The organism is Shewanella sp. ECSMB14101 (genome assembly GCF_000773485.1).
Lineage (GTDB): Bacteria > Pseudomonadota > Gammaproteobacteria > Enterobacterales > Shewanellaceae > Shewanella > Shewanella marisflavi.
In genome coordinates this window covers 1-115343 of sequence record NZ_JSFF01000004.1, presented here as the reverse complement: position 1 = coordinate 115343, position 115343 = coordinate 1, and the positions used below count along the sequence as shown (strand labels likewise).

Genomic DNA, 115343 nt, shown 5'->3' with positions numbered 1-115343 from the left:
TGATAATCCTCATCGGTGGCTGAGTCTTTATCGGCCAACACATATTTTGTATTAAATACATTCAGACCTTTGTTTTCCATGGCGCCCATGTTGAAGAAATCCACCGCGACGATCATGTAGATATCAAGATCATATTCTAGGTCGAAGCGGCTTTCATCCCAGGCCATCGACTTTTTCAGTGACAGCATCGCATGATGTGCCTTGTGCAGATTACCTTTATCGACAAATACCTGCAGCGCCACTTCGCGGCCGCTCTTAGTGGTAAAGCTGTCGCTAAGCAGATCAAAATCACCAGCCACCAAGGCGAACAGGTAAGCGGGTTTTGGGAAGGGATCTTGCCAACAGACAAAATGACGCCCATTGCCCAGATCGCCACTGTCGACGCGGTTACCATTACTCAACAGATAGGGAAAGGCTGCCTTATCGGCTTCGATACGCACCGAATAGACAGCTAGAACATCGGGGCGATCGAGGAAGTAAGTGATACGTCTAAAGCCTTCCGCCTCACATTGAGTGCAATAGGCGCCATCAGACATATATAGCCCTTCGAGTGCCAAGTTTGCCTGGGGATCCAGCTGAGTCACTATGGTTAGCTCAAAGGATGCTAAATCGGTATCAAGATGCAGCTGGCCTTCGACCTCGCGGTACTCATGAGCTTGGCCATTGACCAGCAACTGACTCACTGTCAGGCTCTCACCATCAAGCACCAAGGTCTTGGCGGTGTCGTTAACTCGGCGAACCTGGCTCACCGCCGTTACCTGAGTGTTAGCACCATCCAATACAAAGGAGAGATCCACCTGGGTTATAGTGTGGTCTGGTGCTCGATAATCTTTTAAATATTTGGCCTTAACCTGTGCCATTCACATTCCCTCATCTGAAAAGATTATAAAAAAACGCGCCAATAGCGCGTTTTTATTAAGTCTGGCTCAATACTATTTCACCTGATTTTTAGCCACTTTATCCATATCCACCAGATCCAGTGTGATATAGACAGTTTCATCTAAAAACGCATCAGGCGCTTTCACATCGTCTTCGGCGTCATCTAGCGATTTAAGCGCTTCTAACCCTTCCACCGCACGGCGCTCGTTAAGACGGGCAAGTTGCTTATCGTCAGTGGCTTCACGCTCGGCGATACGCTCTTTCTCCACCAGAGAAACACTGGTTTCTTTATGGCTCTTCTTAAACTCTGCGATATCTTGCTCGATATAGCCAAATTCAACATCATTCTTAATACGCTGCTGATGACGTGAGTCCAAGTGGGTCACTAGCTCAGGGTTTATATCGCCAAGGGTACCGTATTGAGCAACAGGCACCTTGTCCCATGGCAGTGCATTGTCTTCTTCTGCCTCGCCATACTCACCAGGCTCTAGGGCACTCGGGAATGGAATATCCGGTGTGACTCCTTTTAGCTGTGTACTACCACCATTGATACGGTAGAACTTAGCGATAGTGTACTGCACATGGCCTATCGGCTTGTCGTACATATCATAGATACGACCAAGACTCTTATGCTGTTGTACCGTGCCTTTACCAAATGTCGACTCACCGACGATCAATGCTCGGTCATAATCTTGTAAAGCAGCAGCAAAAATTTCTGATGCCGAAGCACTATAGCGATCCACCATCACGGTAAGTGGCCCTGAATAGGTTACACGGCCGTCGTTGTCGCGATTTTGTGACACCTTGCCGTTTGCGTCACGGATCTGAACCACTGGACCCTGCTCGATAAACAGACCGGTTAACAGTGTTGCTTCGGTTAAGGCACCACCACCATTACCACGCAGGTCAATCACCACACCTTCGACTTTAGCTTCTTTAAGTTTCACCAACTCTTTGGTGACATCCTGTGACAGGTTCATGTAGAAGCCAGGGATCTTAATCACTCCCACCTTGCGACCAGCATAATCACCGGTTGATGGTTCAATCACTTCTGAGGTCGCGGCGCGGTCTTCTAAGCGTATCTTGTCACGAACTATGGTGACATCGATAGGCTTAGCCGCTGAGCCCCCCTTCTTAGGCAGGATCTGCAAAATCACCTTGCTGCCTTTAGGGCCCTTGATCAACTCGACCACATCGTCCAGTCGCCAGCCGATCACATCGACTATCTCTTTACCTTCCTGGCCGACACCCACAATACGATCTTCCGGCGCCAGTTTTTCACTGTTAGCCGCAGGGCCGCCAGCAACCAGGCTCTTGATCACCGTATAATCATCATCCATCTGCAATACCGCGCCTATGCCTTCAAGGCTTAGGTTCATCTCCATCTGGAAACGTTCGGCGTTGCGAGGTGACAGGTAACTGGTGTGTGGCTCGACGCTACGAGAGAAGGCGTTCATCACACCCTGGAATACATCTTCACTCTTGGTCTGACTCAGACGCTTGATGGCATTGTTATAACGCTTCTCAAGTACCTCAACGATCTCATCCCAGTTCTTACCGGTCAGTTTAAGGTTCAAGGCATCGTATTTAACACGTTGACGCCACAGTTCGTTAATTTCAGCCTCATCTTTCGGCCAGGCGGCTTCATCTCTGTCGTACTGGTAACTATCACCAGGGAGATTAAAGTCCATCTCCTTATCCAGCAGGGATAACGCATAGGCGAAACGATCGTAACGACGCTGCTGCACCAGATCGAACATCTTATAGGCCGGCGCTAAATCACCGCTCTTCAGCATATCATCGAACTGATTTGAATACTGTTTGAAACTGTCGATATCGCTTTGAAGCAGGACATTGCGACGGTAATCGAGCTGCTTAAGATAGCGCTCGAACACCTGCTCCGAAAAGGCATCATCCAGATCGAATCTGTGATAATGGGCGCGAGTGAACAGGCCTGTCACTCGCTTGCTTGCCACTTTATGTTGCGGCTCTTGTGTTAAAGAGGGCAACTCGCTAGATGGAATACTGGGCGTCAGTGCCCAAGCCGAGAATCCTACAAATATGCTGGCAATGGATGCTGCCAGAGTGAGTTTTCGCATCAACAAGTTACTCCTTTATACGATGAACAGTTATAGCAGGATATGTTCTACAGGTACTTTTACCGTCAATCCCGAATCTAACTGCACTTGAACATCTTCTTTCTTGATGTCCAGAATAACGCCTGCGACAGGCGATTTACCTAATTTGACACTCACGCGTTGATTTGGTTTCAACTCGGTGAGTACGGCAGGGCTTAAATTTTGCGCCTCAACTTGCGGCTTAGTCACCTTAGGAGCAGGCTTGCTGCGCTTAGGTAATGGCTTTTTAAAGGCCTTCTTTTCTGCCTTAGGGCCTGGCTTGTCAGTCTTCTCCGCAGCGGCTTTCGCTGCACGCTTAGCCTTGGCCTTCTCCTGACTTTCTTTCAGTGTAGCCTGAGCATGATCAATATGCTCTTGCTCCAGCTCGCCACACTCATTGCCGTCAAGATCGACACGCTGCGCCCCAGCTTTAACGCCTTTAAGATAACGCCAGCTACTGGTGTAACGGCGTAAGGCGATTCTTAATTGCGTTTTACTGACTTTAGAATCATCAGCTAACCTTTCAGCCAAGTCTTGAAACAATCCTATTTTTAGAGGCTTAGTTTCACCTTCAGCGATAAAGCATAAAGGAAATGTTTCATATAAATACGCAAGAATTGCGTTGGTGTCGGTCAACTTTTCTGTTGATTCCATCATTACTTCCACAGTTTAAAAGGGACTATCACCTTGTCACGTTATGGCGTGGGTCGGCGTGTCGTTCATATTGGTTAGACATCGGGTCGTTAATTAAGGCATTTCAGCCCTCGACCGCACAATCCAACATACCTTATCAATTACATTAAACAAACGCCAAGTATTCATTTCAACTAATGAAATGTAAAAGCGTGTGATTTTGCATTCATCAAGCGGCCTATTATAAAGGTGCGCGAGATGAAAGCGACCATCAATTGTGCAAAATTGGTTGTAGTTTAAGCAAATAAAGCCTTTTCTAGGCTTTTTACGCAGGACTCCAGCCCCAATTGATCTTTCTCATCGAAACGGGAGAAGGATGGACTATCAATATCTAACACCCCAATGACCTCTCCATCACGGCGCAGCGGAATCACAATTTCTGAATTACTTGCCGAATCACAAGCAATGTGCCCTTCGAAACTATGCACATCAGCAACGCGTTGGGTACTATCTGTTTGAGCAGCAGTGCCACACACCCCCTTCCCCATAGGAATGCGCGTACAGGCTACTTTGCCTTGAAAAGGCCCCAGGATCAGTTGCTCACCTTGAAGCAGATAAAACCCCACCCAATTGATATCCTCAAGGTGCTCATTAAGCAGCGCAGAGAAGTTCGCTAACGCCGCGATAAGGTTATCTTCCCCGGCGAATAAGGCGTCAACTTGACGGGAGAGTGTCGAATAACAAGGTGCAGTCATACTATTTTCCTAACTATATTAAGTTTTTGCTTCAGCTTTTTTCGCCGGTTTCTTCGCGGGTGCGGTCTTAGTCGTCGCGCCACCTTTTAACAGGCCCATCAACTGATCTTTATTTTCTGCCATGTAGAAACATAGCTGCTCGATTGCATTTTCGTCTAAGCCTAAATCAACTTGCTCGATAAAAGGAAGAAGATTATCTGCAATATCGAGCATCTTATCGTAGGCATCGGCCTCCTTCTTAGATGTGAATGTCATCTTCTCCACCCCTTCTCTGACTACGACAAATTTCGTTATAACTGCCATATCACCCTCACACTGTTTTTATATACAGTTGTAGAATCTCATAAATACAACTTCTTATGCAAGTATCAAACTTTATCTGATAGAATCTGCTGCACTATTGGCTCCAGTTTAAGGGGTATCCTTAATAAGGATTTCAATAGATTGGCTATAGTAATATCTTATAGGCAGTAGATTACTGGTCTATATCAAGAAATTGCTCGTTAATAGATGACCATAGCAAACAGGAAACGCCCGAATATAAGTATGAAAACAGAGGTGTTAGACAAGAGTATTGTGCTTTGCCGCGCTTGCGATCTCGTCGTAAGAAAGCGCGCTTTGCCTACGGGCGTAAGGGCTCTGTGCCCCCGCTGTCATACCAATCTATATGACACTCCCTACTGTTCCATCAACGGCATGCTAGCCCTTTGTATTACGGCCTTGATCCTCTATTTTCCCGCCAATTTTTTCCCTGTGCTCGAGATGCATTTTCTCGGTAGTATTCGTACCACCACCATCACTGGCGGGGCCATGTCGGTCGCGTCGCAAGGCTATTGGGTCGTGGGCATAGCAGTATTAGTCGCGGCGGTCATTGCACCAGGACTGCTAATATTATCCATACTGAGTCAGATACTTATCATCAAGTATCGATTGAAAACCCCCTTCTTTCGTGCCATCTATAAGAAGTTGCTCAAACAACACAGTCTTCTGGCACAGCTTTCTATGTTAGAGATTTACATGATCAGTATCTTCATATCGGTTTTTCAGCTTTCAGATTACACGGATCTCTACTTCGGCATAGGTACCTTTAGCTTTACCATGCTGTTTATCATGGTGATTTTCATGCAGCGCGAATATGACATAGAACATATGTGGAGTGTACTGGATGAGTAAGCAAGTACAGTCAGCACAGGGCGAAGCACTGGGGTTAACTAACTGCCCAACCTGCAAATATTTATGTCATGTAGAACAGGGCACCTGTCCACGCTGTGGCCAACCCGTGCAAAGTCGGGATCGCACCAGCGTGCAAAAAAGTTGGGCCTTATTGATCACCGCTGCCATCTTATTATTTCCGGCCAACCTCTACCCCATCACGATTATGACCAGTCAGGGGCAGGTACGACAGGACACCATTTTGAGCGGGATCAGCCATTTGGTGCATCTGGATCTCTTACCGATTGCCATTATTCTTTTTACCGCCAGTATCTTAGTCCCTATGCTAAAAATCTTTGGCCTGGCGCTATATTTGACCGCCATCAGTTACCGCTTGCCTATCTCGAAAAAGACACTGATGACCGGCTTTCATATCATCGAATGGATAGGCCGCTGGTCTATGTTAGATCTATTTGTGATCTCCATTACCGCAGCGCTGATCAATATGGGACAGATATGGGATGCCAAACCCGCGCCAGCGGCCACCGCCTTTGCCTTAGTCATTTTGCTCACACAACTTGCCGCAAAAGTATTAGATACACGTTTACTCTGGGACCGATTGGAATCGAAAGATGACACAAATTGAAACACCAAAAGTCGTTAAGAAAAAGCTCTTCTCTCCCATCTGGTTGCTGCCGTTAATTGCGCTAGCACTTGGGGCTTGGCTCGGTATTAAGAGTATTCGAGAATCCGGTGTCGAAGTGCGTATCCATTTTCCCAGTGCGTCCGGGATAGATGTTGGCAAGACATTAGTCAGATACCAAGGCTTAACCGTAGGTAAGGTGGTCGACATCAGTATTGACGATCAGCTGCAAGGGGTTTATGTCGATCTCTTGATGGACTATCGCTCTACCCCTTTCCTTAAAGATGAAACTAAGTTCTGGTTGGTTACCCCTAAGGCCTCCATTACCGGCGTCGAAGGCTTAGATGCACTTTTCTCAGGTAACTATATTGCCATTCAGCCAGGCGATGGCGACTACAGAAACGAATTTATTGCCGAAGATCAGGCACCGCCCGTGGCCCCCGGCGCTGATGGCTTGATGATAGAGCTCACCAGTGAGGGACTAGGCTCACTTGATGTCGGCTCACAAGTGTTTTATCGCCAAATCCCGGTCGGCAACATCGTCGGTTATCGTCTGGTTAACGACGACAGCATCTTGTTTAATGCCTACATCGAAAAGAAATATGCCCACTTGGTTAAACAAGACTCGCGCTTTTGGAATGTCTCGGGCTTAGCGCTGGATGCAACCCTCTCTGGTATCAAGGTCAAAACTGAGAGCCTGGCAGCGATCTTAGCCGGCGGCGTAAGCTTCTCCTCATCACCTGACAGCGACAAAGCCGAGGCCAACCAAACCTTTGCCATTTTCGAAGATAAAGACAGCGCGCTGGGCGGTATTAGCTTTACCTTGACCGCAAAGGATGCCGATAGCCTGAGTACTGGCGCCGATATCGTATATAGAGGGATTAATATCGGCCGCATCACCCATACCCATCTTAGCGAAAGCGGGGTGAGCTTTGATGCAGTGATAGAAAACCAGTATGCGGATCTTGTAGGCCAAGACAGTCAATTTTGGCTCGAGGGCGCCGACCTGTCACTCAGTGGCATCAAACATGCTGCTCGTCTAGTCACCGGCAATGTGGTGGCATTCCTGCCTGGCAGCGGCGAACGTCAAGCGAGCTACAAACTACTGGATACAGCGCCGCAGCAAGGCTTATCCCCTGTTATTGTGCACCTGACATCCGATGAAAACCCTGGGATCCGTGCTGGCGCCCAGGTACGCTATAAACAACTGCCCATAGGCGAAGTCAGCGCCGTCGAGTTTAAACAAGATTTTTCCGCGCTGGACTATCAAATTAACATCTGGCCAGAGTTTGCTTCCCTACTGCGCCAAGACAGCTATTTTGTTGCCGAATCGGCGCTGGCTATCGACGCGTCACTCGAAGGGGTTTCGGTAAGCACCCGGGATCTGGACACCTTTACTAAGGGTGCTATCAGTCTCAACCCAGGCAAGAGCGACAAAACATTTAATCCCAAGCAACCACTGCCTTTATTTGCCAACACTCAGCAGGCAGAGAGCTATTTTAGTCAACTAAATCGTCTCAGAGTCGAGTTAAGCAGCGCAGATGGTGCTGGCCTTTCAGCACACTCTCCTATCTATTATAAGAAGATGCAGATCGGCGAAGTCGAGCGGGTCAACTGGCACAGTGATAGTGAGCAATTCAAGTTAGTGCTCGGCATAGACAAGGCCTTTGCTAAGTTAGTGAAACCCAACAGCGTCTTTTGGCGCAATGGTGCGCTGAGCGTCGACGCCAGTTTAAATGGGCTAAAGGTCGATCTGGCACCTCTTGACGGCGCAATTAAAGGCAGTGTGTCCCTGGGTCTATTGGATGCCGATAGTCAAGGCAATCAAACCCACCTCTATGGCTCTGAGGAGATGGCCCGCGCCAAAGCAACGCCCATCAATATAAGCTTTGACGCCAGCACACGATTAAGTGCCCATGCCCCCATACGTTACCTGGGTCATCAGATAGGCGAAGTGGAGCGCGTTAAGCTTAATCAAGATCTACAAACTGTCACGGTCGATGCCTACCTCTATGGCGACTACGCAGCCCCTTTCCTTGCCGATGATGCCCAATACTTCATCGTCGATGCCGAGATCTCACTCTCAGGCGTCTCGGCGGCAGAAACCTTACTCACAGGCCCCTATGTCTCAGTGCTACCTGGCCAGAGTCAACACAGCATCAGTCAGTTTATCGGGCGTGTTGAGTCACCAGCTAAGCTCAGCCAGGATGCCCTCACCTTTACCTTAGTCGATGACAATCTGGGCTCCATGAAGGTTGGCACACCTATTGTGTTTCGCGGTATAAAAATAGGTGAAATCAAGCAGGTGCAGCTATCAGATAATGGCACTCAGGTACTGATGACGGCGCAAATCGCCAAGCATTATCGTCATCTGGTCAATCAAACCAGTCAATTCTGGGATCTCTCAGGGATCAAGGTCGACCTAGGTCTCTTCTCTGGTGCCCAGATTGAAACCGGCTCATTAGAAACTATCATCGCAGGTGGTATAGGCGTGGCAACCGAAAGCAGCAGCTCACATACCAATCAAATCGCCGAGGGACAGCAGTTTGAACTGCACCCCAAAGTCGACCCCAATTGGCTAAAGTGGGCGCCAAATCAACAAACTATTGATTAGCAAGCACTAGTATTAAACTGCAGCTACCCCCTTTCGCGGCTATGCTTGAAGAAGCCAGCGCTTAGGGGGCATAGCCAGGCACTAAGCGCGAACTGAGTGACAAATTTCCCCCTTACAGGCTAGGCCCAGACCAGCTGTTTTAGGAGTCGATATGAGCAAAGATTTGATGCGCGAAGCCGCTATCAACCTCAAGAAAGCCGTACCCTTGATGTTAAAGCATCAAATCCCAACGACACCGACCAACTACGCCTTGTGGTATGCCTATGTCGGTCAACAAAACCCCCAACTCATCGACAAATTAGACAAGATAGTTAACCAGTACAACACCTGTCCACCAGTGACCGCCGAGTTGCTCTACCGCGAGCATATCGCCGACCCCAACGAGGTCAATGTCCTCAACATGCGTCAGAACCTTGAGGCCATGACCATAGAGCTTTCGCAATCGATTAAAGACACCAACCAAGATGCCACGGTTTTTCAGCAGCGTATCGACAGTAACTTTAATCGGCTCAATCGCATCGAAGAAGAAGGCTTAAGCCTGGAGAAGGTGTTAGGTCTGGTGCGGGATCTGGTGAAAGAATCTGATGAGATCCGTCAGACCACCGAATATTTTACCGGACGATTGGACAAGGCCCAGGAGGAGATCGCAGCCCTGCGCGCCGAGTTACAACGCTCCGAGCGTGACGTTTACCATGATGCCCTTACCGGCGTGCTTAACCGCCGCGCCTTCGATCAAGATCTGAAAGGCCTGTTAGCACAGTCACCTGAGGGAACCTGTCTCATCTTGGCCGATGTGGATCACTTTAAAAACGTTAACGACACCTACGGCCACCATCTGGGCGACAATGTGTTAAAAGCGGTTGCCAAACGCCTGGGTGAATCCTGCCGAGATGGCATTAAGCTCTACCGCTACGGTGGTGAAGAGTTTGCTTTGCTGGTGCCCAACAGTCATCAGCGTAAGGCACGGCAACTGGCCGATGCCATGCGCCGCTCACTCGAGAAGATCACCTTGAAAGATAGACGTAAAGATCAGCTTATCAATAAGATCAGCGCCTCTTTTGGTGTCAGCGAATGGCAGACTAAGGACACCTTCGAGTCGCTGATCGAGCGAACTGACGGTTTCTTATATGATGCTAAGCATTTAGGCAGAAACCGGGTAATGCCTCTGTAACTCAGCCGACTTAGATGGCGCAGGCTGAATGAGCGCTACCTCACTTTCTAGCGGCGCGGCAACCACCACAAAGCGCTGTCGACTCTGACCAAGTAGACTATCGAAGGGATAGCAGGTCACCAGAGTCAAGCGCAATTCAGATTCATTAGCCAGTAAACGCGTATCTTCCTCATCCACTACCTTGGTCCCCAGGACGCGGTAGCGCACTATCTGAGACGAGGCATCCTGCACAGTGATCATCTGGCCCGAATGTATCCCCCGAAGACGCGAGAAATGAGTGTCTCTGTGACCGGCAATAACTGTGTTCCCCCAATGATTGATCTGATTATCCGCCAAAATAGCGGCGGGACCAAAAGCCAGGTTACGTCCTGAGGCGCCCGCCAACACATAAAGGGGTTCACCGTACTGTCTGCCCTGCTCATCGATAAAATGCAGCTTAGCCACAGGGTAGGTATCGGCCCAGCTCCAGGGCTTATGCTGCTGACGATCGCTGAGGGTTTTATCCCATGCCCGTTCAATCAAAAACTGAGCAAAATGCGCCTTAGCTTGCATATATCCTCCTTTGAATATCAGTGTCATGGCCGCCATCAGTGCGGTAAACAGCAACACATGCCTCAGGCCTAAGCGTCTGCGACGGTTCATGAGTGCACCTCACTTAGACGTCTGCGCCACAAACGGTGCAAACAGGGTAGATAACTGAACCAATAGGCAGCGATTAAGGCGAGCATCATAGCGCCAACAGCCAGATACAGTCGGCTCTCGGTCGCCGTTTGAGGCCACTGCTGTTGAACCGGAAGCATAGCGGGTTTAAACAGCTCCATTGCATCGACGCTTTCAGGACGCGACGGTGTCTTATCCACGGCTATCAGGCTGGTATAGGCACTGACCAGATGATAATCCATCGCCAAACGGGTCACACTTGCCTTCACCGCATCGTGATTGTGGGGATTTTTACCAAGCTCCAGACTGGCTATTTGATTGCGAGCCCAGATAAGATCGATGCCGCGCGGCTTTTCCTGTGCCGACAGGGCCAATCTTCGCTGCCAGTTCTTACCATCCAGATCCCCAGAAATGATTAACGCATCACTCACGGCGCGCTGAGTAGCGGTTAATCTCAGGGCCACCATGATGGGTTCATGGGCATAGAGATCCCCGATCTGCACCGGCCAGTAATCTGGAATAGAGCCATCATCTAGAGTGAGAGTCACATTGCTGATCTGTGGCGACTCTATCTTTTCTAACAACTCCCCTATCTTGGCGTCCACCTCGCTGATCTTGCCAACATAGGTATATGTGCCGCGCCCAGCCCTGGCGGCGCGCTCCATAAAGTAGCCATTGGGGGCCGCGCCTATCCCTACGGTAAACAGGCGCTGGCGACCGATATTGGCGGCAATCAGGGCAAACAGAGAGGCCTCGTTACCTATGGCACCATCGGTAATAAACACCACCTGTTTTAGGCGTTGTGACATTGAAGTGGCGGGCTCCGGCTGACTCAAGGCCCGCAGTAGTGCCGGCGCCATCTCAGTTCCGCCATCGGCTTCAAGACTTTGTACAAATAGATTAGCCTTACCTAAGTTTGCCGCGGTCACCGGCAGCGACATGGGTGATAGGCTGCGCACTGAGCTGTCAAAGGCGATCACATTAAAGGTGTCCTGGCTACCAAGTCCAGCTAAGGCATTTAAAATGGCGGATTTGGCCTGCATAATCGAATCCCCCGACATGGAACCTGAGGTGTCGATTACCAAGGTCAGCTCCCGAGGCAGACGCACACGAGCCTTATCTTGAGGTGGCATCAGCATCACCAACGCGTAGCTATCTTGCTCTTTGACCTGAGCTGACGGCTCTCCATGAGTCTTACCTAATTGGCTAAACATGACCGCGCTGGGCTGCTCGGCCAGCTGCGGGCGCCACTTAAGCATAAAATCCCTGTCGGGACGCAAGTTATTGGTCAAGCTAAGGCCAATTTTAGTGCCACCAAGTTGCGTCTGACGCATCTTGTGATACGGGGTTTCCAAGCGACTGATGGTCATGCCGGCATCCAGTACCACGTCCAGATAGAGCTTCTGCTCTCCTGATGTTTCAGGGCCTCTATTGCCGAATGCCGATTGGCCATCTCTCAGATTAGCCTTTGCGTTTGGATCATATCTTGGGGTTATGGCGGTTGGAAAACGCAGGCTAAATTCGCCATCTTGATAACGCACCTGCTGCTGATAGGCAATCTCCACCACTAAGGCCTCACCCGGCCCAAGGTTAGCGACCTCAGATGAAAAGATATTCGGTCTTTGCTGACTGACCAGACTAGCCTTCTTACCACTGGCCTTGGCTTGCTCAAAGGTTTGCCGTGCCACCGCCTTAGGTTGGATCTCCCCGACGATCACGCGCTGACCTATCTGCAGTGTCAGACTATCGACCGCCGCATCGTGAGGCAGAGGAAACTGATAGCGGCCATTGAGCCAGTGGTCGCTGTCGTTCACAAAAATTTGCTTTACTGAGACACGGTTGATCCAGCCAGAGATATTCATCTTCACTTGCGTATCCACAGCCAACGCCGTGGATGACACTGACTTCTGACCCAGCTCGCCACCGAGCTGATACTCCAGCACGCCTTGTCCAAGCACCTCAAGCTCATCTTGCTTCATTTGAGTAAAGTGGCTTTCACTGACACTAGGGATTGCCCGCCCCCAAGCCGGCGTTGTCAGGCCAATCGTAGTCAAGCCAAATGCAGTTAAACTCGTCATGGCGAACAGGGCAATGTTCACTTCCCATAGCCGCGCCAATAGGCGGCGTCCTAGGGGAAAAAAAGCCCCCCTCGGGGGGCAAGGGTCGGTCTGGGATATCCTTAGACTCGCGCGCGGCAACATTTTAATTCTCCTTCTTACACGCTGCTTCATGGGCCTGACTTAGTTAGCTGCCAGCGCGGTATCGCCTGGCACTAACTTGATGGTCACGCGGCGATCGAAAAAGTCATTCTCGAAACTCTGTTCATCTTTCACTGGCGCGCTGGCACCAAAGGCCTTAGCGTCAAGGCGAGATGCATCCACCCCTTTGGCGAGCAAGTAACTTCTTACCTCGGCAACCCGCTGCTCAGAGAGCGCCTGGTTATAGCTGCTGTCACCTCGTCTGTCGGCATAACCGGTAAGATCTAACTTGAGCTGAGGTGATATCACCATGGCATCGGCTACTTCATCGAGTTGGCTCTGAAAATGGGGCTCAACGGTAGAGGAGCCGGTTTTAAACTGAACATTCAACCCGAGCGCCAACTCCTCAAGACGAGTGCCCTGATGCTGTCTGAGCTGGGCCAGCTCCACCTTGGCCTCTTGATACTCCTCCTGCACCGTCATGAGCGCCTCATTTTGCTGCTTGAGTGCCATCAGTCGAGACTCTTTTTCTGCCAGTGCCGTCTGTTGCTGTTTAATCTCACTGTCATTGGCCACCGTCTGACCTATCATGCCGCCGGTAAATGCGCCGATGATCGCGCCCACAGGGCCTGCCACCACGGCGCCCAGCACTATGCCTGATCCAACGCCGATCAGCGCTTCTTTATCACTCGATACCTCGGTTGTCGCTTGAGTGTTAGGGGCAGCGAAGGCCGCTGAGCTGCCAAATAACGAAACACTGATTAACACGGCAATGATCTGCTTCTTCATGGGAAATTCCTCAAGTTGACATGGATGGGTTATTTAGAACCTTGTGGTTCCTGTCGATGAGGTCATTAAATAACAGTGAAATGGCAAGTCAGGGGTGCAAAAATGACGATGCAGCGACCAAATGTGGCAACAAAATGGCATTTTAGCCACACCACTTTTTTCGCCGAAAATTTGCTGTATAGTCACTTCCCAGAAACACGAAGCTGTATTGGATAGATAATGAAGCGTATTGCAATAGTGGAAGATGAAGCGGCTATCCGCGAGAATTACAAAGAGGTGCTACAGCAGCAAGGCTATAGTGTCCAGGCCTATGCCAACCGCCCTAGCGCCATGGAAGCCTTCAATACTCGTTTACCGGATCTGGCAATCATCGATATTGGCCTGGAAAATGAGATTGATGGCGGCTTTACCCTGTGCCAATCCCTCAGAGCCATGTCTAACACTTTGCCGATCATCTTTCTGACTGCCCGTGACAGCGATTTCGATACCGTCTGTGGGTTGAGACTCGGCGCCGACGACTATTTGAGTAAAGATGTCAGCTTTCCACATCTGATCGCCCGCCTGGCGGCACTATTTCGACGCTCGGACATCCAAAATGGCGCTAACCCCCAGGATGGCATGATAGAGCACGGCAACCTGACCATAGATGTCAACCGTATTCAGGTCTACTGGAAACAGCTGCCTATCGAGCTGACGGTTACCGAATTTTGGATGGTACATGCCCTGGCCAAACACCCCGGACATGTACGCAGTCGCCAAGCGCTTATGCAAGATGCCAAGATCTATGTGGACGACAGCACCATCACCTCCCATGTAAAGCGGATCCGTAAGAAATTTATTAGCCAAGATCCTGAATTTGATTGCATAGATACCGTATATGGCATGGGTTATCGCTGGGACAACCAAGACTAAGCATGTTTAATCTGCCCATCGGCCTGCGCACTAAGGTCGCCATCCTCTCCCTGTTTCTGCTCTGCCTGCCTTGGTTGGGCTACCAGTATGTATGGGAGATGGAAAAGTACCTGCGCTATGGTCAGGAAAAAACCTTGGAAGGGACCACACAGGCGCTGGCCACCGCGCTACACGAACGCCCTAAGCTATTCGACAAACAAGCCAGTTTCCTGTCACAGGTAAAAAAAGGACGGGATCTCTACGCCTATCCTTTAAGCGGTCCCATACACCTAGATGGTAAATTAGGCGAGTGGCAAACCAATCGTCATCGCGCCCTGGTTTATGGCGCCGACCACCAGCTATTTAAGGCCGATGACGGCAAGCCCCTTAATGTCAGTTTTACCCATATGGTGGGTAAATACGCCGGTTACCTATACGCCTATTTCGAGGTGACCGATCCTAAGGTGATCTACCGCGGCACTAACAGCCTGAGAATCGACAATAACGACCATCTGGCCATCGCCACCTTGGCGCCCGATGGTCATTTTCGCCGCTATATCGTCGCCACCATACGCGATGGCTGGATAAGTGCCTTCGAACTGCCCGCCGACCCCAAGCGATCTCAACCGGTTACTCCAGAAGTGCGCATTCAGGGCAAATGGCTCAAAACCGAAAAAGGCTACAACATAGAACTCAGAATGCCGCTGGAGATGGTAGGCAGCAAGCTGGGCTTTGCCATCGTCGATGTCAACGACAGGCGTAAACGCAATGTTGAGGCGATTGTCGGTACTTCGGCCACCGACGATGTCACCAAGCTAGGCACTGTGCTTGTACCTTCGCCAGAAATTGAAAGCATCATCAAGGGGATGAGCCATAACAGCTCACGGATCTGGGTGGTGGATCGCCATGGCCGGGTATTGGCTAAATCCGGCGATATCTACAGCAGCACCAATGTCTGGGCGCAAACCGCCACAGAACAGACACCCGACAGCTTCTGGGGGCGATTTAAGCAAAACTATTTGCATCCCCTCTACTACCGCATTTTGACCACGCCGCCGAAACATTTTGTCGACTCCCTGAAAGACTCGACCGTATTGGAGGGCAGCCATATTCGCAAGGCCTTAGCCGGTCAGTTTGGCTCCACCTGGCGCCTGTCGCCCGATGGCAAGGCGGTGATCCTCGCCGCCGCCAGCCCCATCTGGATCGATAACACCGTCATGGGCGTGGTGATCGCCGAGGAAACCACCCACGGCATCCGTACCCTGCGCAACAAAGCGCTCGAGAAATTGTTCAACGTGATCTTAACCGTAATGAGCATGGGCACCCTGGCGCTCTTCTTCTTCGCCTCCAGTATCTCCAGCCGTATTCGCAAGTTACGCGATGACGCAGAGCAGGCGATCGACAGCCAGGGACGGATCAGAAAGGCGATTATCGGGTCAAAGGTGCGCGATGAAATTGGCGATCTTAGCCGCAGTTTCGCCAGTATCGTCAGCCGTTTGGGCCAATATACCCATTATCTGGAGAATATGTCCTCCCGTCTGGGCCATGAACTGCGCACGCCGGTGGCCGTGGTTCGCTCATCGCTTGAGCACCTCAACAGCCAGGGACTGCCGCCTCAGCATCAAAAATATGTGGACAGAGCCCATGAAGGGGTTAGCCGACTCAATATGATCCTCAATAACATGAGTGAAGCGACGCGCCTCGAAGAAGCCCTCACCGATGCCGATGTCGATAACTTCCCCCTCGACAAGGTGATCGCCGGCTGTATGCAGGGCTATCAGATGACCTACCCCAATCAGCGCTTTGAACTGGAGATCGATAAGGAGCCGATGCCGATGCGCGGCGTGCCTGAATATATCGCCCAGTTAATGGACAAGCTGATCGCCAATGCCATCGAATTTAGCCAGCCTGAAACGCCCATCAAGGTGTCACTCAAAGCCAAGGGCAAACAGGCACTGCTGTGCGTCAGCAACCAAGGGCCATCTCTGCCGGCGAACATGGGCGAACAGATCTTCGAGTCCATGGTCTCGGTACGCGACCAGAAAGTGCAAGACAAGCCTCACTTAGGGCTAGGACTCTATATTGCCAGGCTGATCACCGATTTCCACGACGGCAGTATTCGCGCCGAAAATCTGATGCAAGACAATCAAGCCATAGGTGTCGCTATCCACATCCGTCTGCCACTTAAAACCCAATAGATGCAGGCCGATTTGCCAGGGTAAACACATAAGTAAATCTCACTTTCATTTAGCCGTATAGATGTTAAGATGGCTGCATTGCCTAGCCAAGATGAGTAGATGGGATGAAAAAAGAGACCAAGATAGTTAGCGTCGGCCGTGACAAGAAATGGAGTAAGGGGGTGATCAATCCCCCGGTATTTCGCGCTTCCACCGTGGTATTCGACACCATAGAAGAGATGCGTTACGCCACCAAAAACCGCGCCAATGGCGAGATGTTTTATGGCCGCCGCGGCACCCCTACCCACTTTGCCTTTCAGGCGGCCATTGCCGAACTTGAAGGTGGCGTGGGCACCGCGCTCTATCCCTCTGGTTCAGCCGCCATATCGGGCGCACTACTCTCTTTTCTCAAGGCAGGCGATCATCTCTTGATGGTCGACACCGCCTATGAACCCACACGGGATCTGTGTGACAAGCTGCTCAAAGGCTTTGGCATAGAAACCACCTACTACGACCCGCTGATCGGCAAAGGTATTGAGGCGCTTATCCGCCCCAATACCAAGGTACTGTTTCTTGAGTCTCCCGGCTCTATCACCCTAGAGGTGCAAGACGTGCCGACCTTGAGCCGCATTGCCCATAAGCATGGTCTGGTGGTAATGCTGGATAACACCTGGGCCTCCCCTATCAACAGCCGTCCGTTCGAACTGGGGGTCGATATCTCCATTCAGGCCGCCACCAAATATATTGTTGGCCATTCAGATGTGATGCTGGGCACCGCAACCGCCAACGAGGCCCATTGGGAGCAGCTTAGAGAAAACAGCTATCTCATGGGGCAATGCACCTCGGCGGACGATATCTACCTCGCCAGCCGTGGGTTGCGGACCCTTGGGGTTCGCATGGCGCAACATGAAAAAAATGCCCTTAAGGTTGCCAATTGGTTGGCTACGCGCCCAGAGGTGGATCACCTGCGTCACCCCGCCTTTACCACCTGCCCTGGGCATGAGTTTTTTAAGCGTGATTTCAGCGCGTCTAACGGCCTCTTCTCCTTTGTACTCAAGCAAGGCAACATCAAGTCGATCACCGCCTTTGTGGAAAACATGCAGCACTTTAAGATGGGCTTCTCATGGGGCGGCTATGAAAGTCTGATTCTGGGTGTTTTTGGTATCGACAAGCTGCGCACCGCCACTCAGTGGGACAGCAGCAAACCCCTGATCCGCTTGCATGTGGGGCTAGAAAACCCTGACGATCTCATCAAAGATCTCGAGGCCGGCTTTGAGCGCTATAATGCGGTATTAGATGGCCGCAACGAGTAAGGCATTACCTAAGTCAAGTAAGGCATTGCCTGCGTCTTCGCCATAGCGATTAAACAGTGGCAACTCAACTGCAGCAATTACACTGGCGTAAATAACCCACAGCAAAACGCCGTCAAAGATGACGGCGTTTTGTTTTTGGCTCAACTTATTTTGGTTCTACTTATTTTAGTTTGACGCTGGCTGTCCATTTGCTGAGCCACTCGTTTGCCAAGCCTGTGTGCCATAAAGCGGCACGGTGGACAGGCTGTGTTTATGGCTGCCATCAGTCTCCTTAGTCGAATAGGAGAGGTAAATCAGCGTCTGGTTATCAGCGTCATAGATGCGTCTCACCTTTAGCGACTTAAACAGTATGCTTAGAGATGCCTTAAACACCACCTCGCCCTTTGGACTCTTGTCGATGTTGGCGAGATCCCCAGGCAATATAGGCCCGGTTTGACGACAAGCAATCCCCATATCTGAAGGATCGGCAAAATCCAGATTGGCCTCGACACGACTAATATGACAGGTCACGCCAGGGATCATAGGGTCACGGCGCGCTTCGATGATCACATCTTTAGTGGTAAACAGGCCCAGGCTCACCTTACCCACATCATCACCGCAGCCACTGAGTACAAATAGCGCCGCGACGCCCGCCAGCCGAATTAATGCTTTCATGCTTACTCCATCTCTTCTTAGGAAAACAGCTTTTGAGCCCAGCGCGTCAGACCTGCTGTCACACTGCCAAAATGATCGCCTACCACTATCTCTGTCTCAGGATACATCTGGGCGATCTTTTGATAAATCGCCGGGCTCTTGGCCGTGCCGCCTGTCACATAGATAATATCTGCCTGTGTGGCTGCCTGGTCCATCGCCTGACGCATTAGCGATTGGATCAGGCTAACGGGTTGTTCGATAGCCAGGCTAAAGCGCTCAAGGTCGACATCGGCATTAAGCGCCGGGTCGATATACTCCAGGGTAACACAGGTGGCTGGCGCGTCCGACAGCGCAATCTTGGCCGCTTCGGCGCTGCGTACCAAACGGTAACCCAGTTGCTCCACTTGCACTTTTAGCAATCTCGCCAAAAGATCGGCACGCGTAGCGTCCTTGATAAGCTCCTCAATCATCTTGCGGCTCGTTAAACTGGCAAAATCACGCTGAGCACTGATGTCGTTAACCGCCACCGCATTCCAAAATGGCTGACTCGGCACCGGCAGTCCATTCACCATATGGGAACCAAGCCCCAGGTGCTGCATAAAGGCCTTCATCGCCAGGGCGATATCCAGATCGTTTCCGCCGATACGTTGACCACTATGACCGAGAAAGTCTTCACTACGATCTGCCTTATTGATATGAGATGGTCCCATCTTCACCACTGAGCAGTCGGTCGTGCCGCCACCGACATCCACCACCAACACTGTCTTATCTTGGTTAAGACTGGCCTCAAAATCCATACCCGCAGCCAAAGGCTCAAACAGAAAACTCACCTGCTCAAACCCGGCGCGTTTAGCGGCCAGGGCTAAAATGGCTTCGGCCTGACGATTACTCTCCTCACCGCCTATGCCTTGAAAATTCACCGGACGCCCGATCACGGCATGAGTGGCAGTGCCGTGAGCCTGGAGCTGCTTATCAGCCAGTTGTTTAATATGCATCATCATCAGGGTGACGATATCTTCAAATAGGGCGATTTGGTCTACTCGCAAGCCAGTGGCACCGAGAAAAGATTTGGGCGAGCGTACATAAAAGCCCTCTTCGGGCATATCCAGATAGTGCTGCACCGCCTGCTCACCGACAAACACCGCCTGCTCGTCGCTATCAAGATCCAACGCCTGACGGGCGTGGCGTGCGCGGCTTAACTGAGCCGAACGAAGCTTGGCATAATCCGCCTTAAAATCGCTCGCAAGCGCCTGATACACAGCTTCGCTGATCAGTTCCCGATCGAACGCATACAGGGTCGATACCAGATAGTGAGAATCCCCCGCAAGAGGCAAAAGCTGCACCTTGCCATCCAACATCACACCAACGGCGCAGTTAGCGCTGCCATAATCGAATCCAACAAACATGCTTAGCGGCTCCCGCCCATCAAAAAGCCGAGAAAAATAACACACTGAGCTGAAAAGACAAGCAAAGGCGGCGCGCAAAATCGACTAGACTTAAATAAGTCATAAGGAGTCGCTATGCGGGTTTGTGTTGGGCGCATCATACGTTTAATAACTCTGTTCCTACTAATCGTACTGAGTCTGGGTCAGGCTATGCCCGAAACGAACACAAACGCCTCAACCGTCTCATCTGAGCCACAAGTTAAAGCGGTGCCACTGATGCGTTTTAGTGGCGCCATAGGTCCCGCCATCGCCGAATACCTAGGCAGTGAGATCCAACATGCCAACGAGCTACTCGTTGCTGAGCGCCCGCCGTTGCTGATCATTGAACTCGATACGCCTGGCGGCTTAGTGTCAAGCTTACGCAGCATTAACCAAGCTATCCTCAGCTCCAAGGTGCCTATCGCCTGTCTGGTCGCTCCTTCAGGGGCTAGAGCCATGAGCGCCGGTACCTATATGCTATACGCCTGTCATATCGCAGCCATGGCACCCGCCACCACTTTGGGCGCCGCCACACCTGTACAAATGGGAATGCCCAGCCAAAATGAGAAACCATCAAACCCAAGGGACAAAGATCCAGCCAAAGGAGATGACAGCAAGCAGCTGGGATCTAACGACAACGCCATGACCCAAAAGATACGTAACGATGCCATCGCCTATATTCGTTCCCTCGCCAACTTAAGAGGCCGCAATGTTGAATTTGCCGAACAAGCGGTGAGTGATGCCGCAACGCTCACTGCCACAGAGGCTCTGGAGCAGAATGTGATCACCCTGATGGCAAGTGACGCTGGTGAACTCCTGACAAAACTCGACGGTATGGAAGTTGTTTTAGACGGCGAGCCCCATAGCTTCAACCTTAAGCAAACAAGGCTAGTGCCCCACGAACAAAGCTGGCGAAGTCACTTCATCGCCACCATTACCGACCCCAACATCGCCTATATCCTGATGTTAATCGGTATCTATGGCTTGCTGCTTGAATTTTATAGCCCTGGCGTAGGTATCGCAGGCGTCATTGGGGGCATCTCCCTTCTGGTCGCCCTCTACGCATTTCAGTTGTTGCCCATCAACTATGTGGGCTTGGGTCTTATCCTGTTAGGCATAGCCCTGATTATCGCCGAGTCTATGGTGCCGAGTTTCGGCATTCTCGGCCTTGGCGGGATCGTCGCCTTCGCGCTGGGATCCCTGTTTTTGATCGACGCCGACGGCGGCGACCTCGCCATCTCGCAGCCATTGATAGCGGCAGTAACCGTCACCGCAGCAGGCTTTTCTCTCTGGGTACTCTCAAGTCTGTGGAAAACGCGCAAGGCCGCCAATGTCAGCGGCGATGATCTCATCATAGGCGCCATGGCTACCGTGGTCAGTGGATTTGAACACTATGGTCTGGTCAGGCTCAACGGCGAATGCTGGCAGGCCCGCTGTGACACTCACACCCAAACAGGGCAAACCGTCATTGTGCAGGGCCGCGAACGACTCACTTTAATCGTCGCCCCCATACCTAGCCCTACCGAGGCAAACCCGCCTCAGGACTCCGGAGGTCGCTAATGGAAACCTTTACCTACGATACGCAACTCTTTTTCGTCGCGCTTATCTTCTTATTGCTAACATTGCTGCTAAGCGCCTTTAAGATATTGCGAGAATATGAGCGTGGAGTGATCTTTATGCTGGGCCGTTTCTATCGCGTCAAGGGACCCGGCCTCATCATAGTGATCCCGTTGATTCAACAGATGGTACGGGTCGATCTGCGTACTGTGGTGATGGATGTCCCCACTCAGGATGTGATCAGCCGTGATAACGTCTCGGTACAGGTCAATGCAGTGATCTATTTCAGAGTGATCGATGCGCAAAAGGCGATCATCAATGTGGAGGATTTTCTGCAAGCCACCTCACAGCTTGCCCAGACCACGCTACGATCTGTGCTGGGGCAACATGAGCTGGATGAGATGCTGGCCAACCGTGACATGCTCAACACGGATATTCAATCTATCCTCGACAACCGCACCGATGGCTGGGGAATAAAGGTCTCCAATGTCGAGATAAAACATGTAGATCTTAACGAAACCATGGTACGTGCTATTGCTAAACAGGCCGAAGCTGAGCGGATCAGACGTGCTAAGGTTATTCATGCCTCAGGGGAAATGGAAGCCTCAACCAAGTTAGTTGAAGCGGCACAAAACCTGAAAAAATCCCCCAACGCCATCTTACTGCGCTACCTGCAAACGTTAACGGAAATCGCCGGCGAGAAAAACTCCACCATCCTATTCCCCTTGCCAATGGATCTGCTTAAAGGGGTCATGCGCCGCTCGGCCGAAACTGACGAAGCGGCGGAGAAAAAGCCTCGGGACTAATGGCCGAAGCGAGTCACTTCAAAGCGATTGAGGAGCCGATGCACCAGATAACAGGCCATCAGGGTTAACACTATGGCGCCAAAAATACTGGAAGCCCGATAGAGGCTGCTATAAAAAAGATCATTTGATGGCGTCAGGTTTTGCCCATAAAGCGTCCCTAAGGTAGTCATAGCACCAAACCCGACACCCGACCCCATCGCCTCGGTCACGTGAGCCTGGCTGAACAGCAGGGTCACTAACCAAAACAGCGGCAGCAAGAGCAGCAACTCATGGGACCAGGTATAGAGGAACAACTGCATTAAGAGACCACAACTCACTCCAAGTACAGTCCCTATGGCGCGGCGCCTGGCATAACCTAAGGCGCCATTCCAATGCATGGGAAAAAGTAACATTAAGGTCGTCCCTTGGGCTGCCAGGGAGTCCCGCAGATCAAACACCTGAAATACCACAAAAGATAGGGTGGCGATAGTCGCCCCCATCAACGCCTCGTGACGCATGCGGTGAGGAGCCTTGGGAATGGCCGCCATCGGCGCCCGCTCTTCAACGTCAGGAAACAGATACATCATCAGGTAAGCGATCAAAATGGAAATGCCACAGCCCATAAAGTTGTTGATCGCCAACTCGGTCACATCGGTATCTGGATAACTGGCAAAATGAAGCATGATGCTTAGGCTAATCACCCCGGTGGCACCAAATAGAAACAGGCTCCCGCGGGACATACAGGCAAAACGATAGAGAAACAGCAAGAAGGCTACCATGGACATCACCAAAGGGTGTGAGCCCAAATACTCGGCAAGCAGCGCCACTTCTATGATGGCGATGGCCGAGGAGGCCATCACCTGTCGCACCGCATGCAGCGACATTTTAGGTAAGATCCCCAGCATCAACATGGGCAGTACGGTAAAGAACACCCCATAATTGAACTCAAGCACCTTACAGCAGAGAAACCCCAAAGTCGCACCGGTAGCGATTCGCAGACACTGACGCAGATCGTTAGCGCTTAAGGCATGATGACGAATTAACACACAACGCCCCTAGTAGATATAATGCAGCAGGCTGATGAATTTTATCTGCAGCTTGGCTAAGAACTCATAGATCACGTTACTAGGCTGAAGTTGCACCGTCGCCTTGGCACCCGCCGGCAGTGTCATGGTCACATCTGGCGCCAACTGGAGGTGAAGACGAAAACGCTGAGCATCACGCACCCAACGATTGGATTCTGTCGGAGTTGCCAGGCGTCCATTGGCATCAAATTGCGCCTGACTGACACCAGCATCGACACTGCTTACACTTGCCTGAAACAGCTCACCAGGGCGGCCATCGAAAGCCACCAGCGCGCTTGCACCTGGGTGAACATTTCGCAGGTTTTTCTCACGAAAATCGGCAATCACATCGACATTATCGAGCAGCAGTGCCATCACAGGCGTAGACTGGTTCACCATGTTACCAGAGGCTAACTGCACGTTAGTGACCACACCATCATGCTCGGCACGGATCTGGGTATAGCTCAGGGCCAGCCTGGCCTGAGAAAGACGATTCTGCGCTTGACGCAACTTAAGGTTATCTTCTCCAGCCTGACCTCTTAGTGTCTTAACCTTGGCAAGCTGCGCCTTGGCAGCCAAGAGCTGTGAACGACTGGCTTTCACTTCTGTTTGCGCCTGATCGATCATCTGTTGTGACACGCTCTGATTGGCATAAAGAGATTGCACACGTTTGGCCTCACGCTGCTTAAGTGCGTAGGCGATCTCCTTGGCATTCACCTCAGCGTTAGCCGCCGCGATGGCCGCATCCAGTTCAGCGTTATCTTGTCTGGCCTGCTCCAGCGCCAGTTCAGCCTGCTCCTGAGCCAGCAAGAACGGCGTCTTGTCCAGGCTGAACAGTAGATCCCCACGCTTAACCTTCTGGTTATTAGCAACCTCAACCGCTACAACCCTACCACTCACCTGAGGAGCTACCTGGGTAATGGTACGAGTGGCCATCGCCTGGGTAGTCAAAGGCATCTTAAGATCGGCAAACAAAAAGTAGCCAAACAGCATAATAAAGCCAATACAGGCAAACTTAACTAAACGGGCAAATTGCTGATCCGGTGTCATTGTCTTTATTTTTCCTCTTTGGTCATTGTGTGTGATTGTAATTTTCTCGTGGCGTTTTCACTGATACGGTTAAGGACAAGCTCAAAAACCTTGAGCTCCTCTGGGCTGATCCCCTGATAGAGTTCGGCGCGCAGATCGATAATGCGCTGACAAATGAAGGTCAGCAGATCTTGCCCTGCCTGTGTTAAGGAGACGCGTCGGACCCGCTTATCATGCTCACAACAGTGGCGCTCGATAAGCGACTGCTGTTCTAGCTGGTTTAAGGTACGCATGAGCGAAGCCAGCTCAATCTCAAGGGCTTCGGCAAGGGCTTTCTGGCTCGTTTCCTGACCCATACGAAAGAGCTTCCAAAGCACGCTCCAACGACTATGGGTTAAGCCCAAAGGCGCCAGCTCAACATCGGCGACCATGCGCCACAATCGCGCCAATCTGGCCACGCGCTCGGCATTAGATGACTCAGTCCAATCTCTGTCTTGATCTGTCATATTGGCTCTCCTTGCGAGGTTATGACGCTTGACATATTACTTAGCAGGCTAAGCATTGTATTTATTTAGCAGGCTAAGTAAATAGCTAAATGAAAATTAAAGACAACATGTCATTAAACTAAAGCGCTTAAAACCTTAATCTTTAATCACTTAATCTGTCTTATTCTGCAATGGCTAATCAGGTTCCAAAACAATAGACAAAAAATGAGCAGCAAGTGTAAGGCAAGCTGAAACACACAAGAGGCAGAAAAGATTGGGATATTGACAACAACGCCGCTTAAGCGGCTGGGAAAAGATGGGGGAAATAAAAAGCGAGCATTGCATAACACAACACTCGCCTTTGCTTCTTACGTTGAATACATTGGCAGACACGCTCTAAACTCAAGCTACCTAAACCTCTGCCAATACTGCTCTTCAAGCAGACAGTCGCCCGATGCAACTCATCTCTAGCAGCCATTTAAGTATAGACTCAGATCTTAAAAAGCGCGCAAGTTTCGAGGTAAAAAAATTAGCGAACACCCTGCTCTGCTTGGCGCTGACGACGCTGTGTCTTGTCCTGACGTCGCTGATCAATAACCTGTTTTACGTCACTACCAATATGGGATTCGCCGCGCGCCTTGGCTAACTGCACCTGACGCTCGCGCTCGACGAAACGCTTGCGCTGCTTTTCAGACAGCTTGTCGATGCAGTGAGGACAGCTGACGCCCTGCACATAGTGCTCGCTTTGCTTGTCTTCCTCTGTGATCGGCAGGCGACAGGCATTACATTGATCGTATTGCCCTTTTTCCAGGTTATGGTTAACCGACACACGGTTATCGAACACAAAGCATTCACCTTCCCAGAGACTCTCCTCAGGTTGCACCTCTTCCAGGTACTTGAGCACACCGCCTTCTAAGTGATAGACCTCATCAAACCCTTGCTCTTTCAGGTAGGCAGTCGACTTCTCACAGCGAATGCCGCCGGTACAGAACATGGCCACCTTCTTATGCTGGCTAGGATCCAGATTCTGCTTTACGTAATCGGGAAATTCACGAAAGGTTTGTGTCTTAGGATCGACGGCATTTTTAAAGGTGCCTATGCTGACTTCATAGTCGTTGCGGGTATCGATAAGCAGCACCTCGGGATCAGAAATTAGTTTATTCCAATCTTTAGGCTTCACATAGGTACCGACCACCTTACGAGGGTCGACACCTTCGACTCCCATGGTCACTATCTCTTTCTTCAGCTTAACCTTAGTGCGATAGAAAGGCATCTCATCATCAAACGACAACTTGTAGACAATGTTATCGAGTCCTGATTGACCATCTAACCAAGCCAGCAGTGCCTCAATTCCGGCCTGACTGCCGGCAACGGTACCGTTTATTCCTTCACTGGCGAGCAGGAGAGTCCCTTTAATCCCCAATGATTCCATCTCCTTCAGCAAAGGCTGCTGCAGGGCGGCAAACCCTGGCAGAGAGACGAACTTATATAACGCACATACAACGACTTGAGACATATTGACCTCTTTTACTGCTCCCTGAGGCTTAATCCCCAGTGCATAACAAAGCGCCTTTGTGATCTATGGCGCAAAATGGAGGCGAATTCTACCTAAATCACAGTCAAACAAACAGGGAGAAAAAGTAAGGGTATTAGGCCGCGGGCCTGACCGTAAAACTATGGGGTTGCGATCTCGACCAAAGCCATGAAAAATAGCGTGCTCAACAAGGAGACTTACATGCCAAGGCCTATTTTATACTCATTTCGTCGTTGTCCCTACGCTATGCGCGCCCGTCTGGGGCTCTATTTAGCCCAGCAAGAGGTGGAACTGCGGGAGATAGTGTTAAAGCATAAGCCTGAGCCCATGTTAGCGGCGAGCCCAAAGGGCACAGTGCCTGTGTTAGTACTCGATGATGGTCGCGTCATCGATGAAAGCCTTGAGATCATGCTCTGGGCATTAGCCCAGCAAGATAGTCACCAACTACTTTGCGCTGCACCGCAAGTTCATCAAAGCGCCATGGCACTGATAAGCGACAACGATAACCAGTTCAAACCTTGGCTAGACAAATATAAATATGCCGATCGTCATCCAGAGCACTCGGCAAGTGACTATCGCGCCAAAGGTGAAGCGTTTGTTCGCACCCTTGAAGCGCGGTTAACGCAATCAGCGCAGCTTGTCTCAGATAGGCCTAGCCTCGCTGACTATGCCATCTTCCCCTTTATACGTCAGTTTGCCCATGTGGATAAACAGTGGTGGCAACAGGCTCCCTACCCTAAGGTGCAAGCTTGGCTCAGCGAGCATATCAATAGCCAGGCTTTTGTTGCGATCATGAAGAAGTACCCCACCTGGCTTGAAAGTGGTGAGAGCTTCTCTCTGTTTTCAAAATAAAACATGATTTAACCCACTAATAATATGTAAAAAGGCGCCATATTGGCGCCTTGATCATCCTCTAGCCGTTAAACAGGCTCATCAGTGCAGTGACAACTGATACACGCTGGTGCTACCGCTGACCTCGTTACCTATGATGAGCAGAGGCTGAGCGGTTGGGCTGTCGCTGGCGGAAACAAAAGCCATGCCTTCAGGGCCGAGATCTCCTGCCACTTCAGGCGTGCCAGTGACATCACTGCCATCAATTTCGAAACCCACCTCAAAATCACGATTAACGACATAATCAACAAACTTAGGCGCAAATGGATTGGTGATCTCATAGATCATAAAACCCGACGTTCGTTCTAAACCGATAAAGGCGTAACGCTTACCGTTAACCTCACCAATCGCCAGCGCCTCAGGCTCGGCGCCTTTATCGTCACTGCGACTGTCCCCCTTGTTCTCTTCATTGCTGTTGTTAAAGTTGCTGCCCAGCAACGCGGCGGTAATGCGGGAAAAGTCGCTGCCGCTATCAAACACCTGCTGACCATTTTGATCCCAAATAGAAAAAGACCGACCACCATAGGCCACTATCTTGTCATAGTCGCCATCACCATCTTGATCGCCCATGGAGGTCGTCACCTTTAGACGTCCTAACTGCGTCTTATCCTGAGCCGCAGCATATTGAAGATGATTGGGATCGAGCAGCAGGTCGGCTGCACGCACTTCTTCAGAAAATCCCCCATAATCGCGCGAGTCACCTTCGTTGGCCGTCACCACAAAGTCACTGCCATGCCACTGAAAACTGGTGATGGTATCGGGCTGATACAGACCCACTACACCTGGATAGACCTGAAGGTTAACGCGATCGTCTTTGTCACTGGCATCGATGGCATTTTGCGCTGCGCCAAAATCCTTCTCCCCCAAAGGCCAGATACTAATGACCTGCTTCTGAGCAATATCGATCACCGCGATGGCATTGTTTTCCTGCAGGCTGACATAGGCACGGCGACTATCTGCCGACACGCTGATATATTCAGGCTCTAAATCCTGCGCCACGCTGGCATCTGGGCCATTGATCTTAATGTTAGCGGCCAATTCACTCTCTCTGGCGGCGCCCACATTAAAGTCACTGAAATTGAGCAGCGTGGCACTGGTTGCCGGTACGCCATCGACCACATCGATGAAGGCAATCGTCCCGAGGGGATCGACCAGATAGTCATCGCTTGGCTCCCCCTCACCCGCCACCAAGACCTGTTTACCGTCATGGCTAAATACCAGGTTATCCGGCAACGCGCCTACCTCGACTCCGTGCATAAAACTCACCTCGCCCGATGTGCCGATTCGGTAAAAGGCGACGTAGCCCAGGTCTTGCTTGCTGTTGCCAAGGGTATCGCCGCGCTCAATGGCCGCCGCCAGCAGATCGCCATGAATGGCCAGACTATTAACGCCTCCAAGGCGCTCATGACCAAGATCTTGCGCGACATCCAGTTCACGCAACTTAGGTAAATTGTTAAGGGTCAATGCCACCTCAGCACCTACTGGCTGCCCGCTAAGACCCGAGGCATCGATGATATCCACCTTACCACTCTGGGCATTGACCACAAAAACATGACCGGTTGCGCCATGAAAACCCAAGATCTCCGCGGCGCTTTGGCCAAACACACCCGAGGCGTAGCGACCAATCAAGTCGGCCCTTAGCTGCTGCTCAACCTCTCGACATAGATATTGGCTCTGCTCAGCGTTGATTTCGGCGCTATCGAGCATGCCATTGCCATTGAGGTCCAGTCCCGTCTGTATCAGCTGGCCACCTAACGGGCACTGGCTATCTCCTGCGGCAACCTCTGTCAATTTCACCAGGCTATTGGCGCCATGACTGCCATCCACACCGTCCTTGCCGTCGTCACCATTACAGGCCGTCAGACCTATACTTGCCACCACCAATGCTATTACCGTTTTTTTCATGGGATTATCCTTTGTCGTTAGCGCTAATCGGCACGATTTACCATCCTAAAAAAGAATGATAAGTGGCCTGTAAATGGCGCTAAGCTAAAAGGCAGATAAGGCAAACTCATGACAGGTAGATGACAATTTAACGACACTCAACCACCATTTCGGGGTCGTTGGTAAAATTTCACTTTGTCACTGATTAAAATCGCGCTAAATTTTGGTTCGGTATGATTACGGATAGAGAATCCATGTGCAGATTTTTAACCTATAGTGGCCCCAAGGCCCTGATGTCCCCCTTGATATTTAAAGCATCCAACTCTTTAGTGATGCAAAGTAAATACGCGCAAAAACGTAAGGTGCCCACCAATGCCGACGGCTTTGGCTTGGGCTGGTACCCTACCCAGGATGATCCCATTCCGGCCACTTTCGTCAATGTCGACCCCGCCTGGAGCAACCGTAACCTTAAGATGATCGCTGAAAAAGTGGAGACACAGCACTATTTCGCTCATGTGCGTGATGCCTCCAAGGGAATGCCCGTCAGCCAGGCTAACTGCCATCCCTTCTCCTGCATGCACTACCTTTGGATGCACAACGGCCGTCTGGATCAGTTTGATAAATTTCGCCGTCAGTTACTTAATCAACTTTCAGATCGTGCCTTTGCATTGATCAAGGGCAACACAGATTCTGAATATGCCTTTGCTCTTTTCATGGATAAACTCGGCTTTGCCGAGCAGGCCAGTCTGAGTCAACTGGAACAGGCGATGGAAGACACTATCGCCAGCATCATGAGTCTTCGAAAAGCAGCTGGTGCCGACACCAATGCCTTCATTAATTTTGCGGTAACCGACGGCAGACATACCGTTGTGACCCGTTTCGCCACCTTAGAGGGCGCTAAACCGGCCTCACTTTTTTATGGCCGCGGCCTGATAGGTGAAACGCAAGAGAGCATCGACTTTATTCCCCATGACGGCAAAGATGCCTGCATCATCATCTGCTCCGAGCCCCCTACCGATCAGAGTGAGTACTGGACTAAGGTGGAGCGCAATCACATGGTCAGTGCCATAGGCAACGAGCTGGTGAGCCAGCGAAAAATTCTCCTGCCTTATCAGGCAGAGCTCTAACCCAGATCTGGCGGGCTCGTCCCGCCAGATACCTGCAAGGTCTTGTTACAAAAGCACCAAAGGCGCTTTGGTCAAAGCGCAATAAAGCATTAGCCAAGACTTGGCCAGATCCCTTACAATATCCCTTCCCCCGGATAACACCCTTTCTCTGTTATCACACCCAAAAATAACCCTAAACCCGTCACAAGAGGTATGAGTGAACAATACGTCGATCCCGCCATTTCAGTCTTCAAGACCACAGGGCACTCTGAGTCTCGCCCTGTTAATCCCCATGTTATCCGCTATCGTGGCCATCACGCCGCTGGCGATCGATATGTATTTGCCTGCCATGGCGACCTTGGCAAGCAGCTTTAATTCCAGCATCACCACAGTCCAGCAGTCACTAAGCCTCTACCTAGCCGGTTATGCCATGGGCATGCTAACTTTCGGCCCTATCGCCGATCGCATTGGGCGTCGCCCCTTAGTGATCATCGGTCTGACGGGCTTTATGCTGGTGAGTTTGGCGCTCGCCTTTGTGACGAATGTCGAGCTGTTTTTGGGACTGCGCTTTGTGCAGGCCTTCATTGGCGCCGCGGCCACTGTTGTTGTGCCTGGCTATATCAAAGAGGTGTACGGCCAAAATACCGCTAAGGGGATGTCTTACGTCAGCCTGATCATGATGCTCGCTCCCCTTGTGGCGCCCACTTTGGGCAGTCTGATCCTGGAATTTGGCGACTGGCATCTGATCTTCTTTATTCTCGCCTTTTATGCCAGCCTGTTACTCTGCTTGGTGCTCACTAAGCTACGCATGCCCAGTGACAGTCAACATGAGGGGCGCAGCCAGAAATCTTTCTTCGGTGCCTATGCCGTTGTCTTTACCAAACCTGGCGTTAAGCTGCATATCGCCAGCGGCGTCATGACCTCATTTGCCTTTTTCTGTTATCTCACCGCCTCACCATTCGTTTACATGGAGGTGTTTGGTCTGGATAAGAGCCTGTTTGCTATTCTGTTTAGCACCAATGTGGGCGCCCTGATGCTGGCCAATGTGATCAACAGCCGTATTGTGGTCAAATATGGCTCTCGCAGAATGTTAAAAGTCGCGACCTTCCTCGCGGCGATTTCTGGTATCTGCCTGCTGAGCGTAAACCTCCTCGGGCTCAGTTTTCACTTTACCGTTGCTATGCTAATTCCCTTTATGGGCTTTTTAGGCATCATGTCGGTCAATGCCGATGCCATCGTCTTGATGAAATTCCAGCAAGAAACTGGCACAGCAACGGCTGTCATTGGCACCTTAAGGTTTGGTTTTGGCGCCCTGGCGGGCCCCTTGCTGGCACTCTTTTATACAGGGACGGCCGTCCCCTTCTCAGCCCTCATGCTGGGTGCTGTCACCTTAGTAGGACTGTTTCAGTTTCTTGCCCATAACCAGCATAAAAAGTATTAACTATGCCAAGATAACCCAAAAGGTCGCCGATACCAGCCATGTCGGCGCCCTATCAGGTTAACTAGCCTAACTATATGATACTTATGTCTAATGACACACTAAGCATATAAGCGGCCCCTTGATACATCACAGTATACCTCGACTAAAAAGCGCTATTTTCCCCTCTTAAACGTGAGTTTTGCTCAAGTTGTCATTTTTTTGCAGAGAAAAGGCTTGAATTCATCATTCTTTGGCATATGATGAAATTCTGTTCACTAGCAACAGTCACCTGAACTTAGGAGCCATACACTGGCTTTTAAGATAAAGCGCGAGTCTGAATTACCCTTCAGACTCTTTGTTTAGAGCGATTACCGTCGCTGTAGCAAGATACTGCATACCGTCGCGGTAACTATGAGGGATCAATAATGGAAAAACTTTCCGGCGCCAGCATGATCGTCCGATCATTAATCGATGAAGGCGTTAAACACATTTTCGGCTACCCTGGTGGCTCAGTTCTCGATATCTACGATGCTCTGCATCAAAAATCTGGCATTGAACATATTCTCGTACGCCATGAACAGGCCGCCGTGCACATGGCTGATGGTTATGCCCGCGCAACAGGTAAAGTGGGTGTGGTACTTGTCACCTCAGGGCCAGGTGCCACCAATGCGATCACTGGCATCGCCACCGCCTACATGGATTCGATCCCACTGGTCGTCCTCTCGGGTCAGGTGCCCAGCAACTTGATTGGTAACGATGCCTTCCAGGAATGCGACATGATCGGCATCTCTCGCCCCGTGGTGAAACATAGCTTCCTGGTCACTGATGCCAAGGATATTCCGGGCATCATTAAGAAGGCGTTTTATATCGCCTCAACCGGTCGCCCCGGCCCTGTGGTGGTAGACATTCCTAAAGATTGCCTTAACCCGCAAATTTTGCATGAATATCAATATCCAGATGAGATAAACATGCGCTCTTATAACCCCACGACTACGGGACACAAAGGGCAGATCCGCCGCGGACTGCAGGCACTGATAAAAGCCAAGAAGCCAGTGCTTTATGTGGGCGGCGGTGCGGTGATTTCCGGCTGCGACCAACAGATCCGCACCCTGTCTGAGCGTTTAGGCATTCCTGTCGTCAGCACTCTAATGGGTCTAGGGGCATTTCCCGGCACCCACGCCAATAGCGTCGGCATGCTCGGCATGCACGGCTGTTATGAGGCCAATATGGCGATGCACAATGCCGACCTTATCTTCGGTATCGGGGTAAGATTTGACGATCGCACCACCAACAATGTTGAGAAATATTGTCCCAATGCCACCATATTGCATATCGATATCGACCCGTCATCCATCTCTAAGACGGTCAGGGTCGATATCCCTATCGTAGGCTCGGCGGATAATGTGCTCGATAATATGCTCGCCCTGCTGGACAGTGACCCAGCAATGAAAAACGATGAAGGTGCCATCGATTATTGGTGGAGCGAGATCAATCAATGGCGCAGTCGCAATAGTCTGGCCTACGACACCAATAGCGAGCGTATTAAGCCGCAACAAGTGATCGAGACGCTGCATAAGCTGACCCAGGGCGATGCCTATGTGGCCTCTGACGTGGGACAGCATCAGATGTTTGCAGCCCTCTATTACCCCTTCAACAAGCCGCGTCGCTGGATCAACTCAGGCGGCCTGGGCACCATGGGATTTGGCCTACCAGCCGCCATGGGGGTGAAGATGGCGATGCCTGAAGAAACCGTCATCTGTGTCACAGGTGATGGCTCCATTCAAATGAATATTCAGGAGCTATCAACGGCGCTACAGTACGACACACCTGTAAAAATTATAAACCTAAACAACCGTTTCCTTGGCATGGTAAAACAGTGGCAGGACATGATCTACTCGGGTCGTCACTCCCACTCCTATATGGATTCAGTGCCTAATTTTGCCAAAATTGCCGAGGCCTATGGCCACGTGGGCATGACCATTAGCGATCCCGCCGAGCTAGAAGCCGGCCTGGAAAAGGCCCTTGCAATGAAAGACAAGCTGGTTTTTGTCGATATCAGTGTCGATGAAACTGAGCACGTCTATCCCATGCAGATCCGTGGTGGGGCAATGAATGAAATGTGGCTAAGCAAAACGGAGAAAAGCTAATGCGTCGAATTATTTCTGTATTACTCGAAAACCAGCCCGGCGCCCTATCTCGTGTAGTAGGCCTTTTCTCTCAGCGTGGCTACAACATCGAAAGCCTGACGGTAGCGCCGACAGATGATATCACCCTGTCACGACTGAATATTACCCTGGTGGCTGACGAAGCAGTACTTGAGCAAATTGAGAAGCAGCTTCACAAACTCATTGATATCCTTAAGGTATCTAACATTACCGAGTCCAGCCATATCGAGCGGGAGCTGGCCTTGGTGAAGGTAAAGGCCAAGGGAGCGGGTCGCGAAGAAGTCAAACGCACAGCAGACATCTTCCGCGGTCAGATAGTGGATGTGACGGCTGAGCTCTATACCATTCAAATGGCAGGCACCTCAGACAAACTCGATGCTTTTATCACGGCTATCGGTGAGGTCACTAAGGTTATCGAGGTATCACGCTCTGGCGTTGTCGGTCTGTGCCGCGGCGAAAAAGCGATGCGGGCCTAAAACGATAAATTAATCTTATTTAGGCCTCAACCAAAAACGCCAGCAGCTGCTGGCGTTTTATTATTAATGCTGGACTGATGCGCTTAGTAACCACCTTCGGCAAGTTTGACCTCCTCCAATAGGCCGCATAACCAACACCTTAGCTAAAGCTAGCCCAAGACAAACTTTGAGATAGGGCTACCTAAAAAACGGCCAGCTGGCTATCATGAAACCAGCTAAGCCATCCCTGACGGAACACCCATTGAAAACATTCGACTTTAACCTGCTGCCCTTGCTGGAAGTTTTACTCGAGGAGCAAAGTGTCACCGCTGCAGCAGAGCGCCTACACCTCAGCCAGTCTGCGGTAAGTAAGCAACTCAATAAGCTCAGAGAGTCCTTCGACGATCAACTGTTTGAGCGCACCGCCCACGGCCTTCGCCCAACACCTAAGGCTAAACAGCTCGGGCCTGAGATCCGCCAGATCCTGAACCAGGTCTCCTCTCTTACCCGACCCAGTGACTTCGATCCCTCTATGAGCCACAGGCGTTTTCGCCTTGAATTGGTCGAGACTGCTTACTCGCTGACCTATCCGCGTTTCATGCCAACCCTGCTTAAACAAGCGCCTAAGATCACTATAGATAGCCAGACCTGGCACAACGAGAGCATGGAGCGTCTGCTGCGCTGCGATACCGATCTGGGAATTGCCTGCCGAGAATGGGACGAACGCTCATTACAGCATGTCAATAACCTGCCCAGCGCCTTGCGCTACGTCGAGCTGACCCGAGACATCTCTCTGTGTCTGGTACGCGAGGGCCACCCACTGCTTAGCGAAGAATGGAACCTCAATACTTTCCTCAAGTATCGCCACATACAGGTCACCTTTGGCGGTATCTCCCACTGGCTGCTTGATGATGTACTGCAGATAAAACACCTTAAACGGGATATTGCGGTTAACCTCACCGATTTTAATAGCGCCATGCAACTGTGTGAGCAGAGCGATCTTATCCTCTGTTCACCGGCAAAATACGCCAAAGAGATGATGGGTCAATATAAGCTGGTCTCCTTGCCCGCCCCCACACAAATGGTCCCCGGCACTTATCTGCTGCTCTGGCACAAACATTTCGATCTCGACCCCAGTCATCGCTGGCTGCGGGAGTTAATCATCGACTCTGTGCAAGGGTATGAAACTTGAGAAAGGCCCATAAAAAAACGCCAGCGAGATGAAGGCTGGCGTTTTGCTTGGAGATGGAATCTTAGGCTAGAAGCCTTCGACTCCTTTCATGTCAGGTAAGTGGTGAGCAATACCCTTATGACAATCGATACAGGTTTTCTCGCCACTGGCCAATGAGGTGGAGTGCATATTGGCCGCACGTGTCGATTGACGAGTAAAATCCATGTAGTCGAAATTGTGGCAGTTACGACATTCGAGCGAATCGTTGGCTTTCAGTCGTGCCCATTCATGCTCGGCCAGTTCACGGCGCTTGGCCTCAAACTTTTCACGAGTATTAATAGTGCCAAATACCTTACCCCAAACCTCTTTTGAGGCCTGCATCTTACGGGCTATTTTGTCTGTCCAGTTATGGGGAACATGACAATCAGGACAGGTCGCACGCACACCACTTCGGTTAGTAAAGTGTATGGTTGTCTTCAACTCTTCATACACGTTATTTTCCATCTCGTGGCAACTGATACAGAAAGCTTCCTGGTTGGTCGCTTCTAAGGCAGTGTTGAATCCCCCCCAGAAGATGACCCCAGCAATGAAGCCGCCTAAGGTGAGAAAACCTAAGCTGTAATGCACGCTGGGCTTTCTTAACACCTGCCAGATTTTTTTCAACTTATCTAACATACGGCCGCTCCTAGTGCTTAGTTGCTTCAGCTTTGATTAAGTGGTCGATATCGATAAATTCATTATCTACCAGAGTTTTAGCATCCAGCTGTGGCACGTGGCACTGAGTACAAAAATAGCGACGTGGTGATAGATCCGCTAAGAAGTTGTTCTCTCTATCCATGTAGTGAGTCACACTCACCATAGGCGCCTGTGAGTCCCCTGTACGCTTGCGGGCGTGGCAAGACATACACTTGTTTACCTTAAGGTCAACCTGATAACCGTCGATCTTATGTGGGATCACAGGCGGCTGCATGGGGTAGTTACGCACCTGCTTGATGTCTGTGTTACGAACCTTAGGCATCACAGGTGGCGTCGGGTTAGTGTCAAGCGGCGCCTGTCTCAGGGTGGCCACCTTTTCATCTGGCACACTGGCAGCGCTGACGTTAAATACCGCAGCTGCAGAGAGACTCACCAGGGTCGCAAAAGTTACAAATTTCAATGTTTTCATGGTGATCCTCCTTATGCCTTAACCACTTTAACTGCACACTTCTTAAAGTCAGTCTGTTTAGACAAAGGATCCGTCGCATCTAGCGTCACCTTGTTAATCAGCTGGCTGGCATCGAACCAAGGTACAAAGACCAGGCCGACGGGTGGCTTGTTACGACCACGGGTCTCGACGCGTGTCTTTATCTCACCACGGCGTGACACCACCTTCACCTCATCACCACGGCGCAGGCCGCGCTTCTTGGCATCATCTGGATGCATGAAGCAGACTGCATCGGGGAAGGCGCGGTACAGCTCAGGCACACGTTGAGTCATAGAACCTGAATGCCAGTGCTCTAGCACACGACCGGTCGATAACCAGAGGTTAAACTCTTCATCTGGTGACTCAGCGGCAGGCTCGTATGGCAGTGCGTAGATAACAGCCTTACCATCTGGCTTACCGTAGAACTGGAAGCCTGTACCTGGTTTCACATAAGGATCGCTACCTTCACGGAAACGCCACTTGGTTTCTTTGCCATTCACTACAGGCCAGCGTAGGCCATGCACCTCATGATAGGTATCGAAGTCCGCCAAGTCATGGCCGTGACCGCGACCAAAAGCAGCGTACTCTTCAAACAGGCCTTTTTGTACATAGTAACCAAAGTGCTTGGCTTCATCGTTCATGTACTTAGGATCCGCCTGCTCTAGGGGGAAGTTATCGACATTACCGTTTTGATAAAGAACCTGGAACAAGGTCTTGCCCTTGTATTCTGGATTGGCCGCCAGCACCTCTTTTGGCCAGACTTCGTCGGTAGTAAAGCGCTTAGAGAACTCCATCAACTGCCAGAGATCTGAGCGAGACTCGCCCGGCGCTTTGACCATCTGATGCCAGAACTGGGTACGACGCTCTGCGTTACCATAGGCGCCCTCTTTCTCCACCCACATAGCGGTAGGCAGGATAAGGTCAGCAGCCTGAGTCGTCACCGTTGGGTAGGCATCTGACACTACAATGAAGTTTTCGGGGTTTCGGTAACCAGGTAAGCCCTCTTCATTCATGTTAGGGGCGGCCTGCATGTTGTTGTTCACCTGCACCCAGTAAGCATTGATGTCGCCATCTTTGAGGCGGCGATTCTGCTCTACCGCATGATAGCCAGGCTTAGGTGGAATGATGCCATCAGGGATCTTCCAAATCTTCTCGGCAATCTTTCTGTGTTCTGGGTTATTCACCACAAGATCTGCTGGCAGACGATGTGAGAAGGTGCCCACTTCACGAGCGGTACCACAGGCTGAAGGTTGACCTGTCAACGAGAATGGGCTGTTACCCGGCGTTGAGATCTTACCTGTTAGCAGATGGATGTTATAAATCAGGTTGTTACACCACACACCACGGGTATGTTGGTTGAAGCCCATGGTCCAGAATGAGGTGACCTTGGTATTCGGATCGGCGTAGAGTTTCGCCAGTTCAATCAACTTATCTTCTGGCACGCCTGAAAGCTTGCTGACTGATGCCACATCATAGTCGGCAACAAAGGCCTTGAAAGCGTCGAATTCAATCGGGGTAGACTTGCCAGCCGTCTTCACGTTCTTAGCTTTTTGTTGTAGCGGATGGCTTGCACGCAGACCGTAACCTATGTCGGTTTCACCCTGACGGAAGTTGACATGCTTTTTAACGAAGTCCCAGTTCACCGCATCGTTTTGAATGATGTAGTTGGCAATGAAGTTAAGGATTGCCAGATCTGTCTGCGGCGTAAAGACGATACCGAGATCGGCTAAGTCGAAAGATCTGTGCGTAAAGGTCGATAGTACTGACACCTTAACATGCGGCGCACTCAGACGACGGTCGGTGACACGGCTCCAAAGGATGGGGTGCATCTCGGCCATGTTAGAGCCCCAAAGCACAAAGGCATCGGCGTGCTCCATGTCATCATAACATCCCATAGGCTCATCGATACCGAAGGTGCGCATAAAGCCACCCACAGCAGACGCCATACAGTGACGGGCGTTAGGGTCAATGTTGTTCGAGCCAAAGCCTGCCTTCATCAGCTTAGAGGCGGCATAACCTTCCCAAACTGTCCACTGGCCTGAGCCAAACATACCAATAGCGGTTGGGCCCTTTTTCTTAATGGTGGCTTTCCATTTTTCCGCCATAGTGTCGAAGGCGGTGTCCCAGCTAACCGGCGTGAATTCACCATGCTTGTCGTACTTACCATTGGTCATACGCAGCATGGGGGTCTGTAGTCTGTCTTTGCCGTACATGATCTTAGACAGGAAGTAACCCTTGATACAGTTCAGACCGCGGTTCACCTCACTCTCAGCATCACCATGGGTGGCAACGACTTTACCGTCGCGTGTTGCAACAATGACCGAACAGCCAGTGCCGCAGAAACGACAAGGTGCCTTGTTCCACTCAAGCTTAGTCTGCTCTGAACTGGTAATCAGGTTGCTTGCTGTTGCAGGCAGGGCTAAACCAGCTACTGAGGCAGCGGCCATAGCCGCATTTGCCTTCATAAATTCGCGTCGATTCATCTTCATTTTTCAACCTCTTCAAGCACTTCACTCTGGTGATACACCATGGCTGCGGACAGCACGCCCTCAATTTTGTTGATCGCCTCAATGTCAGCCATCAGCCCCTTTTGGGTCATGCCTTCGAGCACAACAACCAACTTGATCTCATCATTGACAGACAAATCAGCGTTTTCCATCTTCATGATTGTCTGTCTGACACTGGACATAAATTCAGGCTTAACCTGAACCACTAAACTGGTGACGTGAAGTTCATTGCTCATTGATATTTTCACTCTTTTATATTTGTTTGATAGCAGTGGTTTAACCTGCACCTGGTGGTCCGGTTAGTATCTGGCTAAACCAGATAGCAAACCCCAAACCAGAAACGAGTATCACTGACAGCAGGGGAGCAAGAAAAACGGTTAGAAACACAAATATTTTCAGCTCTAAACTTTTCTCTTCATTAGGTGTGGAACTCATGCATCCTCCAACGGGTCATGCCGATTTTCATCTCAGATAAAGCCGGCTTGCCAGTGGTTGGTGTGGGCCAATCAATCGATAAAACCGTACTTTTTTTCCTGGTATTTATGGTATCAATAACTTATTAACATTCTGTATACCCCTAAATCGGTAAATTCTATGCAGGTTTGATCTGGATCATCCTTTTGAAGCAGATAAAACCCGGATCACTTCTCCTAGACATATTTTTCGATTGAGAAAGCAACAAAATGAATAAATTAGCTATTCATAAACAACTAAAACATAGTCATAAAATCGCGATTTAGTAAGTCAAAACGTGATCTAAATCGTAAAAATATATCAATGGGGGTAGACTCGGTTTTCCAGAGGTAATAAAAAAGCACCCATTGCGGGTGCTTTTTTAGTCATAATGACAACAATCAGGCTTCGGCGATACGGTTCAGGATACGCTTCTCAGAGATGGGATAGGCGGTACCCAGCACCTGAGCGAAACAGGAGACGCGATACTCCTCTATCATCCAGCGCGCCTCTTGCAGCGCCTCGGGAACGGCTGCACTACGCGGCACCTTGGCCAGCTGTGCCGCCAGCGTCTGCTGCACATTATTGATACTGTGCAGGTGCAAACGATCGCGATTGGGATCGACCGGCAGCTTATCCAAGCGATTATCAATCGCCTTAATATAACGAATTAAATCTGCCAGGCGCTGCCAACCGCACTGCTCTACAAACCCTTTAAACACCAGGTTATCCAGCTGAGTTTGAATATCACTCATCGCAAAGGCGATATCCAGACTAATCTTGCCTTTAAGACGCTTTTTCACCTTTTGATACAGGGTCAAAATCTCCTCCACCTGCAGGGCTATCTTGGCCGCCGTAGGGTTAAGATCCTGACGCACGATATCTTTTGCCTGTTCAAACTGCGCTTCGCTACGCACATCTAAGCCCTTCTGATCCAGCAGCTGCTGCACCGCCGCCGACAAGATATCGTCGATTAGATACTGCACCTGCCCAAAGGGATTAAAATACATCGCCAATTTAGCCTTGTTGGGCAGGGTATTCTGCAGGTGCTTAACTGGCGATGGCATATTGAGCAACAAGAGACGCTGCAAACCCACCTTATGACTGCGACTGGCTTCATGCTCATCGTCAAATAGCTTAATCGCCACACTAGTCTTATTATCCACCAGCGCAGGAAACGCCTTCACCTGGAAATTACCGCGGCGCTTTTCATACTGTTTGGGCAGCTCACCGAAGCTCCACTGAGTTAGCTCACTCTGCTCAATACCACTCTCGGCCACATTGCGGATCGCCTGGGTCACCTTACCCTGTAACTTATCTTTAAGCTGATCCAGATCCCGCCCTTGGGCCAACAGCTTGCCGTTATCATCTTCAACCTTAAAGTTAATTAGCAGGTGCGGCGCCAATTGAGAGAGGTCAAAATCATCTGGCGAGATACGCACGCCGCTCATCCGCAGCAGCTGCTTACACATGGCCTCCAGCAGACTCATCTCACCGCTGATATTCGTGCTGCTCTTAATGCTAGTCATCGCCTGCAGGCAGGCTCTGGCGTAATCTGGTGCCGGCACAAAGTTACGTCTAAGGGTTTTCGGCAAAGATTTGATCAGCGCAGTGATCTTCTCTTCCCTTAGCCCAGGCACTAACCAATCGAAGCCTTGAGCCTCTATCTGATTAAGCAGCGCCACAGGCAGATGCACTGAAACGCCATCGTCAGGATCGGCGGGTTCAAAATGGTAGCTCAGAGAGAGGTTAAAGTTGCCCTGATGCCAGCTGTCGGGAAAATCCAGCGCAGAGACATGCTCATCGCTGCGTTTCATCAGCTGCTCACGCTCGAAATCCAGCAGATGGGGCTGGCGCTTCTTCTCCTGCTTCCACCAGGTCAATAACTTAGGCGCATTGTAGATCCCCTCGGGGATGCGCGCCTGATAGAAATCCACCAGCGCCTGCTCGTCCACCAAGATATCGCGGCGACGGGACTTATGTTCCAGTGCTTCGATATCTTCCAGCAGGGCGCGATTTTTAACGAAGAAGGCTTCCTTGGTGCGAAGTTCCCCTTCTGCCAATGCACTGCGAATAAAGATCTCGCGGGCCTCAACAGGCTCGATCGGGCCATATTGCACTCGGCGACGATTGACTATGGTTAACCCATACAGCTGCTGATTCTCCAGCGCCACCACACTGCCCTGCTTGGCCTCAAAATGAGGTTCGACATAACTCTTCTTTACCAGATGGCCGGCCAGTGGCTCGACCCATTCTGGCTGGATCTTGGCACAGCAGCGGGCAAACAGGCGCGAGGTCTCGGTCATCTCCGCCGCCATGATCCACTTTGGCCCCTTCTTCGCCAGCGGCGATCCTGGGAAAACGAAGAACTTGCGATTGCGGGCGCCAAGATATTTGTTGTCCTTATCCTTAAAGCCGATATGGCTCAGCAGGCCGGTCAGCAGGGATTTATGCAGCAGCTCATAGTCGGCGGGCTCACTGTTGAGCTTCCACTTAAGGTCATGCACTGCCTGACGCAATTGCGTATAGAGATCCTGCCACTCACGCACCCGCAGGTACGCCAGGAATTCCTGCTTACATAACTTGCGGAACTGACTGGCCGACAGGGCCTTTTGCTGCTCCTTGATATGATCCCACAGCTTAACCCAGGCGATAAAATCGGAATCCTTATCGTTAAAGCGGCGGTGGGCCTCATCGGCGGCCTGCTTCTTATCCATAGGACGCTCACGAGGATCCTGAATCGACAAACCCGCAGTGATCACCAATGTCTCATGCAGACAGCCATAGTCTTTGGCCTGTACCACCATGCGCGCCAGACGCGGATCCACCGGAATACTCGCCAGCTGGCGTCCAAGAGGCGTCAGTTGCAATTGCCCCTTGTGTTTGCTCACCGATTGCAACTCTTCCAGCAGCAGGAAGCCGTCGCGAATGTAACGCGCATCGGGCGGCTGAATAAAGGGGAAACCTTCGATGTCGCCAAGGCCAATGGAAAGCATCTGTAGAATCACCGAAGCCAGGTTGGTTCGTAAAATCTCGGGATCGGTAAACTCGGGGCGATTGTTAAAGTCGGCTTCATCGTAGAGACGAATACAGATCCCCGGCGCCACGCGGCCACAACGACCCTGACGCTGATTGGCGCTGGCCTGAGAGATAGGCTCAATTGGCAGGCGCTGCACCTTAGTGCGGTAGCTATAACGACTGATACGTGCCGTCCCTGGGTCAATTACATACTTGATCCCTGGTACCGTCAGCGAGGTTTCCGCCACGTTGGTGGCCAGCACAATACGTCGCCCGCGATGGCTCTTAAACACCTTAGACTGCTCGCCGTAGGAGAGGCGCGCATAGAGAGGCAGAACCTCGGTATCTCGGTATTGCTGCTTATTGAGTTGGTCTGCTAGGTCACGGATTTCACGCTCGCCATTGAGGAAGATCAGGATATCGCCGGGCCCCTCGCCCATCAGCTCCTCAACCGCAGCAAAGATGCCGTCGGTGAGATCCAAGTCTTCATCCTGCTCGCGCACTAAAGGACGATAGCGGGTCTCCACCGGATAGGTTCGACCCGACACCTCGATCACGGGCGCATTGTTAAAATGCTTAGAAAAACGATCCACATCTATGGTGGCCGAGGTGATGATCACCTTAAGATCCGGGCGGCGCTTGAGCACACTCTTGAGATAACCCAGAATGAAGTCGATATTCAGGCTTCGCTCGTGGGCCTCATCGATAATGATGGTGTCATATTGATCCAGGTATTTGTCTGAACTCAGCTCCGCCAACAAGATACCGTCGGTCATCAACTTAATATAGGAGGTCGGCTTAATGGCATCGGCAAAGCGTACCTTAAAGCCCACCACTTCGCCTAAGGGACTGCCTAGCTCTTCGGCCACACGACTTGCGACGCTGCGAGCAGCAAGTCGACGGGGCTGGGTGTGACCGATAAGGCCGCGACTGCCTAGGCCAAGCTCGAGGCAAATTTTAGGCAGCTGAGTCGTCTTACCCGAGCCGGTTTCACCGGCCACAATCACCACCTGATGGTTGGCGATCGCCTCGGCAATTTCCGCACGTTTTTGTGAGATTGGCAGGGCTTCGGGATAGCTGATCTCGGGTCGGTTTTGTAAACGTTCCTGTGCCTTGGCCGCTGCAGCAATGGCCTGCTCAGCTAACTTAGCCAATTGCTCATTTTTCTGCTCACCATCGGCCTGTTTTTTTAACCTATGTAAGCGGCGTTTGATACGTGAGGCATCGGCCTGATAACACTGATTCAAGAAGGCATGAGACAAGGGGTGACGTGGCGAATTCAAATGCAAAACCCATATAGCAAAACACAAAGCAGAGATCCTACCAAGTAACGGTCCACTTTGGTATGGAAAATCGCGCCAGACGGGCTAATTTGTTCACCTTTTCTCTTACTGAGGCCCCAATACTGGGATACGAAAAAAGGTGAACTGAAGCATAAGCTTAGGCAGGCTTGAGATAACACTCCTGCATAGAGTTATTGATCGCCCTCAGCACGGCATTTCTATCTATGATGCCAATGACCCTGCCTTGATCGACAACCGGATAGATTTTTGGCTTAGGCAGCAGCATCTGCTCGGCAAGGCTTATGATGGACTCATCTTTGGCAACGCTAAGCACATCGGTGCGCATACAGTCGCTCACGTTGGCGGTAAGATCACAATGATAGGTACTCTTTAGCATCACGGCTAAACAATCTTGTTGCGACAAAAACCCCACTAAATGACCCTGTGTATCAACCACAGACGCGCCTAATTTTTTTTGTGTTAACAGCTTTTCGACTGCAGCAGCCAGTGTCATATCCGCCTGTAATAACACGGGTTGGCGATCCATATAATCAACGACTTTCATCGACTCCATATTCTGACTCCTTTTTAGTGTCTGCACCTTAAGTGTATATAAGGTTGGTCTAAAAAGCCGAAGATTTGACCAATTTTATTTATAAGCAGACAAAACAGCCACTTACTTAACAATCAAAAAATTTGAAGCCGATCAATTTTACCCGCCAAATTGGGACATTTTGACCCATATTTTAAAATTAACTTGATCCAGCTCATATCGCAGCAAGCTTAAAAGCCCTTGCGATTCACAAGGTTTACAAATGTTGATGTATGTCAACATTCACTCTGAACTTGAGGCCTAAACTAAGTCATTGAAACGTGCCACTACATTTTCGCATCAAAAAAGAAAACAAAGGGTTAACCATGGACACACATGCCGCCTTATATCAGCAAGGCCAAGCACGCCTCGAAGAGTTACGTCGCTTAGCGCCTCGTCATGCTCATACATTGCAAGACAAGATGGAAGAGCATGGCATTAGCCGTCGAGACTTTATGAAATGGAGCGCCGCCGTTACCGCGATGCTTGCGCTACCATTACCATTTAGTACCTTAGTTGCCGAAGCCGCCGAACTGGCTGATCGGGTACCGCTCATTTGGCTGCACATGGCCGAATGTACTGGCTGCTCCGAATCATTAGTTCGCGCAGACACACCTAACCTCGACTCCCTTATCTTCGATCATGTTTCATTGGAATACCATGAGACCTTGATGGCCGCTGCGGGTTGGCAGGCTGAAGAGAACCTGGAGCATGCCCTAGAAGCCTATAAGGGTAACTATCTACTCGCGGTCGAAGGGGCTATACCTACGGCCAACAACGGTGCCTTCCTAACAGTAGGATGTAAGGGCCATACCGGACTTGAGATCGTCACCCATGCAGCCGAGGGCGCAGCCGCCATCATCTCTGTGGGTACTTGTGCCGCCTTCGGTGGCGTTCAGGCCGCAGCGCCGAACCCAACCGGCGCTAAAGGTGTCGACAAGGTGATCGATAAGACAGTGGTTAACTTAGGTGGCTGTCCACCGAGCGAAAAGAACATAGTCGGTACACTCATGTACTTCATCATGTTCGGTAAACTTCCCGCACTGGATATGTTTAACCGTCCTAAATGGGCCTATGGCGCACGGGTACACGATAACTGTGAACGTCGCGGCCGCTTCGATGCCGGCGAGTTTGTCGAAGAGTTTGGCGATCAAGGTGCAAAAGACGGCTACTGCCTCTACAAAGTGGGCTGTAAAGGACCTTATACCTATAACAACTGCCCCACAGAAAGATTCAACCATCACACCAGTTGGCCAGTACTTGCAGGTCATGGATGCATGGGCTGTTCTGAACCTAACTTCTGGGACGATATGGCCGACTTTGAAAAACCCCTTGGCAGACAGCTCCTTCACGGACTGGACGCAACGGCCGATACTGTCGGCGCAGTGATCTTGGGTGCCACAGCTGTAGGTATCGGCGCTCACGCTGTTGCCAGCGTATTTGCCAATTCTAAGGAGGACTAATTCAATGAGCAAACGTGTAGTTATCGACCCTATCACTCGAATCGAAGGCCATCTGCGCATCGAGGTCGAAGTCGACGAAAATAATGTTGTTCAAAAAGCCTGGTCCTCTTCCACTCTTTGGCGTGGCATCGAGGTGATCCTTAAGGGACGTACCCCAATGGATGTGGGCCTTATCGTACAACGTATCTGTGGTGTCTGTACCTATTCCCACTATCGCTGTGGTACCGAGGCGGTTGAGAACGCCTTAGGATTGAAGATCCCACTAAATGCCAAGTATCTGCGCTCGCTGATGCAGACCTCGCTTTATATGCACGACCATATAGTACATTTCTACCACCTCCACGGGCTGGATTGGGTAGATGTGGTCTCAGCACTAAGCGCCGATCCCGCTGCAGCGGCACAAGTTGCCCTTAAGTATACCGACAAGCCAATCGCCGCCGGTGAAGGTGAACTACGCGCAGTACAAGAGCGTGTTAAAGGCTTTGTCGAAACCGGTAAGCTCGGCCCCTTCGCCAATGCCTACTGGGGTAACGGCACCTATAAGTTTACCCCAGAGCAGAACCTAATCGCCCTGTCACACTACCTTAAGGCACTGGAAGTACAGCGCGTTGCCGCCGAAATGCTGGCCATCTTCGGTGGTAAGCAGCCACATCCACAGTCACTGGTAGTCGGCGGTGTTACCTCGGTACGTGACATGCTCAGCCCTGCCCGTCTGCAGGAGTGGAAACAGAAGCATGCCATAGTGACCGACTTTATCCATCGTGCCTACAAGGCCGATATCGTCATGGCAGCAGAAGCCTTCGGCGGCGAGCCTAGCGTGCTGGGCGGCGTCAATGTGAAGAACTTCATGGCAACTAATGACTTTGTCTTAGCCGATGGCCAATACATGTTTGATCAGGGTGTGATCATGAATGGCGATCTGGCCAATGTCAGTGATTTAAACCCAGACCTGATCAAAGAAGACGTTAGCCACGCCTGGTACGATGCAGAGGGTCCTCAACATCCATATGACGGCACCACTATCCCTAACTACACAGGTTTTGTAGAACGCGACACTGTGTACGGTAAGTTGCCGACACTGGATGGCGACGGTAAGTACAGCTGGGTGAAATCACCACGCTATCAAGGTGAGCCTGTCGAAGTGGGACCACTTTCTAGCCTGCTGGTCAGCTATGCCCGCGGAAACAAGGTGGTTGTCGATGCCGTTAACGGTCTGTTGGAAGTGACAGGTCTGCCGGTTGAGGCGCTGTTCACCACGTTAGGCCGCACTGCGGCGCGCATGCTGCAAACCGTGATTGTTGCTGAAGAAGGCCTTAAAACTTTCGACGCCCTCATTAGTAACATTCAAGTCGATGAAGCGACCTATGTGAAACCTGAAATCGATTCAAACAAGGAGTATGTGGGTCACGCCATGATTGAGGCGCCACGCGGCATGCTCAGTCACTGGATCCGTATCAAAAATGGTTTAGTCGAAAACTACCAAGCTGTGGTGCCCACCACCTGGAACGCAGGTCCTGTGGACGCAGCGGGTAAGGTAGGTCCTTATGAGGCATCGCTAATAGGACTGAAGATGGAAGATCCGACTAGGCCCCTTGAGGTGATACGTATCATCCACTCGTTCGACCCTTGTATGGCCTGCTCGGTACACGTAATGGACTATAAGGGTCAAGACTTGGGTGAGTTCCGTATCGACCCAAACGGCAATAACTAAGGAGCAACTCATGGCTACACACAATGTACCCTATGAGAGAGCCTTTATCTTCAGCGCCGCGATCAGGATTTTTCACTGGTTGCGAGCGCTAGCCATATTGGTTCTTGTCATTACAGGTTTCTATATTGCCTGGCCGTTCTTGGTCGCACCAAGTAGCTCTGATGTCTTGGTTCAGGGATGGATAAGATTTGCTCATCAAGTGTTTGGCTTTCTGCTATGTGCCATCACTTTAGTGCGAGCTTATCTGTTCTTTTTCAGCAAGAGTGATATTGAGCGGCGATCCTTTAAAGATGTCACCAGTGTCAACAGCTGGATAGTGCAGCTTAAGTCCTATCTCTGGATGGGACACCTGGACAAGAAAGGTGTCTACGGCCCATTACAGTTTGTCACCTACTTTGCCATTTCTGTGGTCGCAGTACTTATCTGCATTACGGGACTGGCACTGTATGCCAATGTCTACCACTTAGGTTTAGGCGGCATGTTGGCTGATATGGCTGCTTGGGTAACCAGTGCCATGGGCGGTTTGGCTCAGGTACGTATCTGGCACCATTACTTTACTTGGGTGTTTATTATCTTTGTCGTCATTCACGTCTACATGGCGGTATGGACCGGCATAAGATTTAAACATAATTCGGTAGATTCTATTGTCTCTGGCTATGACTACCACCCTAAGAAACATTAAATAAGGGCGCCATGAAAATACTGTTACTCGGTATTGGTAATGTGCTGTACGCCGATGAAGGGATCGGCGTACATTTTGTCAATTACCTACAAGAAAACTATCGCTTTAACCATCCGTCGCATCAGCTCGATGTGATGGATGGTGGCACCTTAGCCCAAGGGCTAATTCCCATTATCTGTAAATACGACTATCTTGTAGTAGTCGATACGGTCAACGCCCACGGCGTAGGCCCAGGAGAAGTTTATTTTTTCGATTTCGACAAGGCTCCCAGCGAAATCGATTGGCAAGGAAGCGCCCATGAGGTGGAGATGTTACAGACATTGACCATGATGGAGATGGTCGGAGACAGACCTAAGACCTTCGTACTTGGCTGCACGCCAACCGTACTCGAACCTATGACACTGGGGCTCACCCCGAGTGTCGCCGCCGCCGTTCCCCTGATGGAAACGACAATACTGACCCATTTCAAATCCCTCGGATTCGAGATCGAACGAATCAACCACGTGGCGATTGAAACACTCATTCCAGATTCTTATAAGCGCGGTGTATCACTAAATGAAGACAATAAAATTTGAGTTTACCTGTTCACGACAGGTGCCGCTTTACGCGCATTTATGTAACCGATACCTAAATTATGGTGATCTAAACATCCATATCGGCTATCAAGGTGGCGCCTATTTTATCGAAGCCCAGGGCCAGCAGAGCGAGCTAGAAGCCTTAGCTGATGCCATCGCGCAAGACTTCTTAATTTCTGTCTGGCTCACCGATTCTCGTATCGCCCTAATCGACGCTCCAACGGGCACAAGCAAACCTTTACCCACAGAGTCCCTCTCCCAAGAATTTTGTCAGCAGTGTGCGCCGCACTTTGGTGATAACCAAGCGTCCCAATTTGGTCAACTGGATCTTGTATGCGACTGCTGCCACGGCGAGCAACGCATTCATCAGGACTATCGAGGCCTGACCGCCACCGACATTCAGGCCATGTATCACACCCTGATGGCTGAGGGTGAACTTAAATTGGCAGGCGGTATTCACCTTAGTCCCAATCCGCTAGCTATCCCTACTCGTCCGCGTCTGCTAGTCTGTAACCCGAATACCCTCAATGCGCAGTTCCACCTTAGCGATCCTCAGGTGCTGGCCCTGTCGAGCATTGAAAAACCCCTTATCTGTGTCCGCCCCATCAAAGAGCATCCAAAGCTCGCCCAGCCACTATACGATCTCTGCTTTGCCTACAACCGCCTACTGGTGATCTTGGCTGAGCACCTGCGCCAACATGGCACAGATTGGGTCTACCTAGACGATCCCGCTCAAGGCGAGGCACTGGCCTATATTGATGGCCAATGGGCCGACATTCACAGCTCACAGCCCAGCAGTATCGGCATTGATTCGGCAAAACAACCACTGCATGAGGCTGTGCTGTTAGCAGATCAAGACACCTATTATTACGCCAGCCACAGCGATAAGCCGAAAGGACACTATCGGGTGGAAAAAGGGGCAAAGATCAAGGCGCAACATAGAGAGCTAAACGAGGCTATTCTCGGCGATGACGAACTGGCGCTGTGCGCCTTGCATAGCGTCAATCTTGAACATGGCCTTAGCAAAAACAGCGCCGTTATCTATCTTAGCCGCGAACATGGTGGACAGATCTACACCTTAGATAACAAGTGTGAAGCCGAGCGTTTCTTTGCCCTGCCCGAGCTGCCTGAAAACGGCTATGAGATCTATCATCAGTTGGAACAGAGTCCACAGCGTAAGGTGCTCGAAAAATTCAAACAGCATTATCCTGAAGATTACCTGCGCCTTCTCGATCTTAAACTGCCTGCAAAACGCCATAGTCTCAGGGCCCTCTGGGCGGTTGGCGCCGTGATTCTGGGGCTAGAGAGCCGCTCACTAAGCCTTAGCGATCTTAACGATGCCCTGATTGCCAGCGCGCTGGCCCATCGCGGCGCTAACTCTCCGCGCATCGACTATCCACTCACCCGAGGCGAGGCCTATCGCAGCCTCAACTGGTGCAAGACGCTGGGCAGCTTGATCAGCTTCCGTCTGGCAGATGACAGAGACAGCAATAAGCTCGCCTTTGGCATGCACGATTCCTTTGCCGACTATCTGGCCAACTGGATTGAGCATCTGGATCTTAATCTAGGGGTCAAGTCAGTTGCCCTGGCCGGTAGCGAGTGGGCTAACCCGCTTTTGTGTCAGCGCGTTGCCCTGCGGATCGGCAAAAACTTCCCCATCAAACACAATCAGCAGCTTGAGATAGATGGCAACAACCATGCTGTCGGCGCCCTGCTGCTGAAAAAACGCAGGCTTTAACCATGTCACGCACTTTGCCAAAGGCCGCAACAGCGACTATGCGAGTGAGACTGGAGATCACGGGTATCGTCCAAGGGGTTGGTTTTCGCCCCTTCGTCTATCGCTGGGCGATTGAGCTTGGGCTGCTAGGCTTCACCTTTAACCACAGCAAAGGGGTAACGGTAGAACTTCAGGGAAACAGTGAGGCCATTAACGCCTTCATTGAGACCCTTAGCCAGACGCCGCCCCCTTTGGCGCGCATCGACAGCTTGAGCGAGATAGAGATCCCCCTTGAAGATTGCGACAGCTTCGAGATCCAGCACAGCCAAGCCGATGCCAAGGCGGTGGTTGCAGTGTCCAGCGATAAAAGCAGCTGCCAGGAGTGTCTCGATGAGATCATGGACCCGAGTAACCGCCACTATCAATACCCTTTTACCAACTGCACCAACTGTGGCCCCAGGTATACCCTGATCCGCGCCCTGCCCTATGACAGACCCAATACCGCCATGGCTAACTTTGCCATGTGTGACGCCTGCGCCGCCGCCTATCAAGACCCGCTAGACAGGCGCTACCATGCCCAGCCGGTAAGTTGTCCCCAGTGTGGACCGCAGCTGTCGCTACTCTCGGCTGAGCAAAGCCTGGTTGCCGAGAAAAATGCCGCGCTGGAGCAGGCCGTTGAACTGCTTGCCCAAGGTAAAACCTTGGCCATCAAGGGATTGGGTGGTTTTCATTTGGTGTGCGATGCCACCAATGATGAGGCGGTGCAGAGACTGCGCAGACGTAAGCAGCGCCCCGCCAAGCCCTTTGCTGTCATGTGCGCCTCACTCGAGATGGCGAAAACCTTAGCCAGGGGCAGCGAGGCCGAATGGCGGCTGCTACAAAGCGCCGAGCGCCCTATCACACTGCTGCAAAAAGCGCCGCACCAAGGTGCACTAAGCCCAGCCGTGGCGCCCGGCATTGATAGACTAGGGCTATTTTTACCTTATACCCCCTTACATCAACTGCTGCTTGTCAGGCTTAACCGACCTCTGGTAGCCACCAGTGCCAACCGCAGCGGCGAGCCTATCATCACCCATGCAGAAGATATCTTCGAACGCCTAGCTGGCGTCATCGATGCCGTGCTGGATCATAACCGTGAGATCCTTAACGGCTGTGACGACAGCGTGGTGCAGATGATTGATGACAAGATACAGGTGATCCGCCTTGCCCGAGGCTACGCACCGCTGACTCTGGCCATGCCCGAGGCTGTTCCCCAAGAAACGCTGGCAGTAGGCGCTCAGCAGAAAAACAGCATCGCCTTTGGCTTCAATCACAACCTGGTGCTCAGCCCCCATATCGGCGATCTCTTTAGCCTTGAGGCAGAACAATATTTTACTGACACTCTGGCCACCTTTAAACGCCTGTACCAGTTCAGTCCTAAGCTGTTGGTGAGCGACAAACACCCAGATTACGCCTCAACCCAGTGGGCGCAGCAAGAGTGCCAACAACAAAACAAAGAGATTAGCTACATTCAGGTGCAGCACCATTACGCTCATATTCTCAGCGTGATGGCGGTCAATCAGATCACTGACAAGGTGCTGGGCTTTAGTTTCGATGGTACAGGCCTTGGTGATAAGCGCCAGCTTTGGGGCGGTGAAGCCATGCTTGCCGATGTCAATAATTACCAGCGCGTCGCCCATCTGAGCCCCATGGCGCTGATTGGCGGCGAGCAGGCGATTAAAGATCCCCGCCGCATTATGTTGGCACTGTTATTCGAGCGCTACTCGCCTGAAGAGATTAAGGCCCTCCCGCTCAACGCACTTAAGGCACTACCCGGCAGCCTTATCGGCAACCTGCACACCCTGTGGCAAAAAGGTGTGGCCACCCAGACGACCAGTTCTATCGGCCGTCTGTTCGATGCCGCCGCCTGTCTGCTTGATCTGATGCAAACCACCCAATTTGAAGGCCAGGCGGGCATGTTGATCGAAGCAAAGGCCGATGCGGTTACCGAGGCGCAGCTTAGCCAATCGGGAATAGGCTTTACCCTCAAGGAGATTGACGGTGTTTGGCAACTCTCGGCGCTCTGGCAAGAGATGGTCGATACCCTGCTGCATTGGCAGGATAAGCCCGACGGCATCAGCCTGATCGCCCGCGCCTTTATGAATGCGCTGGCACAGGCGGTAACTGATTGCGCCGCGAAACATAAGGGGCTTGATGTGGTGCTCTGCGGCGGCGTGTTTCAAAACCGCTACCTGCTTAGCGAGACACGCAAGCGCCTGAATATGGCAGAGATTAAGGTACTGGATTCAGATCAGGTACCGGTAAACGATGGCGGCATTGCCCTGGGGCAACTCTGGTACGCCATACACAGTAATAGCAAGGCCCAAGGTGAGTGGAAAAGCACTATCGAATAACGATTTACGATAACCGTTATTTCCCACGACAACTTGAGCCAATTTGATTAACAGGATTTTGCCTAAAACTGACCCGCGTCAATGAAGTCTTTGGGTCCCTAGCGCAAAATGGCATTAACGCCTTAGATTTTTTGGAGTTCATTATGTGTAAAGACTGCGGTTGCTCTATCACTCGAGATCACAGCCATGAGCACGACCAAGGCCATGAGCACGATCATCATCATGACCACAGCCATGAGCACGGTCATTCCCATCATCACGACCACGGCACCCTGCGTAGCAATCCTCAGCTCAACGACAAGAAAACCCTGTCGGTGATCCATAAAATCCTCGATAAAAACGACCATGAAGCGGCCCACAACCGCGCCCACTTCGAGGCTCACAATATCACCGCCTTTAACCTGATGAGCAGTCCGGGCAGCGGTAAAACCACACTGCTGGAACACCTTAAAGAATACACAGATCTTAACTATGGTGTGGTCGAAGGCGACCTGGAAACCTCCCGCGATGCCGACCGCCTGCTGGCTAAAGGGATCCCCGCCTTTCAGATCCAAACCGGCTCCGCCTGCCACCTGGACGCCTTTATGGTGCATGACGCCCTGCATCATGTGGATCTGGCATCGCTGGATATTTGCTTTGTCGAAAACGTCGGCAACCTGGTCTGCCCCGCCTCTTATGATGTGGGCACCCATTTCAATGTGGTGCTTGTCTCAGTGCCCGAAGGCGACGACAAGATAGAAAAATATCCTGTAATGTTCCGCAAGGCAGACCTGGTGTTGATCACTAAGGCGGATCTGCTGCCCCACTTTGACTTTAGCGTCGAGGAAGCCAAGGCACAGGTAAAACGCCTCAACCCTGAGGCCGAGGTGATCATTACCTCCATTAAGGATGGCGACAGCATGCGCGCCGTTGTCGACTGGCTAAACGCTCACAGGAGCCATTAATTATGTGTTTGTCTATTCCATCAAGAATTGTCGAGTTGCATCCTGAGGAGCAGGCCGTCACGGTAGAGACCCTAGGGGTTAAGCGCAAGGTCAGCAGCCATTTAATGAGTGAGCCTCTGGAGATCGACGACTATGTACTGATCCATATTGGCTTTGTGATGAACAAGATAGACAAAGCCGACGCTGAGCAGAGCCTGGACCTGTATCAGGAGATCGTTGCCAAGATGAATGAACAGGAGGCCCAATCATGATAGAGCTAAAACAGCTGTATCAGGGCTTTAGAGATCCTGACACCATTCACAACCTAGCCAAAGAGATCGCCCTTCACGCCGCCAAGCATGAGGGCAATATCTACATCATGGAGGTGTGTGGCGGTCATACCCACACCATCATGAAGTATGGGCTTAATCAGCTGCTACCAGACAATATCGAGTTTGTGCATGGCCCAGGCTGCCCCGTGTGTGTCATGCCCAAAGAGCGTATCGACCATGCCGCCATTCTGGCATCCCAACCCGATGTGATCTTGGTGACGTTAGGGGATATGATCCGCGTGCCCGGTTCAAACGGCAGTCTGGCCGAGTTTAGAGCCAAGGGCTGTGACATTCGCCCCCTCTACGACCCCATGGATGCCTTAGCTATCGCCAAGGAGAACCCAGATAAAAAGGTGATCTTCTTCGCTATCGGCTTTGAGACCTCAACCCCCATGACGGCGGTGTTAATTGAACAGGCTGAGCAGCAAGGGCTGGATAACCTGCTGTTTCATATTAACCATGTGCTGGTGCCACCGGCGATCGATGCCGTGATGGCCGATCCACAGGCTAAGGTAAATGCCTTTATCGGTCCGGCCCATGTCAGCGTGATCTCAGGCGCCAAACTCTACCGCCCCGCCGTTAATCAATACGGTACTCCGGTAGTGGTGTCCGGTTTTGAGCCGGTGGATGTGATGGAATCCATCCTGCGCATCGTTAAGCAAAAGGTCGAGGGGAAAGCCGAGCTCGACGTGCAATATAGCCGTGCTGTGAGCGAAGATGGCAATGTGCATGCCCAGCAAAAAGTGAATCAATACCTCACCATCAGACCACATTTTCGCTGGCGAGGTCTTGGGCCACTAAACGAGTCGGCATTAATGCTTAAGCACGAATATGCCCACCGGGATGCCGAGGTGATCTATCGCGACATGCTCAATGTGGCCGATATCGACGATCACAAAGCCTGTCAGTGCGGTGACATCTTAAGGGGCATCGCCAAACCTAAAGACTGTAAAGTCTTCGGCCGCGGCTGCACCCCTGAAACGCCCCTTGGTAGCTGCATGGTTAGCTCAGAAGGTGCCTGCAATGCTTATTACCGCTATAACGGAGTCTAATCATGGCCGACAACAGCAATGAAAAGAAAGTACAACTCAGTCACGGCGGTGGCGGCAAAGAGATGAATCGTCTGATCAAGTCGATCTTCTTTAAAGCCTTTAACAACCCGATTTTAGCCAGTGAGGAAGACGCCGCCCTGCTCCACTTCGATGGCCAGACAGCCTTTACCACAGACTCCTTCACTGTCTCGCCGCTGTTTTTTGCCGGTGGCAACATAGGCAAACTCGCCATCGCGGGCACGGTTAACGATCTGGCGATGATGGGCGCCGAGCCCCAATACCTAAGCTGCAGCTTCATCATCGAAGAGGGCTTTGCCATCAAGGATCTCAAGGCGATTGTTGCCAGCATGGCCGAGGAACTGCACAAAAGCGGCACCCGCATCGTCTGCGGCGATACCAAGGTAGTGCCTAAGGGCTGCGCCGATGGCCTGTTTATCAATACCTCTGGCGTCGGCCGCGTGTTAAAGCCGCAGATCTCGGTGAAAAATCTGCAAGTAGGCGATGCCATCATAGTCTCAGGGGATATCGGCCGTCACGGCGCCGCCATCTTGATGGCGCGAGAAGGCCTGACTTTAGAGTCTGAGCTGGTCAGCGATTGCGCTAACCTCTGGCCCGTGGTCGAGCAACTTATCGCCTGCAACATCCAAATTCACGCCATGCGCGACGCCACCCGCGGCGGCCTGGCAGCTGTGCTCAACGAATGGGCCAGTGCCTCAGAGGTCGGCATTACCGTGGAAGAGAGCAGAATCCCTGTGTGTGACGAGGTTAAAGGCCTGTGTGAACTCTATGGCTTTGAGCCCCATGACCTGGCCAACGAAGGCACCTTCATTATGGCGGTACCTGGCGACATCGCCGAGGGCGCACAGGAGATCATCCAGCGCTACGGCCAGTGCCAACAGGCAGCCATTATCGGCCATGTCGAACAGGGTCACACAGGTAAAGTGGTGCTCAAGACCCCATGGGGAAGCAGTCGCTATCTCGACCTGCCCCAGGGTGAATTGCTACCAAGGATCTGTTAATGCACGAATATTCGATTGTCACTGCCCTGCTGGAACAATGCGAGCAGCATGCTATCGCTAATCAGGCGAATCGCATCACTAAGGTGGTGATAAAAATCGGCGTCTTGAGCGGTGTTGAACCCGCCCTACTGGCTACTGCCTTTGAAACCTTCAAACTGGAGGGGTGCGCCAGAGAGGCCGAATTGGAGATCATACATCAGGAATTGGTGCTCGAGTGTCAGGCTTGCCATAGCACTCATACCATCAAGGAACGAAGTGTCATTTGTCCTAGCTGCAACAGTTTTCAGACCCGCATTACCGAAGGGGAAGAACTACTGCTGATGCAACTAGAGCTAGAAACCGATGAATAAAACTAAACATAAATGGAGTATTACAATGAAAAAAGCCTTACTGCTACTCGCTAGCCTTCTTCCCGCAGCAGCCTGGGCGCACCCAGGGCACAACGGCGTAGGTCTGTTCCACCACCTTAACGACCTACTCCCAATCATCGCCCTGGTGATCATCGTCGCCGGCGTGATGCTGTGGAAGAAACGCTCTTAAACCAAGCGTTACCGCAAGACATATCGACAGCGTTAGACTCACCACAGAGTCTAGCGCCGTCTTGCTTCATCCAAAATAATCTCAATGATTAATTAGCTGGCTTTAGATAGGTTCGCTTCTTAGTCACTCAGTGCCCTCAGTAAACCGCCGGTCTCCACCGCACGTCATCCCCTTGCGTGCTCTCCACTAAAAGATAAAAACCATCAAGCTACCAAGGCGCTAACCACTCACCTGCAAACAATAAAACTCAACCACTGGAAAAAATCATTTTTGGACAATTCCGAGTTTAAGTCTTAACTCTAGTTCGTCAATTTCAGCGAAAAATTTCTATGGGATAACGCTAAGCTAACCTGCACGAAGCCTTGGCATAAACTTTTGCGAAGCAACAATGCCAAGCGTTGAGTGACAGGTTGACCGCCTTGTTAAGTCTTTATAGTGACAACCTTGCCACAAACCGTTGAAAGTGTGATGCGTTGAACCTTCAAATTTTCACTACCTTTTGGAATAACCACTCCAAATTTTCGATATTCTTTCGAAGGGACATCAACCTTAAATTCCTCACCAATAGGGCTGTGGTAATTCGGCTGCCCGCCTATTGAATACTTTTTATAAGCCGAAAAATCACCTAGATCGCTATGGATTTTTACTGTATCTAACTTAATTGGAAAGTCACTTCTGTTGAGCACTTTAACCTCATACAACGTAGCAGATTCAACAGGGGGATATGGTTCAACAGGTTCGGAATACATACCACTAACCAATTTTTCAAATTCATTTTTCTTTATAAGTTCAGCAGATAACTTTACTTTTTCTTTATCGCTATCTCTTTTAAACTTCACAAGATTCAATACGGCCAAAATTGTAGACAATACCGCAGCATAAATTGCAAGCCCCGTTGATAAATCAATAGTCAATTTATTCCTCCAAACTCGATAAAACTTAACGCCCTGTTAAGGTGTGAGCAACGCAATACCGAAGCCGCCGCATACCACCTTAATCACTTAAACCAACGCATACTGAAAATGCCACGCGTTGCGAATCACTCTTAAACAGTCACTTGTTAGGTACGTTCTACAACTGCATAGAATTCTTGCAACACTGTAGACATCCATTTGATATTTGCAGTCTGATTAAGTGCTGTCTGAATAGTTGAGCCTACCGCAGTTCTATAAGTATCACCTGTCGAAGAACCTATGCTTAGTGGATAATCTGAAATTTCATTCTTTATTCTGAGCTGCTGTATTAAATGCTTTATGAAGCAGAAGATGGTGGATGTTCGTCTCCATCATAAGCCGCTACACTAACAATTTTCCCGTCAGGTGTCATTGCACCACCATAAGGAAAGAATTCCCCATGCTCAGTTAGTAATTTCTCTGCAAGCGGCAAAACTGCATCCATTAATTCTTGAGATTCATCTTTACCTTCTTGCACACTACCTCCGAAGCAGAAAACTGAAAATAATACTAAAAATGTTGCGATGGTTCGTTTATTCATGACGTGTAACATTTTATTAGTGCGCATGCGCGTTTACCTCGTTGAACCAGTGAAAACGCGCACAGTTAACTATCTGTATGTAATGAACTTATCAGCATTTTGCTAGATACACCATCTGGAAAAACGCGCATGCGCGTTCCCCAAACCTATTATCGACTTGAAAAAGATTGCAATTAGTTGATTTTAAAGGGAGTTATATTATCAATAACGGCAAAACGCGCACGGATTTAGGCTTAAAATCATCCAAAAGTCACATCATTTAAATATGACTGTGTATCTGTCCAGTTTCTACTTCTTGTGGTGAATCGCACAAACAAGACTTAGATAAGAAATTGTTGAGTAGTAAGTTTGCGATTTACTGGCTGACCAACAACTCACTTCGGGGCAAAAATCAGTAAGACTTCACGTCTTAAATACACCAATACCGCTAAATCGAAGAGACGTTAGATACCGAGTGTAGATGCATCTGCGGACGTCGATGGCAGGGCCAAAAATGTTCCCTACATTTATTGGCATTTCCTACATCCATGTAGGTCAGATTCAATCGTCGAGCCTACAAGGAAATATTCACGGCGTGTAGCAGATGTATCTGCACAAAAGCGAGCCGCAGGCTATTAATTAAAGCGAAGGTACGACCTTCTACTCCACTAGGTAGACACAAATGCAGGTAAACGTTGGACAAAAAACTAGCAACAGTGACGACACGAGCGCCCAAACCGCTCACTAATCAACCACTCAACAAACCCCCAACTTAGCCTCCAAATCGACATCAAAAATAATGCCAACTCTCCCAGCACTTCCGACAAAGAGTCAAAAAACAGGCTGCTCGCTAATAAACTGACAGCGTCATTTTTAACTACATAAGCAACCCCCTTAATAAATTTTTAACCTTAAAATACAAATAGTTACACCTCAGATTGATACACTAAAAAGCGGCAAAACATTGACAGTTTATTTCTTAAAATTTAGGGCGTATAGTGCGTTTCTAGTTAAGTGATACCAAGGTGAAAATGATGTTTCGTTTTACAATGTACTCCATCGTGGCTTATGCCTTTTGGCTAACCTTTGTCGATGTTTCCACCTACTTGGAGCAAGAGACAGACAACAGCTGGCTGACGAGCATTAAACAGGAATGGGCGAGCTTTAAACAAGATGAGCAGCCTGTCGATGTGAGCAGCATTAGCGTGCAATATGATGATTGCGAGGCCCGCAATAGCTGTAACGATCAGAGTGTCCCAGTGGGCGAATAGCCCATTGGCCTCAATTTGATAACTGAGCTTGCAAACACTAAGTCTAACCTTGGATTGCTTTCTGACTCTCCTAGTTTAACCCTGGAAGATCCCCGCAAACGTAAAACCACTAACCACCACGAAGAAGATCCACTGAAACAGGGAGCGAAATGCCCCCTTTACCTCCGCAAAATAACCTATATAGATCTGCCAGATCGCAAACAGCACAAAGTTTAGCGCGATAAACAGCAATAAGGCATAGCTTTGCATATTCGACATCAGCTCAAAAGCGCAGGCGATCAACACTAAGGCCGATAACACCAAAAACACTGAGATATAGTGAAACACACAATGCATGATGGACTTGGCGATAGGGTCAAAGTCTGCCTCAAGCATAGGCTTGAGAAAGCGCTGCTTTCCTATGGTGAAATGGCCGATACAGGTAAAAGTGGCGATAGCGCCAGCGATGAGCAAATAGATATTCATCGAGTCTCCATGAAAACAAGCATTAAGAATCACTCCTAACTAGACCAGTCTAGTCGATTCCCTGTTTCATGCCCGATAACAAAAGAGTGCGCAAGCGCACTCTTTTTAATGACTCTTTAATGACTCTGCTTTCATGACTAAATTTTAACTTTAATCACTGAGCGGGGACGGTTTAGTCTCTATACCTATATAGGCCTACATGGTCGCCATGATCCAGTAGTCCAGACGTTCCTGTGGATTGGCCATCAGCTTCTGGCAAGGGCCCTTATAACGCCCCATCAAGCTACCCAGATTGTTGTTGCTTGGTAGGCTAGCTCTTTGCTTGGCGACTGTGGTTTCAAGTTGCTGCTCAACTTGGTCGGCAGCCTGGTATTTCTTCGCCAGTGTGACGGCATCTTCGCCAGACTTTTTTAAACGCTCGCCAACCGGTTTCATTTGCGGTGCATTCATACCCGCAATGGTTTCTGACGCAATTTGATAATAGGCGGCGCATTCCAGCACCTCTTTATTAAATGCCAGTTCCGCGTCTGAGGGAGTGTTAGCGGCCACTGCGCCGTTGGCCATCAGGGCTAACAATGAAATTATGAGAGTCTTGCGCATCAATACTGTCCTTGTGCAGTGATAGATAATGAACCATTTCTACTTTAGATGTCACTGAATATCAAGGCTATAGCTTAAAAATTCTTGCTCGAGGGTAAAGCCAAGAGATTCATAGAGAGCCTGCGCCTGGTGGTTTTCTTTATGGGTTTCTAAGAATATCGATGCGACGCCTTTGGCCTTGGCATAGTCGATAGCAATATTCATCAATCGGCGCCCCACACCGACACAGCGGGCGTGCTGAGTCACGTAGAGATCGCTTAAGATCAGCATGCTACTAGCATGAATTGAGCTAAAGCTAGGGTAAAGCTGGCAAAATCCCAAGGCATTGCTTTGCCCATCGAGGACCACAAAAATCACAGCATCCTGATTGCTTAAACGTGAATGAATAAATTTAGTAGCGAGTTCGATATCACTCTTTTGGTGATAGAACTGGCGATATTCATCAAATAACGCAGCCACGACTGCCGTGTCTTCCAACCTTGCTCTGCGTAATTCTCCTGACATTAATCCTCCCTGTTGTTGAATCGTCACTTAGGTTAGCCTGCATCTTGATATTGCTGCATACGAAACTTAAGCCCCTGCTTAACCGATGGCCACTCAGAGTCTATGATGGAATAGACTACTGTGTCTCTGATGGTGCCATCTTTGAGGATACGATGGTTTCTCAACACCCCATCCTGCTTGGCCCCCAGACGAGTGATCGCCTCACGGGATGGTTGATTGTGCCAGTGAGTTCTAAACTCTACTGCAATCACATCTAGCACCTCAAAGGCATAGGTCAGCAGCAACAGCTTACACTCGCTGTTGATCCCGGTACGCTGAGCGCTCTTGGCATACCAGGTATGGCCAATCTCGATCCGCCTGTGGGTCTGATCCCAAGACATCAAGCGAGTACAGCCAACTATCTGACCAGAGCGTTTGTCTCGCACCGCAAAGGCCAAGGCTTCCCCACGTTGTTCGCTGGCTAACGCCTGCTCCACATAGGCCTTCATCTCATCGGGATGGGGCGCAGAGGTGTACCATAAGTTCCACAGCTCACCATCGCTGACCGCAATAGACAGCGCAGGTATATGCTCCTCTTGCAGTGGCTCTAACACCACATGCTCACCGTTTAAACAGCCTCTCAAGAGATCTTGATTCATGCTCATGCTCCGATGCTCTGGTTGTAACAAATTCAGATGAAGAATAGATGAAACTAACATGGCACTTAACGCCAGTAGGATATATTAGGAGCTCTGCCCCGCGCCCCTATTAGCTTGTCCAGCCTGGCATTATCTCCTTCGTACTTTCACACCATGATGTTTATCTTGCTGCCTTGCTACACCTGTAGGCTAGCCGATACCAACACGCTAACAAAATAATCAATTTAATTAAAGTGTTATCTTATATAGCATCACCTCATCATCCTCAGCCCAAGGCATGGTCCCTTGGCTCTCGAACCCGAGTTTAGTCAGTAGCGCACGCGATGCTTGATTGTCGTGATTGACTATTGCCAGCAATGTTTGCAGCTTAAGCTGTTTGGCATGAGCCAGCACTGCCTTACTCGCTTCTAACGCATAACCTTGGCCTAAAAACTCAGGTAGCAGCGCATAGCCCAGATCCGTCTCGGGTAGTTGCTCTCTGCGAACCAAACCAGCCAAACCTATGATCTCTCCACTGGCCTTTAGCACTATGCTATACATGCCATAACCGTGTTGCTGATAGCTGCTTATCGGCCCTTCGATAATATAGTTTTCCGCCTGCATTAAGGTGCGCACACCGCGATCACCAATATTATTGATAAAGCCTTCGCTATTGAGCAGCCTAAGCATAAATGGGGCATCTTTTACCGTCATCTCACGCAGGAGAAGACGCTCGGTTTCTAGGGTAAGCAATTAATTCTCCTAGGTTACTTTCAGTTCAGATTATCTCGACTATACTGTGATTGGTTCTACATAGGAAGTGGCACTAATGACAAAACATACGCCGAAAATCAGTCAATATCATGTCATTGCGGCTGTGGTCGCAGCGGAGCTCAACCAAACCTTAAGTTACTGTAAACAGATCAATTTGACCGCTAGTAATGCTCAGGCCGCTTCAGCTCGGGTGGGCAATGCCGCCTTGGGATTTAAAGCCTTAACGGGTTTTATCGATGACCTGGCGTCCTACACAATGAAAGCCGCAACAGATATCAATCAACTTGCCCATAGGGCTAGTCGACTCGCCACCGAAACCGCCAGAGCAGCGGTTGCCCTCAACCATTTCCAACTGGCTAAAGTAAAGGCTGCTAATGCGCCCTATGGCAATACCATTAACCCCGCCGTCGAAGCCACTGAAGCTAACCACAGTCGCCTGCGGCACGAATTTGATCGCCTCATCGATAAGATGGAAAACCAACTCTATGAGCTGAAACGCAATCTGCGCACCGCCAATATTCTTGCCTCTATCTGCCGCATCGAAGCCTGCCGCGTCGACACGGCCAACCAGGCCATCTTTAACGATGTGGCGAATCGGGTCGACGATGTAGCGCAGCTGATCCGTAAAAGGGTCGACCATGCCATCGCCCTGTTTGGCAACACAGCCCCCTAACCACGGCACCACCCATAATCATAAAACAAGGAGTCGATTCCATGAAAAGTGAGCTGATCATCGAAACCCCCACCCATAAGTGGCTCTACTTTGGTCGCGACCCCGAAAAACCCGATAAGATCATCGACACCAACCAGTACATGGTCGTCAGCAGCCATAAGGCCCTCTTGATGGACCCTGGTGGCATAGAGTTATTTGCCGCTATGCTGGCCAATATTGTCAAACATATTCCTCTGGAGCAATTAACCCACCTGTTCGCCTCTCACCAGGATCCGGATATTATCTCGTCGCTGGGACTATGGGATCAGACGCTACCCAAGGCGAAACTCTACTCGCCCTGGCTGTGGGAAGGCTTTATTCGTCACTTTGGCATGAACAACATCAGTTATGAGCCCATTGCCGATAATGGCGGCAGTCTCGCCCTAGATCAGGTGGAGCTGCAATTTATTCCCGCCCACTACCTGCATGCTTCAGGTAATTTCCATGTCTATGATCCTGTGACTAAGGTCTTGATGAGCGGCGATGTTGGGGCAGCCCTAGAAGATGCTCAAGCCGATATCTATGTGGATGATTTCGAGCAGCACTGTGCCAAGATGGCCTATTTTCACCAAAGGTGGATGCCCTCGAATCGGGCCAAGAATGATTGGATAAACCGGGTGAGAAAGCTGGATATTCAATACCTCTGCCCGCAACACGGCAGGATATTTCGCGGTCCTCAGGTCAAGCAGTTCCTTGACTGGTTCGAAACCCTCAATGTCGGCGTGGGCGTCTAGGCCTGGCATTGGTAACACACCACAAAAAAATGCCCGCTAATCGCGGGCAACACAATCACTTAGGGTGAAAACCTTGCATAGGTAGGATGCAGGCTCCCCTTCACTTTGCCAGTTTTCTCCACAGTGTAAACCCGACCAAAGTCGAAGTTTTACCCATAAAGGGCGACCTAAAGATAGCGCACCGCTGATTCGGGTGACTTTTGCTGCTTTAAAGGCGCCTTCACGGCAGGGGTACCCAGATAAAGAAAACCCACTATCTGATCTTGCGCCGACAAGCCCATCGCCTGGTGCAGATGGCGATTAAACGCCAAGGGACCTGTGCGCCAAATCCCCCCTAACCCCATGGCAAAGGCTGCTTGCTGCATCGCCATGCAGGCACAACCCGCGGCAATATGCTGTTCAAGTGGCGGCACCTTAGGGTGCTCCGTCACCTTAGCCACCACAGTCACGACCATAGGGGCGCGCAGCGGCATATTGCCCGCCTTGGCCAGCGCCGCTTCATCGGCACCTTCACTTTGCATGGCTTCGACAAATAAGGCGCCCAGACGTGTTAAGCCTTCATCTTTGGCAATAATAAACTCCCAGGGAGTGAGGCTGCCATGATCCGGCACGCGCACAGCCGCTGCCAGGATCTGATTTAACTGCGCTTCATCGGGCGCTGGCGCCACTAATCTGGGACTAGACTGACGGGTTAACAGAAGTTCGATAGCATCCACGAAGATTATCCTGTAATTAAAATCTTGCTCGAGAGTAGCAAATTGGCAATAAAAATCCCACCAAATTGGTGGGATTTCGTCACTCTAGGCCAAGGTGATTGTTTAGCCTATATCTATGACTTGCCTATGTTTTAACTAGGTAACGCCGCGCGATAAAATAATCTAGGCTGGTGTAACGACCACCGCCTATCACCAGCAAGCCTAACAACATAAACAGATAAGTGATGGCAAATTCGATACCATTGTTCAAGATCACAAAGTTACCCGACGATGTTAGCCAATCATAGTGGCCATGTTCCTGAAGCAAAGACTTGGCTGCTGCCAGTTTCTCCGCCGAGGTCAATACCTGCTCGTTGGCCAGCCAGGAGTTAGGATCGGCTATCGCTAACCAGCCATTCTTCCAGTGCACGCTAAAGGCCGCCACCGCCATGGTGACCATCAAGGGGATAGATATCAGTCGGGTGGCTAAGCCCAGGATCAACAATATGCCACCCAAAAACTCACTGCCTGCAGCCAGAGCCACCATCACCTCGGGCATTGGCAAGCCAAGACCCCACTCGGCGTTACCAAACCAGGCCGCCGTATCGCTAAAATTGGACAGCTTATTGTAGCCAGCTTGCATGAGAACCGGCGCCAGATAGAGTCTGAGGGCCAAGGCCGCGACCCCGTCTAGCTGACCTATAGCTTTGATAAATTGGGCGTACAACTTCTGCATAGCTTACTCTCTCATTAATTTGTTATGACCTAATAGACCCAAATCAGAGGATTTAAATTTCGGCCGATAAATCAATCGCGTCAAATCTGTCTATTTGAAGATAGTCTATGACACTAAAAATGAGAGTTCTGAATAGGATTAGGCAATTAACGCCATAAAGTCATCGAAACATTGCAGGTAGTCAGCCACACTATGGGGCAGACTCGCATCAGGCTCGGTCTGCACGCCTTGAAAGCATGCCTCCCCCTGACTTGCCATCAGCAGAGCCCAACAGGCTGCAAACACCCAGTAGAGGGCGACCGCGTTTGGAATCGCTGCCTGCGCCCTGTCGTTAAGGTGAGGGTGTTCGCTTAAGTAGCCCAAGATCAAACTATGACGCTGGTTTGAGGAGAGCCTGTGGCTCGCCAGTACACTGGCAAGATCCACTAGAGGATGGGAGCTACAGGCATATTCATAATCGATACACCACAGACGCCCCTCACTCATCAACAGATTATGAGGATTCAAGTCCCTGTGACTGTATTGGGGTAACACCATGCAGGCATCTAAGCTCAGCAGTAACTCACCGACTCGCTCGCTAAGGGCCTTTAGTGCCTGCCATCTCTGCTGCCATGCCTGCTGGTAACTTTCGGGCAAACTTGGGCCATCGGCCATCGTTTGAAGCTGCTGATAATAGCTATGCCACTGTTCCCCTACCGACATAGAATTAGCCGGTAACGGCAGTTCGCTGAGCCCTTTCAGCAGCCTCAACAGCGCCTGCTCGCCACCAGGCCAACACTCATGTTCCTCTATAAGCGGATGAGCGGGATTAGCCGTCATCAGCTGACTCCAGTCCTGCTGGGTCTGAATATAACGGCTCAGATAAAAACGACTGTCGTCTGACACATAAAGTAACTCAGGCGCCAGTTGCGCTGTTTGGGCCAGGCGCCAATTCATCACCTCATCGTCTCGCTTGCAGATCTGACTGCTGGCCTGGCTATTGATCCGCAGCACAAACTGCCCGTTGCCAGTCACTAGGTGATAGTTCTGATTACTCAGACCGCGGGACAAGGGAGCGACTACCCAGCTGTCATCTATGTAGCAACCCAGCTTTGCGAAAACCCTTTCCACCTCGCTTAGTACATTAGAAGGCAGATGGCATTGCAACCAAGTTGTTGCCTGTTGACGATTAAGCGCCATAGTGGCCCTTACTTATGCGTAAAGGGTAACAAGGCAGCTTAATCATAGGAGTAAGCGCCATCCTCGCCCATCCCCTGATGCATGCTGGTGCGCCACAAAAAGTAACCACCTATGGCCATGCCCACATACAGAATAAACAGCAAAGAGGTCAGCATCAGTCCCTTATTGAGATACAGGTAGATGGAAACAAGGTCGATCACTACCCAATAAAGCCAATTTTCCAGTACTTTACGGGCCACCAGGTAAGTTGTCATCACGGCAAAGCAGCTGGTTGCTGCATCGAGATAGGGATAGGACGCCTGGGTGTAGCTAGCCATCAAGTGACCTACCACTAAGGAAACGACGCTGGTAGCCAGAATAAGATAGAGGTGTCGCCCTAGCGACCAGCTAACCACCTCTACGCCGTTCTCATCGCCACCACCGTATCGCCACAGCCAGAAGCCATAAACCGCCATCACCATGTAATAGACATTTAGCAGCGACTCCATCAGCAAAGAGACCTCCCAAAACAGCACGGTATAGATAGCCGTACTCACTAAGGCTGCCGCCCAGCACCAGATGTTGCCGCGCATGGCGAGCGCCAGATAGGCCAAGGCCAGTAATACCGCCACGGCTTCCCAGGCTGTCAGGCCATTGGCCTCGGCGAAGGCGCCGGAAAGTGTCGCCAATAAGGCAGACCAGAGATCTGTCATAGCTTAAGCATCGCTCCTGTTATCAGTGGGTCAGTCTTGAATTACTGTTGGTGAGAGAGATCCAACTCGCCGCCAATAAACTTGACCACAAATACCGCCTTGCCCCACTTCTCATGTGCCGCCTGCATTTCGGTTGCCAGCATCGCCATCACCTCGCCATACTCGCCGCACACCTGTGTGGCCATAGCATTGGTTCGCCGTTCGATATTGGCATAGGTATCTACCCTATCGATAAACCATTGAATGGGGTCGATATAATTATCCTTTAACGGATACATGCTGATTTCAGCTGTTAGTTTCATCTTAGTTCCTTTTGGGGGCGATTGAATGCTCGCCCCTTAGTGAGGGTTATTACATGAATTTGACGTTAAGGGTGACGCCTAGCTGACGCGGATCGCCGTAACGAATATATTGTTTATCCGCCCAGCCGTTATCGGGCTCATTACCGAAATAGAAACCGCGCACGCCGTACTTTTCATCAAGCAGGTTGCGTCCCCACAGATAAGCCGACCAGGTCTCTGTCTCATAGCCTAAACGGGCATTAAACAAGGTATAGGCCTCAGACTGAGAGTCGTTACTGTCAGAGTAGTAGAACTTACTCTTACCACTGGTCGTTAAGTTAACAAACCAGCCCATGTCACTGCGATAGGTGGCGCCAGCACTGTAGGTAAAGTTAGGCGAGTGAGCCAATTCGCGTCCGCTCAGATCCACTTCCCCACCATATTTATCCTGGTAGACATAATCGCCATAGGCTGTCTCGAGCCAGCCCAGTGTGCCATAGAGTTTTAAGTTATCGGTGGCATACCAGTTGGCTTCAAGCTCGGCACCATAGTTGTGTGAGCTGCCCGCGTTTTCGACGTATAGGATAAATTTCTGTGGCTCATCGGGATTTTGCTGAGAAGCCGAGACCTGTTGATCCCGTCTGTCCATGTAGAAGAGTGAGAAATGGGTGCTTGCATCACCATCAAGCCACTCAGACTTGATGCCAAGCTCATAGTTATACAAGGTCTCTGCCTGGAACTCTTTTTTGTCGCTTAGCGATAGGGGAAGTGACATGTTAAAGCCACCAGCCTTGTACCCTCTGGCAATACGGGCATAGGCTTGATGCTGATCGCTCAAGGCTTTACTCAGGGCGATATGACCGCCCCACATGTTTTCCGATGGTGCAAAGGCATCTTCGGCCGAGTCACTGTATTCGCTTTCACGGCGCTCGAAGCGTACGCCGACAGAGAGCGCATAGCCCTGACCTAGCTCGCTATCTAACTGACCGAAGAGTGCTAAATTGGTTGCCTCATATTCGGCAGTCAGCCCATCTTCCCAGCCGTTATAGAATTCAAGGGTGTCATTGTCTTCGGTGAGTCTGAGACCATAGATGCCCACCAACCAGTCGGTACTGTCGTTAAAGAGTCGACCTGCATCCGTCGAGCTTAGACGAAACTCTTGCGATAGCGTGGTGCGATCCCCCAGTTTGTTCCAAGTATAATCATACTGACAAGGCTCCCCGTCGCAACTGCGCGCCGCCCAATATTCAGGGTTGGCCCAGTCACCATCATAGCCATGATGAGTATCACTTTGTGCCATAGAGCTTAAGGAGACCAACTCGAAATACTCGGCGCCCGAATAGGTTAATTTTAGCGAGCCGCCCGTTGTGCGCTGCTTATCCACGCCCGGTTCATCTGTTAAGGTATCAAAACCGTTATTATCTAATGTCCAGGCATCATAGCCGTTATTGAAATTGGCGTGCATCAGGTTGAAATCGGCCACTAAATCATCGGTGGCATACCAGCGCAGTTTGATGCGCCCGGTAAATTCATCCCGCGCATTGGTATCATCACGGCCCAGGTAAAGGTTATCTCGGTAGCCATTTTGATCATGCTGTTGCAGCGACACGCGATACAACAGCTTGCCTGAATCACTTAAGGGGCCTGAACTAAAGCCGCTAAAGGTGCGCAGATTATCGTCACCTAGCTGCAGCTCGGCGCCATGCTCAAATACTGAGGTCGGGTCGTTACTCTTAAGGTAGATAAGGCCTGCCAAGGCGTTAGCTCCATATCGCGTCCCTTGCGGTCCGCGCAGTACTTCCACCTGCTGCAGGTCATACATGCTGGAGACCATCCCCAGACCCGACAGATCGATATCGTCTATGATGTAACCCACAGAAGAGTTAGGCGCTCCCTGATACTCTTCCTGCTCACCCACTCCGCGGATCTGGAAATATTTGGCTCTGGAGCTGCCGCCAGACCAGTTAAAGTTAGCAATAGAGTTGAGCACATCTTCAAAATGCTGCGCCCCTTCATCTTCTATCTGTTGCTGGTCGATAACGCTAATGCTGGAGGGCACCTTATCTAAGCTCGACTGACGAAAATCTGAGGTGACAACAATCACTTCCATCTCATCTGTGGTGACAGGCATATCGCTGGCGAAAACGGTGGTTTGGGTTAATGCAGCCGCCACGGCAAGGGCGACAGGAGAATAGGATTTTAATGTAAACATAGGACCTCAAATAAATATTGAGATCCGGCACTTAAAAAAGCGAGAAAGAATGCACAGTTAGATAGTGTTAAATCTAGTGCTGTGGCCCATTCCTACGCCGGTATTAGCCGGATCAGGTTCTAAGGGTTTGTCTAGCGAACATCTCAGTCAATGCGAAGCCTTTAGCTTGGCGTTAACACCCCTTGGCGAGGCCGATTATACATGAGTCATACAAAGAGTTGACATTTTTAACGCATATTTTGCGCATGGCCCATAAAAAAACGGCGGCAATGCCGACGTTTTAATCAATATATAGCGACCTTAGTTTGAATAGGCCTGTCTAACATAGAGCTCACACCGCACTGCATTAGCATTGGGGGACAAAGCGGTCACCTGCATCTGCTGCTTGCCATGTAACTTAAGGGACTTCCAGCTAACTCCCTCATCTTCGATGGTGGCGCCGTTAATGTCATACCAGGTAAACTTATATTGCAGCTGCAAATCTGTCTTTGCCTTACTGATAATAGTGCCGCGGGCCCTTAAAAATCCCGCATCAGCTACAGTCAGGACTCCTGTGACATCCACGTCGGAATGAAAGGAGCGGTTATCAACCCTGCTTTCACCGGTAGAGCTCGCCATGATCCCGCCGGTATGGGGCGCACAGGCACTCAGCCCGAACAGAATGGCAACTATGGCTAATCCCTTCTTCATCAGTATTCTCCTTACACGCCGAAGCGTATCTGATCACTCAATCAAAAAGTGGGCCCTGGCAGTGGCAATGAGCGCCTTACGGTTGGTTTGCCAGCAGTTGATATTCACATTGGCCACACGGCGGCCCTGACGGGTAATTTTACACTCGGCAAAACTATCTCTATGGTGTCCCGCCCTTAAATAGTCTATCGAGAAATCGACGATCTTAGGCACCTTAGTGGTTTGCATAAACACCATTAACTGCACAATAGCCGACATTTCCATAAATCCGGCAATCACGCCACCATGGAGTGCTGGTAAGGTGGGGTTACCGATATTTTCATCTTTTTTGGGTAACTGAAACACCAACTCATCACCGAAACGCACCACCTGCATACCAATAAACTTAGCATAAGGTACGTGATCTAAGAGGTGGCCGAAATCATTAAGCTCGGTCGCCTTCTTAACGATATCTTTAACATTCAAAGCTTTGTGGGTATCTTGCTCAGGTACTGTCATTGGCCCTCTCCCATTAGCGCCTGTCTAAAGGCTTCACCCACCATTTCAGGACTGATACGCATAAATGAACCCACGGCATGGGCAATAGGATCATCGATAGAATCCTGATAAGCGATCGCCCGGGTAAAAGCCACGCTCGATGACAATTTATAGCACTCGGCAAAACCGTAGACACTCTTGTTTGGCTCGGCGGCCTTCATATAATCGACCCGCAGATCTAAGGTTGGCGACAACTCCAGCGACTTATACTTGTCAAAGATATTACAGACCACTGCTGTGCCACTGGCGGTATCCATAAGCGTGGTGATCACGCCGCCGTGGATCACACCTGTATCAGGGTAGCCAATCAATTCGCTACTGTAGGGAAGCTCGATCAACACATGCTGTTCGCTGGCTTCAAGCACGCTGAGGCCGAGACGGCGACACTGCACCAGCTGGTCCACAAAGCGAGTCGCCAAATCAGTCAGCGGAAAAAAATCAGGATTTGTCTTCATATGCTCTCCAGCGTTTTTCAGCAATCGCCATTAGCGATGAGATACTAGCGGGCCTAAGAAATCACCGCCTAGCAAGTGCATATGAATATGGAATACTTCCTGCCCACCATGTTTATTGCAGTTCATGATCAGGCGGTAGCCGTCTTCGGCAATACCAGCCTCGTCAGCGAGCTTTGCCGCCACTGTCATCATCCGGCCCAGGGCCTTTTCGTCCGATGCCTTGACATCATTCACTGTGGGGATCAGATGATTTGGCACAATAAGAATGTGCGTCGGTGCCTTTGGCTCAATATCTCTAAAAGCTGTCACTAATTCATCTTGATATAAAATATCGGCAGGGATTTCGCGTCGAATAATTTTACTGAAAATGGTCTCTTCGGCCATTGCACTATCCTCGATATAGGGTTAACCCTGTCAGTATACTCACAAAATACCATTTTGTGATCCGTCATATAAATAAAGGAGTTATGCCCTGTATCGAGTGGCGAAATTTATATCAGCTAAGCTGTTTAATACATAAAAAAAGCCCGCCACCTGAAAAGGTGCCGGGCCACTATAGGTGCTAGCAGTTATCTAATCGAACGCTAATTTGTCACTATTTAATTTATCTTGCTGCTTGAGCTGCTTCAACTCTTCGCGCTCGGCTTCAATCTCCATCAGCTCGGGGGATTTGAAGGTCATTTTGATATAGGCATCCTGGCGGGTTTTTGCCACCTGCTCGAGCGCAACATAGGTGCCGTCTTCATCAATAGCATACCAACGTTTACCCGAACAGGTTCCCTGCAACACGCATTGATAAGAGCTCAACTCACTGGCAACATAGTCTGTCTTTATATAGCCAGACTTAATGAGAGACTGTTTAACGATTTGAAAATCATCATTTAGCTCATCGGCATGCACGCCATATTTGTAACTCGTCATGGTAACTTGCAACAAGCCATGCTGCGCATCACCGGACAGCAAATAATGTTCTGCGATAGAGAGGGCCTTAGGTACAACTTGGGTCTGCACCCAAATATCATCTCCCTGATGCTTAGCCTCTTCATACAGGCTAACATCATCGCCCCATTTAAGACCAAAAGGTGCCACTCCATGTGCATAAAGAGGCAATAACACTAATAATAATGCTAACTTTTTCATGGCTTTTTATTCGGCAAGTCAAAAACTTGACGAATTGTACTAAAAGCTTGCTGACTTCGACATAGACACACAAAGAATAAGGCAATAATCTTTTTAAAATTAACTACTAAGTCACACTAAGTGATAAGAACTATTACTAAGTCACATTATTTTTTTTGCGTCAGTTTTCTAGCGTTTAATAAGCACATCAACTACATTTTTGTTGCCTAAACCATCAAGAGAATAGAGATGTATCCAGTTTTGACTTGTTCTGACTGACTTATCCCTGGCTGACTTTGGCCATCACCCTGGCTTCCGAGTGTGCCTCTAACCAATATTTTTGTAACACTGGGCTGCGAAGGCCACTGGCTTGATCCGCTAAATTCCACGCACCTTTCCAGATCCCATCGGCGATCATATGCACGACTGCACTTTCAATTGCCGAGGCAACACACAAACTCACTGGCTCATTGGAGGTATAGCCCAGCTCTGATTCAAGCAGCTCCTGGGCATCGATAAACTTAAATACACCAGCGGTGATCTCTTTAGAGAGGATAGACTTAGTCGTCGTCACGCTGCTGAGCAAGCGTCCGGTTCGAATATCCACAGCCCTCAGGTTAACCGTGACGGTATCAACCCTAAACTGGGTAGCGGCACCTATGCCTAAATAGCGAGCACCCGCCCCGCCAGTTCTTACATTGGTGTCATAGGCGACAATACCGCCCTCCATCAAAATCTGCGCCGAATTCAACTGGGGGAGCTTGTTGGCATCGCCTTTTAAACCCGCCCTAACAATTTTGCGCTCGGTGAGTAGATTCTGCAGACCCTCACGCTCTACCGGAATAAACCAACTTGAATCATTTAATGCCTGCGCCAAAAAGGCGGTACCGCTTTGGGGGACGGCGGTAGAGAAGTTACTCGAGGGGATCGGCTTATACTGGCCCGTCTGGTCGCGAAAATCATAAACAGCGGCGAGCATAACACCTTGAGGCGCGGGTAAGTTGATGAGATCGTAATAACTCTCACCTTTTGGCATCAGACTTGATGACGCCTGTACTCGCTCAAGCTCACTAGTGCTTGAGCATCCGCCCAAGATAACTAGGCTAATGACTATTAAAAAATGCTTCATTTTTAGCCGCCTACACTCGAACTGTCACTCAGGCCACCTACTTCGATCACTGTCGTTTCCCCAGTAAGCAGATCGGTAATATGCACCAGCAGCATGCCATCTTCGTTGACGACTTGGATCTCAAAATCTGTAGTTTTAAGGTAGCCTTCGCCTCCATTGGCCGCATCGTTAAACAGCTGACTCATTAGACGAGACTCTAAGGAACTTGCCATTCGTTCCAGCGCACTTGGCGGTGTGTAACCTGAGCCGCCCTTATGATCTTTTTGCGCTGAGGCATTGGCCAGCAGATAGGAGCCATTAAGGTAGCTGCCGCCAAAATTGGGGTTAACTGGAGTGTAGATAAGCTGTGTTGCCTGACTATTGGGGCTTAGTGTGCCCATCAATAGCGCAGCGACAGCCAGATAAGGCTTAGCGTGATTCATCATTCAATATCCCTATTAAAATTCATCAGGCGCTAAATCGGGATCCAACCACTGAGCCCAGCTCGCCTGTTGCTTATTTTGCTGCAAAATCGCATCAACCCGCTTTGCCGACTGAAGTGCCAGCTTATCCAGCTGACGGCTTGCCGGTGAAACGACTGTCACAAACACCGGCTTGCGATTGTGCAGTACACTGATCTTGCTACCACTTCGCGCTGTAGCCAGCTCGACAATGCTTAGGCCGCCATGGTCTGCCATACCGCCAATATCGCGATAGGCGGCCACAAATTCTCGATAAAACCTGTGGCCTATTCGCGTCATAGCGCGGTTGAGGATCAAACCATCGATGAGATCTGACTCCTGGCTAGGCGCGGCATCACTGGTGCTCTGCGCGGCCAAGCGAGTACGCTCCTCCACATCAGGCACCTGACAATAAACGGGTGCCGAAATGGCCGCTAACAAGAGTAAGCGGCCGATGACTATCACTGCTGTACCTCATGCAGATGCGTCTGTGCCCAAGCAATAGCTTGACCACGACTCGACACACCTATTTTTCTAAACACACGATAAAGGTGAGTTTTAATAGTGCTCTCACTGACAAACAGCTGATTGGCAATGTCCACATTGGTGCTGCCGGTTAACAAAGCTTGCAGTACCTCGCGCTCTCGAATGGTAAGATTATCGGTACCTTCAAGCTGTTCCTGATCCAAAGTGGCACTAAGCAAATCAGCAGGAATAATAGTTTGCCCCCGCAGCACATTCGCCAACGCCTTACCTATCTGTTCTAGCGAGGCGTCACCATAAAATACAGCGGCGGTTATGGGAGAAATTAAAAATCGTGCATCGATGAGTTTGGGGTAATGTAGAAACACAACGCGGGCACTATAGCGTTTCTCTATCTGTTTTTGTAACTGATAGGCACGCTGTACATCTATCGTCGCCAAATCAATCACAACCAATGAGTAATTCCCTTCACTCATAGTCACTTCTACAGACTCAGGCGCCACTTTTGTCAATTTAACCAAAAACTCTTGTGGCCAACGTGTCTCCAATAGATCGATCAAGAGTTGCGACCGAGAAACGACTACCCAATTTATCACTTTGAACATCCTGCTCACTCCATGTCACTAGCTATTAGCGTATTCCATCAACCGATATATCATAACAACTATAGATTTAAAAAATAACATCTTAATTGCGCTAATTTTATGAAGCATGAGCAGAATAATTCGTTAGCCTAGGTTACATTCGCCCGACATTTCATCATTTCACGGGTTTTAACGATAACCCTGGGTAATAGTTGCCCGCTGTGCATTGCCCCATTGAGTAACGATAACCCCATGACCCGAGCCATTTTGGTAAATAGTCACCCCATTGTCGGCGCCAGATTGTTGTACAAATGCGCGATTGTCATTACCTAGTTGCTCGGCATCCACCGATAAACTCACGCCCAATTGCGACACGATCAAACTATTATTAACGCCAACCTGCAACAAACTGGCTTCAATAGCCTCTCCCTGCTGTATTAAATAAGCCTGATTACCGATCCCTTGCTGACGAAGATCCGCGCTATTTGCCTCGCCCAGCTGTGACATTCTTGCGTTATTATCTACACCGGCTTGTACTATCTCACCCTGTAAAAGATTTCCGTTTTGGAAAATAATGGCCTGATCACCGCCACCTGCTAACTCATTAAACTCACTAAGATCCGCAGCAGCAACTGGCGCCGAGTTTAAGCCAAAACTCAGTAATAAAAATAAATACCGGCTAACTATACTGCGCAAAAAAACAGCTTTTAAGGTAGAACTCATCTGCTTAATTAGGGTCATTTGACACACCAGATTGCTTTTAGTGGCCAAGATTATCTATCTAAGTCACAGCTTGTACGTCCACAATGAGTATTAACTCCAGTTAGCCAAAGTATCTATTCAGCAAATAGGACTAATACTTTTCTACTAAACAGGAGTCTCAGCGACTTAGTTTCGGCAGTAAGCAAAGAGAGTAACGGCGATAGGAAAGTCAATAAAACATAAGAAGGAAGGAGTTACGCTTTGCTACAGACATAAAAAAACACCGACGATAAGTCGGTGTTTTTTTTACATTATAAATCTGTTTACTTCAGCACAGATTCAGCAGTACGACCGTCATCATGACAGCTGTCACAAGTCGGTTTGTCACCTACGTTAGAATCATGAGGAGCATGACAGTCAGCACACATCAGATTACCGTCGTGTGGCTTATGCACTGCATCCATCTCAGACAAGGTACCGTGACAGCTTTGGCACTGCTCAAACTCGTGAGCACCATCTGCAGAAGGCTCGCCATCGGCGTGACATGCTTCACAACCTTCCATCTCAGCGTGCATTTCTGCAAGTTCCTGAGGTTCAGCCATTGCCGCAGGAGACAAGGCAAGTGCCGCCAAACCTGCACCAAATAACGCACTTAATATTTTATTGCTCACGATAATATCCTCTTTTATGTTTGGTTTGGCTGTGTGGGGTCTAGTTGTTATATCCCATCATGCCTTGTTCCTAATTGCACAACTTAGCTTAAAATAGCTAAGGTTTTGCAAATAGGCAAATTTTCTCTAGCGGCGATAGTAACAACAGCAATTCCTTAAAAACGTGCACTTAATCAAATATCTATGCCGCAAACCACAGAGTTACAAACAAATTTGATCTAAATCACACTAATATCATGCGATTTGGCAAGTCGAGATCCTCATCATGGCAATTGATGGATAAAAACGAAAAACGGGAGCGATAAGCTCCCGTTTCATTTTAATCTACCCTGTTTTACTGGGCACGTAACGCTTCGATACGCTTCTCAAGTGGCGGATGGCTCATCAACAGCTCAGCCATCGACTTCTTACCATTGATACCGAAAGCCGCCATCTGCGCTGGCATCGCACCCGTTTCAGGGCCTTGACGCAATCTATCAAGGGCTGCGATCATCTTATGCTTACCCGCCAACTTAGCACCGCCAGCATCGGCCTTAAACTCACGAATACGAGAGAAGTAAGCCACAATCATAGATGCCAGAATACCAAACAGCATATCAAGCACAAACACAACCGCCATGTAGGCAAACATACCTAGACCTTCGCCCTCTTCATCATTGCTGGAAACGAAGTTGTCGATAATGCTTGCCACTACACGGGCAGCAAAGATCACAAAGGTGTTTACCACGCCTTGGATAAGCGTCAGGGTCACCATATCACCGTTAGCCACATGGCTCACTTCGTGGGCCAATACCCCTTCAATCTCATCTTGCGTCATGCCATATAACAGCCCGCTACTCACGGCGACCAAAGAGTTATCTTTGCTCGGACCTGTAGCGAAGGCATTGAGTTCTGGCGACTGATAGATAGCCACTTCAGGCATCTTGATACCCGCCTGATCGGCTTGACGCGCAACAGTTTCAAGCAGCCAGCGCTCCATGTTGTCACGAGGAGTCGTGATCACCTCACAACCCATGGTCTTTTTCGCCATCCACTTAGAGATCGCTAGACTGATAAAGGCGCCACCGAAACCGAAGATCGCCGCAAACACTAACAAGCCGCCCATGGTCGATGTGTTAACACCGAGAATGGACATCACAATTGACGCAACCAGCAAAATTGCCATGTTTGTCGCTATCAATAAAAAAATACGCTTCATGTCAGCTCCTATAAGCTTCTATATGAGACACCCTATGTGTCATCTGTCTACCTAACCGACATAATATGTCCACTTTGACAGAGTTCAAGGGGGGAATCATAAAAAATTTTTCAGGCAGTGGGATTGAGAGTGTATCCACGCCTAAAAGTGTAGATCTTGATGTGGAGTCTAGAAGCCCCGTATTAAGCGAATCTTAAATTTAAGGGCTTTAAAAAGATAAGCCGTTAATCTTTATTAATAATTACTCAACTGACGCTGATTCAGGCGATAACTTGCTCAAATCAAGATATTGCGCAGCGTTCTCGGCGTTAGATTCTGCTAGATAAGGGATTATACCTAAACAGGGTGCCTGCATTATCGTCGTGAGTGTCGATAGATTATCACTGGTCACATCCATTAGAGGATCGACACAATTTGCTACCCAGCCCGCAATCTTCACGCCGTCATTAAGGATAGCTTCTTGGGTTAACAAGGCGTGATTGAGACAGCCCAGCTTCACGCCAACTACTAAGATCACAGGCATATCAAGTTGCGACACCACATAGGAGAGAAACCCTTGAGGATTGATCTTACCTGCTTGCCTCAGATTTTCGTTTAGAGGCAGACGCCAACCACCAGCTCCTTCAACCAGAGCAAAATCCACATCCATCAAAGGTAGCGACGCTAAATGCTCAGCGACCGTCTGAGCATCAAGGTTTACCCCAAGCTGCTTAGCCGCAATATGGGGCGCAATCGCAGGTTCAAAGGCAAAAGGATTCACTTGTGTATAATCCAGGCGCACACTCGAGTGTTCCATTAAAGCCAAGGCATCAGGATTTCTAAGTCCCTCTGCGGTCAACTCGCAACCCGAAGCAATGGGCTTAACGCCTAGCGTGCTGCCCTGCTGCTTGGCAAGATACAACAAGGATGAGGCGACCAATGTCTTACCACTGTCGGTATCGGTTCCGGCGATAAAATAGCGCATAACAGCTTTCCTCAGCTAACCTTTGCGGCTGGCATGAATAAATAAGATTTTATAAGTCAGCGGGATGCCTTGTGGCTGACGCAAACGCTCTGCAAGCGCCTTCAGCGCCTGCCAATCTTTACGTCCCCGAAGCTGCAACTGTGTCTGCTGCACAGTGCCATCTACAGCCGCCGAAGCCCCAACGCCTTTGATGGAGTAAAGCAAGGATTTTAGCTCGTCAAAATGCACCTGTAGGGACTCTACGACGCCACTTTCCACTTGCCAATTTGCCTCATCGAAGCAGCTAAGAAGCGAATCGGGCTCAGCAAAGGGATTGACTCTCAACCCCAAAGTTTGCAATTCTGGCAGACTGCCATCGACCACTATAGCAAGATGACACTGGCCTTCAGCGCGCACCACTCGGGTAAGCTCTGTGACAACACTGTCAAAGTCGCGGCACCACTGCAGGGCTAAGTTTGAGTAAAGCGTATCGATACAGGCATCTTGCAAGGGCAGTGCCTGAGCATCGGCGCATAGGGCGCCATAATGGGGAAATCTTGCCTGCATCTGTGACAGCATGCCTGGGGCGATATCCAGACCTATCACCTGGGTATTGTTTGAGCTATCGTCAAAAGCAGTGCCCGGGCCACACCCCAGATCCAACAAACGCCCTTGAGGCGTGATCTTAGTTAGCAATCTAGCCGCGCTTTGACGTTGCAAGAGATCGTGGCGCTGATACTGGCTTGCCGCCTGGGAAAATTGCCGCGCTATCTTATCGGCGCAGCTGGCCCCAGCTTGGGCAGAAAACTCGACTGCTGTACTCACAAGTCTACTACTCACTAATTAGGCATCCTTTGGCTTATCTGTTACGCCTTGCTCCCTCAACACGAGATTAAGCTGTTTCACCAAGGCATCGATATCGGCCCGGCTATGATTAACATTGAGGGTGATCCTCAGCCTAGCGCTGCCCTGAGGCACTGTGGGCGGTCTGATGGCGCCCACCCAAAATCCGGCGGCCTTAAGGTTAGCATTCACCTCAGATAGGGTGTCGATGGCGCCAACCACCAAAGGCTGAATGGGTGTCTCGCTGCCGAGCAGCTCGATACCTTGCTGCTGACAAACAGAGCGAAAATAGTCGATCACCTGTTTCAATCGCTCACGCAGCTGAGTGTCTTCTCCCACCCGCAGCACCGCCTGCTTTGCTACGTAGGCATTAGCCGGCGACAAGGCGGTAGAATAGATATAGTCCCGGGCATGGGCTACTAGGAAATCAATACAGGTGCGAGAGCCTAAAATGGCGGCGCCTTGGCAGCCGAGCGCCTTGCCAAAGGTGACGATTTGAATATCACAGCAAGCGGCAGTCATCGCCAGTCCTGTGCCAAGTGGCAAGACCCCAAAACCATGGGCATCATCGACGATCAACCAGGCGTCATTCGCCTTAGCCAAGTCATACAGGGCTTGAACAGGCGCCTGATCGCCATCCATGCTAAACACGCTTTCTGTGACGACAGCGACAGGCTGATGCTTTTGCACCAGACGCTGAGCCGCCGCTAAATCGTTATGGGCAAATCGCCTAAGCTCGGCGCCGCTCTCTAATAAGCCATCGATAAGGGAGGCGTGGATTAGCTTATCGGCTACCACTACCGCCTCTTTATCAAATAACGTCTTCATTAGGGCGCTGTTAGCACTAAAGCCACTGCTAAAGAGTAAGGCCGCCTCATGTCCTGTGGCCTCACACAAGGCCTGCTCTAACTCAAGGTGTGCCTGACTATAGCCTGTCACCAGTGGCGAAGCGCCGCTGCCCACACCATAACGCCTAGCCCCCTCTGCCAACGCCGCGATCAAATCGGGAGACTGACTCAGCCCCAGATAATCATTGCTGGCAAAGTTACGCTTAAGTTCCTGCTCATGAGTTATCAGACCAGGCGATTGGGCCGTTTGGCTCAGCAGCTTTCGTTGCCTGAGCACCCCCCAGGCCTCGGCGGCCTGCATCTTAGCGTGGATCTTATGATCGAGTCTGGTCATGGCTCTGATTCATGGCTCTGATAAGGGTTTTGGGCGACTATAGCGCCGCAGCGTCGTAGAAAGCTTGGCTTGCTTTGTCTTTTACCGCTTGAGCCTTGGCAAACACCGCCTTCTCCTCTTCCACCGTTGCCGCCTGGCCCTGCTCAGGATGCAGTCCGAGACGCTTAAACAGCGTCATATCTTCATTCTCTTCAGGGTTACTCGTGGTCAACAGCTTACAGCCGTAGAAGATAGAATTGGCACCAGCAAAGAAACACATGGCTTGCAGCTCATCGGTCATCTTTTCACGTCCAGCCGACAGACGTACGCGAGAAAGCGGCATCACAATACGGGCCACGGCGATGGTACGCACAAATTCCAGCGGGTCGAGATCGTCCAGATTCTCAAATGGGGTACCGGCAACCTTAACCAACATATTAATGGGCACAGACTCGGGATGCTTCTCCATATTCGCCAGCTGTTGCAACAGTCCGGCGCGATCACTCGCCTGCTCGCCCATGCCCACGATACCACCCGAGCACACCTTCATGCCCGCCGCGCGCACATTGTCCAGGGTATTGAGTCTGTCCTGATAGGTTCGTGTAGTAATGATATCGCCATAATATTCTGGCGAGGTATCCAGATTATGGTTGTAGTAATCAAGACCAGCGTCGGCCAGCTCTTTTGCCTGAGAGGGAGACAGCATCCCCAAGGTCATGCAGGTCTCCATACCCATCGCCTTCACTTCGCTGACCATATCCTTAAGGTAAGGCATGTCACGCTCATGGGGATTACGCCACGCGGCGCCCATACAGAAACGTGAAGCGCCAGCAGCCTTGGCGGCTTTCGCCTCGGTGAGCACTTTCTCTATCTCGATAAGACGTTCTTTTTCGAGCCCGGTATCGTAGCGGGCGCTCTGAGGGCAATACTTACAATCTTCTGGGCAAGCGCCAGTCTTGATCGACAAAAGACGGGAGATCTGTACTTCGTTCGGGTCGAAGTGCTGGCGATGAATGCTATGGGCTTTAAACAGCAGATCATTCATAGGTAGCGCAAAAAGCGCTTCAATTTCATCACGTTGCCAGTCATGACGTAAGACTAATTCGGACATTATTTACCAACCCTCACCTTGCAATTTTTACGTCGAAACCATCAACTCCGACGACATTTATGTTGCTTAGCATACCCTTAGGTCTTAATCTGTCAACGCCAACCAGTTTAATTGGTTTACTAATGATTAAAATTTAACCAGGGAGTTTTATGTCTTCACTCACCCCCATAGATCACCAATTTGACAAAGAGCATATCTGGCACCCTTATACCTCTATGACCCAGGCACTACCCGCCTATGGTGTGGTGTCTGCCAGTGGTTGTGAACTGACCCTGGAAGATGGCAGTAAGCTCGTCGACGGCACCAGCTCCTGGTGGGCCTGTGTCCATGGTTACAGTCATCCCGAAATCCTAGAGGCGATGCAAAAGCAGCTGTCGACCCTAAGTCATGTGATGTTTGGCGGTATCACCCATCACAGCGCCATCGAGGTGAGTAAGAAGCTGCTGGCCATGACCAGCGACAATCTGACTAAGGTGTTTCTGGCCGACTCAGGCTCCATTGCGGTTGAAGTGGCGATGAAGATGGCACTGCAATATTGGCAAGGGCGTAATGCGCCGCGTAAGCAAGGTATTCTAACGGTTAAACAGGGCTACCATGGTGACACCTTTGCCGCCATGAGCGTGTGCGATCCCGAAGGCGGCATGCACACCATGTTTGGCGAAGCGGTAACAAAGCAGTTATTTGCACCCGCCCCCAAGACCCCCTTTGGCGAAGCCCTGCAAGAGGGCGATCTCGAGGCGATGGAAGCACTGCTAGAGACCCATCACGAGACAACAGCGGCGGTGATCATCGAACCCATTATGCAAGGCGCCGGTGCCATGCATTTCTATAGCGCCGACTACCTCAAAGGGCTGCGCGCCCTGTGCGATCGCTTCAAGGTGTTGTTGATCTTAGATGAAATCGCCACCGGCTTTGGCCGCACCGGCAAGCTATTTGCCTACCAACACGCCGATATTCAAGCCGATATTCTCTGTCTGGGTAAGGCGCTAACCGGAGGCTATATCTCTCTGGCGGCGACCCTGTGTAGCGACGAGGTGGCACTAGGGATCAGCGACTCGCCATCTGGTGTCTTTATGCATGGCCCCACCTTTATGGGCAACCCTTTAGCCTGCGCCGCGGCCTGCGCCAGCCTGGATCTGATCGCCAAAAACCGTTGGCAAGATCAGGTCGCAGCCATCCAGACTCAGATGAAACAACAGCTCTCATCAGCGCGTGAGATTAAGGGAGTAAAAGCGGTGCGCTGTTTAGGCGCCGTCGGCGTGATTGAGATGGAAAAGAGTGTCAATACCGGTAAACTGCAGCAGGCCTTTGTCGAGCGCGGAGTGTGGGTCCGCCCCTTCTCAAAGTTTATCTACATCATGCCACCTTACATCATCAGCGAGAACCAGCTCAGTCGACTCACCCAAGCCATGCTTGAAGTCGCCGCCATAGCCGGCGCCCAGACAAATGAAGCTGCAGATTTTATCAGCCACGGTTAACCTCAACTTGGCCCACCGAGACATGAGTCAAAGATGGGCCAAATGAGATTTTATAAGGTATTTGGCGCCGCTCTGCGGCCAAAGAAGGAGCCTGACGAGAGGTCAAGCATTACACAGACGACAGGTCAATTGCGTACCTGGTTAAACCTGCCCAGTCTTAACCAACCAGGCTTTAAGGTGAACCATCCCCTCGTCGATAGAGACGAGCGGCTGATAACCAAGATCTTGCTTTGCGGCCGAGATATCAAAATGGTGGCTGGTAGAGAGCTGTCTGGCGACAAAACGCGTCATAATCGGCTCCTCGCGCTTACCCAGCAAACCGTAAAGGCCCTCGAGCACTGCGCCCGCCAAGTAAGCAAGCGCAACCGGCACACGTTTATTGACCTGTGGCAGCGCCGCACAGGCCAAGATCTTATTGAGCATCGCCGCCATGGTGATAGGCTCATCGTTACTCAAGAAGTAACATTTCCCCGCGCAGCGTTCCGGGTCGCGCTTTAAGGTCAGCGCCGCCAAGATATGCGCATAGGCAGCGTTACCGACATAGATGGTATCAACACGTTTGTCCTCTTTACCCACCAGTTTCAGCTTGCCCGCGCGGGCTCTGGCGATCACTCTGGGCACCAGGTGTGGATCTTCCGGCCCCCAGATAAGATGAGGTCGAAGTGAGACGGTTTTAAGCTGGCCACCGCCGGATACAGGCGAACCGTTGGCGGCCGTGACATGCTGCTCGGCAATCGCCTTAGACTCACCATAATAATTCAAAAAACGACTGGCATAGGGCGCACTTTCATCTATGCCCGATTCATCCTCACCGGCAAAGGTAACGCTGGGCGTACTGGTATAGACAACACTTTGAATCCCCAAGCTTTGGCTAGCCTTGAGTATATTGTCACAGCCTTGCACATTAGGGCCAAAGTAACTCTGTTTGCTGCCCCAAACCCCCGCCTTAGAGGCCACATGGAACACCAGATCGCAACCTGCCATGGCGCTGGTTAGCGCCTTAAGATCGCAGATATCACCGCTGATCATGCGCACGCCCATGGCCTCAAGCTCGGGATACGCTCCTCTGGCAAAGCCAGTGACTTGAATACCCGCGGCGCAAAGGCGCTGACAAATCGCCTTGCCCAGAAAGCCGCCGGCTCCCGTGACGAAGGCGTGACGGCAGTGAGTGGCAAGCTGGCTGAGGGCCTCCTGCTCTTTTGCATCCAGACTTAGTTGGTCGGCCAAACTCTGATGTGTCATGGTCACGCCAGACTACTCCTTGTAGGTTGACTGGGCCCATATCGCGAGTTTTTCTCTAAAGATTTTCGCGTTATGGCGGATATCCACCGGAAAGCCCGGATGAATAAGAAATCGGCTGATCCCTTGAGTTTGCTCGTGGGCCTCACCAATCAGCCTCAGCTCGGTATAGAGTGCGGCGGCATTGCTGCAGCTTAGTCCCTGTTTCAGCTCCAAACAGATGAGTGGGGCTACTTCTCCCCTAACCTTAATGCCGACCAGGGCCGAACGCTTAATATCGCTGTGGGTGTTGTAGATGCGCTCACAGGGAATGGAATAGTAACTTTTAGCCTTGCCTTCTAAATAGCAATCAACCCTATGGGCCTTACGACCACACATCCACAGGCGTCCTTGACTGTCTAAATAGCCCAGATCTCCCATGCGGTGATAGTGCTGCCCCTGCTCGTCGAAAATCTTGGCTTCTCGAGTGGCCTTATCACGGCGATAATAGCTAAGGCTCACCATGGGCCCTCGCACCACTATCTCACCTATCTGGCCAGTTGGCAGACAAAGATCCGGTGACCAAGTGGGGATCTCGGCTTCATCTATAGCGATGATGTTAATTTCTACGCCGGAAATGGGCATGCCGACACAGATCCCGCCGCCATTGTCGGTAACCTCTGTTGTCTCAAACAGGTCCTTGCTGCCGATCATGCTAAGCGGCAATGACTCGGTCGCCCCATAGGAGTTAAGTACCGGCGCCTCGGCATTTAGCATCTGGCTAAAACGTTTAATCGAAGCGATGGTGGCCGGTGCACCGGCCGAGATCACCCGCCTCAAACTGCTTAACTTGAGCTGAGTGCTGCGGGCCTCACCCGCCTGTCCCAAACGCTCAATCAGCGCGGGGTTAACAAACATATTGCTGCACTGATAACGGTCAATCGCCGCAAATATATGATCAGGATTGGCGGTAATGGGCTTGCTGGCATCCATATCCGGCACGATAGAGGCCATCCCCAGCGCTGGCCCAAACAGGGAGAACAGCGGAAAGGTCGCCAAATCCCGCTCACCGGGCGCAATTTGATAGTCGGTTTTTAAGGCGCTTATTTGCGCCTCAAACATGCGATGTGAATAGACAACTCCTTTTGGGGTACCTGTACTGCCACTGGTAAATAAGATGGCGCACATCTCATCATCATCTAGCTGCGCCATAGTAAAGCGCCCTTTCGAGGCGCCCATAGCGGCGAGCTGTTTCAGGTTGGTACCGCCCCACCGGGCGCTGCCGCCAACGGTCACTAAACGGGTCAGGCTAGCCTTACCCCAGCCAAACAGGCGTCTGGCCAAATGGGCCTTAGGGATGCCGATAAAGGCATCGGGCTCAGCCTCTTCAAAACATTGCTTAAGGTTTTTAACTCCCATGCCGGGATCCACCAAGATAGGGATAATCCCCGCCTTAAACAGGGCAAATGTCAGGGCAAAAAACTCAAGACTGGGGGTAACCATCAAGACGGCCTTATCACCGCGCTTAATGCCGTAGGCGTTAAGCCCATGGGCTAAGGTATCGCTCATCTCATCGAGCTGAGAAAAATTAAGCTCTTGATAAGTCAGCTTTTTGGTAAAAAAACCTCTAGCCTGCTGCACGGCAACCGCCAATTGCTCAGGTAAGGTTTCGGCGGCGTGATGCAGATGGCGGCACAGATTCGCGCCCGCTTGAATACCCTGTGACATATTGGCCAACCTTATCTTGAGTTACTGCGCCATGAATTTTTGTACCTGGGGCACCACTTGCTCGCTGGCGTCTTCCAGAATGTAGTGACCACAATCGGCAAACTCGTGCACTTCGGCGTTGGGGAAACGGCGCTTCCACTCATCGAGGAAATGCTTGTCGAATACGAAGTCTTTCAATCCCCAGCAGATCAGCATAGGTAGTTGGCTAAAGTTGGACAGTTTATCGCTGATCTCGTTCACCAATTCGTAGTTACGATCCCCAGGTTTTAACGGGATATCCTGCACGAAGCGCAAGGTTGAGATACGGTTAGCCCATGAGTTAAATGGCGCGACATAGGCCTCGCGAATAGGCTTAGGCATAGGCGCACGTTTCACGCCCACGTATGAAGCTATCGAAGAAAAAGCATTAAAACCGCGCACCAACACTGTGCCTAACAAGGTGTTACGGCAGATCCACAGCGCCCAGGGAAAAGGCTTAGCCTCAGGCAGATGAAAAGCGCCGGTATTGAGCACCACCAGCTTCTTGATCCGCTCAGGGTAACGCGCCGCAAAGCCCATGCCTATCATGCCGCCCCAGTCATGGACGATCAGGGTGATATTCTCTTTCACTTCGAGGTGATCCAGCAGTGCTTCCAGATCGTCGATACGATTCTTCAGGGTATAGTCATAACCGACATCATCAGGCTTATCGGACAAACCACAACCAATATGATCTGGCACTATGCACTGGTGCGTCGGACTAAGGCTTGAGATCAGATTGCGATAATAAAATGACCAGCTGGGGTTGCCGTGCACCATGACCACAGGCTCACCTTGGCCTTCATTGACATAATGCAACTTATGGCCATTACGATCTAAGTAATTGCGCTTAAACGGAAATAGCGAATCGAGCATGGAGGTTCCTGTTTTAATTATTCTTTGCCAGGCGCCGCCTTAGGGCGCCGCCAATATGCAATGCTATAGGAAATGATACGAAAAAGGCACTACCACTTGAGGCCGAGCATCATGCAGTTGAGTCCACTGCCGATCCCCAGAAAACTTACCTGATCGCCCTTACGCAAAAAGCCCTGATCGTGTGCCATCGCCGCAGTAACAGGCAAAGATACTGTGCCCATGTTACCCAGCAACTGATAGGTAGGAAACTCTTTCTCTTGCGGGATATTCAGCGCGCTCAATACCTGTTTACGGTTTGATGCACCAACCTGATGACAGATCACCTTATCCACCTGTTCCACCAGCCAGTTACGCTGCTCAAGGAAATGTTCCCAGGTGTGTCTTGCCAGCTCGACGCCCTCTTTTAACAGCGCCACGCCGTCGGTACGCATAAACTCGCGATACAGCTGAGTGCCCGCCTCCTGTAATCCCCACTGACAGAGATTATGATGTTCGGGCGCCGAAAGATGACTCGCACCTAACAGCTGATGCTGACGCTCACCTTTTAGCGGCAGGCTGCCATCGGTCAAAAGCACGGCCACCGCGCCCGAACCACCGGTTAGGGTCGCCAGCGACTGAGCATAGTTTTGCATGGTGGGCTCGGCGAGCATGTTATCTATGGTGATATCGACAATGTGACGCGCCGATTCACAAGAGACCACTAGGCCAGCTTTAATCTGCCCAAGCTCGATGCGATTGGCGATGTCGAGAATACCGGAAAGTACGCCCAGACAGGCGTTACTGATGTCATAGATAGCCGTGTCTTTAGACACTCCCAGCTCGGCCGCGATACGACAAGCGGTTGCAGGCTCATGTTGATCGCGACAAACGCCGGTATACACCACGGCGCCGAGATCACTGACGCTGATCCCCGTCTCCTCGATAGACTTGTGAGCCGCCGCCAGAGCGCCATCAGACAATCTATGGCCCTTGGGCCACCAACGACGCTCATGAATCCCCGTTAAGGCAGCAAGTTGCCCCATAGGGATCCTAAACTTTTGGTACAAGGGAGCTAATCGAGACTCTAACTCTGAAGTCGAAACCACTTCAGGTGCTAGCTCATAGGCCAGACTATTTATAAAAACGCGAGAATATTTCATGAAACCGTTCTGTTTCGCTCATTATATCGGCACTTATTTGGCCAATTTTTATCATTCAGTGTTAACCCGCCATTTGAGCAAGAAACGGCGCATGATTCAATAAAAAACGGCCATAGGGCGGCTTTTTTAGACATAATTAACGAAATTATCCCAAAGACGCCACGCTTTGATCCGTCATGCAAAGTTTCAGAAAAAAACGGCTGGTCACAAATTAAACGTTAGAAGGACAAAAACACCATTAAGGCAAATTGGCCAAAATAAGCGCATTTCTGGGAGTCAGATTCAGATCGCAAAACCGGGTTAACTCCACCTCATACCCCTGCTCTTGCAAAAAGTTCACCCTGTCGAGCAGCAGCCAGGCTTCAAGACTTTCACGAAACAGATGGGCCACCAGGTCAATTCGCCTGGTCAAACGTTGACGGGCAAGCCCTCGGGCCAGATAGATCTCTTCATCCCACTGTGCTGGTAAATCGACCTGCTTTTGCGCCGCGGCCCAGAGACAAAAAGCCTTGAAGCTACCACTTAACTGGCTCTGCTTCAGCGCGGGAATAGGCAGATAATGCGCAGCCCCCCTCACATCACGCTGTAAGCTATCAAACCCTAGACGCCAAGCCACCTCTTGCAAACGCAGCGCCCTCGCCTTAGGGTTTGCGATCACCGAACGTTGTAGCGGCAATTGCAGATCGTGCTTACTGAGCCTCAATTTGCTTGCCTGACCTAAACCAGAGAGCGCTTGATAATGGCTATGTGGGATCAGGTGGTAGCAACAAGGCGCTACCGCCAGCGCGCGGGTCCCTGCCTTGGCGGCGCCGCGCAGCAAGCTGAGGTGAAGCTCACCGCAGGCATGGAGCGCCACGGCATGTTGTTCGGCCTTAAGCAGTCGCTGAGCCTCGCCAGATAAGGCATCACCGCATACAAACCTCTGTGGTAGCTGCCACTGGCTGGCAAACTGCTGGCCGGCGTCACATAGGCTCTGCTGCCACTCCAGGCTCACGACTGAACTTGCCTTGCACTTTGCCAAGAGTCGTCCCAGGTGCCCCTTGCCGGCGCACCACTCGAGTACCTCATGGTCGCCTGAGTTCACCCTACTGGCAAAGGCAAGGATCTGCTGCCACTTGCGCCCCTTGATATGGGCGCTAAAGTGGCCCAGCTCACTCTCATCGAGCTCAACATCTTTCGCTGATGACACTTGGCTGCCCGCCCGTGCGCTTTCACTCATCAAAGCTAGGGGCCATGAGCATCCGCGGGCGGTGAGATCTTCAGCCAATGCCGGAATTAAGCGCTCGTTAAGGGCTTCACTGTCACTGTCCAGCCCATCGAGCTCATCGTCTGCAATTTGCCATACCAAGTCTGCAAGGCGAGGAAATTCCGCCTGCCAGGGCAAGTCATCAGCCTCGAAGGCCTTAACCTGCCACAATGCCCTGCTGTCTGTCAGTAGACTATCTAAGGCGGTAAACGCTTGTGCATACGACATCTGAGTTCCTTAACAAAAAACGCCGGTTAACAAAGACCGGCGCCCATAAATTGTAAACCAGCTTGGTCGCCAATCACAGTCTGGAGCATGTTAGCGTTACGAAAAGCTTAGCTTTGTGGCTGTTTCAGCGCCATCCGCTTACCCAGCCAAACCCCTAATCCTAGGGGAGCAAAGAAACAAACCACAAAAAACAGCACCAGATAGAGAATTAAACTCTTAAGGGTTTTAGTCAGCTCTTGAAACGCCAGCTCAACGGCATGTTGACTGATGGTATCAAGATCGGCCGCCGCCGCGACTCGCTGCCGATCCACCATCTCTTCCAGCGCCAACCGTTCCTGCTTAACCATCTGCGCTAATGCCTGACGCTCAATAGACAGCTTGGCTAACTTGTCATCGGTTGATTCGCTAAGCTGCGCGAGCAAAGGGGCCAGCTCACGACGTAGATCCACCGCCAGCGCTTGCATCATCTCAGGGCTTTGCGCCATCAACTGCTGAAACTTGGCCGAGGTGTCACTGATGCTCTGCAGGGTGTGCTGGACTGTCTCAGGGTTAATGTTGGCATGGAGCGCGTATAATTCAGCCTTCCAGCCCAATATTTTCGGGGTCTGCTCGGCAATCATCGCCATACGATCCGATACATCGCTCATCACCTCAGGTACAGTGCCGAAAGTGGTCACCGCCTCAAACTCGTTAATCTTGCGATAGGCTAGCCAGTCATTAAAGGCTGAGTGTCTTGCAAAGGTTAGATCGTTAATCGGATTTTTCGCCACATAGTCTTTGATAAAACCCTGATATTTCTGAAATTCAGTCGGCGTCACAAAACCTTTTACCGAACGTTCAAAATCGGCCTGCAGCACCTTGCTCACTTCGATGGCGATCCCTTGCTGCTCACCAAAGAGCGACTGACCGGCACCGCTGTCGAAAAACGCGCTCATCTGCGCCGTCAGCGTCCAGGTATCCACCATGGCGGCAATGGGTGAGGCCTGAAAAATCGCCCGCTGCAGCGCCTGTTCACTGTTGATCTTCCACATCAGGGTATTAGATTTGATCGTTAGCTGATCGCCCTGAGCCTGAGCTATTTGATCTGCCCCCTGCTCCACCTTGGCATAGAAGGTATGACTAAAGTCGCGGCTAAAGACACGCATGTTGAGCTGTGCCTGAGGCAAGGGCTCAATACCGCTTTCTAGCTTAACTTCTAATAATGAACAGGCCGATAAACTCAACATACCGATCACCAGTAGGACAGCTCTGTATCTCAGCCCCATAACAACACCCCATAAGATTTCACAAATAATTGAATTTAAACAATTAAATGATGAATACTAACAGTTGTACCTGCAAGGCTCCAGCGGCAGACCAAGGTTGAATCACGGCACTAGCTACTTTAGAATGCGGCCAGGATCACACATTGAGTAAAAACAGAAACGATGCAATCACCCTGCGTGGCCCGCTGCGGCTTAAATGATGAAGATATCTGTATGGGCTGTTTTCGGCATATCGATGAGATTGTCGGTTGGGGGCAAGCTGACGAGTCACGCCAAGCCCAAATTTGGGATAATGTTGAGCGTCGAAAATTGGCTGGGCATAGGAGCGAAAACCGGCAGATAATCAGCCGTCAGAAGTGGCTTGAGGCGGAGCAGCGTCTCGCAGCGCAAGACGCGAAAATCTAACAAGGCGCGAGCCTTACTTCTTATTCATCATACTCTTAAGGTCGGCGAAGGGATTATAGGTGGCCGCTTCTACCTGAGTTTCACTCGTCGGGCCATACTGAATTAACTCTTCATACTTGGCATGTTCGTTATCGTGACAATAGAGACAGAGCAGCTCCCAGTTTGAGCCATCGCTCGGATTATTGTCATGATTGTGATCCCTGTGATGCACCGTCAGTTCTCTGAGATTGGAATGGGTAAATTCGCGGGTACAACGTCCGCAGATCCAGGGGTAGAGTTTCAGTGCCTGCTCGCGATAACCTGACTCGCGCTTGGCCTTATATTCACGTGCTTCGGCCAGCACTTTATCTAATTTACTTTGACCTTGATGGGTAGACATAAGCTCGTCTCTCTTTTTGCCCAATCTTCGGGCGACTTAATTCAGTGGCAATATACCTATACTTGCCGTAAAAGGGAATCGGCGACGTGGCACCTTAACGCTCAACATCCCCTTTAAGCATGAGCATAACGAGTTAACGCGATGAATTAGCGGCGTACCAGCCAAGCGCCAACGCCAAAGTCTCGACCATAAAATCTGCCTTTAACGCCATATAAGCTTCACTGTCATGCTGACCCTTTTTTGCAATGCGCTGCTTTAGCCGACCATACTCACCCGCCATTTGTGGATGCGCGATAAGATAATCACGAAAGGCGCGATGGGCTGTCAGCTGCGCACTCCCAGATTGAAACGCATGCAGATGATGGCTGCGCTGCTCTCCTCCTTTTTGAAAATAACGGCGACCGGCAATACCATGCTCACCACGTGCCCGATAACCCAAGCGCTGAAGTTGGCTGCTTTTGGCGTCAAGCGCCGCTAGGCTATCAACCTCAACCAAGATATCGATAATGGGTTTGGCCGCCAGTCCAGGCACCGAGGTACTGCCAATATGCTCGATAGTGATAACCCCATCGCCCAGCATAGCTAGCAACAGCGCCTTCTCCGCCTCAAAGAGCTCTGGCCAATGCCTCTGGTAATCGAGTACCTCTATGATACGGCTCATCGCACCTCCTTAGTCCTTACACTTCTCAACATATACAGGGAAAACAGGCCACTCAACAAAAACACGAAGGAGAACAGCGGCTGGAACTCCCCTTTTCCTATCAGGTTCGCTATCGACACCAGCTCATCGATATTCACCCAGATATAAGCCCCAATGAGCGCCAATAAGACCAAGGCAAAATAATGCACCATCCAGACGCCTAGCTTATCATCACCATTCAGTCGCCGATTAAAGCGTGCCACACCAAGCCCAAATAGCGGCATGAGCAGGAGTGTCCAGACCGCCAGGTAGTTAAGCCCAAGGGGCAAGGTGCCCGCAAAAGAGAGCAAGGGGTAAACAATAGTGTAAAACAGCGCCATCAACAGCATCTGCCCCAACAGCGATAACAGCGCAGCCCAAGGAGTGCTGGCTTCACTATCTAGGCCTCGCCTGGCAGCCAAGATCTCAATCAAGGTGGTGTGAGCAGCAGGAATAAGCGCCACCATGGCCACGACGCCTGAGAATATAACCATCAGCATAAATTCACGATAGAAGGGAAAGTTTGACAGCCGATTGGCAATGGTGAAGTAATCAAACTGCGCCCCATAGGGACCATAGGCTAAGGTCAAAAACCAATCATTCAGCTGGCCAGGGCTTGGCGCCTCGTCGCCAATCAAATAATTGCTCACGGGCCAATAACCAAGATAAAAGAGCGTGGCGGCAAATAGCGGCAGGGAAAACAGCATTACTAGGGTAACCAAAACGCTAATATTCTGACGTCCGCCAAACAACAAGATCAACCAGAGTCCCCACGCGGGGTTAGTGAAGATAAAGAAAGGTTTAGTGCGAGCTACCTCAGCCAGGTAAAGGTAGCCCCCCTTAGTCAGGCTATAGACCAACAGCGCCGCAAATAATATACCGATACCGGCGCTCACCTTACGCCCTTTAGCGCTATCAAACATCGCTAACACGATAACAAGCCTCCCTTTGTGACTCTTAATGCCCGGCTTTACGAGCCAAGGTTGATTAAACTGATTTGCGGCCTTACTTAGCCTAATACACAACCCTTCAAAAAAGCTTAACCGCTAACAGCTATCCCTTTCTCACTATTGACCCTAAAGCCAATACTCATCAAGCAATGACCAAGATAACACTATCAAGAACAAGGCCTCGCTTTAAGCAAAAAACGGCATAAAAAAAGCAGCCTAGGCTGCTTTTAATTGACTCATGATCTTACCATCATGATGCTGGCTCATCTAAGCTAGGCTTAAATCTGCTTCATCTCTTCATAAGTGGTATGACGCACATCTTTACCCTTAACATAGTAGATGATGTATTCGCAGATGTTCTGGCATCTGTCGCCCACACGTTCTACCGCGCGCGCCGCCCAAAGCACATCGAGCACCTCAGGGATAGAGCGTGGATCTTCCATCATGTAGGTCATCAGCTGACGAATAATGCCTTCATATTCGCTGTCCAGCTTAGCGTCTTCCTTGTGCAGCTCGATGGCGACATCGGCGTCCATACGCGCCAGTGCATCCAGGGTCGAGTGCAAGGTACGGGTCGCGTGGCGTCCCATATGCTCGATACTCACCAACAGCGGTTGCTGATTCTTGAGGCGCTTGTCCAGTGCCGCATTCGCAATCTTTACACAAGCATCACCGATACGCTCAAGGTCGGCAATCGTCTTGGAGATAGCGATAATAAGGCGTAAATCACTGGCGGCAGGCTGACGCTTAGCGATGATACGGGTGCACTCCTCATCGATAGAGACCTCCATACCATTGACGCTATGGTCGCCATCAATCACCTTCTGCGCCAGTTCGGCATCCAGGTTGCCCAAAGCATCCAGAGCTTGCTCCAGCTGACGCTCAACCAAGCCCCCCATGGCCAATACGCGGTTACGGATATCATCGAGCTCGGCATTGAACTGACCCGAGATATGTTTATTTAAGTTCATGTTTTCCATTGACATTCAACCTTATCAATTCTTGCAATTCAAATCCGGCTCAGGCCCAATTAACCGTAACGACCTGTGATGTAATCTTCGGTCTTTTTCTTCTTTGGCGTAGTAAAGATGGTGTTGGTGTCGGCATACTCCACCAATTCGCCCATATACATGAAGGCCGTCTGATCCGATACTCGGGCCGCCTGCTGCATGTTGTGGGTCACGATCACCACGGTATATTTCGACTTAAGCTCAGTGATCAGCTCTTCGATGGTCAAGGTTGAGATAGGGTCGAGCGCCGAAGTTGGCTCATCAAGCAGCAAGACTTCTGGCTCGATAGCGATAGCGCGGGCAATCACCAGACGCTGCTGCTGACCACCTGACAGACCGAAGGCGTTGTCATGGAGACGATCTTTCACCTCATCCCAAATCGCAGCGCCGCGCAGTGAACGCTCGGCGGCTTCATCCAGTTCACGACGGTTATTGATCCCTTGCAGACGCAAACCGTAAACCACGTTCTCATAGATAGACTTAGGGAAAGGGTTAGGACGCTGAAATACCATACCCACGTTACGACGCAAGGAGGCCACATCCACCTTCTTGTCATAGATGTTCTGGCCGTGCAGCAAGATCTCGCCACCGATATGGCAGTTATCCACTAGGTCATTCATGCGGTTGATACAGCGCAGCAAGGTTGACTTACCACAACCACTGGGGCCGATAAAGGCGGTCACCTTCTTCTTGGGGATCTTCATCGATACGTCAAACAGGGCCTGCTTGTCGCCATATTTTAGATCTAAGTTACGGATCTCAAGTGCGGTCTGTTCGCTGCTTAAATTATTTAAGTCTAAAGTCTCTGTTTTCATTACCGACTGATCTATCGAAATCATATCTGTTCCTAATCACTTCAGGATAAAGGTTATTCGCGCCCTAGCCTAGCCCAGGCGCGATTAATTCAGGTTTTAGGTTAGTGTTCCAGCGAGCGATATTTCTCTCGCAGGTGATTACGTACCGCGATGGCGGTCAGGTTAAGACTCACAATCACAGACACTAACAAGAAGGAGGTCGCGTAAACCAATGGACGCGCCGCTTCTACGTTAGGGCTTTGGAAGCCCACATCATAAATATGGAAACCCAGGTGCATGAACTTGCGCTCAAGATGCACGAAGGGGAAGTTCATATCGATCGGTAGGGTCGGCGCTAACTTCACCACACCCACGAGCATCAAAGGTGCTACCTCACCGGCCGCGCGGGCAACCGCTAAAATCAAACCAGTCATAATCGCCGGGCTCGCCATAGGGATAATGATGCGCCACAGGGTCTCGGCCTTGGTGGCCCCCAGCGCCAAGCTTCCCTGACGGACCGAACTCGGAATACGGCTAAGGCCCTCTTCGGTCGACACAATCACCACTGGCAGCGTCAGGATAGCCAGCGTCAATGCCGACCAGATCACCCCTGGTGAACCAAAGGTCGGTGCCGGTAGCGCCTCTGGGTAGAAGAGTTGGTCGATTGAGCCACCGAGCATATAGACGAAGAAGCCCAGGCCAAACACGCCGTACACGATTGATGGCACACCCGCTAAGTTAATGACCGCGATGCGGATCATCTTAGTAATAGGGCCCTTTTTCGCATACTCATGTAGATAGATAGCCGCGACCACACCAAATGGGGTGACGATAACCGCCATCAGCATCACCATAAACACGGTACCGAAAATGGCCGGGAAGACACCGCCCTCTGTGTTGGCTTCACGGGGATCGGCGCTGACAAAGTTACCCACGCCACTAAACCAGTGACCCAGCTTACCCAAGATCCCCAGTCGGTTTGAGTAGGTTACGCCCAAGATACTATCTAGCTTGAGGGTCACCTCTTCACCGCGCATATCACGCACGATCACCGCATCACGGCCAGCCTCGGCGCGCAGGTCAAAGAAGGCCTTTTCCAGTACCTGGTATTCGGCCTGAAGCTTATCGCGCTCGGCTTGAAGCTCAAGCTTACGACTGTCGGTCAGGGCGTTGTCCAGTTCATAACGACGCTGTTTAAGACGCAGGTTTTCCAGCGCATAGTTGATGGCACCAATCTCGCTCTTTTGCAAGCTGGTCGCCTTATCGCTTAGGGCTACCGCTCGGTCAATATGTTCCTCAAAAGAGGCTTCCACATCCTTGAGTGGCAGACGCTTACCATCTTCAATGATGGCGATAGGATAACCAAAGAAGTCACCGTTTTTTGCACGTTCAAGCTTGGCAACATCCTCCGGGATTGTGCGCGACAATATATCTGTCTCCAGCACCCAGCGAAAATCTAGACCGACAAACTCACGGTTACCAGTTTTGATCAGATAGCGGGTCACCAGCTCACCGGGATCTTCACTAAACTTGTGTCCAGCTGAGACCAGACGTTCGGTAGGCACAGCCTCCTTATCGTAGATCTCACCGATAATGGTTGAGCGCTTGCCCTGCTGATCCACCACTTCCCACTGGTAGATCTGCGCTGGCCAGAAATAACTCAAACCACGCCATGCGATTAGGAGCAACAAACCTAATACAGCGATCAAACTGATACTCACGGCGCCACCTGTCATCCAGATCCAGGGGGAACCCGACTTAAACCACTTACCCATTACACTGGCCTCTTAACGTCACAGGCGAAAAATTAAATATCGATAACATGCCAATCTCCCTTACAGTGAACTGTAGCGTTCACGCAGACGCTGCCGCACCACTTCAGCAATGGTGTTGAAGAAGAAGGTAAAGATAAACAGCACGAAGGCCGCTAGGAAGAGCACGCGATAGTGCGAGCTGCCGATAGCCGATTCTGGCATCTCCACGGCGATATTCGCCGCCAGCGTACGCATCCCCTCGAACACGCTCCATTCCATGATGGCGGTGTTACCTGTAGCCATCAGCACAATCATGGTTTCGCCAACGGCGCGGCCGAGTCCCATCATGACTGCAGAGAAGATCCCCGGGCTGGCCGTCAGCAAGACAACCCGTGTCAGCGTCTGCCAGTTGGTGGCACCCAGTGCCAGGCTGCCGTTAGAGAGATGGCGCGGCACAGAGAACACGGCATCTTCAGCAATAGAGAAGATGGTCGGGATCACCGCAAAGCCCATGGCGATACCTACCACCAGCGCGTTACGTTGGTCAAAGGTGATCCCCAGTTCGTTAGTGATAAACTGACGGCTATCACCGCCAAAGAAGGCCACTTCGATCGTCGGGCTGATATAGAAGGCAAACCAACCGACGAAACAGATCACTGGCACCAGCATTAGCTCTTGGTAAGTCTCAGGCAGACGCTGTTTCCAGCGACCGGGCAGCTTGTACCAAGCCAGTGCGGTCAACAAGATACTGATAGGCAGAAGCACCAGTAACATGAAGATCCCCGGTAGGTGATCTTCAATCAAAGGCGCTAGCCAGAGACCGGCTAAGAAACCAAGAATAACCGTCGGCAAGGCTTCCATGATCTCAATGGTCGGCTTCACTACGGCGCGCACTTTTGGCGACATAAAATAAGCGGTATACACGGCACCGGCAATGGCCAGCGGCGTGGCGAACAGCATGGCATACAGCGCAGCCTTCATGGTGCCGAACGCTAGCGGCATCAAGCTAAGCTTGGCTTCGAAGTCATCGGAACCTGACGTTGACTGCCATACATATTGCGGCTCAGGATAACCTTCGTACCACACCTTGCTCCACATGGCGCTCCAAGAGACCTCAGGGTGACTGTTTTCGACCGCAAACAGGTGCAGCTTGTTACCGGCCTCGACCACCAGGGCGTTGGCTCGTGGACTAAAGCTCATCTGACTGGCGTGGGCCAAATCGAAGGTTTCGGTAAAGAGTTTGCGCTGACTCGTAGTGTAAAGCAGATCCAACTCGCCAGACTCGCTGACGGTGGCAAAGCTCTTGCGATAAAACTCACCGGCAATACGCTTCACACCCGCCTTGTTTTTAAATTCGCGGATCTCTTGGTATTGACGCCCCTTGTCACCATTAACCTGGAAATATTGGAAGACTTGACCATTGTCATAACTCACCAGCAGTGAGCTGGCACCGGCCAACAGAGCAACATCAGTCACCTTGGTCTTAGCGCGTTCCAGCTCAATCACCTGACTTAAGGCGACCTCATCGACATAACGGATATCGTAAACAAACAGACGATTACCCGAGCGCAATAAAAGCTGGCGCTGATCTGGGGTCATCAGTTGCTGATCCACTTGAGTAGGCGCTTCCTTGATAGGACTCGTGGTCGCTTGCCACTCCACCTCTTCGGTCATCATGTTCTCTTCACCGTTATGGCGGGTCAGGAACCAACGACCGTCAGCATCACGGTAGGCGAAGCTGAGTTTGTCAGAGGCTGTGGCAAATGTCAGTTGATACAGAGGCTTACCCGCCTCAGACACCTGCAGCGGCGTTTCACCCAGCAGATAACGTACGCTTGGGGTGATCAGACGCTTATTGCCCGGATAGCTCACCGCGAAATTCACGCCAGCGATAATCACCTGGCCGTTAGACAGGCCATAGGCAAAACGCTGCTCACTTGGCACAGAGGCAACGCTGCTGACGATCTCTGCGTCCGAGGGCACCTGCACTTGCTCATGCTTTACTAAGCTGGCGTTCAGCGCACTGTAGAAGCTCACTTCACCATTTTGTGCCACTCGATAGAGGATCTCATTTTGCTCATCACTCCCCACCATCAGCGCTGGCGACGTAGCGTTTTGCAGTTCGACATTCATCACAGGCGCGACATCTGCCCCATCAAAAATCGGCTTTACAACATAGAGTAGGTAGAAAAAGATCAGCAAAAGGGCCACAAACACCATGGTGCCGCCCATCGTCACCCCAACTTGGGTAAGCTTATCTTTAAATGCTCGCTTGCTGGAGCCCTTGCCCGTCAACAAATTTGTTGCAGTAGAACCAGGTTGAATTACCTGAGTTTCCATTAAGAACCTCGTTTATTTTTGTTCAGTAGAGTTTTCGCTGGGATTGTCGTTTCTGCTATGTTAACTATAGTGAATCGAGGCAAGCCCTTTTTCTGACAGTCGGGATTATATGACGCAAAGATGACACTATTGTTACAGCTCGAAAATGTCATCATTATAAGAGGTTATTTAGCTTTTTGAGCCGCTTTTTAGATTGTTAACGACTAAGCTAAATAAGGTCCCACCTTGCCCTGGTCTTCTCGATACACAGCACTCAACCAACTGATGGAGCCGATGCGAAATGTTACGATACTTAGTTACCCTGCAAGTTGCCGATAAACCGGGATTGGTCGAACAGATAGCCCATAGCGTTAGCCGCCACGGCGGTAATTGGCTCGACTCTGAACTGCGCCACATCGACGGTATCTTCGCGGCTATTTTGCTACTCGAAGTGCCCGCGGCTAACTGGGACACACTGCTGGAAAACCTAGAGTGTATCGAAGGCCTGACCCTCACCTACGCTAAAACCCGCAAGGCACTGGCACCAAAAACCATCCGCCGCTACTCCTTGGTGGCCTATGACAGACCCGGGCTGGTACATGACATTTCAAATAAGATCAACGAGCTGGGAGCCAACATCGAACGTCTCTCCACCCATTACGAGACCGCTAGTCACACGGGTGTCGCCCTGTTTCGTGCCAACTTTAGCTTAAGCGTAAAAGATGAAGCCGCCGAGCAGCGGCTCACTCAGGCGCTATATACCATAGGTGACGACGTAGTACTGGATATTGTCGATTAACACCTAATTCTTAATAAACGCTCAAACAAAAAGCGGCAGTTATGCCGCTTTTTGGTGTCTCGATTTTATCAAATACCGCAGCGGCAACTGGCTTATCAACATCCCCAGCAGCATCAAGCCACAGCCAAAAAGCGCCCGACCTGACAGACTTTCACCCAGAAATAACATGCCACCTATGGCGGCAAATACCGTCTCCAGGCTTAAGATAATGGCCGCGTGGGCCGGATGAGCATGCTTTTGCGCCAACACCTGCAGCGTATAGGCCACCCCGACAGAGACCAAACCGGCATAGGCCAGTGCGCCCCAGGCGGCTTGAATGCCCGCCATGCTAGTGGTCTCCATAGCCAAAGAGACCACAAAACTGGCCAGAGCGCACACCAAAAACTGGCCACAAGCTAATACCACAGGAGCAACTCTACGGGCAAAATGGTCCACCGCCAGTATATGCATCGCCCAAAAGAGTGCGCCAACCAGCTGCAAACCATCACCGTATGCGATGGTAAAATTCTCACCCACACTTAAGAAATAGAGCCCCACCGCGGCGACGGCGCAACCAAGCCAAGTGTTGCTGCCGGTGCTGTGTTTTAAAAACAACCCGAGCACTGGCACCAGCACTATATAGAGCCCGGTAATAAAACCAGCATTAGCGGCCGTGGTGTGCAATAAGCCAACTTGCTGGAAAGAAGCTGCGATAAATAAAATACCGCCACATCCAAGTGACCCTATGAGTACTTGGCGTAAAAAATCTTTGTCAGCCACGCCTTTGAGTCTGCCCCGACGTTTCAATATCCAGATCAGTGGCAGCAAACTCAGTGCGCCAATCACAAAACGCAGACCATTAAAGGCAAAAGGCTCGAGACTCTCCATCCCCAGACGCTGCGCCACGAAGCCAAAGCCCCAAATGGCAGCCGCCATCAATAACATCAAATTCGCCACACTTCCCCCAAACCTCTATAAGCCAATAGCAGGCGACTATTCTGCCGAGGCGATGATCACTTTACAATGGTGTGTGCAGAATAAAAAACGGCGCCTCAATCTAAAAGACCGGGCGCCAAATACACAAGTACAAAAAGGGCCTCATCCCTGAGGCATTACAGACAGAAAGTGAATCGTAAAACCTAAAAATCTCCGATAGCTAGCGGCCTTATCACGCTGTGGTCAGCCCAGGTAAAGCCGCATGCTCACCAGGAGCCCAAAGCCAGGCAGCCCCTCGAACACCCGATGAAGCACCGTGGCGATTTTTCACCACCTGCGTCGCACACTCGCCACCAAGCACATACTTGGGAAGTAGTGCAGGCAGATACTCATAAATCAGATCTATGTTGGAGACACCTCCACCAAGCACGATCAGATCGGGATCCAATGCGTTTATCACATGAGCCAGCGCCCGAGCCAGACGATCGATAAAACGACCAAATGCCGCCTCGGCCAGAGGGTCGCCCTTGGCCATCAAGGCGACGATCTCGATACCGCTGGCAGCCTCGCCGCCATGAGCGCGAAAGTCACGTACAAAACCGGTACCGGATACGAAGGTCTCGATACAGTCGGCATTGCCGCAAAAACAGCGTGTAGAGTTGAACTCGTCGGCCGTCATCCAAGGCAAGGGGTTATGGCCCCATTCGCCGCCGATGCCGTTGCCACCGCCGTGTACCTTATGGTTAATGGCGATCCCGGCGCCACAGCCTGTTCCCAGTATGGCGCCAAACACCACAGCTTTACCTGCACCGCTACCGTCGACCGCTTCAGAAAGCGCAAAGCAGTTGGCATCGTTGGCGATACGCACTTCACGTGACAGCATAGCTCCCAAGTCTTTATCCATAGGTTGGCCGTTGAGCCATACTGCATTGGAGTTTTTTACCCTACCAGTGACTGCAGATACCACTCCAGGGATCCCTATGCCAATGCTGGCCACCTGGCCGGTCTCGTTTTCAGAAGCGTGAACCAGGGATGCTACCGCCTCCAGCGTGGCACGGTACTCCTTTGGTGTGGCAACGCGTTTGCGAAACACCTCTTCGCCATTGTCGTTCAGGGTCACCAACTCAATCTTGGTGCCGCCCAGATCTATCCCACTTCGGTACATGCTGCTCTCCAAATACCTGTTAAATCATTAAAGTGACTGATGCTTGCCGCAATCTGACAGCAAAACATGAGGCGATGGCGAATCGCTACTTGGTGCTTTGGCCTCTTCAATCGCGATATTCGCCAAGGTGAGTACATCACCCGCACCAAGCGCTAAGGTCATGGGGCTAAACACGCTACTCAGCTCATTGACACCAAGGCCAAAGCAGCTAAGTGGTACCTGATAGCGACGCCATTGGCCATCGGCCACCAAACTCGTACTCAGATTAAGCGCCTGACCACATGCACCTTCGCACTGCATGGAAAGCTCTGCATTGGCAGGTGTTTTCTCAAGCACAGCATCAAAGCCCAGCACCGCTGTTTTACGATTAAAGCGGCGCAGGTCCATGGGGAAATCATCCCTAAAACTCAAGCGTCCAGCAGCGGCAAAGCTAAAGCGGCGCGCATCTTCTTGTACCTCTCGGTTAATGCTTCTTACCGACCAGGGCCCTTGCTGCCATACTCCTGCCCCTACCCTATGCATGCTAGCCTCGTCCCCTACGGCCAGATGCCAGGGCGCCTTCAGAGCCTTATTGAAAATGGCCAGTCTGGTTGGAACCCCTTCATCACCGCTAGACTCATCTAGCTTGGCAAGCGAGGCATCCTCTTGATAACTAAAACCTTCCCAAAGGGGGAACAGTGGCGCCTTCGACGATTCAGCCTGGGTGCTTGCATTGATACCCGCTAATTGAAAACCATCGTCAGCAGGGGTTGCAGGCCATGGAAACGGCAGACGTCCAACAAAGTCCTGTCTTGGCTTTGCCGCTTTATCGCCTACCAGCACATCGGCCACACCTGCGCCCTCGCTGCCTGGTAGCCAAGCAGCGACAAAGGCATCTGATGCGTTAAGCTCAGGGTTCATCCATAGCGGTCGGCCTGACAAGAACACAGACACCAAGGGCAAATCTGCCGCCTTGACGCGTGCTAACATGGCCAAATCACGCTTATCGCCACGCTGGTATTCAAGATTATCCAGGTCGCCATTGCCCTCGGCGTAAGGCGACTCACCAAACACAGCTACCACTAGGTCCGGCTTAAAATCTTCGGGGATACTGCCATCGACACTGAGACGTGCCTCACCGCCGCCGGCCTTAAGCGCCTCGGCGAACCCAGCAAATATAGAGGTGGCACCTGGGAAGTCAGCATTGGTCACGTCAGTACCCTGCCAGGTCATGCTCCAGCCACCAGACTGCTGGGGAACATTATCCGCCCCTTCACCTATCACCAGCACCTTGGCAGATGACTTGATGGGCAACAAAGGCGCCCCATCAACTGGGTTGTTTTTCAGCAGTACCAAAGACTCTGCCACCGCTTTTCTAGCAAGCGCCCTGTGCTCAGGATGTCCAATCCAGCTGGCATCACCGGCAAACAGTCGTTTTGCGGGAGACACCCCATCAAAGAGTCCGGCGCGCAGCTTAACCCGCAAAATACGCTTCACCGCATCATCGAGACGACTTTTCGGTACGGCACCAGATTTAACGTCGGCAATGGTATTAGGATAAAGCGCCTTCCAGCTATCACCAGGGGCCATCAAAATATCCACCCCCGCGTTGATCGCGGCGGCGCAGCGCTCATAGCTGCAGCCTGGCACAAAGCCATGCCCCAACCAATCGCCTACCACAACACCGTCAAATCCCAACCGCTGTTTAAGCACTTGAGTAAGGAGATACTGGCTGCCATGAAGCTTTTCACCATTCCAGCTGTTAAACGAAGCCATCACGGTTTGCACGCCTTGCTCAAGCGCCCCTACATACCCCAGTCCATGCCTGGCGATAAGGGTCTGTTCATCTACCCGGGTATCGCCTCGGTCATCGCCATTTTCTGTGCCGCCATCACCAATGAAATGCTTGGCAGTCGCCAGAGTATGCTCGCCATCCAGCCAGGCATCACCCTCGCCCTGCATACCTGCCACAAAGGCGCGAGCATAACGTTCAATCAGTTCTGGATCGCGGGCATAACCTTCGTAAGTTCGACCCCAGCGCAGGTTGTCCACCAGCGCCACAGTGGGGGCAAACACCCAGTCGATGCCCGTCGCCCGCACTTCCTTGGCCGTCGCTGCCGCGATTGCTTTGATAAGCGCTGGGTTTTGCGCGGCGCCCAAACCTATGTTGTGCGGGAACAAGGTCGCACCAAACACATTGCCATGACCATGTACCGCATCCGTACCCCATATGGGCGGTATGGCAATGCCATCTAGCTCAGTATCCATGGCCGCCTGATACATAGCATCGGCAAGCTTTACCCAATCGGCTGCGGTGGCCTTGCTATTGTTACCTGGAAAAGAACCGCCACCGTTTAAGAAAGAACCAAAACCAAAGCGGCGCATATCCTCTACGCTAAAATCACGTATTTCAGGCTGGATGATTTGCGCCACCTTCTGCTCAAGGCTCATCTGCTCAAGCAGTGCATCAACCCGGGCCTCAAGGGTGGCATCTACAGGCGCGCGATACACGCCTTGTGGCCACAACTCGACACGTTTGCCATCTATGAATGAGCCAGTTTCTGCGGTTGTTCCCCCGCTTGGCGCCGCCATCACAGTGGTCAACCCCAGCACGCCACAGATCAGCACCGCTGTTCGCGTTAGCGTCCGTTTCATGCGCGTTCCTCCGCAGGCTTTGACCCGTTAAGTCCATAAAACAAGATATAGGCGTAACAAAGAACCGGCAGTAAGAAGGACACGGATAAGCCCGCCGCATCGGCAAGCATACCTTGAGCCAGTGGTACGACTGCTCCACCCACAATCGCCAGACATAAGATACCGCTACCCTGTGCAGTGGCTGGGCCTAAGTTTTTCAAAGCCAAACTGAAAATAGTAGGGAACATAATAGAGTTAAACAGGCCCACAGCCAGAATCGACCACATGGCCACGGCCCCTTCGCTGACCACAGCAACCACCACCAGGAGCGCTGCCATGGTGGCATTAAAGCCGAGCACCTTGCCCGCCGGAATTTTTTGCATCACAGCAGCCCCGATAAAGCGACCGACCATGGCGCCTCCCCAGTAAAAGGCGATATAGTGCGCCGCTTCGGCTTCAGCCATTGCCGCCACATGAGCTTGACCGAGGAAATTCACCAGCAAACTGCCGATAGCCACTTCGCCGCCCACATACACAAAAATACCGACAGCCCCTAATACCAGATGACGATGACTCAGCGCCGAAACCGGCTTACTTGCCTCAGCACCTGTTAGGGTTTCTTCTTCCTGCCCTTGAATATGGGGTAATTTAAGCAGCGCAAACACCACAGCCAGGATGAGCAACATGCCACACAGGAGCAGATACGGCAGTTTGACCGCTTCGGCCTCTGCTTGCGCTGATGCTTCCACCGCGACCGACAAAATCAGCACTGAACCAAAAGCTGGCGCAACTGTGGTGCCAAGGGAGTTAAACGCCTGAGTCAGTGTCAGGCGGCTCGATGCCGTCTCCACCGAACCTAGCGCTGTCACATAGGGGTTCGCTGCCACCTGCAACACGGTAATACCGCTGGCCAAGACGAAAAGCGCGCCCAGAAATAACCCGTAGCTGGCTATAGCCGCTGCCGGATAAAACAGGCCACAGCCAAGCGCAGCGATGAGCAGCCCCAACACTATGCCCTTTTGATAACCCAAGCGTTTTACCATGACGCCCGCTGGCACGGATACCAAGAAGTAAGCGCCGAAGAAGCAGAACTGGATCAGCATCGCCTGGGTATAATTTAAGTTAAATACCGCTTTAAGATGCGGAATTAGAATGTCATTCAGGCAGGTAATAAACCCCCACATAAAAAACAAAGTCGTCAATGAGACCAACGCAAAACGGTTGTTTTCCGTCTGGCCGCCTTGCGATACTGCAACACTCTGGCTAGGTGTGGTTGCCATCTTCTCTCCCCTAAATTTGCTGCGTTGGGCAGTGTGAACCATATTGGTGATTGACCTTTTTCGGTTCTGCCACTAGATTAATGTAAGCGCTTTCATTTTTAACATTACCTTAACCCTTGTCAACCTATTTTGCCCAAGGAATCATTGAATCCATAAGGGTCAGTGGCAGGCACCACAGGTGAGTAGGGATAATTTCAGGAACAGAACAACAATGAAACAAATACCAGCATTCACACTACCGAGTGATTCGGCCATGATGCAAAAAGACTTTTTGTTCGGGGTCGCCACTGCTTCTTTTCAAATTGAAGGTGATCTTCACCATCGCCTTCCCTGTATTTGGGATACTTTTTGCGCCCAGCCCGGTAAGATTGCCGATGGCTCGAATGGCGAAGTGGCCTGTGATCATATCAACCGCTGGCGCGAAGATGTGGCGTTAATCGCTTCCCTCGGTGTCGATGCTTACCGGTTGTCAATCTCCTGGGGGCGAGTGCTGAACCAGGATGGCAGCATCAATCGTGAGGGAATGGCGTTTTACTCTGGCCTGATCGATGCGCTTAACCTGCGTAATATCAAGGTGTTTGTTACCTTATATCACTGGGATTTACCTCAACATCTTGAAGATAAGGGAGGCTGGCTTAACCGAGATACTGCCCTCGCCTTCGCCCATTACACCCGCATTGTGGTTCAGGCACTAGGAGATCGTGTCTATGCCTACTCCACGCTTAACGAACCATTTTGCAGCGCCTTTCTTGGCTATGAGGTAGGTATTCACGCCCCCGGACATTGCAGTCGCAAGGAAGGCCGTGCCGCCGCCCATCACCTGCTGTTAGCTCATGGCCTGGCCATGGCTGAAATTCGCCGTTTCGCCCCCCATGCCAAGGCTGGCATAGTCCTTAACTTCAGCCCCGCCTACGCCTTCCAGGACTGCGAAGCAGATCGAGAGGCTGCCCGCAAAGCTCATGAATACCATAATATTTGGTATTTGATGCCACTGATGGAAGGACGTTATCCCGACATCATCAATAGCCTAGACACAGATGAGCAGCCACCCGTACAGCCCGGTGACATGGAGATCATTCAAGAGAAAATGGATTACCTCGGCATTAACTATTACACCCGTAATGTGTATCAAGCCGGTGGCGATCTGGGCTTTGAGGACGTGCGCATAGCGAATGTTCCCCGCACAGCCATGGACTGGGAGATCTGCCCAGATGCCTTTACCGATCTGTTAAAGGACCTGTCACAGACATTTGACCTGCCACCTATCTACATCACGGAGAACGGCGCCGCCGAAGACGATATGGTCCGCGAAGGTGAGGTACATGACCCAATGCGACTCGACTATCTACAATCACACCTGCTGGCAGTACATGACGCGATTGAAGCGGGCGTAGAGGTTAAAGGCTACTTCGCCTGGAGTTTGATGGATAACTTCGAATGGGCCGAAGGCTATCGTAAACGCTTTGGCTTGGTATACGTTGACTACACCACCCAAGAGCGCACCCTCAAATCGAGCGCTAAGGCCTACCAAGAAATGCTTGCACTCAGACACTCGCTAAGCCAACAATAACAAAGGAGGTCGCCATGTTAAGCGTCAGAGAAAAAATCGCCTACGGGCTTGGCGATACCGCCAGCAACATAGTATTCCAAACCGTCATGCTGTTTTTGACATTTTTCTACACCGACATTTTTGGAATATCGGCCGCCTTTGTTGGCACCATGTTTTTAGCCGTACGCATAATGGATGCGGTGACCGATCCCCTGATGGGCTACTTTGCCGATCGCACCAAGACCCGTTTCGGCCGCTATCGTCCCTACCTGCTTTGGTTTGCCTTCCCTTTTGGCGCCATCAGTGTGCTGGCGTTTACCACACCCGACTTTAGCGAAAGCGGCAAAGAGATCTATGCCCTAATCACCTATGCGTTATTGATGCTGGCCTATACCGCTATCAACATCCCCTATTGTGCCCTCGGCGCGGCCCTGACCACCAATCCGGCCGAACGGGTGTCGGTGCAATCCTACCGCTTTGTGTTTGCCATGTTGGGTGGACTCATGGTCACTTCCCTCACCCTGCCCCTGGTGGATTTTTTTGGTGAAGGAGACAAGGCCAAGGGCTATCAGCTCACTATTCTTGCCATGAGCATAGTGGGCACTGTGATGTTTCTGCTCTGTTTTGCCGGCACCAAGGAACGGGATTTCTCTACTGATGATAGCGGCGATGATCCAAAGGCTGCAGCCAAGGCGCTGTGGGCCAATGATCAGTGGCGAGTACTGTCGGGAGCGGCCATCTTCTTGCTCACCGGTCTGGTACTCAAATCGACGCTCGCCATCTATTACGTCAAATATGTGCTGGGACGCGAGGAGATGATCAGTCTGTTCGTCACCTGCGGCGTGATCGGCAATATCTTTGGGGTGGGACTGGCGAAAAAGCTTGCCGACAAGGTATGTAAGGTCAAGGCCTATATCCGGCTACAGCTGATTGCCGCAGCACTTTGCCTGCTCGCCTGGTTTGTCCCAAGCGATCAATATATGCTGGCACTGGTGCTCTATGTCGCCTGGAACTTCACCATCAATATGGGCACCCCCCTGTTATGGGCCAAAATGGCTGATACCGTGGATTATGGCCAATTTAAAACCGGGGTGCGCACCACTGGATTGGTCTACTCATCGGTGATCTTCTTTATCAAGCTTGGCCTGGCTATAGGCGGGGCCTTAGCCGGTTGGCTGCTTGCCGTCTACGGATATCAGGCTGATACCACCCAAAGCCAGGACACACTGAATGGCATGGTGCTCTGTTTTACCCTGTATCCGGCACTGGCTTCAATCGCAGTTGCCTTTATCATGCGACGCTATACACTAGACAGTCAGCGCGTGGCACAAATCAGTCTGGCGCTGGAACAAAAACATTCAGGCACATAGCAGTTCAAGGAAAGCCAGCTCTCATGGCCACAATTTATGACGTTTCCATCCTGGCAGGCGTGTCGCTAGCGACCGTCTCCCGGGTAGTCAACAACACAGGCAAAGTCAGCGAAAAGACATGCAAAAAAGTCCATGATGCCATGGAGCAGCTGGGTTATCGTCCTAACAGCATAGCCCAGTCATTGGCGTCCAACCGTTCTAACAGTGTTGGCGTCTTGGTCTCCCAGCTCGATGGTCCTTTTTACGGTCCCTTGATGCGGGAAATCGAATCGGTACTACGCGCTGCCAACAAGCATGTGATCATTGCCGCCGGACACAGTGATGCAGCCCAGGAAAAGGATGCGGTAGAGTTTCTGTTGTCTCGCGGCTGCGATGCGCTGATTGTGGATGCCGAAATCCTCTCCAATGAATACTTGCAGAAACTCTGCAAGGGCAAAACCCCTGTGGTACTGATCAACCGCCATGTGGATGGCATTGAAGATCGCTGTGTACACCTGAATAATCTCGAGGGCGGCCTGCTTGCCAGTCGCCACGTGCTGGAACACGGTCATCAGCAGGTGGCCTACATTTCCGGGCCGCTCTTTAAGCTCGATGCCAGAGAACGTCTCGAAGGCCATAAACAGGCGCTGACAGAAAAAGGGCTAACCTTCGATGAACGGCTGTTTTTTGAAGGCGATTTTCGTGAAGAAGGTGGCTATGAGGGCATGGAGGTGCTATTTGAGCGTGGTCAGCCCTTTACCGCTGTGGTGTGCGCCAACGATCAGATGGCATCGGGTGCTATTGCGCTCTGCCTCGAGCGAGGATTACAGGTCCCCCAGGATATCTCCTTCGTGGGATTCGACAATATCCCCTTCCCCAGGTATATCTCTCCCAAGCTCACAACCGTGTGTAACCCGATACAAGATATGGGACACATGGCGGCCAATTGGGTCTTAAAAGAGGTGTATGACAATCGCGAGGTGAACTTTAGTCATCGCTTCGAACCTGAGCTGGTTGTACGAGAATCGGTTCAACCTCCTAAGGCATAATCTATTTTTTCTCCATCCAGGGGTGACAAAATCTGAAAAACTGTAAGCGCTTACATTTTTTCAGATGATTATTTGAACGCCCCGACATACCATCTAAATCACGCCATTACAATGAGTTAGATTAAGTTATGGCGAATATCCCAAAAATTTAGCCAAACATTTTTCCAACATTTGACCCACAAATGGTTGACATAAAAACGTCATCATCTTAATTTATGTAAGCGCTTACATTTATACTCGCAGGCGAAGTTGTATGCAAACCTGTAAGCTTTACAACAATAGCGTCCCGAGCTGCACCGCAGCCAAGGGTCTCTGGGAGAGGAACCTGATGCAACAATTACAATTCAAAAAATCAAAGCTAGCTACCAGTGTATCTCTGGTACTGGGCTTTCTGTCTGCCCTACCCGCCATTGCCGAAGAAGCCCCTGTGGTGAACGGTGATATCGAAGTTATCCAAGTCACAGGTGTACGAGGTTCGCAGGCTAAAGCCATGGAACTCAAACGCCAATCCGCCGGTGTAGTGGATGCCATTTCTGCCGAAGATATCGGTAAATTCCCCGACACCAACCTAGCCGAATCGCTACAACGAATCACTGGTGTGTCTATCGACCGTGTCAACGGTGAAGGCAGCAAGGTGACAGTACGTGGCTTTGGCCCCGATTTTAACCTGGTACTACTGAATAACCGTACTATGCCCACCGCTCAGGTAGCTGGCGAATCGACCCGTTCGTTCGAATTTGCTAACCTCGCCTCTGATGCGGTCAGCGGTGTAGAAATTTACAAAACCGGTAAGGCCGATGTCAGCTCTGGTGGCATAGGTTCAACCATTAACATCCGTACTGCCCGCCCTTTCGACACCCGTGATCTTGTGGCCAACATTGGCGTGAAGGCCCATCATGACACTAGCGTAGAAGATGGCAGCTCTGTGACACCTGAGATCTCAGGTATTTTCAGCAACACCTTCTTGGATGACTCTTTCGGTCTGGGTTTATCAGCCTCTTACCAGAAGCGCGACAGCAACACCAAGAAAGCCACGATTGACGGATGGCGCCAGAACATAGATGGCGAGTTAAACCCTAACGCCGTCGTAGTAAACGAGAACAAAAACCCTTACGGCAATACCTTCTACGCCCGTAACATAGGGTTTGCCAGCCAGGATACCGAGCGTGAACGTACCAACGCTCAGCTGGTATTCCAGTATGCCCCTAACGATGACATCGAAATGACGCTGGATTATACCTACTCCAAGCTGTCTGATGTCTCCAATACTGACACTTGGGGTCTATGGTTCTCAGGTCCAGGCAACGCCACCGAAGCTCATATCAATGAAAACGGCACCTTTGATTATGTGACCGAAGTGGGCGGCGACTACTCAAGTACCATGCAGCAAAACGCTTCAGACAATATCAATAATTCGCTTGGCTTTAACATTAAATGGCAGGCGACAGATAACCTTGCGCTAAGCTTCGATGCCCATGATTCTAATGCCACCGCCGAAGGTACATTGGGTGACTATGCCGATAACAAGTTCTTTATCCTAGGCGCGCTCAACATCGCCGACAAGACCTATGATGCTACCAGCACAGAGATCCCGCTGCTTGGTGCCAACTATGGCACACTCAACCCCAACGGCGAGCCACACCTGCTGCCTGAGCATTATGCCTCGCTATTTGCCGGGGTTCGTGCCGGTCGCAACGAAACCGACGTTAACCAGTACCAGTTCGACGGACAATGGGTAAATGATAACAACGACGCCCTGTCATCTATCGACTTTGGTGTCTCTTTCACCTCTATGGAAACCCGTGCACAGGGCTCTTACACAGGCCCGATCAGCGCAGGCTGGTACGGCAACATGGGACTGTGGGAAGACGATGTAAGCTATGTGGGACTGGGCTCAGACTTCTTGTCTGACTTCTCAGGTGGTGGTAGCGACATGTTGATCCCCTACTACTACAGCTACGATCAGCAAGCCGCTATGGAAAAAGCCGAGGCTCTCTATGACGTAGAGTATGTCTCAGCACCTTGGCAGGACGATCACCTGATCGAGGAAGACACTACAGCTGCCTACATCCAGGTAAACATCGACAGCGAATTTAACGATATGCCTCTGAGTATCGTTGCCGGTTTACGCTATGAACAAACAAACGTTACTGCCAGCTCCATGCAACAAGAAGCTCAGCAACTGGTTTGGCTAAACCCCACAGAGTGGCAAACCGTTTATGCCGATGATTTCTCTTACAGCCATGAAACCCATGACTACAAAGAGTTTTTACCAAACTTAGATATTAACCTGGAAGTGGTTGAGAACCTGGTTGCACGTTTGAGTTATAGCCGTACCATTACACGCCCAACCTTAGCGTCAATGCGTGCCACTACCGCTCTGACACCCATCCCGAAAGTCGGTTCGCGTACTGGTTTCGCCGGTAACACGTCGCTTAAGCCTTTCAGCTCGAATAACATCGATTTGTCGCTGGAATACTACTACGACGATGCCAGCTACGTATCTGTGGGTTACTTCAACAAGGAAGTGGAAAACTTCCTGATGAATACCATTGAAACCGTAGAATACGATCACCTGCGTGACCCATACTCAGGTCCAGCTGCCGAGCAAGCCCGTGCTGAGCTGATCGCCAACAATGAAACCCCAAGTGATGAAGCCGTGTTCCAATGGCTGATTGACAACGGTTATGGCAATGCCGACGGCCGCGTACCTCAATCAGGAAATGATCCCATTGCCGAGTGGAACATCAGCAAGCCTAACAACGTCGAAGATCTAAACATCAACGGCTTTGAGATTGCATGGCAACATTGGTTCTGGGATACAGGCTTTGGTTTTGCCGCTAACTACACCTTAGTAGATGGCGATACCGAGTATGACGTAGAGCGCGTGGACGAGCAGTTTGCCCTGCCCGGAATGTCTGACTCTGCCAACATGTCTGTATTTTATGAAAACTATGGCGTGCAGGCGCGTCTGGCCTACAACTGGCGCGATACCTTCCTGTCAGGCATGGGTCAGGCTGAAGCCGGTGGTCCTGCTCCTCAGTTCACTGAGGCCTATGGTCAGTTGGACATCAGCGTGAGCTATCAGATCACCGACGGCCTGTCCATCTTTGCCGAAGGCATCAACGTACTTGAGCAAGAAAAACGCGTCTACGGCCGCTACGAGGAGCAAATGCTGCTTGCACAGCAGAACGCTGCCCGTTACTCCGTTGGCGTACGTTACAACTTCTAAGCAAGAAAAACAGGCGCTATCAATTTAGCGCCTTGGGTGAGCCTACCCAGCTTTATAAGGTAGGCACCCTAACTGCAAACGAATATGGAAACCCTTTAGGTCATTGACAGGGATTAGGTCTTTGCCGCGGCACCCGCCGCGGCTTTTTTTATCTGTATCGACAGTAATCAAGTCTCTCAATGAAACTTTGCACATGGCCGACACTAACGAATCAAAATCGAGACTACATCAGATAGCTCAGCGTTAAACACTTCATCATCTTACCCGAATCGAATGACAACTTAGTGTCAAATAACCACCCTCAACCTAACTCGCTTTTGGAAAAAGTAAGTAGACCTTAGAATAAAGGTATTGGCTTTTTAGCTTGTAATCTTTAGCGGCATAGGTTTTTACTTCGCTAATGGTAGCGTTAACCGTCATGGTTTTGAATTGCCTGCGGCAGGCTTATGTGCAAGCACGCTTTTGGCACGCCGAGATTCCGTCCTTGGAGGCTTCACGGCGGCGTCCATGCCGCCGAGAGCCAAAAGCGTGCTTACACTGGTATCTATCGTCTCTTCGATTAAACGTTAATGGATAGCCTGACGCTTAAATTCAATTGGACATTTTCGAGTTAAAGCCTTAGCTCTAACCTGTCAGTTTCGGATAAAAATTTCTATGGGATAACGCCTCATGAAGTGGAAGTTAATGGTTGGATATAATCGCGAAGCGATTGCCTACTGTTAATTTTCCATTTAAATCACTTGTATGTGCCTTGTAAAGTGACCTTATTTGAAATATAGTTACCATGATAACTACATTTGAGGTAAAGGAAATATTTATGAATGAGCATACGTTTATTTTTGCCAAGATAACACCAAAACCAAAATACTTTGAAGTATCAAAAGAAGCTATTAAAGAAATTATATCTCAGACTCGAAATGAATCTGGGTGCTTAGAGTTCACACTCCATGAAGATGGAACTGGTAGTTTGTGCTTATACGAAGAATGGATTGATGACAATGCTTTGAAACTTCACCATGAAATGGATTATACAAAAGCTGTTTTTGAAGCTTACATTGACTGGTTAGCAACTCCCCCTGAAATAACTAAACTTAACAAACTAGCCTAAAGGTAAATATGTTTTTCCTAAAAGAACTTCCAACCAAAGCAATGCTTGATAAATATACAAGTGATTTAACAAGTGATGAGAAGAACTCAATAACTGAAGCTCTTAGCATAATGCGACAAGCAAGCCTTCTAGTAAGGAATATAGAAACCTATTTTTCTGTTCATGACCTTTCGCAACTAAGGTTTTTAATACTAATAGTTATTGATCGTGAGCCCGATAGAACCAGCCTCTATGCACATGAAATAGCATCACGTTTAGACGTATCACGGCCAGTATTGACAAGGACGTTAAAAAGATTAATTGAGGATGGCTTATTGACTTCGAGTAATGATGAAACCGATAAAAGAGCAAAGAAAATTACACTGACAAAAAAAGGGGTTACCTGCTTATCCGAGGTTCTTCCTGGATATTTTAATGAAATAAATAAATTAATGGGATAAATATGAAAGAAAAATTATTTAGAATTATTTTAACTTGGACGTGTGTTTATCCTATTGTTACATTACTAATTTTTACACTCACAACCCTAGATTTTCAATTACCCCTATGGCAACAGACTTTTGTAATAACAATGATTTTAGTTCCTATCATGGTTTTAATAATTGCGCCTAAAGTAACTGTAACGATAGATCGAATAGCACAATAGAAGGCACATAACGCCCCAATCTAGGAAATCCCCAGATAATTCCTTTTACAATCAATCAGTAGATACGCATGCTGCTGTTTGATCTAATCAATTTCGCCAAAAA

General features: G+C 50.6%; 108 protein-coding genes and 1 riboswitch (1 of these 109 running past the window's edge). Of the genes, 39 read left to right on the top strand and 69 right to left on the bottom strand.

Features of this window, described 5'->3' with window-relative positions:
* From pepN to NY07_RS05400, 5 genes are all read right to left on the bottom strand, one after another.
* Positions 1 to 860, bottom strand: partial view of an aminopeptidase N gene (pepN, locus tag NY07_RS05420; RefSeq protein WP_033538330.1) — the start only. Its footprint begins 1702 nt before the window's first position; the window shows 860 of its 2562 coding nt (coding positions 1-860); it begins with the start codon at positions 858 to 860; its stop codon lies beyond the left edge, outside the window.
* Between the two features lie 72 nt (positions 861 to 932).
* On the bottom strand, positions 933 to 2978 hold the full coding sequence (gene prc, locus NY07_RS05415) for a carboxy terminal-processing peptidase (RefSeq protein ID WP_033538329.1): 2046 nt from the start codon (positions 2976 to 2978) through the stop codon (positions 933 to 935).
* 30 nt (positions 2979 to 3008) lie between these two features.
* On the bottom strand, positions 3009 to 3650 hold the full coding sequence (gene proQ, locus NY07_RS05410) for an RNA chaperone ProQ (protein WP_033538328.1): 642 nt from the start codon (positions 3648 to 3650) through the stop codon (positions 3009 to 3011).
* Between the two features lie 275 nt (positions 3651 to 3925).
* Entirely contained in the window at positions 3926 to 4384 is a 459-nt protein-coding gene (locus NY07_RS05405) for a GAF domain-containing protein (RefSeq protein ID WP_033538327.1), read from the bottom strand.
* Between the two features lie 18 nt (positions 4385 to 4402).
* Complete coding sequence (locus NY07_RS05400; protein WP_033538326.1) at positions 4403 to 4687, bottom strand: YebG family protein; 285 nt, start codon at positions 4685 to 4687, stop codon at positions 4403 to 4405.
* A 243-nt stretch (positions 4688 to 4930) separates the two neighbouring features.
* Here NY07_RS05400 and NY07_RS05395 point away from each other — a divergent pair, with 243 nt between their 5' ends.
* From NY07_RS05395 to NY07_RS05380, 4 genes are all read left to right on the top strand, one after another.
* On the top strand, positions 4931 to 5557 hold the full coding sequence (locus NY07_RS05395) for a paraquat-inducible protein A (RefSeq protein ID WP_033538325.1): 627 nt from the start codon (positions 4931 to 4933) through the stop codon (positions 5555 to 5557).
* On the top strand, positions 5550 to 6182 hold the full coding sequence (locus tag NY07_RS05390) for a paraquat-inducible protein A (RefSeq protein WP_033538324.1): 633 nt from the start codon (positions 5550 to 5552) through the stop codon (positions 6180 to 6182). Before NY07_RS05395 ends, NY07_RS05390 begins: the two co-directional genes overlap by 8 nt.
* A complete protein-coding gene (locus NY07_RS05385) occupies positions 6169 to 8793 on the top strand; it encodes an MlaD family protein (RefSeq protein WP_033538323.1) in 2625 nt (874 codons plus the stop codon). The genes NY07_RS05390 and NY07_RS05385 overlap by 14 nt, the downstream gene beginning before the upstream one ends.
* 151 nt (positions 8794 to 8944) lie before the next feature.
* The gene (locus NY07_RS05380; protein ID WP_033538322.1) at positions 8945 to 9964 is read left to right on the top strand and encodes a GGDEF domain-containing protein; all 1020 of its coding nucleotides are present in this window, start codon (positions 8945 to 8947) and stop codon (positions 9962 to 9964) included.
* Here NY07_RS05380 and NY07_RS05375 read toward each other — a convergent pair.
* The 3 genes from NY07_RS05375 to pdsO form a co-directional block, all read right to left on the bottom strand.
* Entirely contained in the window at positions 9935 to 10606 is a 672-nt protein-coding gene (locus NY07_RS05375) for a class GN sortase (RefSeq protein ID WP_081953776.1), read from the bottom strand. The genes NY07_RS05380 and NY07_RS05375 overlap by 30 nt on opposite strands.
* Entirely contained in the window at positions 10603 to 12741 is a 2139-nt protein-coding gene (locus NY07_RS05370; protein WP_161783151.1) for a marine proteobacterial sortase target protein, read from the bottom strand. The genes NY07_RS05375 and NY07_RS05370 overlap by 4 nt, the downstream gene beginning before the upstream one ends.
* 123 nt (positions 12742 to 12864) lie before the next feature.
* Positions 12865 to 13611, bottom strand: coding sequence for a sortase-associated OmpA-like protein PdsO (gene pdsO, locus NY07_RS05365; RefSeq protein ID WP_033538321.1), 747 nt, complete (start codon positions 13609 to 13611; stop codon positions 12865 to 12867).
* 219 nt (positions 13612 to 13830) lie between these two features.
* Here pdsO and pdsR point away from each other — a divergent pair, with 219 nt between their 5' ends.
* From pdsR to NY07_RS05350, 3 genes are all read left to right on the top strand, one after another.
* Positions 13831 to 14523: a proteobacterial dedicated sortase system response regulator gene (gene pdsR / locus NY07_RS05360; RefSeq protein WP_033538320.1), complete on the top strand. Its 693-nt coding sequence runs from the start codon at positions 13831 to 13833 to the stop codon at positions 14521 to 14523.
* A gap of 2 nt (positions 14524 to 14525) precedes the next feature.
* Positions 14526 to 16700: a proteobacterial dedicated sortase system histidine kinase gene (gene pdsS, locus NY07_RS05355; RefSeq protein WP_033538319.1), complete on the top strand. Its 2175-nt coding sequence runs from the start codon at positions 14526 to 14528 to the stop codon at positions 16698 to 16700.
* 104 nt (positions 16701 to 16804) lie between these two features.
* Positions 16805 to 17992, top strand: coding sequence for a cystathionine beta-lyase (locus tag NY07_RS05350; protein WP_033538318.1), 1188 nt, complete (start codon positions 16805 to 16807; stop codon positions 17990 to 17992).
* Here the strand turns inward: NY07_RS05350 and NY07_RS19505 are convergent.
* The 3 genes from NY07_RS19505 to yegD are packed head-to-tail and all read right to left on the bottom strand — an operon-like array spanning position 17972 to position 20031.
* A complete protein-coding gene (locus NY07_RS19505; RefSeq protein WP_161783150.1) occupies positions 17972 to 18136 on the bottom strand; it encodes a hypothetical protein in 165 nt (54 codons plus the stop codon). The two genes, NY07_RS05350 and NY07_RS19505, sit on opposite strands and share 21 nt — an antisense overlap.
* Positions 18137 to 18157: 21 nt before the next feature.
* Positions 18158 to 18646 carry a CreA family protein gene (locus NY07_RS05345; RefSeq protein ID WP_033538317.1) on the bottom strand — a complete coding sequence of 163 codons (489 nt, stop codon included), beginning with the start codon at positions 18644 to 18646 and terminating at the stop codon, positions 18158 to 18160.
* Positions 18647 to 18663: 17 nt separating this feature from the next.
* Positions 18664 to 20031 (bottom strand): molecular chaperone, encoded by a 1368-nt coding sequence (gene yegD / locus NY07_RS05340; protein ID WP_033538316.1) that lies wholly within the window; start codon positions 20029 to 20031, stop codon positions 18664 to 18666.
* Positions 20032 to 20145: 114 nt separating this feature from the next.
* Between yegD and NY07_RS05335 the strand changes: the two genes are divergently transcribed.
* Positions 20146 to 21609, top strand: coding sequence for an NfeD family protein (locus NY07_RS05335; protein WP_033538315.1), 1464 nt, complete (start codon positions 20146 to 20148; stop codon positions 21607 to 21609).
* Positions 21609 to 22412, top strand: coding sequence for a slipin family protein (locus NY07_RS05330; RefSeq protein ID WP_033538314.1), 804 nt, complete (start codon positions 21609 to 21611; stop codon positions 22410 to 22412). The genes NY07_RS05335 and NY07_RS05330 overlap by 1 nt, the downstream gene beginning before the upstream one ends.
* On the opposite strand, the gene NY07_RS05325 is transcribed toward NY07_RS05330, so the two are convergent.
* The 4 genes from NY07_RS05325 to trhO all read right to left on the bottom strand — a co-directional run bounded on the left by NY07_RS05325 (position 22409) and on the right by trhO (position 26485).
* On the bottom strand, positions 22409 to 23437 hold the full coding sequence (locus NY07_RS05325) for a DUF2955 domain-containing protein (protein WP_033538313.1): 1029 nt from the start codon (positions 23435 to 23437) through the stop codon (positions 22409 to 22411). The two genes, NY07_RS05330 and NY07_RS05325, sit on opposite strands and share 4 nt — an antisense overlap.
* 9 nt (positions 23438 to 23446) lie before the next feature.
* Entirely contained in the window at positions 23447 to 24505 is a 1059-nt protein-coding gene (locus NY07_RS05320; RefSeq protein ID WP_033538312.1) for an HlyD family secretion protein, read from the bottom strand.
* Between the two features lie 5 nt (positions 24506 to 24510).
* Positions 24511 to 24990: a transcriptional regulator SlyA gene (gene slyA, locus NY07_RS05315; RefSeq protein ID WP_033538311.1), complete on the bottom strand. Its 480-nt coding sequence runs from the start codon at positions 24988 to 24990 to the stop codon at positions 24511 to 24513.
* Positions 24991 to 25498: 508 nt separating this feature from the next.
* Entirely contained in the window at positions 25499 to 26485 is a 987-nt protein-coding gene (trhO, locus tag NY07_RS05310) for an oxygen-dependent tRNA uridine(34) hydroxylase TrhO (protein ID WP_033538310.1), read from the bottom strand.
* Positions 26486 to 26704: 219 nt separating this feature from the next.
* On the opposite strand from trhO, the gene NY07_RS05305 reads away from it, so the two are divergent.
* Positions 26705 to 27355 carry a glutathione S-transferase gene (locus NY07_RS05305; protein ID WP_033538309.1) on the top strand — a complete coding sequence of 217 codons (651 nt, stop codon included), beginning with the start codon at positions 26705 to 26707 and terminating at the stop codon, positions 27353 to 27355.
* 81 nt (positions 27356 to 27436) lie between these two features.
* Here the strand turns inward: NY07_RS05305 and NY07_RS05300 are convergent, their stop codons facing one another.
* Positions 27437 to 29299: a choice-of-anchor I family protein gene (locus NY07_RS05300; RefSeq protein WP_033538308.1), complete on the bottom strand. Its 1863-nt coding sequence runs from the start codon at positions 29297 to 29299 to the stop codon at positions 27437 to 27439.
* Between the two features lie 233 nt (positions 29300 to 29532).
* Here NY07_RS05300 and NY07_RS05295 point away from each other — a divergent pair, with 233 nt between their 5' ends.
* The 5 genes from NY07_RS05295 (at position 29533) to NY07_RS05275 (ending at position 35616) form a co-directional block, all read left to right on the top strand.
* Entirely contained in the window at positions 29533 to 30405 is an 873-nt protein-coding gene (locus NY07_RS05295) for a class II glutamine amidotransferase (protein WP_033538307.1), read from the top strand.
* Positions 30406 to 30601: 196 nt separating this feature from the next.
* On the top strand, positions 30602 to 31825 hold the full coding sequence (locus NY07_RS05290; protein ID WP_033538306.1) for a multidrug effflux MFS transporter: 1224 nt from the start codon (positions 30602 to 30604) through the stop codon (positions 31823 to 31825).
* A 404-nt stretch (positions 31826 to 32229) separates the two neighbouring features.
* Positions 32230 to 33951: an acetolactate synthase 3 large subunit gene (locus tag NY07_RS05285; protein WP_033538305.1), complete on the top strand. Its 1722-nt coding sequence runs from the start codon at positions 32230 to 32232 to the stop codon at positions 33949 to 33951.
* Complete coding sequence (gene ilvN / locus NY07_RS05280) at positions 33951 to 34445, top strand: acetolactate synthase small subunit (RefSeq protein WP_033538304.1); 495 nt, start codon at positions 33951 to 33953, stop codon at positions 34443 to 34445. Before NY07_RS05285 ends, ilvN begins: the two co-directional genes overlap by 1 nt.
* A 241-nt stretch (positions 34446 to 34686) precedes the next feature.
* Positions 34687 to 35616 carry a LysR family transcriptional regulator gene (locus NY07_RS05275; RefSeq protein WP_033538303.1) on the top strand — a complete coding sequence of 310 codons (930 nt, stop codon included), beginning with the start codon at positions 34687 to 34689 and terminating at the stop codon, positions 35614 to 35616.
* A gap of 66 nt (positions 35617 to 35682) precedes the next feature.
* Here the strand turns inward: NY07_RS05275 and NY07_RS05270 are convergent, their stop codons facing one another.
* From NY07_RS05270 to NY07_RS05240, 7 genes are all read right to left on the bottom strand, one after another.
* Positions 35683 to 36270, bottom strand: a complete 588-nt coding sequence (locus NY07_RS05270) for a cytochrome c3 family protein (protein ID WP_033538302.1) — start codon at positions 36268 to 36270, stop codon at positions 35683 to 35685.
* Between the two features lie 10 nt (positions 36271 to 36280).
* A complete protein-coding gene (locus tag NY07_RS05265) occupies positions 36281 to 36760 on the bottom strand; it encodes a nitrate reductase cytochrome c-type subunit (protein WP_033538301.1) in 480 nt (159 codons plus the stop codon).
* Between the two features lie 11 nt (positions 36761 to 36771).
* Positions 36772 to 39261 (bottom strand): nitrate reductase catalytic subunit NapA, encoded by a 2490-nt coding sequence (napA, locus tag NY07_RS05260; protein ID WP_033538445.1) that lies wholly within the window; start codon positions 39259 to 39261, stop codon positions 36772 to 36774.
* 2 nt (positions 39262 to 39263) lie between these two features.
* Positions 39264 to 39521, bottom strand: coding sequence for a chaperone NapD (locus NY07_RS05255; protein WP_033538300.1), 258 nt, complete (start codon positions 39519 to 39521; stop codon positions 39264 to 39266).
* 40 nt (positions 39522 to 39561) lie between these two features.
* Complete coding sequence (locus NY07_RS05250; RefSeq protein WP_033538299.1) at positions 39562 to 39720, bottom strand: periplasmic nitrate reductase, NapE protein; 159 nt, start codon at positions 39718 to 39720, stop codon at positions 39562 to 39564.
* Positions 39721 to 40139: 419 nt separating this feature from the next.
* Complete coding sequence (hrpA, locus tag NY07_RS05245; RefSeq protein ID WP_373681755.1) at positions 40140 to 44039, bottom strand: ATP-dependent RNA helicase HrpA; 3900 nt, start codon at positions 44037 to 44039, stop codon at positions 40140 to 40142.
* 157 nt (positions 44040 to 44196) lie between these two features.
* A complete protein-coding gene (locus NY07_RS05240) occupies positions 44197 to 44613 on the bottom strand; it encodes a CBS domain-containing protein (RefSeq protein ID WP_033538298.1) in 417 nt (138 codons plus the stop codon).
* A gap of 344 nt (positions 44614 to 44957) precedes the next feature.
* On the opposite strand from NY07_RS05240, the gene hyaA reads away from it, so the two are divergent.
* The 12 genes from hyaA (at position 44958) to NY07_RS19595 (ending at position 57038) form a co-directional block, all read left to right on the top strand.
* Positions 44958 to 46094, top strand: coding sequence for a nickel-dependent hydrogenase small subunit (hyaA, locus tag NY07_RS05235; RefSeq protein WP_033538297.1), 1137 nt, complete (start codon positions 44958 to 44960; stop codon positions 46092 to 46094).
* 4 nt (positions 46095 to 46098) lie between these two features.
* Entirely contained in the window at positions 46099 to 47805 is a 1707-nt protein-coding gene (gene hyaB / locus NY07_RS05230; RefSeq protein WP_033538296.1) for a nickel-dependent hydrogenase large subunit, read from the top strand.
* A 10-nt stretch (positions 47806 to 47815) separates the two neighbouring features.
* Positions 47816 to 48487, top strand: coding sequence for a Ni/Fe-hydrogenase, b-type cytochrome subunit (cybH, locus tag NY07_RS05225; protein WP_033538295.1), 672 nt, complete (start codon positions 47816 to 47818; stop codon positions 48485 to 48487).
* Positions 48488 to 48498: 11 nt separating this feature from the next.
* Positions 48499 to 49062, top strand: coding sequence for a HyaD/HybD family hydrogenase maturation endopeptidase (locus tag NY07_RS05220; protein ID WP_033538294.1), 564 nt, complete (start codon positions 48499 to 48501; stop codon positions 49060 to 49062).
* The gene (locus tag NY07_RS05215; protein WP_033538293.1) at positions 49043 to 50800 is read left to right on the top strand and encodes a hypothetical protein; all 1758 of its coding nucleotides are present in this window, start codon (positions 49043 to 49045) and stop codon (positions 50798 to 50800) included. Before NY07_RS05220 ends, NY07_RS05215 begins: the two co-directional genes overlap by 20 nt.
* 2 nt (positions 50801 to 50802) lie before the next feature.
* Positions 50803 to 53172 carry a carbamoyltransferase HypF gene (hypF, locus tag NY07_RS05210; protein WP_052125505.1) on the top strand — a complete coding sequence of 790 codons (2370 nt, stop codon included), beginning with the start codon at positions 50803 to 50805 and terminating at the stop codon, positions 53170 to 53172.
* A gap of 143 nt (positions 53173 to 53315) precedes the next feature.
* Entirely contained in the window at positions 53316 to 54116 is an 801-nt protein-coding gene (gene hypB / locus NY07_RS05205; RefSeq protein WP_033538292.1) for a hydrogenase nickel incorporation protein HypB, read from the top strand.
* A 2-nt stretch (positions 54117 to 54118) separates the two neighbouring features.
* On the top strand, positions 54119 to 54367 hold the full coding sequence (locus NY07_RS05200; RefSeq protein WP_033538291.1) for a HypC/HybG/HupF family hydrogenase formation chaperone: 249 nt from the start codon (positions 54119 to 54121) through the stop codon (positions 54365 to 54367).
* Complete coding sequence (gene hypD, locus NY07_RS05195) at positions 54364 to 55479, top strand: hydrogenase formation protein HypD (protein WP_033538290.1); 1116 nt, start codon at positions 54364 to 54366, stop codon at positions 55477 to 55479. The genes NY07_RS05200 and hypD overlap by 4 nt, the downstream gene beginning before the upstream one ends.
* 2 nt (positions 55480 to 55481) lie before the next feature.
* Positions 55482 to 56498, top strand: coding sequence for a hydrogenase expression/formation protein HypE (gene hypE, locus NY07_RS05190; protein ID WP_033538289.1), 1017 nt, complete (start codon positions 55482 to 55484; stop codon positions 56496 to 56498).
* Entirely contained in the window at positions 56498 to 56848 is a 351-nt protein-coding gene (gene hypA / locus NY07_RS05185) for a hydrogenase maturation nickel metallochaperone HypA (RefSeq protein WP_033538288.1), read from the top strand. The genes hypE and hypA overlap by 1 nt, the downstream gene beginning before the upstream one ends.
* Positions 56849 to 56873: 25 nt before the next feature.
* Positions 56874 to 57038 carry a hypothetical protein gene (locus NY07_RS19595; protein WP_181404186.1) on the top strand — a complete coding sequence of 55 codons (165 nt, stop codon included), beginning with the start codon at positions 56874 to 56876 and terminating at the stop codon, positions 57036 to 57038.
* A gap of 422 nt (positions 57039 to 57460) precedes the next feature.
* Here NY07_RS19595 and NY07_RS05180 read toward each other — a convergent pair whose 3' ends face one another.
* On the bottom strand, positions 57461 to 57952 hold the full coding sequence (locus NY07_RS05180) for a hypothetical protein (protein WP_033538287.1): 492 nt from the start codon (positions 57950 to 57952) through the stop codon (positions 57461 to 57463).
* 337 nt (positions 57953 to 58289) lie between these two features.
* On the bottom strand, positions 58290 to 58532 hold the full coding sequence (locus NY07_RS05175; RefSeq protein WP_140946902.1) for a hypothetical protein: 243 nt from the start codon (positions 58530 to 58532) through the stop codon (positions 58290 to 58292).
* A gap of 1013 nt (positions 58533 to 59545) precedes the next feature.
* Here NY07_RS05175 and NY07_RS05170 point away from each other — a divergent pair.
* Positions 59546 to 59782: a hypothetical protein gene (locus NY07_RS05170; protein WP_033538285.1), complete on the top strand. Its 237-nt coding sequence runs from the start codon at positions 59546 to 59548 to the stop codon at positions 59780 to 59782.
* 75 nt (positions 59783 to 59857) lie between these two features.
* On the opposite strand, the gene NY07_RS05165 is transcribed toward NY07_RS05170, so the two are convergent.
* From NY07_RS05165 to NY07_RS05145, 5 genes are all read right to left on the bottom strand, one after another.
* Positions 59858 to 60247 carry a hypothetical protein gene (locus tag NY07_RS05165; RefSeq protein WP_033538284.1) on the bottom strand — a complete coding sequence of 130 codons (390 nt, stop codon included), beginning with the start codon at positions 60245 to 60247 and terminating at the stop codon, positions 59858 to 59860.
* Positions 60248 to 60442: 195 nt separating this feature from the next.
* Positions 60443 to 60847: a hypothetical protein gene (locus NY07_RS05160; RefSeq protein ID WP_033538283.1), complete on the bottom strand. Its 405-nt coding sequence runs from the start codon at positions 60845 to 60847 to the stop codon at positions 60443 to 60445.
* Positions 60848 to 60898: 51 nt separating this feature from the next.
* Positions 60899 to 61351 carry a GNAT family N-acetyltransferase gene (locus tag NY07_RS05155; protein WP_033538282.1) on the bottom strand — a complete coding sequence of 151 codons (453 nt, stop codon included), beginning with the start codon at positions 61349 to 61351 and terminating at the stop codon, positions 60899 to 60901.
* A gap of 32 nt (positions 61352 to 61383) precedes the next feature.
* Positions 61384 to 61989: a GNAT family N-acetyltransferase gene (locus tag NY07_RS05150; protein WP_033538281.1), complete on the bottom strand. Its 606-nt coding sequence runs from the start codon at positions 61987 to 61989 to the stop codon at positions 61384 to 61386.
* 228 nt (positions 61990 to 62217) lie between these two features.
* Complete coding sequence (locus tag NY07_RS05145) at positions 62218 to 62721, bottom strand: GNAT family N-acetyltransferase (RefSeq protein ID WP_033538280.1); 504 nt, start codon at positions 62719 to 62721, stop codon at positions 62218 to 62220.
* A gap of 76 nt (positions 62722 to 62797) precedes the next feature.
* Here NY07_RS05145 and NY07_RS05140 point away from each other — a divergent pair, with 76 nt between their 5' ends.
* Together NY07_RS05140 and NY07_RS05135 are read left to right on the top strand one after the other, a co-directional pair.
* Entirely contained in the window at positions 62798 to 63415 is a 618-nt protein-coding gene (locus NY07_RS05140; protein WP_033538279.1) for a hypothetical protein, read from the top strand.
* Positions 63416 to 63456: 41 nt separating this feature from the next.
* On the top strand, positions 63457 to 64188 hold the full coding sequence (locus NY07_RS05135; RefSeq protein WP_033538278.1) for an MBL fold metallo-hydrolase: 732 nt from the start codon (positions 63457 to 63459) through the stop codon (positions 64186 to 64188).
* A gap of 167 nt (positions 64189 to 64355) precedes the next feature.
* On the opposite strand, the gene NY07_RS05130 is transcribed toward NY07_RS05135, so the two are convergent.
* The 22 genes from NY07_RS05130 to bioB all read right to left on the bottom strand — a co-directional run bounded on the left by NY07_RS05130 (position 64356) and on the right by bioB (position 82049).
* The gene (locus tag NY07_RS05130; RefSeq protein WP_033538277.1) at positions 64356 to 64904 is read right to left on the bottom strand and encodes an NAD(P)H nitroreductase; all 549 of its coding nucleotides are present in this window, start codon (positions 64902 to 64904) and stop codon (positions 64356 to 64358) included.
* 124 nt (positions 64905 to 65028) lie between these two features.
* Positions 65029 to 65619: an HvfX family Cu-binding RiPP maturation protein gene (locus tag NY07_RS05125; protein ID WP_033538276.1), complete on the bottom strand. Its 591-nt coding sequence runs from the start codon at positions 65617 to 65619 to the stop codon at positions 65029 to 65031.
* Positions 65620 to 65757: 138 nt separating this feature from the next.
* Positions 65758 to 66798 carry a phosphotransferase gene (locus NY07_RS05120; protein WP_052125504.1) on the bottom strand — a complete coding sequence of 347 codons (1041 nt, stop codon included), beginning with the start codon at positions 66796 to 66798 and terminating at the stop codon, positions 65758 to 65760.
* A 38-nt stretch (positions 66799 to 66836) separates the two neighbouring features.
* A complete protein-coding gene (gene pnuC, locus NY07_RS05115) occupies positions 66837 to 67490 on the bottom strand; it encodes a nicotinamide riboside transporter PnuC (RefSeq protein ID WP_033538275.1) in 654 nt (217 codons plus the stop codon).
* 41 nt (positions 67491 to 67531) lie between these two features.
* A complete protein-coding gene (locus NY07_RS05110; RefSeq protein ID WP_033538274.1) occupies positions 67532 to 67792 on the bottom strand; it encodes a hypothetical protein in 261 nt (86 codons plus the stop codon).
* Between the two features lie 49 nt (positions 67793 to 67841).
* Positions 67842 to 69983 carry a TonB-dependent receptor gene (locus tag NY07_RS05105; RefSeq protein ID WP_033538273.1) on the bottom strand — a complete coding sequence of 714 codons (2142 nt, stop codon included), beginning with the start codon at positions 69981 to 69983 and terminating at the stop codon, positions 67842 to 67844.
* Between the two features lie 72 nt (positions 69984 to 70055).
* A riboswitch (TPP riboswitch) is annotated at positions 70056 to 70176 on the bottom strand.
* 107 nt (positions 70177 to 70283) lie between these two features.
* Positions 70284 to 70673: a YcfL family protein gene (locus tag NY07_RS05100; RefSeq protein ID WP_033538272.1), complete on the bottom strand. Its 390-nt coding sequence runs from the start codon at positions 70671 to 70673 to the stop codon at positions 70284 to 70286.
* 33 nt (positions 70674 to 70706) lie between these two features.
* The gene (locus NY07_RS05095; protein ID WP_033538271.1) at positions 70707 to 71171 is read right to left on the bottom strand and encodes a PaaI family thioesterase; all 465 of its coding nucleotides are present in this window, start codon (positions 71169 to 71171) and stop codon (positions 70707 to 70709) included.
* Positions 71168 to 71665 carry a PaaI family thioesterase gene (locus tag NY07_RS05090; RefSeq protein ID WP_033538270.1) on the bottom strand — a complete coding sequence of 166 codons (498 nt, stop codon included), beginning with the start codon at positions 71663 to 71665 and terminating at the stop codon, positions 71168 to 71170. Before NY07_RS05090 ends, NY07_RS05095 begins: the two co-directional genes overlap by 4 nt.
* Positions 71666 to 71695: 30 nt before the next feature.
* The gene (gene hinT, locus NY07_RS05085) at positions 71696 to 72049 is read right to left on the bottom strand and encodes a purine nucleoside phosphoramidase (protein WP_033538269.1); all 354 of its coding nucleotides are present in this window, start codon (positions 72047 to 72049) and stop codon (positions 71696 to 71698) included.
* 189 nt (positions 72050 to 72238) lie between these two features.
* Positions 72239 to 72805, bottom strand: a complete 567-nt coding sequence (locus tag NY07_RS05080; RefSeq protein ID WP_033538268.1) for a hypothetical protein — start codon at positions 72803 to 72805, stop codon at positions 72239 to 72241.
* A 259-nt stretch (positions 72806 to 73064) separates the two neighbouring features.
* Entirely contained in the window at positions 73065 to 73913 is an 849-nt protein-coding gene (locus NY07_RS05075) for a CsgG/HfaB family protein (RefSeq protein ID WP_033538267.1), read from the bottom strand.
* A 2-nt stretch (positions 73914 to 73915) separates the two neighbouring features.
* Positions 73916 to 74335, bottom strand: coding sequence for a curli assembly protein CsgF (locus NY07_RS05070; protein WP_033538441.1), 420 nt, complete (start codon positions 74333 to 74335; stop codon positions 73916 to 73918).
* A gap of 15 nt (positions 74336 to 74350) precedes the next feature.
* The gene (locus NY07_RS05065) at positions 74351 to 74818 is read right to left on the bottom strand and encodes a curli production assembly/transport protein CsgE (RefSeq protein WP_140946903.1); all 468 of its coding nucleotides are present in this window, start codon (positions 74816 to 74818) and stop codon (positions 74351 to 74353) included.
* On the bottom strand, positions 74815 to 75441 hold the full coding sequence (locus NY07_RS05060) for a response regulator transcription factor (RefSeq protein ID WP_033538266.1): 627 nt from the start codon (positions 75439 to 75441) through the stop codon (positions 74815 to 74817). Before NY07_RS05060 ends, NY07_RS05065 begins: the two co-directional genes overlap by 4 nt.
* Before the next feature lie 168 nt (positions 75442 to 75609).
* Positions 75610 to 76143 (bottom strand): hypothetical protein, encoded by a 534-nt coding sequence (locus NY07_RS05055; protein ID WP_033538439.1) that lies wholly within the window; start codon positions 76141 to 76143, stop codon positions 75610 to 75612.
* 302 nt (positions 76144 to 76445) lie between these two features.
* A complete protein-coding gene (gene cctA, locus NY07_RS05050; protein WP_033538265.1) occupies positions 76446 to 76793 on the bottom strand; it encodes a tetraheme c-type cytochrome CctA in 348 nt (115 codons plus the stop codon).
* Between the two features lie 334 nt (positions 76794 to 77127).
* Complete coding sequence (htpX, locus tag NY07_RS05045) at positions 77128 to 77991, bottom strand: protease HtpX (RefSeq protein WP_033538264.1); 864 nt, start codon at positions 77989 to 77991, stop codon at positions 77128 to 77130.
* A gap of 241 nt (positions 77992 to 78232) precedes the next feature.
* Positions 78233 to 78955, bottom strand: coding sequence for a dethiobiotin synthase (gene bioD, locus NY07_RS05040; RefSeq protein WP_033538263.1), 723 nt, complete (start codon positions 78953 to 78955; stop codon positions 78233 to 78235).
* A 15-nt stretch (positions 78956 to 78970) separates the two neighbouring features.
* Positions 78971 to 79774 (bottom strand): methyltransferase domain-containing protein, encoded by an 804-nt coding sequence (locus NY07_RS05035; RefSeq protein ID WP_033538262.1) that lies wholly within the window; start codon positions 79772 to 79774, stop codon positions 78971 to 78973.
* 3 nt (positions 79775 to 79777) lie between these two features.
* Positions 79778 to 80959, bottom strand: coding sequence for an aminotransferase class I/II-fold pyridoxal phosphate-dependent enzyme (locus NY07_RS05030; protein ID WP_033538261.1), 1182 nt, complete (start codon positions 80957 to 80959; stop codon positions 79778 to 79780).
* A gap of 37 nt (positions 80960 to 80996) precedes the next feature.
* Positions 80997 to 82049, bottom strand: a complete 1053-nt coding sequence (gene bioB, locus NY07_RS05025; protein WP_033538260.1) for a biotin synthase BioB — start codon at positions 82047 to 82049, stop codon at positions 80997 to 80999.
* Between the two features lie 149 nt (positions 82050 to 82198).
* Here bioB and bioA point away from each other — a divergent pair, with 149 nt between their 5' ends.
* Positions 82199 to 83527 (top strand): adenosylmethionine--8-amino-7-oxononanoate transaminase, encoded by a 1329-nt coding sequence (gene bioA, locus NY07_RS05020; RefSeq protein WP_033538259.1) that lies wholly within the window; start codon positions 82199 to 82201, stop codon positions 83525 to 83527.
* A 141-nt stretch (positions 83528 to 83668) separates the two neighbouring features.
* Here the strand turns inward: bioA and oleD are convergent, their stop codons facing one another.
* The 6 genes from oleD to NY07_RS04990 all read right to left on the bottom strand — a co-directional run bounded on the left by oleD (position 83669) and on the right by NY07_RS04990 (position 91245).
* Complete coding sequence (gene oleD / locus NY07_RS05015) at positions 83669 to 84769, bottom strand: 2-alkyl-3-oxoalkanoate reductase (protein WP_052125502.1); 1101 nt, start codon at positions 84767 to 84769, stop codon at positions 83669 to 83671.
* A 12-nt stretch (positions 84770 to 84781) separates the two neighbouring features.
* A complete protein-coding gene (gene oleC, locus NY07_RS05010) occupies positions 84782 to 86473 on the bottom strand; it encodes an olefin beta-lactone synthetase (RefSeq protein ID WP_033538257.1) in 1692 nt (563 codons plus the stop codon).
* 21 nt (positions 86474 to 86494) lie between these two features.
* On the bottom strand, positions 86495 to 87367 hold the full coding sequence (locus NY07_RS05005; protein ID WP_033538256.1) for an alpha/beta fold hydrolase: 873 nt from the start codon (positions 87365 to 87367) through the stop codon (positions 86495 to 86497).
* 89 nt (positions 87368 to 87456) lie between these two features.
* Positions 87457 to 88506: a 3-oxoacyl-ACP synthase III gene (locus tag NY07_RS05000; protein ID WP_033538255.1), complete on the bottom strand. Its 1050-nt coding sequence runs from the start codon at positions 88504 to 88506 to the stop codon at positions 87457 to 87459.
* Between the two features lie 238 nt (positions 88507 to 88744).
* A complete protein-coding gene (locus NY07_RS04995; RefSeq protein WP_033538254.1) occupies positions 88745 to 89980 on the bottom strand; it encodes a methyltransferase in 1236 nt (411 codons plus the stop codon).
* A gap of 107 nt (positions 89981 to 90087) precedes the next feature.
* Positions 90088 to 91245: a hypothetical protein gene (locus NY07_RS04990; RefSeq protein ID WP_033538253.1), complete on the bottom strand. Its 1158-nt coding sequence runs from the start codon at positions 91243 to 91245 to the stop codon at positions 90088 to 90090.
* Between the two features lie 162 nt (positions 91246 to 91407).
* On the opposite strand from NY07_RS04990, the gene NY07_RS04985 reads away from it, so the two are divergent.
* Positions 91408 to 91650, top strand: a complete 243-nt coding sequence (locus NY07_RS04985; protein ID WP_033538252.1) for a DUF1289 domain-containing protein — start codon at positions 91408 to 91410, stop codon at positions 91648 to 91650.
* A 13-nt stretch (positions 91651 to 91663) separates the two neighbouring features.
* Here NY07_RS04985 and NY07_RS04980 read toward each other — a convergent pair whose 3' ends face one another.
* The 7 genes from NY07_RS04980 to NY07_RS04950 form a co-directional block, all read right to left on the bottom strand.
* Positions 91664 to 92029: a YajD family HNH nuclease gene (locus NY07_RS04980; protein ID WP_033538251.1), complete on the bottom strand. Its 366-nt coding sequence runs from the start codon at positions 92027 to 92029 to the stop codon at positions 91664 to 91666.
* Positions 92030 to 92162: 133 nt separating this feature from the next.
* Positions 92163 to 92690, bottom strand: a complete 528-nt coding sequence (locus NY07_RS04975; RefSeq protein WP_033538250.1) for a GrpB family protein — start codon at positions 92688 to 92690, stop codon at positions 92163 to 92165.
* Positions 92687 to 93640 carry a hypothetical protein gene (locus NY07_RS04970; protein ID WP_140946905.1) on the bottom strand — a complete coding sequence of 318 codons (954 nt, stop codon included), beginning with the start codon at positions 93638 to 93640 and terminating at the stop codon, positions 92687 to 92689. Before NY07_RS04970 ends, NY07_RS04975 begins: the two co-directional genes overlap by 4 nt.
* Positions 93641 to 93936: 296 nt before the next feature.
* Positions 93937 to 94638 (bottom strand): phosphate signaling complex protein PhoU, encoded by a 702-nt coding sequence (phoU, locus tag NY07_RS04965; protein WP_033538248.1) that lies wholly within the window; start codon positions 94636 to 94638, stop codon positions 93937 to 93939.
* A 50-nt stretch (positions 94639 to 94688) separates the two neighbouring features.
* The gene (gene pstB, locus NY07_RS04960; RefSeq protein ID WP_033538247.1) at positions 94689 to 95507 is read right to left on the bottom strand and encodes a phosphate ABC transporter ATP-binding protein PstB; all 819 of its coding nucleotides are present in this window, start codon (positions 95505 to 95507) and stop codon (positions 94689 to 94691) included.
* Positions 95508 to 95584: 77 nt separating this feature from the next.
* Positions 95585 to 97237: a phosphate ABC transporter permease PstA gene (gene pstA / locus NY07_RS04955; protein ID WP_033538246.1), complete on the bottom strand. Its 1653-nt coding sequence runs from the start codon at positions 97235 to 97237 to the stop codon at positions 95585 to 95587.
* A 60-nt stretch (positions 97238 to 97297) separates the two neighbouring features.
* Positions 97298 to 99556 (bottom strand): ABC transporter permease subunit, encoded by a 2259-nt coding sequence (locus NY07_RS04950; RefSeq protein WP_033538245.1) that lies wholly within the window; start codon positions 99554 to 99556, stop codon positions 97298 to 97300.
* Positions 99557 to 99836: 280 nt separating this feature from the next.
* Here NY07_RS04950 and NY07_RS04945 point away from each other — a divergent pair, with 280 nt between their 5' ends.
* Positions 99837 to 100334: a glycine cleavage system protein R gene (locus tag NY07_RS04945; RefSeq protein ID WP_033538244.1), complete on the top strand. Its 498-nt coding sequence runs from the start codon at positions 99837 to 99839 to the stop codon at positions 100332 to 100334.
* Positions 100335 to 100373: 39 nt separating this feature from the next.
* Here NY07_RS04945 and NY07_RS04940 read toward each other — a convergent pair whose 3' ends face one another.
* From NY07_RS04940 to NY07_RS04925, 4 genes are all read right to left on the bottom strand, one after another.
* Positions 100374 to 101258 (bottom strand): DMT family transporter, encoded by an 885-nt coding sequence (locus NY07_RS04940; RefSeq protein WP_033538243.1) that lies wholly within the window; start codon positions 101256 to 101258, stop codon positions 100374 to 100376.
* Between the two features lie 223 nt (positions 101259 to 101481).
* Entirely contained in the window at positions 101482 to 102414 is a 933-nt protein-coding gene (gene mak, locus NY07_RS04935) for a fructokinase (RefSeq protein ID WP_033538242.1), read from the bottom strand.
* Positions 102415 to 102441: 27 nt separating this feature from the next.
* Positions 102442 to 105048 carry a glycoside hydrolase family 3 protein gene (locus NY07_RS04930; protein WP_081953773.1) on the bottom strand — a complete coding sequence of 869 codons (2607 nt, stop codon included), beginning with the start codon at positions 105046 to 105048 and terminating at the stop codon, positions 102442 to 102444.
* On the bottom strand, positions 105045 to 106307 hold the full coding sequence (locus NY07_RS04925) for a sugar MFS transporter (RefSeq protein WP_033538241.1): 1263 nt from the start codon (positions 106305 to 106307) through the stop codon (positions 105045 to 105047). Before NY07_RS04925 ends, NY07_RS04930 begins: the two co-directional genes overlap by 4 nt.
* Positions 106308 to 106518: 211 nt before the next feature.
* Here NY07_RS04925 and NY07_RS04920 point away from each other — a divergent pair, with 211 nt between their 5' ends.
* The 6 genes from NY07_RS04920 (at position 106519) to NY07_RS04895 (ending at position 115034) form a co-directional block, all read left to right on the top strand.
* A complete protein-coding gene (locus NY07_RS04920) occupies positions 106519 to 107877 on the top strand; it encodes a GH1 family beta-glucosidase (RefSeq protein WP_033538240.1) in 1359 nt (452 codons plus the stop codon).
* Positions 107878 to 107891: 14 nt separating this feature from the next.
* Positions 107892 to 109226, top strand: coding sequence for a glycoside-pentoside-hexuronide (GPH):cation symporter (locus tag NY07_RS04915; RefSeq protein ID WP_033538239.1), 1335 nt, complete (start codon positions 107892 to 107894; stop codon positions 109224 to 109226).
* A 23-nt stretch (positions 109227 to 109249) separates the two neighbouring features.
* Complete coding sequence (locus NY07_RS04910; protein ID WP_033538238.1) at positions 109250 to 110254, top strand: LacI family DNA-binding transcriptional regulator; 1005 nt, start codon at positions 109250 to 109252, stop codon at positions 110252 to 110254.
* Positions 110255 to 110582: 328 nt separating this feature from the next.
* Positions 110583 to 113486 (top strand): TonB-dependent receptor, encoded by a 2904-nt coding sequence (locus NY07_RS04905; RefSeq protein WP_033538437.1) that lies wholly within the window; start codon positions 110583 to 110585, stop codon positions 113484 to 113486.
* 817 nt (positions 113487 to 114303) lie between these two features.
* Entirely contained in the window at positions 114304 to 114594 is a 291-nt protein-coding gene (locus NY07_RS04900) for a putative quinol monooxygenase (protein WP_033538237.1), read from the top strand.
* An 8-nt stretch (positions 114595 to 114602) separates the two neighbouring features.
* The gene (locus tag NY07_RS04895; protein ID WP_033538236.1) at positions 114603 to 115034 is read left to right on the top strand and encodes a MarR family winged helix-turn-helix transcriptional regulator; all 432 of its coding nucleotides are present in this window, start codon (positions 114603 to 114605) and stop codon (positions 115032 to 115034) included.
* Positions 115035 to 115343: the final 309 nt, after the last annotated feature.

Coding starts and splice junctions, on each gene's coding strand:
- prc (WP_033538329.1), bottom strand. CDS start 2,978: ATGCGAAAACTCACTCTGGCAGCATCCATTGCCAGCATATTTGTAGGA.
- proQ (WP_033538328.1), bottom strand. CDS start 3,650: ATGGAATCAACAGAAAAGTTGACCGACACCAACGCAATTCTTGCGTAT.
- NY07_RS05405 (WP_033538327.1), bottom strand. CDS start 4,384: ATGACTGCACCTTGTTATTCGACACTCTCCCGTCAAGTTGACGCCTTA.
- NY07_RS05400 (WP_033538326.1), bottom strand. CDS start 4,687: ATGGCAGTTATAACGAAATTTGTCGTAGTCAGAGAAGGGGTGGAGAAG.
- NY07_RS05395 (WP_033538325.1), top strand. CDS start 4,931: ATGAAAACAGAGGTGTTAGACAAGAGTATTGTGCTTTGCCGCGCTTGC.
- NY07_RS05390 (WP_033538324.1), top strand. CDS start 5,550: ATGAGTAAGCAAGTACAGTCAGCACAGGGCGAAGCACTGGGGTTAACT.
- NY07_RS05385 (WP_033538323.1), top strand. CDS start 6,169: ATGACACAAATTGAAACACCAAAAGTCGTTAAGAAAAAGCTCTTCTCT.
- NY07_RS05380 (WP_033538322.1), top strand. CDS start 8,945: ATGAGCAAAGATTTGATGCGCGAAGCCGCTATCAACCTCAAGAAAGCC.
- NY07_RS05375 (WP_081953776.1), bottom strand. CDS start 10,606: ATGAACCGTCGCAGACGCTTAGGCCTGAGGCATGTGTTGCTGTTTACC.
- pdsO (WP_033538321.1), bottom strand. CDS start 13,611: ATGAAGAAGCAGATCATTGCCGTGTTAATCAGTGTTTCGTTATTTGGC.
- pdsR (WP_033538320.1), top strand. CDS start 13,831: ATGAAGCGTATTGCAATAGTGGAAGATGAAGCGGCTATCCGCGAGAAT.
- pdsS (WP_033538319.1), top strand. CDS start 14,526: ATGTTTAATCTGCCCATCGGCCTGCGCACTAAGGTCGCCATCCTCTCC.
- NY07_RS05350 (WP_033538318.1), top strand. CDS start 16,805: ATGAAAAAAGAGACCAAGATAGTTAGCGTCGGCCGTGACAAGAAATGG.
- NY07_RS05345 (WP_033538317.1), bottom strand. CDS start 18,646: ATGAAAGCATTAATTCGGCTGGCGGGCGTCGCGGCGCTATTTGTACTC.
- yegD (WP_033538316.1), bottom strand. CDS start 20,031: ATGTTTGTTGGATTCGATTATGGCAGCGCTAACTGCGCCGTTGGTGTG.
- NY07_RS05335 (WP_033538315.1), top strand. CDS start 20,146: ATGCGGGTTTGTGTTGGGCGCATCATACGTTTAATAACTCTGTTCCTA.
- NY07_RS05330 (WP_033538314.1), top strand. CDS start 21,609: ATGGAAACCTTTACCTACGATACGCAACTCTTTTTCGTCGCGCTTATC.
- NY07_RS05320 (WP_033538312.1), bottom strand. CDS start 24,505: ATGACACCGGATCAGCAATTTGCCCGTTTAGTTAAGTTTGCCTGTATT.
- slyA (WP_033538311.1), bottom strand. CDS start 24,990: ATGACAGATCAAGACAGAGATTGGACTGAGTCATCTAATGCCGAGCGC.
- trhO (WP_033538310.1), bottom strand. CDS start 26,485: ATGTCTCAAGTCGTTGTATGTGCGTTATATAAGTTCGTCTCTCTGCCA.
- NY07_RS05305 (WP_033538309.1), top strand. CDS start 26,705: ATGCCAAGGCCTATTTTATACTCATTTCGTCGTTGTCCCTACGCTATG.
- NY07_RS05300 (WP_033538308.1), bottom strand. CDS start 29,299: ATGAAAAAAACGGTAATAGCATTGGTGGTGGCAAGTATAGGTCTGACG.
- NY07_RS05295 (WP_033538307.1), top strand. CDS start 29,533: ATGTGCAGATTTTTAACCTATAGTGGCCCCAAGGCCCTGATGTCCCCC.
- NY07_RS05285 (WP_033538305.1), top strand. CDS start 32,230: ATGGAAAAACTTTCCGGCGCCAGCATGATCGTCCGATCATTAATCGAT.
- ilvN (WP_033538304.1), top strand. CDS start 33,951: ATGCGTCGAATTATTTCTGTATTACTCGAAAACCAGCCCGGCGCCCTA.
- NY07_RS05270 (WP_033538302.1), bottom strand. CDS start 36,270: ATGTTAGATAAGTTGAAAAAAATCTGGCAGGTGTTAAGAAAGCCCAGC.
- NY07_RS05265 (WP_033538301.1), bottom strand. CDS start 36,760: ATGAAAACATTGAAATTTGTAACTTTTGCGACCCTGGTGAGTCTCTCT.
- napA (WP_033538445.1), bottom strand. CDS start 39,261: ATGAATCGACGCGAATTTATGAAGGCAAATGCGGCTATGGCCGCTGCC.
- NY07_RS05255 (WP_033538300.1), bottom strand. CDS start 39,521: ATGAGCAATGAACTTCACGTCACCAGTTTAGTGGTTCAGGTTAAGCCT.
- NY07_RS05250 (WP_033538299.1), bottom strand. CDS start 39,720: ATGAGTTCCACACCTAATGAAGAGAAAAGTTTAGAGCTGAAAATATTT.
- NY07_RS05240 (WP_033538298.1), bottom strand. CDS start 44,613: ATGGAGTCGATGAAAGTCGTTGATTATATGGATCGCCAACCCGTGTTA.
- hyaA (WP_033538297.1), top strand. CDS start 44,958: ATGGACACACATGCCGCCTTATATCAGCAAGGCCAAGCACGCCTCGAA.
- hyaB (WP_033538296.1), top strand. CDS start 46,099: ATGAGCAAACGTGTAGTTATCGACCCTATCACTCGAATCGAAGGCCAT.
- cybH (WP_033538295.1), top strand. CDS start 47,816: ATGGCTACACACAATGTACCCTATGAGAGAGCCTTTATCTTCAGCGCC.
- NY07_RS05220 (WP_033538294.1), top strand. CDS start 48,499: ATGAAAATACTGTTACTCGGTATTGGTAATGTGCTGTACGCCGATGAA.
- NY07_RS05215 (WP_033538293.1), top strand. CDS start 49,043: ATGAAGACAATAAAATTTGAGTTTACCTGTTCACGACAGGTGCCGCTT.
- hypF (WP_052125505.1), top strand. CDS start 50,803: ATGTCACGCACTTTGCCAAAGGCCGCAACAGCGACTATGCGAGTGAGA.
- hypB (WP_033538292.1), top strand. CDS start 53,316: ATGTGTAAAGACTGCGGTTGCTCTATCACTCGAGATCACAGCCATGAG.
- NY07_RS05200 (WP_033538291.1), top strand. CDS start 54,119: ATGTGTTTGTCTATTCCATCAAGAATTGTCGAGTTGCATCCTGAGGAG.
- hypD (WP_033538290.1), top strand. CDS start 54,364: ATGATAGAGCTAAAACAGCTGTATCAGGGCTTTAGAGATCCTGACACC.
- hypE (WP_033538289.1), top strand. CDS start 55,482: ATGGCCGACAACAGCAATGAAAAGAAAGTACAACTCAGTCACGGCGGT.
- hypA (WP_033538288.1), top strand. CDS start 56,498: ATGCACGAATATTCGATTGTCACTGCCCTGCTGGAACAATGCGAGCAG.
- NY07_RS19595 (WP_181404186.1), top strand. CDS start 56,874: ATGAAAAAAGCCTTACTGCTACTCGCTAGCCTTCTTCCCGCAGCAGCC.
- NY07_RS05175 (WP_140946902.1), bottom strand. CDS start 58,532: ATGAATAAACGAACCATCGCAACATTTTTAGTATTATTTTCAGTTTTC.
- NY07_RS05170 (WP_033538285.1), top strand. CDS start 59,546: ATGTTTCGTTTTACAATGTACTCCATCGTGGCTTATGCCTTTTGGCTA.
- NY07_RS05165 (WP_033538284.1), bottom strand. CDS start 60,247: ATGAATATCTATTTGCTCATCGCTGGCGCTATCGCCACTTTTACCTGT.
- NY07_RS05160 (WP_033538283.1), bottom strand. CDS start 60,847: ATGCGCAAGACTCTCATAATTTCATTGTTAGCCCTGATGGCCAACGGC.
- NY07_RS05155 (WP_033538282.1), bottom strand. CDS start 61,351: ATGTCAGGAGAATTACGCAGAGCAAGGTTGGAAGACACGGCAGTCGTG.
- NY07_RS05150 (WP_033538281.1), bottom strand. CDS start 61,989: ATGAATCAAGATCTCTTGAGAGGCTGTTTAAACGGTGAGCATGTGGTG.
- NY07_RS05140 (WP_033538279.1), top strand. CDS start 62,798: ATGACAAAACATACGCCGAAAATCAGTCAATATCATGTCATTGCGGCT.
- NY07_RS05135 (WP_033538278.1), top strand. CDS start 63,457: ATGAAAAGTGAGCTGATCATCGAAACCCCCACCCATAAGTGGCTCTAC.
- NY07_RS05125 (WP_033538276.1), bottom strand. CDS start 65,619: ATGCAGAAGTTGTACGCCCAATTTATCAAAGCTATAGGTCAGCTAGAC.
- NY07_RS05120 (WP_052125504.1), bottom strand. CDS start 66,798: ATGGCGCTTAATCGTCAACAGGCAACAACTTGGTTGCAATGCCATCTG.
- pnuC (WP_033538275.1), bottom strand. CDS start 67,490: ATGACAGATCTCTGGTCTGCCTTATTGGCGACACTTTCCGGCGCCTTC.
- NY07_RS05110 (WP_033538274.1), bottom strand. CDS start 67,792: ATGAAACTAACAGCTGAAATCAGCATGTATCCGTTAAAGGATAATTAT.
- NY07_RS05105 (WP_033538273.1), bottom strand. CDS start 69,983: ATGTTTACATTAAAATCCTATTCTCCTGTCGCCCTTGCCGTGGCGGCT.
- NY07_RS05100 (WP_033538272.1), bottom strand. CDS start 70,673: ATGAAGAAGGGATTAGCCATAGTTGCCATTCTGTTCGGGCTGAGTGCC.
- NY07_RS05095 (WP_033538271.1), bottom strand. CDS start 71,171: ATGACAGTACCTGAGCAAGATACCCACAAAGCTTTGAATGTTAAAGAT.
- NY07_RS05090 (WP_033538270.1), bottom strand. CDS start 71,665: ATGAAGACAAATCCTGATTTTTTTCCGCTGACTGATTTGGCGACTCGC.
- hinT (WP_033538269.1), bottom strand. CDS start 72,049: ATGGCCGAAGAGACCATTTTCAGTAAAATTATTCGACGCGAAATCCCT.
- NY07_RS05080 (WP_033538268.1), bottom strand. CDS start 72,805: ATGAAAAAGTTAGCATTATTATTAGTGTTATTGCCTCTTTATGCACAT.
- NY07_RS05075 (WP_033538267.1), bottom strand. CDS start 73,913: ATGAAGCATTTTTTAATAGTCATTAGCCTAGTTATCTTGGGCGGATGC.
- NY07_RS05070 (WP_033538441.1), bottom strand. CDS start 74,335: ATGAATCACGCTAAGCCTTATCTGGCTGTCGCTGCGCTATTGATGGGC.
- NY07_RS05060 (WP_033538266.1), bottom strand. CDS start 75,441: ATGTTCAAAGTGATAAATTGGGTAGTCGTTTCTCGGTCGCAACTCTTG.
- NY07_RS05055 (WP_033538439.1), bottom strand. CDS start 76,143: ATGAGTTCTACCTTAAAAGCTGTTTTTTTGCGCAGTATAGTTAGCCGG.
- htpX (WP_033538264.1), bottom strand. CDS start 77,991: ATGAAGCGTATTTTTTTATTGATAGCGACAAACATGGCAATTTTGCTG.
- bioD (WP_033538263.1), bottom strand. CDS start 78,955: ATGCGCTATTTTATCGCCGGAACCGATACCGACAGTGGTAAGACATTG.
- NY07_RS05030 (WP_033538261.1), bottom strand. CDS start 80,959: ATGACCAGACTCGATCATAAGATCCACGCTAAGATGCAGGCCGCCGAG.
- bioB (WP_033538260.1), bottom strand. CDS start 82,049: ATGTCCGAATTAGTCTTACGTCATGACTGGCAACGTGATGAAATTGAA.
- bioA (WP_033538259.1), top strand. CDS start 82,199: ATGTCTTCACTCACCCCCATAGATCACCAATTTGACAAAGAGCATATC.
- oleD (WP_052125502.1), bottom strand. CDS start 84,769: ATGACACATCAGAGTTTGGCCGACCAACTAAGTCTGGATGCAAAAGAG.
- oleC (WP_033538257.1), bottom strand. CDS start 86,473: ATGTCACAGGGTATTCAAGCGGGCGCGAATCTGTGCCGCCATCTGCAT.
- NY07_RS05005 (WP_033538256.1), bottom strand. CDS start 87,367: ATGCTCGATTCGCTATTTCCGTTTAAGCGCAATTACTTAGATCGTAAT.
- NY07_RS05000 (WP_033538255.1), bottom strand. CDS start 88,506: ATGAAATATTCTCGCGTTTTTATAAATAGTCTGGCCTATGAGCTAGCA.
- NY07_RS04995 (WP_033538254.1), bottom strand. CDS start 89,980: ATGTCGTATGCACAAGCGTTTACCGCCTTAGATAGTCTACTGACAGAC.
- NY07_RS04990 (WP_033538253.1), bottom strand. CDS start 91,245: ATGGGGCTGAGATACAGAGCTGTCCTACTGGTGATCGGTATGTTGAGT.
- NY07_RS04985 (WP_033538252.1), top strand. CDS start 91,408: ATGCAATCACCCTGCGTGGCCCGCTGCGGCTTAAATGATGAAGATATC.
- NY07_RS04980 (WP_033538251.1), bottom strand. CDS start 92,029: ATGTCTACCCATCAAGGTCAAAGTAAATTAGATAAAGTGCTGGCCGAA.
- NY07_RS04975 (WP_033538250.1), bottom strand. CDS start 92,690: ATGAGCCGTATCATAGAGGTACTCGATTACCAGAGGCATTGGCCAGAG.
- phoU (WP_033538248.1), bottom strand. CDS start 94,638: ATGGAAAACATGAACTTAAATAAACATATCTCGGGTCAGTTCAATGCC.
- pstB (WP_033538247.1), bottom strand. CDS start 95,507: ATGATTTCGATAGATCAGTCGGTAATGAAAACAGAGACTTTAGACTTA.
- pstA (WP_033538246.1), bottom strand. CDS start 97,237: ATGGGTAAGTGGTTTAAGTCGGGTTCCCCCTGGATCTGGATGACAGGT.
- NY07_RS04950 (WP_033538245.1), bottom strand. CDS start 99,556: ATGGAAACTCAGGTAATTCAACCTGGTTCTACTGCAACAAATTTGTTG.
- NY07_RS04945 (WP_033538244.1), top strand. CDS start 99,837: ATGTTACGATACTTAGTTACCCTGCAAGTTGCCGATAAACCGGGATTG.
- NY07_RS04940 (WP_033538243.1), bottom strand. CDS start 101,258: ATGTTATTGATGGCGGCTGCCATTTGGGGCTTTGGCTTCGTGGCGCAG.
- mak (WP_033538242.1), bottom strand. CDS start 102,414: ATGTACCGAAGTGGGATAGATCTGGGCGGCACCAAGATTGAGTTGGTG.
- NY07_RS04930 (WP_081953773.1), bottom strand. CDS start 105,048: ATGAAACGGACGCTAACGCGAACAGCGGTGCTGATCTGTGGCGTGCTG.
- NY07_RS04925 (WP_033538241.1), bottom strand. CDS start 106,307: ATGGCAACCACACCTAGCCAGAGTGTTGCAGTATCGCAAGGCGGCCAG.
- NY07_RS04920 (WP_033538240.1), top strand. CDS start 106,519: ATGAAACAAATACCAGCATTCACACTACCGAGTGATTCGGCCATGATG.
- NY07_RS04915 (WP_033538239.1), top strand. CDS start 107,892: ATGTTAAGCGTCAGAGAAAAAATCGCCTACGGGCTTGGCGATACCGCC.
- NY07_RS04910 (WP_033538238.1), top strand. CDS start 109,250: ATGGCCACAATTTATGACGTTTCCATCCTGGCAGGCGTGTCGCTAGCG.
- NY07_RS04905 (WP_033538437.1), top strand. CDS start 110,583: ATGCAACAATTACAATTCAAAAAATCAAAGCTAGCTACCAGTGTATCT.
- NY07_RS04900 (WP_033538237.1), top strand. CDS start 114,304: ATGAATGAGCATACGTTTATTTTTGCCAAGATAACACCAAAACCAAAA.
- NY07_RS04895 (WP_033538236.1), top strand. CDS start 114,603: ATGTTTTTCCTAAAAGAACTTCCAACCAAAGCAATGCTTGATAAATAT.